This window comes from Flavobacterium jejuense, assembly GCF_006491595.2.
In the GTDB taxonomy this organism is placed as follows: domain Bacteria; phylum Bacteroidota; class Bacteroidia; order Flavobacteriales; family Flavobacteriaceae; genus Flavobacterium; species Flavobacterium jejuense.
In genome coordinates this window covers 403,698-519,040 of sequence record NZ_VEVQ02000001.1, presented here as the reverse complement: position 1 = coordinate 519,040, position 115,343 = coordinate 403,698, and the positions used below count along the sequence as shown (strand labels likewise).

The window sequence follows — 115,343 nt, the reverse complement described above, 5'->3', positions numbered from 1 at the left end:
ACTGGTGAAGTAACGAATGTTAACCTTTTTTTAGATAATTTAAATTCTAATTATCATGAAGCTACAGTAGCTTTTTCAAATGATTTAGAAAAAATTTACTTTACCTCTAACTATTTAAAGAAAAATAGAATAAAAATAAATAGAGAAGGTTGTTCTAATATGAAAATATTAAGAGGTAATATAAAAGATAATAAAATTATAAAAACTGAAGTTTTAAAATTTAACGATGAAGAGTTTTCATGCGCACATCCAGCATTATGTGATAAAGGAAAATATCTTTTCTTTGTCTCAGACATGCCTGGTGGTTATGGTTGTACAGACATTTATTATGCAGAAGTCTTTGAAGATGGTACTATTAACACTCCAATTAATGCAGGACCAATGATAAATACGGCTGGAAGAGAAATGTTTCCTTATTTTGTAGATAATACATTATACTTTTCTTCAGATGGTCATTTTGGAATGGGAGGACTAGACATTTTTGAAGCTAAAATAGACTCAAAAAATACTTTCGAAACTCCATTAAACTTAGGAGCTCCAATTAATAGTAATATGGATGATTTCTCTTTTACTTTTGATAAAAAAGAAAATAATGGTTATTTTTCTTCAAATAGATCAATGGGAAAAGGTGATGATGACATTTATTATTTTATAAAAGAAAAGCCTGAACTATATCAAATTTATTCTGGTAATGTCTTAGATGAAACTACTAAATTACCTATTCCATTAGCAGATATCAAAATCAATGATATTTTTGGTGATACTATTGAAACAACAAAAGCTGATAGTCTAGGATTTTACAAATTAAAATTACCTTGTAAATCAGAATTTAAGCTAAATTTTTCCAAACCAGATTACAATTCAAAAAATATAGTGGTAAAAACAGACAGTATACCTTTAAAAGAGCTTAAAAACAACATTGTTTATCTAGTCAACTACAACAATCTTGTTGTCAAAGAAGGTGATATTGAAAAAGTAAAAATAAATCCAATTTATTTTGATCTTGATAAATATGCGATTACATCTAGAGCTGAAATAGAACTTGATAAAGTTTTTTATCTAATGAATGAATTTCCAGATGTTATCATAAAAATTGAATCACATACTGATTCAAGAGGCTCTGATTCACATAATTTAACATTGTCAGACAACAGAGCGAAAGCTACACAGTCCTATTTATTGTCAAAAGGAATAAGTCCTACTAGAATTATTGACGCAAGAGGTTATGGTGAAACAAGGTTAAAAATAAATTGCCCTAATGGTGTAAAATGTTCAGAAGAACAACATGCTATTAATAGACGATCAGATTTTATAATAATAAATAAAACTAAAAATGGAGAAATTTAATTTCTCCATTTTTTAATTAAATATTTTGATTAACAACTCTTTTAATAAATCGTGTTGTGAAATTGAATTTGCCCCTACTCCTTTACTTTTAACATCTATATCTCTTAAAGAAGAAACTATTGCACTTACCTTTTTCATGGGATAGTTTTTAATCGCAATATCATAATCAGATAAAAAATAGGGATTTACTTTTAAAACCCTTGCTACATTAGCTTTAGATTTATCTTTTAGACCATGATATTGAAGTAATTGTGAGAAAAAACCAAATACAAGACCCGTAGTTACAACTATAGGATTGTCTTTTGGGTTTTGAGAAAAATAAGCAATTATCTTATAGGCTTTCAATTGATTTTTCTCCCCTATTGCTTTTCTAAGTTCAAAGTTATTGTAATCTTTACTTATTCCAATATTATCTTCAATATCTTTTGCTGTTATAGAATGCCCTTTAGGCAATATAATTTTTAATTTATCTAATTCATTACTAATCTTCGAAAGATCTGTACCTAAAAACTCTACTAACATGGCAGCAGCCTTAGGTTCAATACTATATTTTTGTCCTGATAATACTCTTTTAATCCAATCACCAACTTGATTTTCATATAATTTTTTACTTTCAAAAACAGTTCCTGTCTTAGCTAAAACTTTAGTTACTTTTTTTCTCTTATCTAAGGTTTTATATTTATAAGCAAAAACTAAAATAGTTGTTGGCTGAGGGTTTTCAGCGTAAGACTCTAACTTATCTATTGTTCTCGACAACTCTTGAGCTTCTTTTACAATAACCACTTGTCTTTCAGCCATCATAGGATACCGTTTTGCGTTTGAAACAATATCTTCTATCGATGTATCTCTTCCATACAAAACCACTTGATTAAATCCTTTTTCATCTTCAGTTAATACATTATCTTCAATATATTCCGTCAACTTATCTATATAATAAGGTTCTTCACCCATCAAAAAGTAAATAGGTTTAAAATTTCCAGATTTAATATCTTTAATAATTTGTAAGACTTCGTCCATAATAATAATGAGTGTTCAGTAATTAGTTGGCTGTTTCTAATAATTACCTAATTTTGCGTAATGAAGCAATTAAATTTTCCAATTTATTCATTTCGGTTCAAAAATAGTGAAAATAAAACCTACATTTTTGATGAAATTAGAAAAAAATTTATAATTCTGACACCTGAAGAATGGGTTCGTCAAAACACATTACATTATTTAATTTATGAGAAAAAATATTCAAAATCATATATTAATGTTGAAAAACTAGTTAAAGTCAATAATATAAATAAGCGATATGACATTGTTGTTTTTAATGCTAATGGATCTATTTTTCTCCTTATCGAATGCAAAGCTCCAGAAATAACAATTTCTCAACAAACTTTTGATCAAATAGCACAATATAATTTAGTTTTAAAAGCTGACTATTTAATGGTCACTAATGGTCTAAATCATTATTTTTGCAAAATGGATTTTGAAAATGAAAAGTATTCTTTTTTAAAAAAATTACCGGATAATACTAATTAAAAAATGGAAAAAAGAGATTATATTGAATCTATGATTGAACAATTAGGTAATTCTCTAAGAAAAATGTTGTCTTTTTTAATCAAAGGTAATAACAAAGAAAATGAAATAGAAATGATTGCCACAATTGACAGAGATTTTTTGACTGAATTTAAAATTTCAATTGATGAGTTAATTTTACTTTCTAATGATGATTTTAAAAAGAAAATTATCGAACTAAAATTAAAAGAGAATCATATTGAAATATTGTCTCAATTATTTTTACAAATGAGTTGGCTAGATAAATTATTTAATGATTTAAAAGTTGAAAAGCTGAAAGAAAAAGCAATTTTATGTCTAGACATAGCTGACTTTGTTTCAAATTCTTTTTCTGTTGAAAGAATTAATAAGAAAAAAGAAATTTTAAATTCTAAATGAAAAAAATAGCAGTAGTTATACTAAACTGGAATGGTTCAAATCTTTTAAGACAATTTTTACCTTCAATAATTTCATTTTCAAAAGAGGCTAATATTTATGTCATTGATAATGCCTCAACTGATGATTCTATAATCGTTTTAGAAAAAGAATTCCCATCAGTTAGTATAATAAAAAATACTGGTAATTTTGGCTTCGCCAAAGGCTACAATGAAGGTTTGAGGTCAATTAAAGAACCTTATTTAGCTTTAGTAAATAGTGATATCGAAGCTACTGAAAATTGGTTACAACCTATAATTAATTTATTTAATAAAGAACCAGAAACAGCTATAATTCAGCCTAAAATTTTAGATTATAAAAACAAAACATACTTTGAATATGCAGGTGCAGCTGGAGGATATATTGATAAATATGGCTATCCATTTTGTAGAGGACGACTTTTTGATAGTATAGAAGAAGATAAAGGACAATATAACACTACGATTGAAATCTTTTGGGCTTCTGGAGCTTGTTTTTTTATAAGAAATGAAGTCTATAAAAAATTAAATGGCTTTGATGAAGATTTTTTTGCTCATCAAGAAGAAATTGATTTATGCTGGAGAGCTTTTAATATAGATTACACTATCAAATATTGTGCGGAAACAGTAGTTTATCATGTAGGTGGTGCTACATTAAACTCAAAAAATCCTAAAAAAACATTTTTAAACTTTAGAAATTCTCTTTTTATGTTAGTAAAAAACCTTCCTGGAACGAAAATAATACCTATTTTATTTCTGAGATTAATTTTAGATGGTATTGCAGGAGTCCATTTCTTATTTCAAGGAAAGCTAGTTCACTTTTGGGCAGTATTAAAAGCACATTTTTCATTTTATTGGTTTTTACCTAAATACTTAAAAAAGAGATCTATAACTAATAGAAAAAAATATTTTTTGATTTCGTCTATAGTCTTTCAATATTTTGTAAAAAAAAGAAACACTTTTTCTAAATTATTTTAACAATAGTTTAGCTATATTAATTTCAAAGTAAGCCTAATTGTATATAATTTTGTAAAAAAATAATAGAATTATGAAGAAAATCGTTTTGGTTGGTACATTAGTGTTAATGTCATTATCTTCTTGTGTTTCTAAGAAAAAATTTACTGAATTAGAAAGCAAGAATAAAGAAATTCAGGATTTGCTAAATTCTGCAACAGTTAAACTGAATAATTGTTTAACAGAAAAATCTTCAATTGCAAGTCAGTTGGAATATCTTAAAAAGAACAATTCAGATTTAATTAATAGTTCAAAAGAACTAACCGTTTTAACTACTAAAGGTGCTCAAAATTTAGAAAAATCCCTAGAAAGTTTAAAAGAGAAAGATTTAAAAATATCACGGCTACAAGATGCTTTAACTAAAAAAGATAGTGTAACATTAGCATTGGTAACTAGTTTGAAGAAAGAAGTAGGTTTAAATGATCCAGATATTAATGTAAATGTTGAAAAAGGAGTTGTATTTATATCAATTGCTGATAACCTTCTTTTTAAATCCGGAAGTTATGAAGTAAGTCCTGGAGCAAAATCTGTTTTGGCTAAAGTAGCTAAAGTAGTCAACAGTAAGCCAGATTTTGAATGTATGGTAGAAGGTCATACTGATAATGTTCCAATTAAAAGTACAGTATTACTTGACAACTGGGATTTATCTGTTAAAAGAGCTACATCAATTGTAAGAGTATTACAAAATGAATTAGGAGTTGATCCAAAACAGCTTATCCCTGCTGGTAGAAGTTATTACGTTCCTTTGGTTGAAAATGATACTCCAGAAAATCGTAGTAAAAACAGAAGAACAAAAATTATCATTTTACCAAAAATCGATCAGTTTTATGATATGATTGAAAAAGAAATGAAAAATTTAGAAGCTAAATAATATCACACTCATTTTATGAGTTTTTTTAAAAGACATAGTATTGAACAAATACTATGTCTTTTTATTTTTGGCACTACTTTTGTGTACATTTTAAATAATAATATATCATTCTTTGACAAAAAAATGTTATCTTTATTATTATTTAATTAATTTTGCAACCCTAATTTTTTAAATTTATGAAAAAATTTATTTTGTTATTAGCTTTTCTAATAAGCGTTATGTCATATTCTCAAGATGACTTAGATGTAGATGGAATAAAAATTAAAAAACACATTAAGGTAAGAGATACTGGTGGTAAAACTAAATTAGTTCTCAATGGCTATGGTATAAGAGATAAGATGTGGATTAATTTATATGTTCAAGCATTATACCTTATAGAGAAAACAGATAATGCTGATGAAATTCTAGATTCTGATGAAACCATAGCAACTAGACTTTATGTTACTTCTTCTCTTGTAACAAGAGAAAAATTAATTAAAGCTATTGAAGAAGGTATAGAGAAGTCTTACAAGGGTGATTTAGAGCCTCTTAGAGATAGAATGACGAAATTTATGTCTTTATTTGAAACAGTTACTGAAAAAGGATATGTTGAGTTTGTATATTCGAAAGAAGATGTAAAAACTTATGTATTCATCAATGATAAATTGACTGGTGAAATTGAAGGATTGGATTTTAGAAGAGCACTTTTCGGTATTTGGTTAGAAGAAAGAGCAGTTGATAGAACGCTTAAGAAAAGACTTTTAGGGAAATAAAAAATATATAATATAGTCAAGTGCTTCATATAGAAGCACTTTTTTTATAAGCCATAATTTGAAGGTAGCATATCACCAACTTTTCTTTTGGAAATGTCTCCAGAAAAATAAATTTTGTCATAATCAGAATGCAATCCAAAATTATCAATGGTAAAATTAGTAGTGTAGAAAAAAACTTTTGAATGTTCTTTTTTATTATATAAAATTCCAAATTCTGTAATAAAATCATTTTTACGATTTGGTTTGTTTTGAGGTGTAATAAGAATTTTATATTGACTATATGACAATTTACTAATTTTAAAATGTTGCTTTGGATTTATAATATAAGCATCATTAAAATAGGCATACTGGTCATTTAACCATTTTCCTTCTACCATTGTTCTAAATAAATGTAAAGTTGATCCATAATATGATATTTTTCTTCTCTCTAATTTTTCGTCAGAAGAATCAACATCCGTAAAAACAGAAGTACCTCCAAAAATAGAACTAGAAACATTTTTATAATCGGCACTAAGCTTAACTAAATTACACTGAAAATTGAGTAAATTATACTCAATGTTATACCCTAAATACTTATTTTCTATATGTAAAGGTCTATCTGAAAAAGCATCAAAAATATAGTTTTCTTCATCATATTTAAAATACAAATCATCCTCATTAGTAATTAAACAATTTAATCCTGCTCTGTATTACCTAAAAACAGTTCTTTAAACAATTGAAGAAGTTGTTCCCTTGAAAATCTAGTTTTATCTAAAGTAACTTCTCTTAATTCAATTCTATCCTCTTCAAGTATTACATTCAACTGAAAACTACTCTCTTCAATAATAAAATATTGTGGTTTATAACCTACATAACTAACTACAATATAAGTATTTAATTTACTTGGTAAGATTAAAGTAAATTTACCTTCAAAATCTGAAGTAGTTCCTAATGTTGTTCCATTTACATAAATAGCAACATTCGATAAGGGATTATTATTTATGTCTAAAACAGTACCATTTACTTCTATTTGTGCTAAAAAAGAAGTGTAAAAGCTAACAAAAATAATAGTAAAAATATATTTCATTATTTCAGTTTTACAAACCGTAGTTTGAAGGTAACATGTCTCCTACTTTCCTTTTGGTAATATCTCCTGAAAAGTAAATTTTATCATATTCTGAAAACAATCCATATGAATCAACGTAAAAAGTATTGGTGAAGAAAGTTATTTTTGATTGTTCTTTTTTATCATGAAGTATATTAAAGGCTGCAATAAAACCTTTTTTATTGAATTTTTTTGGTTGTTTAGTTACGTTTATCTTATAAATTCCTTCCTTTTCAATTGTTACTTTGAAATGTTCCGTAGGGTTTGTCATAAAACTTCCTTCAAACAGAAGAAAATCATCTTTACCCCATTTATTGGACACTAAATTTCTAAAAAATTGTAACGATGATCCTTCATACGATTTTTCACGTCGCTTTAAATATTTCTTATCAGTATCAATATCAGTAAAAAAAGAAGTTCCTGCGTATAAAGCACTTAAGATATCACTCGAATTTATACTAAGTTTATAAAATTCACATTCAAAATCAACCAATTGAAATTGAATTTTATAACTTAAATAAGCATTAGAAATAAGCAATGGTTTATCCGAGTAGGCTTTAAAAACAAAACTTTTATTATCATAATCAAAGTATAACTCATCTTCATTCTCAATTACACAATTTGAGCCTGCCTTATTTGTACCTAAAAATTGTTCTCTAAACAATTGAAGCATTTGCTTTCTAGAAAATCGATTTTGTTGGACAACAACTTCTTTTAATTCTTTAACATCTTCGATTAAAACTGTATTAATTCTTGTCAGCTTAGGACTAATATCTTGATATTTTGTGCTATAACCAAAGTAACTAAAAACTAATACGGAGTTAATGTTTGAAGGAATGGTCAAGCTAAAAAACCCATTTTCATCAGTTACAGTTCCTATTGTTGTTCCATCTACATAAACAGAAGCCCCAAATAAAGCTTCTTTACTAGTGTTGGTTACATTACCTTCAATTTTAATTTGAGAAAATACTGTTGTAATACAAAATAAGTAACCCAAAAAAATAAACAATTGTTTCATATGTTATAAAATATCCAAACTCCCTTTTCCTTCACGAATGACTTCCGGTTCATATCCTGATAGATCAATGATAGTGGAAGCAATATTATCACCGTAGCCACCATCTATAACCATATCAACTTTATTTTGCCATTTTTCAAAAATTAATTCTGGATCTGTTGAATATTCAAGAACCTCATCCTCATCTCGGATTGATGTTGATACTATAGGGTTTCCCAACATCGTTACAATTTGAATGGCTATGTTATTATTTGGTACACGAATACCAACAGTTTTTTTCTTACGAAATTCTTTAGGCAAGTCATTGTTACCTGGTAAAATAAAAGTATAAGGACCAGGTAGTGCTCTTTTTAAAATTTTAAAAGTAGCTGTATCAATTTGCTTTATATAATCTGAAATATTACTCAAATCACTACAAACAAAGGAGAAATTAGCTTTTTCAAGTTTAATTCCTTTGATTTTTGCGATACGCTCTAAAGCTCTAGAATTAGTTATATCACAACCTAACCCATAAACAGTATCTGTTGGGTAAATAACTAAACCTCCATTTCTCAATACATCAACTACTTTTTTAATAGCAGTCTCGCTAGGTTTATCTTCGTATATTCTTATGAATTCGGCCATATTATGCTGGATAATCTTATTAAAAATGATTATCTTGAGTCAAAGATAAAAATTAACTATAAAATTACATTATTTATTTATGATTTCAATTCTGTTACTTATTATAATAATCATAAAATGAAAAAAATGTTATATTTAATAGTTTAGTAAAAAAATATTAAGTATAAGTTTAAAGATGAAGTTTATTTTAAATGATTTATATTGTCACAAAAGAGAAATAATAGTGAAAACTTTATTCTGTTTCCGTCAAAATGTATTTTTAGATACAAACATATTAAAGGACATATATGTATTAAAATGATGTTGGAGTCCCTAGGAACTCCAACAAATAATTAAAATAACTAACTTAACTTTCTTATAAAAGAATATTTTATCTAAACTAAAATTAGTATCCTGGATTTTGATCAGATGGCTGTAAAGCTATATTTTTGGCAATTTCAGAAGCTGGAATTGGAAATAAATCATTTTTTGAGGTATATCCATAAGTAGATAATTCTACACTTGCTCTTCCCCATCTTACTAAATCCCAAAAGCGTTGGCCTTCAAAAGATAATTCTAAAAATTTTTCATTAACTATTGCATCAAATAAGTTTGTACCTGATAAAGTTGAAGACACATCAGAAAGTCCTGCTCTTTGTCTTATTTTATTTAGTTCAGTTCTAGCATTTTCGTCTAGACCTACCTTATTATAAGCTTCAGAAGCTAACAAAAGAACTTCTGCCATTCTAAAAAGTCTCCAATTTGTACCATAATTTAATTCTCGAACCGTTCCATCTGGAGATGTTTCTTCAGCACGAGTAGCGTACTTAGTTCGGATAGCACCTTCATAATCCCAGGGTAAACCTGTTAGGCTTCCTCCTACAGCATTAAGTTCAGCTTCTGTCATTAATGTTGCTGCTTTACGATTAATATCTCCTGCAGTTTCAAATGCAGAAATAATTTTTGCAGAAGGTAAATTGAACCCCCAACCATTAATAAGACCAGTTCCCGTTAAATCGAAGTATCCATCGCCACGAGGTCCCATTAATTGAACATGTATATTGTTTTCAGTACGACCTCCCCAATTAAAATTATTCCAATCATTTGCACTAGTACTAATATAACCTATTTCAAATAAAGATTCTATACCAAACTCAGAACTTGCTCTCCAAACTTCACTTACATTTGGTTCTAAATCATGTGCTGGATTTGAAATTACAGCTTCAAAATAAGGAATAGCTTCATTATATCTCTCTTGAAAAACTAACACTTTACCTAATAAAGCCTGAGCTGTACCTTTAGAAACCCTAAAATTATTATTAATTCCCGTTAGAGTACTTTTATCTGGTAAACCGTTTATAGCATCAGTTAAGTCTGATTCAATCTGTACATATATTTCTGCCCTCGAACTTTTGGGTTTTGCAAAAGCTTCTGGACTGATTTCTTTAGGATTCTCTAAACGTAAAGGTACGGCTCCCCACATAGTAGTTAACTCAAAATAACACCAAGCTCTCATAAACTTTGCTTCAGCCAATGCAAAAGTTTTATTGTTTAAGTTTCTTTTTTCTACTTCAATAATAATTGTATTAGCTAAGGCAATTGTTCTATAGTATTTATTCCACACAGATTCAATTGTAGGATTAGAAACAGAGATATTAACATAATCATCAACTTCCTGTAATTGCTTTTGATCTGCATCACTTCCCCCACCAGCATTTGCTTCATCCCCTGGCAATAATTTTAAGAAGAAAGCACTACTCCAATCTACGCCATTATTAAATTGCATCATGTCATACAAACCGATTAATGCTTTTTCAGTATTAGTTTCAGTATCAAAAAAAGTATCACTTTCTAATACTCCTATAGGTTCAACTTCTGTGAATTCAGAATTACATGATGTACTTAATAAAAGTATTCCAATAATATTTATAATTTTTTTCATATCAATAATTATTTATTTATTTCTAATTTTCTATAAAAACAACTTTATTTTTTTACAATTATTCAATTCACAATTCAAATAATTTATATTAGTTGTGAGTTTAAAAAAATAAGTTTTTTATAGCTATTTCATGTTTTAAAACTCAATTGCTAGACCAATTAATAATTTAGCTGGAATTGGGTAAAATCCTCTATCAACGCCTATACTATTATCTGAAAAACTTCCAGATTCTGGATCTAATCCATTGTATTTAGTAAATGTAAAATAGTCATCTAGAGATACATATGTCCTAAGTTTACTTAATTTTAATTTTTTAGAAATTTCATTTGAAAAATTATAACCTAATTGTATTTGTTTAATTCTCAAATAAGAACCGTCTTGAACAACTAAATCGGTATCATAAGCTGAAGATGCATATTGAGCAGCTGGATAACTAGCAATATCTCCTGGTTGTGTCCATCTTCCATCGAAAAACTCTATAGGTTTGTTAGTGATTGGTCTTGAAGGTTGGTGATAAGCTGCAAAAATATCATTCCCATATGTACCTTGAAATCTAATCATTAAAGTGAAACCTTTATAACCAAAATCAAAATTTCCACCGAAAAGATAATCAGGATGAGGAGAACCAATATTAGTTTTATCATTTGATGTTATTCCAGGTATTCCATCCGTATCAACAATATTTATTTCACCTGTATTTGGATTAATTCCATCTGTTTTATATCCATAGAAATACCAAATAGGTTCTCCTTTTTTAAAGCGAGTAATACCGTCATTATTTTGAGGTGCAGTAGCTCCAATGATAAAACCATCATCACCAACATAGTTAATTTGAGTAACTTCATTATGTAATGTAGAGAAATTAAGATTAAGACCATAACTAAAACCACCATCCGTTTGATTATTATAGCCTATTTCAAACTCTAAACCTTTGTTTTGAACTGTACCTGCATTAATAGCTGGAACACCTACACCTAATGATGGTGGTGCAATAATATTTCCATTATTAAGAAGTAAATTTTTTGTTGTTTTAACATAGTAATCCATTGAGAAGTTTAACTTATTATTTAATGCACGCAAATCAAAACCAAAATCAATTTGTTCTGAACGCTCCCATTCTAAATCACGATTTGCTAAATTTCCAGCAGTTACTCCAGTTTGTCCTTGATAGACAATTGGAACTGTATTACCCGTTTCCTGCGCTACAGATTGAAATACTAAATTACTAATATAAGTATTTAAATTATTATCACTACCGTTTTGTCCCCAACTACATCTTATTTTTAAATAATTCAATATTTTATTATCTTCTAAAAAGCTTTCTCTAGAAACAATCCATCCTGCTGAGGCTGCAGGAAAATAAGCTGTTTTTTTATTGGTAGGAAAAAAACTAGATGCATCAGCACGGTATGAAGTCTCTAACAAATATTTACCCATATAATCATAAGAAAGTCTACCAAAAAAAGAAGTTCCTACTCTTTGTGTAACACCACCACCAATAACATCATTATCTCTATTAGAATAATCAAAGTAGGCAAACTGGTCAGATTGTGCAGGTAAATCTGATCCACGTAAAATGTAAAATGGATTTTTCCATTTTTCTGCTGAATAACCCAATAAAGCCGTTAAATTATGATTTCCAATACCTTTAGAATAAATAGCAAAATTTTCCCATTGCCATCTTGTCTGTCTTGAAATTCTATTATTCAAAGTAACAGTAGAATTCTGAGCTTCAGATGATACATAATAGATAGGAGTCCATCTATTATCAAAAGTATTTGTTCTTTCATACCCTAATCGTGAAGTAAAACTTAAGCCCTTTGCTAATCTTAATTTAGCATAAATAGTTCCTAAAATTTTATCTGTATCAATACTTCCTCTAAAATTATAGTTGGCAGCTCCAACAGGATTTATAACCTCACCTGTTGAATAGGTTGGATATCCATAAACGTTACCATATTGATCTGTCATTGCAGTACCGTTAGCCAATCCATCAACCGCATTTTGAGGTAAATTTCCTGAATAAATTACAGGTGTTAATGGGTCAATAAGTAATGCATTGTTTACCACACCACGAAACGAATCATCCTCTGTTATAGGTGAGGTACCAATTACTGAATAGTTGATATTTGCTCCTACTTCTAACCAATCGTTCATTTCACTTTTAATATTCGATCTTAAAGTATATCTTTTATAATCAGAAGCATTACCAACTACTCCATTCTGATCAAAAAATGTTCCCGATAGATAATAAGATGTTTTTTCATTAGCTCCTGAAAAGCTAATATCATGTCTTTGCATAAGTGCATCTTGAAATAACGCATCTATCCAATTAGTATTAATTCCATTATCAACAATTTGAGTTTGACCTGCTTCTTGAAAATAAGTAACAAATTGAGACGCATTCATCAACTCCATTTTTGTTCTAACTGATTGAATTCCAACTTGAGAAGAATAACTAACAACTGGACTTCCTAATTTTCCTTGTTTTGTGGTAATAATAACAATACCATTTGCACCTTGTGTACCATAAATAGCTGTAGAAGCTGCATCTTTCAACACTTCAACATTAGAAATATCATTAGGAGAAATGTTATCTATTGAACTTACCTTCATCCCATCTACTATATATAAGGGATCAACATTACCATTTGATCCAACACCTCTAATTCTAATTTTTGCTCCAGATCCTGGTGAACCAGAACTTGAAACAACGGTAACACCAGACGTTTTACCTTGTAAAACTTGTTCTACACGTTGCGATGATGAACCTTGAATATCACCTACATCTATACTTGATATAGCACCTGTTACTAAGCTTTTCTTTTTCACTGCATAACCAATATTAACTACCACCTCTGCTAAATTATTAATATCTTCTTCTAAAACTACATCAATAGTAGTAGTGTTAGCAACTGTAATTTCTTGTGATTTATAGCCTAAATAACTAAAAACTAATACACTTCCTGGTTTTACGTTTACTAATTTATAATTTCCATCAAAATCTGTTTGTGTACCAATAGAGGTTCCCTTAATAAGGACAGAAACACCAATAAGAGGTCCTTTATTATCAATCACTTTACCAGTAATATTTTGACCAATAATAAACTGAAATGAAAATAAAGAAATAATAAAAATTAATGATTTACTCATAAGATAAATTGTTTTGAATGTTTGTTTGAATAATTGTTTACCTAATTTTTTTACAGTTTATAATTTCAATTTAATTATAAACTGTAAAAAAATTTAAAGCAATTAAACTTACAATTTTTTTACAAAAACCTTATATAACAAATGTTGTAAAATATGAATCAAATGTTGCATAAATACATTTAATTCAAACATTCAACATAAAAAAACAAAAAAATATTTAAATATTTCATTTTTTTAATATTTTTTTTTAATTATCAACAACACAAACAAAACTTTAACAAACTTGATTTTGAGGATTGATTAAAAAGAGATAATTACTAATTTTATTTAGGAGTTTTAAAAAAATTCAATAGCTAGAAAATAGTTCAATTATTCCCCTTTTATTATGTGGATAATTTTTCATTTTCTTTATTACCAAATGAAACCTCTTTAGGAGAAAAAATTAAAAATAAGATTTGAAGCTGGAAGTTATATGATAAAATAAAAGTTTTATTTACTTACAATCAACTATATTACATTTATGACATAATACATTGATTGCTATAGTAAATAGTATTAATTGTTAGATCTTGTCATTTTACAAAGATTATAAGCTTATTTATTCCATACTAACCTAAAACATCTAATTTGGCAAATTTTAATAAAAGCTTCTTTAATCCACCAACATCAAATTTAATTTCTGCCTTTTTATCTGCACCTATCCCTTCAATACTAACAATATGACCTTTACCAAATCGTTCATGCATTACAATATTACCCACTACTAGATTATTATCAAATAAATTTGTATTCCCTTGTGTTTTAATTCCAGAAACTGGTTTTAATTTTCTAATATTAGGTTTATCATTAGCTTGTGTATTCAAATAAGCTGGTGGTTTACTTGCAATAGGTTTTGCTAAACGTAATTTTGATTTATCAATATCGCCAAAAATATCAATATCCATTTGTGGTTTGTATCGATAATTACCGTTATCAGCTGGATTTAAATATTCTAAATAGGTGTCATCAATCTCTTCAATAAATCGTGAAGGTTCACTATCGACTAACTTTCCCCATCGATAACGTGATTGTGCATAAGCCAAATACGCTTGGTGTTCAGCTCTTGTTAAGGCTACATAAAATAAGCGTCGTTCTTCTTCTAAATCACTACGTGTATTTAAACTCATAGCACTTGGGAATAAATCTTCCTCAAGACCAACAATAAATACATGCGGGAATTCTAGTCCTTTTGCTAAGTGAATCGTCATTAAAGCTACTCTATCATCATCACCTGTGTCTTTATCTAAATCTGTAGCCAAAGCTACATCTTCTAAAAATTCAGCCAGAGCACCTCTTGCACCATCAATTTCTTTTTGTCCTTCCGTAAAATCTTTGATACCGTTTAATAATTCCTCAATGTTCTCAATTCGAGTAATTCCTTCTGGAGTTCCATCTTTCTTTAATTCTTGTACCAAACCTGTTTTTTTTGCAACATGATCTGTCAAATAAAAAGCATCCTGATTTTCATTAATAACTTGAAAACTTTTAATCATTGTTACAAAATCTTGCAACTTTGTTTTTGTACCACCATTTAACTTTAAATCAATTTTATCAATATGCTCCATCACTTCAAAAATGGAACGTTTGTAATGATTTGCTGCAACAGTAAGTTTTTCAATCGTTGTGTTTCCAATTCCTCTAGCTGGATAATTAATTACACGAACTAATGCTTCTTCATCCTTCGGATTAATAACTAATCTTAGATATGCCAAAACATCTTTAATTTCTTTTCTTTGGTAAAACGATAAACCTCCATAAATACGATAGGAAATATCTCTTTTTCGCAAAGCATCCTCTATAGATCGAGATTGCGCATTGGTACGATATAAAACTGCAAAATGACCATTAGGCAATTGATTTTGCATTTTTTGTTCGAATATGGTAGAAGCTACAAAGCGTCCTTCTTCACTATCTGTTACACTGCGATGTACTTTAATTTTTGGACCATCATCATTAGCTGTCCAAACAATCTTATCAAGTTTTGTTTTATTTTTATCAATAATATTATTCGCTGCTTCAACTATGTTTTTTGACGAACGGTAATTTTGTTCCAAACGATACATTTGCACATTTTCATAATCTTTTTGAAAGTTCAAAATGTTATTGATATTGGCACCACGGAAAGCATAAATACTTTGAGCATCATCCCCTACTACACATATATTTTGAAAACGATCTGATAAAGCCCTAACAATTAAGTATTGAGAATGGTTGGTATCTTGGTACTCATCAACCAATATATAGCGAAAACGATCTTGATATTTAGCTAAAACATCTGGAAAACGGTTTAGTAACTCATTGGTTTTTAATAACAAATCATCAAAATCCATAGCTCCTGATTTGAAACAACGCTCCACATATTGCTGGTAAATTTCACCCATTCTAGGCTTTTTGCTCATGGCATCAGCCTCTTGTAAATCAGGATTATTGAAATAAGCTTTAACGGTTATTAGCGAGTTTTTGTAAGAAGAAATTCTACCTAAAATTTGTTTGGGTTTATAAATATCTCTGTCTAATTGCATCTCTTTTATAATAGCTCCAATTAAACGCACAGAATCTTGCGTATCATAAATGGAAAAATTGGAAGGATATCCTAATTTTTCTCCTTCAATACGAAGTATTTTTGCAAAAACCGAGTGAAAAGTTCCCATCCAAAGGTTTTTAGCTTCGTTATTTCCAACAATATCAGCAATACGTTTCTTCATTTCACGTGCTGCTTTGTTGGTAAAAGTTAATGCTAAAATATTAAAAGCATCAACACCTTGGCTCATTAAATTGGCTATACGAACAGTAAGTACTCTTGTTTTACCTGAACCAGCACCAGCAATAACAATCATTGGGCCATCTTTTTGTAAAACAGGTGCTTGTTGTGCTTCGTTAAGTTGGGAAATTATATTTTGTATCACGCTTTTTCTAATAGATTTACTAATCTACAAAAATACGTGATTCAAAGTCAAAAAACAACTTGAAAAAGCAATATCAATTGCAATGTTAAAAGTCAATTTTCATTTCCAATCATTTGAATTGAATTTGCTTTTTGTTTTTTTTAATATTTTCTTTGTGATTGAAAATTTACAATTTATGGACGGTACAAAAATTATAGAGTTAGCTTCTTATACATTACCTGCTTTAATTACTGGTGGTGTAGCCTATTTTTTATTTCATTCTTTTTTTAAAAGTGAAGAAAACAGAAGACGCTTTGAATTATTAAAAGAAAATCAGAAACAAGCACTACCTATACGTTTACAAGCATATGAGCGTATTGTTTTGTTATTGGAACGAATAAATCCTGCCCAATTATTATTGCGTGTTACTCCACCTACCTCTGATAAAAGTGATTATGCTACTTTATTAATACACAATATTCAAACGGAATTTGATCATAATTTAACCCAACAAGTATATGTTACAGCAAATACATGGGATATTATTAATAAAGCAAAAAACTCAACCATTCAAATGATTCGTCAGAAATCGATTGAAGAAGATATTTTAAATGCTGAAAAATTACGTGAAGCTATCTTAATTGATTTAACTGAAAATGAAGCTCCAAGTAATGTAGCGATTAGTTATATCAAAGAAGAATTAAAAACTGTTTTTTAAATAAAAAATCCCGAAATATTTCGGGATTTTTCTTTTTCTTTTTCAGTATTCTTTTTTTAATTATCTCTAATTACATGAATAACACCTGTAATAGTATGAGTTGTACTTGAATTTGAGTCTTCATATGTTCCACTAAAAGTCATATCTATATAATCTCCTACTACACCAAAATTAGTAAAGTTGAAAGATACCGTATTAGTTGTTTGTTGACCAATATAATTAAATGCCCCACCTTCTAATTGGAATGTTGATGTAGTATAAATTCCTGGAACATTAGTATTTCCCCATAAATAAAAACTACCAGTAGTTGTTCCATTACCTTGCAGACTTACAGACAAACCATTTGGATTATAACCAGCACTTATTGAACCTATTAAGTATTCCACTGGATTATTATCAATTTGATAAGTAATATATTCTGTTACAGCAGTACAAGTAATCAGATTACCAATAGTAGTTATTGGAGTTGTAAACGTATAGTTAATAACACCAGATGTTTGTAAGTTGGTATAATCATACCCTTCTAAAGTAAAAGTATCATTGGTACTACATACAAGTGTATTAAAATCAAAACTTCCATTAGTAACATTAGAAATTAAAGTTTGATTTCCATAATGCAACAGAACATATCCATCAGTGACATTTGAATTGTTACATTGTGCTAAAGTTCCCTCTACAGTAGTTTGTTGAACCATACCAGCAGTTAAGATAATATCTGGTAAAACCGTATCTGTTGAAAATGGTCCTATTTGAGAAGTGGTAATGACATTTCCGCAATTATCCAACACATTCATAGTAATGGTTTGATTGGCTGGAATTAAACCACAAATTGCACCATTATTATCACTTATTCCTGTTCTAGGGTAAGTTTGATTATTCGGAGCCAATTCCACATGCACATTTGCAATAGGTTCGTTGTTTGGATTTACAACAGTCAAACATAAATTTACTGTTGGAAATTGAGCATCACAATTCCACCATGAGAAATGAGAAACGGTTCCCACATATTTGTTACCAACTTTTGTTGCTGTTCCTTCTTCTACCCAATAACCAGCTTCTTCGTCGAAATGCCATAAAGGAATTGTGTTAGGTGATGTTGCAGATTGTGCTGTATCAATTGGTAATTCTATAGATGCAGATCCTGATAATTGTAATTTTTCTCCACCTGAACCTTGTAATTCTACGTTAATCATACCAAATGTTTCTAGTACTTTGGCTTGACCATTATTATCTGATGCCAATAAAGAACCAGGCATCTTTGCTTCTACATTTTCATCAGAAGGATCTAAATGATGTAGGATTACACTAACCGAACCAGAATAAGAAGAACCATCTTCTTTTTTAAAATTACCATCAAAGTCAACTTTAGTTCCATTTGGTAAAGTAACATTTCCAGTTGTACCAGAAGTAACCGTTCCAATAACTGTTGCACTTAACAACATAATTTTAATGTTATTTTCACCTGAAGTTGGAATGACAGTACGAGATCCTTTTAAATAACCCGCTTTAGTAGCAGTTACATAAGCAAATTTAGATTTAACCGAAGCATTTTTAATAATAAAAATACCATTAACATCAGTTTGAGCTGTACTCGAACCAATATTAACCATAACATTTTGAATTGGGTCTTCGTTTTCATCTATAATTTGACCTATAAAATCTCTTGAAACTGTTGCACCAAAATCGTAGTTAATCGTTGTGTTCGAATTTTCCTCTGGAATAAAAGTATCATCATTTGTTTCACAGCTTGTAATTAGCAATGAAGCAAAAAATAATAAAATTAAAATGACTTTTAAGTTTTTCATGATATGTGTTTTTTAAAGTTTTATACAAACAGATACACATCGCCTTTCATTTGTTACCCTTAAAATGAATTTATTTTTAATTCTATTTTAAAGTAATCCTTTTTCTATTGCTATTTTAACAAGACCTGCTGTATTTCTAACGTTTAATTTTTGGATAAGATTACTTCTATGAGCTTCAATAGCTTTTGTGGTAACAAAAAGTTTATCCGCAATTTCATCTGTAGTAAATTCTTCAACAATAAGTGCTAAAACTTCTTTTTCTCTACGTGTAATTTTGGGCAAGAAATCATGTCTTTTTTCTATACCAATACTTTCATTTAAAATTTGGTTTTTCAATTCCTTAGGCAAATAAATCTCATCATTCATAACCATATTAATTGCCGTAATAATTTCATCAGAAGAAGTATTCTTTAACAAATAACCTTTGGCACCATTTCTAAGCATCAATCGTACCATATTTACATCTTCAAAACTTGTTAAGGCAATGATTTTCAAATTGGGCACTAACTTTAAAACCTCTTTACATATAGAAGTTCCATTCCCATCTTTAAGATTAATATCTAATAAAAGAACATTGGGTTTGTCCCTAGCAATATTTTGTAGAGTTTCTTTTAAAGAGGAGTAAGAAGCACTAATTACATACTTCTTATCCAATTGAAACATGGCTTTCAACCCTTCAATAATCATGGCATGGTCATCTGTTATTGCTATTGAAATCATAATTGTATATTTTTTAATGATATATTTATTAAAATTGTTGTTCCCATACTAGAAGTTTCAATTTCCATTTTAGCATTTAGGTAATTAATTCTGTTTTCTATATTTTTGAATCCAATGCCTTTCATTCCTCTATTTTTATCAAATCCTTTTCCGTCATCTTCCACAGTGATATTTAAATTGTCATCTAAATTATTACAGTGTACCAATACTTCTTTGGCATTTGCATGCTTTATAGTGTTTTGAACCAATTCTTGAACTACTCTGTATATACTAGTTTCTATACTTTTTGGTAAAACCAAATCGTCTCCGAACCACTGATAATCAATTAATAAAAACGAATTATGCATTTTTTTACAAAATTGTTCTAATGCTCGTGACAAGCCAAATTGTGAAATAGCATACGGAGTCAAATTATGAGAAATAGTTCTAACTTGCTCGCAAGTAGTATCAATCATAGCAATACTTTTATCTAGATTATCATGATTTACATCGTTTGCTAGTTTATTTTTAAAAGCCATTAATTGAAATTTAATAGCTGATAAATCTCCATTAATACCATCGTGTAAATCTTGTGCTATTCTATTTCTTTCATTCTCTTCTCCTTCAATAAGTGCATTAAGCTTCGTTATTTCTAATTTATGTTGGGCTTTTAATCTATCATTTTTTTGCTTTATACTTTCATCATTTATGAGTTTTATTTTATAAGCCAAACCAAGACTAAAACAAATACTTTCAATGATAATGCCTGCAATGAAATATTTTAACGGTTCAATACTTATATGACTATAATGACTTAAAATAAAAGCTGTTAATGCAGTGATAATGTATATTACAATTCCTGTTAGTAAAAAGTATTTGTGTTTACCAGAATGCTTTAATGCTAATGGAAAAAAATAAACAAAAAGTAACAATACTATAGGTAAAAACAAATAGGCAAAAAGTTTAAAAAAGACATTGTATAAATGATAATGAATAGATAACAATGCAAATACAAAAAAAAGTACAATTAATGAAAAGAGAAACAGTCGAACTATTTTAAACATTTTAGGCAAAAACTTTTCAAAATCTAAAAAATATAAAGCAAAAATGAAATAAAAACTGTAAAAGACTACTTGAATTAACCAATTAAAATGAATTATAACATCATGATTTACGTATTTATTTAAAAAAGCATATACAGTTAAGTCTTTCGTTGCTAAATAAATAAGTAAAAAAGTACTATAATAAACATAATATTTAAAGCTTTTCTCTCGAGTATAAAAATAGATGCTTGTACTGACAATTATAAATAATATCAGATAAGCAATAGCTGTACACCAAACAAGAGATAACATATAATGATTTTAAGTAAAAATAAGTAAAAAAAACATTGCAATACAGTATCGCATTGCAATGCTAAATAGATTTTTAATCTAAAAACCAAATTCCGTTATTTGGATCTTCTCCGGAAGGGGAGAATAATTTTACACCACCTATAACCCAAATTTTTTCTTTAAATACAACTGCTGTATGCTTTGATCTATCGTTAAAATTGGCACTTTCAACATTTCTAGTCCAGGTAACACCATCTTTAGAAAACCAAACATCATTTCTATCAATAATCCCAAATCCTCCTATTAACCAAATTTTATCATCAAAAACTACAGAGCTATGATTGTTACGATTGGAAAATTGACTTATAGTTGCTGCTAATTGCCATGTAATTCCATTTGTTGAAAATCGAACTTCATTCCCTCCTATCATGTATATTTTATTATCAAACACCACTGTAGTATGCTCTAAAGGAATTGTAAAGTTTACATTATTAGTTGCTTCTTGCCAATTAACTCCATCAGATGAAAACCAAACATCATTAAAAGATGAAGTACCTGCATGACCTCCAATTACCCATATTTTATTATCAAAAACAACTGAAGATTGTCCTTGTCTGGCAGAAAAAGGGGCATTGTTCGTTGCTTGAGTCCAATTGTTGCCATCTGAAGAAAACCAAACATCATTTTTATTCGTTATAGAAACTTCTCCTCCAATTACCCACATTTTATTATCAAAAACAACTGAAGAATGATTGAATCTCGTTTGAAAAGCAGGAGTTGTATTCACTACATTCCAATTGATTCCATCTGATGAATTGAGTATCTTATTTTGCCCCCCAAGTATCCATAATTTAGTATCAAAAACCAAAGAAGTATGGGTTTGTAATGTAGTAAATGTATTTATTCCTAAAGTCCCATCTGTCAATTTTCTAGTTGTAAAACTAAATGTATCTGAAGCTATAGTTTCAGCTCCTTTATTGTCTTTTGCTTTAACACTCCAGAACAAATCTTCTGATACTGGCAAACGCTGTGTTGGTGTAAATGTGGTTCCATTAATAGAGGATGCAAAAGGTACTAAATCATTCGCAGTTTTTCCAACTAACAAATCGTATGTTACATTAAATCCTTCTGGATCAATTGCTGGTTCCCAAATAAATGTTGGTTTCACACCCACTTCAACTGCTCCATTATTAATAGCAATTAGATTAAATGGTTGCGGTTTTTCATTTTGAACTTCAGTGAACTCTTCTTTACTGCAACTTAGTAAAATTGCCATAACGCTAACAAGTAGTAAACTATTATTTCTCATACTATTGTACTTTAATTAATAATGTTTTATTGCCATTTTGATCAGTAATGAGCATTTTGCCATTTTCTACATAATATTTTCCAGCATCAGCTGTTTGTGTTTGATTATTTTGCGTAATAGTAATATACAAATGCTTATTTTTTGTTGACCAACTTACCCCTGCTGCTTTACCTACATATCCAGAAGTAGAATTGCCTGAATAGTCACTACCACTCATTGTTGCTTGACTTCCTCCATCTGCAATTGAGCCATCTGGATAAAAGACAACTTTTTGAGTAACACTACCTCCAAAAAAAGCATCACCCGAACCTGAACTGTATAATTGTTCTTGTTTCCAAACACCTACAAGAGCTTGATCGCGATCAGTACCAGCATTCTTTTTAGGTTGATTTGTATTTGAACTAGTAGCACTAGTTTGTTTTATAAAAAGAACTTTTTTTATTTCTGTTACACCTAAATTGCTAAAATCAAAACCCATTTCTATTTGATTCTTTTGTAAACATCCAGATAATAATAATGTAATATGCAAGTCATTTTCAACTGCATTTCCGTGTAAACAATTATCATCTACTTGAGCAGTAACAACATAATTTTGTTGTTCGTCTTGCATAGAGCCTTCATAACTAGTTGCTGTCACTTTTTTTAGCGTCAAAGTAATACTAGCTCCGTCTATATCTCCTATATAAATGCCTTCCATTTGCGCTTGAGTTGGTGTTTGGCAAGACATCAGTATAGTCGTTACCCATAAACATATATATCTTGTTCCCATAATAGTAATACCTCTAATAATTATTTCGTTACTTTTAAATTGCTATTAATTGTTCCTTTTTTAACCAATTTAACTTTATTAGTAAAATCAGATTGGTTTGAAATTAAAGTCGTATTTTTTTTCTTAAAGCTTTCAAGATACATTTTCGCTTTGGCTGCTGCTTTTGCTTTTTTTAAAGCTAGCATTTTTCTTTCTTTAAAAATTGAGCTAACATTCTCATCTAGTTTTTTGTAAACGGCTTCTTTATAAATAGCATTAAAACCTCTTTCATTTGGATGAAAAGTACCTCTTTCATCTCCTTGTACCAATATAGATTGCCCTAATGTATTAAAATACCCTTCGCAATTGCAAATTCCGAAGTTATTCGCTTTTTTAGAAACATCCACTAAATCCCAACCATAAAGAGTTGCAGCCTGCTCTACTCTCTGATTCAGTTTATTAAAAATATTCTCATTGATATAAACCCAATCTTGATTTGATATTTGATTTTCTAAGATGCCCCAACATAAACTAGGGTGTTGGTAACATAATCGTCCTCCTTCACCAATTAAGGGATTTGGGTAATTCATCCAAATGATTTTCGAAGGTGTTACTTCAGCATTCAGAAAGTTCATAAATGATTCGTAAACATCAGGTAAATTATTTAAAGCTCTATTCAATTCTTGGTTGAGCGCTTTGTCTGTTCTTAATTCACGAAAAAAAGAGAATAACCCATCTCCAACTAAATTGCCAAAGCCAATATCATTTCCACCACCATCAGCTACTAAAATATCTAGATCTTCATATCTATTATTAGTAAGCCATCTTTTAACAATATCCAATTGTTTGTCTTGTTTTGTAGCATTTTTACTTGGTTCTACGGGTTGAGCAACTAAAAAATAATCAATTACTCTAGCACCACTACAAGTAGTATTCACATAATCGAACTCCAATTCTTGTCTTTCTCTAATTAGTTTTTTTATAGCCAATACTCCTCCACTTTTGTTTGATCTGTGACAAGCCTCATCTACCCAATTACCATTACCCTTTGCTCCTTCTCCAGAAGCAAAAGAATCACCCATATAGGCTATTGTTATAGGTCTTGGCACAATAAAACTACTTACTGCAGAATTTAAAGTTAATTCTTCAGTAGCTCCATTTGGAATATGTGTTCTTGCCCAAGCAAAATAAAGTTTTGTACCAAAAGGAAATGCTTTTTCTCTACTCTTTGGTTCCAAACCTGAATGTGGAAAAATAATAGTTGCTTCAGCTGTTCCGTTTTGTAACTCTTTTAAAGTAGCTTTTGTTTCAAAATATTTCGCTGGGTTTCTTCTATTGAGAATAAACGCATTTTTTACTTCGAGAGAATCTGTACCATAAACAATGGAAACTGATACTTTACTAATTGGTAAACCTTGCAATTTTACAATTGAAGTTGCTTTTCTTTCGCCAGGTTCATTTGGTATTGCTTTTAAATTAAAAACCTGAGCACTTACAAATTGAAATGACAATAAAATGATAATCACTCCAAACGTTTTGAATTGAAATTGTGTTCTCATAATGAATAGTATTTTAGACTATTGCAATTTGGAGAATATCTATAAGGCACGGAATAGTGAATACCATAGATTTTAAATTCTAGGGTTTTCCCTAGTATTTAAAAATTGGATATTTTAAGTATAACTTTTTTTATATAATTAATGAAAGAATGTTTACTCCTCCTCAGGAATTTCTTGCGTATCAATTTCTTTACTTTTGGCATATTCATAACCAATTTTCCACCATTCTAGCATTTGCTTTTTATTAAAAACTAATGAATTTGTCGTCAGTAACGTTGGTGTAAAATAAAAATTGATAGTTGCATTACTTAATTTGGCTTCGTATTTACCAATTTTAATATTCTGATATTCAATACGATCCATCATAAAAGCAAAAAGATTACTCAACAATCCAAAAGGACCACGAGCAGGCATTCTATTGTATAAGTTGGTTTCACTCTGTAAAATAATAGCATCCACATGAGTCGCTCCTCTTTTGATAGCCTCTTCAATAGGAATCATAGAAGCAAAACCACCATCTGCATATTCAAAATTATTTTTCCTTACCAAAGACATAAATGGGATGTAGTTGCAAGAAATCCACACCCAGTCACAAAAATCATCATAACTAAAATCGTTTATGGATTTATATTCTACTGTATTTAAAGATAAGTTAGAAACTGTAACGATAATTTCTTTTTCACCTTGTTGTAGTTCTTCAAATTCTTCAACTGTAAGTACTTTACGAATTAATTTTTTCAAATTTTTACTTTCGCCAAACGTTTTAGAACCTTTCATGAAATTTCGAAAAACATTAAAGTGATTAATCGCAATAGTATCTTCTCCAAATTTCTTTTTAATAATGAACGGACAATTACTAAAAATACTATTTTGGTTCACAGAAGTATATATTTCTTTTATTTTTTCAACTTTTTGTAAAGCCAAATGAGATACCAATAGACTTCCAGTAGAAGTTCCTAAATATAAATCATAATCTTTATGCAAGTCTTTAATTAAATATTGGGCAACACCTCCTGCAAAGGCTCCTTTACTTCCTCCTCCTGAAATTACTAATGCTCTCATCTACTCGGTTTCTTTTAAGAAATAATTGATTCGTTCTTTTTGTTGGTCGTTTACTTTATCCTTTAAAAGTATGAATTTTTCTCTAATAGTATCATTAGAAATTAAGGCTCTTATATTATCCTTAGCAAATTTCACAAATTGCCATTTATGATGCAAAGAAGCATTGATTAATTCTTCTAAAACAACATCTGAAATTTTACCTAATTTGATTAAAGTTTCTAATGCTGGTTCTCTAACAGAGGCTTCATAAGGTAATTTTATATATCGCTCTAATTCCTTTACAGCTTTTTGTCTTCTATCTTCATTAGCATTAGAACCAACAATCTTCAATGTTAAATGCGCTATTTTTAAATTGTAATTTAAACCCATCCAATCTTCTGATATGGCAACCAATCGTTCTCTATCTTGTTCAAAATTGGTCCAAAGTCTAAATAAAGCTATTTCTCTTGTAATATAAGATGGATCCAATAATAAGGTTTCAAAATCTGCTTTAAAAGATTGCGGAATTTTAGCTAAAATTTCTGCAACCGCTTGTCTAACCTTTATATCTTTAGTTTCCAAAGCTACTTTTAAAATGGCTAGTTGGTTTTCATCAGATAGATTTTGAGATTGATACACAATTTCTTGTTTCACTGTGAAATAAACATCTGATTTTATAATGGACTTGAATTTCTCAAAAAGTTTATCTTCTTCCAAGTTTTTATTGGTTAAACCAAAGTCAATTAATTGTTTTATCGAATTATTCTTGACCAAATGACTCATCGCTTCTTCTAAATTAAATGTAGGACTTTCCAACCAGCTTTTCTTAAAAGCATTGGTATCATATTTAGAAACTTTATTGATTTCATTCAGAAAATCATCTGTATCTACATTTTTAAAGGCATACTTATCTAAATAATTTTTTACTGCTTTTCTAAAGTTCTTTTCCCCTACATTTTCTCTCAAAACATGCAAAGCCCAAGCTCCTTTTTTATAAAATGTCAACGAACTCGCCTTTTCATTTAAAATAGGAATAGAATCGTATGTATTTGCTTGTTTTAATTCTAAAGCTGATTGATAAAGCTGATTGTAAAAATAATCGTCACCAAAAACCTCTTTTTCAGCTAATAAAGCATAATACGTAGCAAAACCTTCATGTAACCAATGGTGCTTACTTTCCTTTGCTGTTATTAAATCGCCAAACCATTGATGAGCCAATTCATGAGCGTTGACATTGATATAGTTTTTATCATTAAAACCAATAGAATCCACTACAAAATCCTGAGAAAAAATGGTAGAAGTTGTGTTTTCCATTCCAGCATATAAAAAATCTCTTACTGGAACTTGACGGTACACTTCCCAAGGGTACTTTACTCCTATTTCTTGTTCTAAATAGTCAAAAATCTGCTTAGAAAAGCGATAAGTAGTTTCAAATTTATCTCTATCTTTTTTATCCAAATAAAACTCTAAAGTTGTTCCAGATTTTGTTGTAGTAGTTTGCTTTTCAAAGTTTCCTATAGCTAACATTAGTAGATAAGAAGACATTGGTTTTTGCATTTGATAATGCCAATAGTACATATCTGTTGCAACAGAAACAATTTTATCTAATTTTCCATTAGAAATAACTTGAAAAGATTTTTCAAAACCAATAGTAACATTAAAAATCACCTTCTCATTCACATCATCAAAACTAGGTAACCAATGGCTTGTATTTTTCCCTTGTCCTTGTGTCCAAATCTGTAGATCTTCTTCTTCTCCAGTAAAATATAAGGTTTGTTTCGGTTTTGCTTCATAAGTAAATGAAAGGGTGTTATTGCCTTTGATAAACCCTTCAAATAATAATAAAGCTTTTCCTGAATTTTTATAATTTACTTTTTTACTATTTAACAGAACTTCATCAATTCCCATAGCAATTGCATCAATTCTAATAGTATCAATAGCTTCTAAAACTTTAAACTCATAACTAACTTTTCCTGAAATGGATTTTTCAGAGAAATTAGGTTGAACAAAAGCATCACAACTTATAAAATCGACCTTTTTCGTTTGTTGGGAAAAGAGTGAAAATGAAAAAAGTACTATAAAAAGGTATCTCATGTCTAATTTTTATTGTTCCAAATTTACAAAGCCTAGCGAAATAATTCAGCATATTTTGTAAGTTTACACTATAAACATGCCAAAATTGAAAAAGAAAGCCCTTTTTAACTGGAGTAGCGGAAAAGATTCTGCTTTAACTTTACACAAAATTCAACAAGAAAACGAATATGAAATTGTCACATTACTTACTAGTGTGAATTCACAATTTCAACGCATTTCCATGCATGGTGTTCGTATTGAGTTATTAGAAAAACAAGCTGAAAGTATCGGTTTACCACTAACAAAAATGATGATTCCAGAAATGCCAACCATGGAGATCTATGATGAAGTGATGAAAAACACACTTTTAGCATTTCAAGAAAAGGGAGTTGAATACTCAATTTTTGGAGACATTTTTCTAGAAGATTTAAGAAAATACAGAGAAGACAAACTAGCTTTAGCTAATTTTAAAGGGGTTTTTCCATTATGGAAAAAAGATACTAAAGCACTAATTCATGAATTTTTAGAATTGGGATTCAAAACCATTATTGTTTGTGTCAATGAAAAATATTTAGGAAAAGAATTTGTAGGACGAATAATTGATGCTAATTTTATCAATGATTTACCAGATAATGTTGATCCGTGTGGAGAAAATGGTGAATTTCATACCTTTACTTTTGATGGGCCTATCTTTACCAAACCTATTGCTTTTGAAATTGGTGAAATTGTTTATAGAAAATATGAACCTACAAAATCCTCGAATAGTGATGTCTGCAAAACGGATGATTCTCCTAATCAATATGGATTTTGGTATTGTGACTTACTATAGCTTATGAACGATATATTAGTACAAAAAATAACAACTTTCTTAAAAGAAATTGGAATAAATACTATTGAAAAAGAATTGTCAGACGATACTTTTTTACCTGGTTTAGCGCTTTCTAATGAAGGTATTATTATCGATTATAATAAATTATTATATCCTGGTGATATTTTACACGAAGCTGGTCATATTGCTGTAACTACAGCTGAAGATAGAAAGAAAATTGGAACGGATAATATACCTGAAGATTGGCCCACTCAAGGTGATGAAATTGGTGCCATGTTGTGGTCTTTTGCTGCTGCTAAACATTTAAAAATTCCTCTTGAAGTGGTTTTTCATCCTAATGGATACAAAGGAAGTTCAAATTGGTTAATAGATTCGTATAAAGAAAATAATTATATTGGTTTACCTTTTTTAGAATGGTGTCAAATGACATTGGGTAATCAAAAAGCAACAGCACGAAATGAAAAACCATTTCCGCACATGATAAAATGGGTAAGAGAATAATATGGATAACTTAATTCGACATATTAAATTCCCATTTACATTTGATGTTGAAAAACTGCAAATGGATGTTGAAAAAATATTAGATAAAAATTGGGTTAATCATTATAACACAAGTAATTATTATGGTTCTTGGAATGCAATTGCCTTGCTTTCTCAAGGTGGAGAATCTGGAAATATTACTGCTTTCAATCTAGGAACTGAAAAAGTAGTCTATACTGAGGTTATGGATTCATGTGAGTATTTAAAAGAAGTAATTGATAGCTTTTCATTTGAAAAAACTACCGCTCGACTTTTGCGTTTAGCTGCTGGAGCATATATAAAACCTCATACTGACAACGAATTAGGCTACGAAGACGGTTGTTTTAGAATTCATATTCCAATTATTACAAATCCTGAAGTTGAATTTATTTTGGATAACCAAAGACTGATTATGAACGAAGGAGAATGTTGGTACATTAATGCTAATTTTATCCATTCAGTTGCCAACAAAGGTGATCAAGACCGAATTCACTTAGTAATTGATGGCATTCGTAATGCATGGACTGATGCCTTATTCTTTAAAGAAGCTGATGAAAACCAATTCCTAAAACCGGAACCCGAACTCACCAAAGATGAAAAATTGCTCATGATTGCACAATTGAAATCAATGGACACGGAAATAGCGAATGAATTAATAGCCAAAATAAGTAAAGAATTAGAATAAAATGGGGAAAAAACCTCATAAAAATACCCTATTTTCCCTTATAATTTATAGTAAAAACTGTAAGATATTTGTATAACAAATACATAAAACAGGAAATCATGTTTGAAAATCTAGACGTTATAAAAATTTTAGGATATGGTATATCAGGATTTAGTTTTTTATTAGTTCTACTTACTTTTTTCTTACTAAGAGCTGAACAAAATAAAGACCAAGAACCAAGACCGCTAATCATAAAAATGATATGGCGTTTTATGTTGATGACTATTTTTATGGTTATTCTAAATGGGTTTATTTCCTTGCCTCTTTTTAATCAAAATATAAAGCTGCAAGAAAGTGTTACGGAACTTTCCAACAGTAATAATGAAGAAATTACAAAAGAAATAGCACAAAATAGCAATCAAATTGAAGATTTAATTGAAACAAACCCCAATCAAACCAATGAAGATTCTTTAAGAAATGCTATGCAAGACATTATTGATAAACAAAATAAAGCTTTAGATAGTATAAAAGCTACATTGACAATTGCAAATTCAACTCCTGAAAGAATCACAAAAATTGAAAATTTAAAGAAAGAAATGGCTGTTAATTATCAAGTACTTTTAAATCCAAACGTAGATAGAAACACCAAAATTTCTGCCAATCAAAACCTTAAAACATTGAATTTGGATTTGAAAAAAGTAGCCATCAGTACCAGAAAATAAATCCAGACTTTCATAGAAAGTCTGGATTATCTATCATTTAGTTGTCAAAAAAAACAATTAATTTCGAAATGATAGTTATTATATTTTGATGAGTAATTGCTTCTTGGATAAAGTAAAACTATTCCATAAAGAACCCATTACAATAAAAGACATTCCTAAAATGGATACCCACTCTGGTGTACTAAAAACTATTTTACTAGGAATCATAATACCAAAACCTATCAGACTAATAACAAAAGGTCCATACCCTTTAGTAGGTATTTTTTTTAATAATAGTACTAAATGAATGCCTAAAAACACTATAAAAACAGGTAAAAGCCATTTCATATAGGGAATTTCTGCAATCCCAAAACTGCCTAACATACTCATGTAAACTGCCCAACAAATGGGACATTTTGGAAAAAATGCAATTAAAAAACTCAATGCAATGGATGGAATTGTCTTAAAAGATTTTTTAAATACTTGTGGCTCTTCTTGTTCCTGATTAGGACAAGTAGATGAATTACAAGTGCATTCCGACTTTTTTGTGCTTTCCATACTGCTATTGATTTGATTTCTAAAGGCAGAAATTGTTTTTATAAAAGTACTACAGATAAAAAAAACTCATATACGTACTTTTACCTGTTTTTATACTATTGGTATCTTTTTTTAGGATTTATTTTAATCAAAAGGATATTTTTGAATATTTAAATTATACCCTATCTTCGCTTTTGAATTTAAAAATTAGAATTTAGTCATCAGAAATCTAAATCTTGAACTCAATTTTAAGAATAAAATTTGACATTGATTTTTGACATTGATATTGCCATTTAAACATGAATTTACTAGAAACCCCAATTGAATATCTAAAAGGAGTTGGTCCCAATCGTGGTGACTTACTTCGTAAAGAACTCGGTATTCATAAATATGGAGATTTAGTGAATCTGTTTCCCAATAGATACATCGATAGAACTCGTTATTTTAAAATCAACCAACTCCAAAACAACAATTCAGAAGTTCAGATTATTGGTAAAGTTATTCACATTAAAACAGTCGAACAAAAACGTGGCAAACGGTTAGTAGCTACTTTTATTGATGATACTGGAGAAATGGATTTGGTTTGGTTCCAAGGTCACAAATGGATTCGAGAAGGACTTAAAATCAATGAAGTATATGTTATTTTTGGAAAGGTAACCCAATTTGGAAGTACTTTCAATATGGCGCATCCAGAAATGGAATTACTAGCTGAACACAAAGCCAGTTTGCGTTCTGCGATGCAACCCGTTTATCCAAGCACTGAAAAATTGGCGAATAAAGGCATTTCCAATCGAGTGATTAATAAACTCATGCAGCAATTATTTATTGAAACGCATGTTTTATTTACGGAAACGTTACCAACTTATTTAATAGATGAATTAAAGCTAATTTCTAAAAAAGAAGCCTTATTCAATATTCATTTTCCAAAAAATCAAGAGTTATTATCCAAAGCCCAATTCCGATTGAAGTTTGAAGAATTATTTTTTATCCAATTGCAATTAATTACTAAAAACCTCATTCGCAAACACAAAATAAAAGGACATCCTTTTGAAATCATAGGTGATAATTTTACCAATTTCTATAACAATCATTTGCCTTTTGAGTTAACCAATGCCCAAAAACGTGTAGTAAAAGAAATTCGAAATGATTTAGGAAGTAATGCACAAATGAACCGTTTATTACAAGGAGACGTAGGTTCAGGAAAAACGATTGTAGCGTTACTTTGTATGCTAATGGCAAAAGATAATGGTTTTCAAAGTTGCTTAATGGCACCAACAGAAATTTTGGCAACCCAACATTTCAACGGTTTAACCGAATTAGCAAAAGATCTTGATATTAATATTCAAATATTAACTGGTTCTAGTAAAACCAAAGAGCGAAAAGGCATTCATGAAGCACTTGAAAATGGTTCGCTAGACATTTTAATTGGCACTCATGCCTTACTGGAAGATAAAGTTGTATTTCAGAATTTAGGGTTAGCTATTATTGATGAACAACATCGATTTGGAGTGGAACAAAGAAGTAAATTATGGAAAAAAGGTGGTGGAGATCTTCCTCCACACATGTTAGTGATGACTGCTACTCCTATTCCACGTACGCTAGCCATGAGTTTATATGGTGATTTAGACATTTCGGTTATTGATGAATTACCAGCAGGAAGAAAACCTATTCAAACCGTACATCGTTATGATAGCAATCGTTTGAAAGTTTGGAAATTTTTAAAAGATGAAATTGCTAAAGGCCGACAAGTATACATCGTTTATCCTCTAATTCAAGAATCGGAGAAAATGGATTACAAAGATTTGATGGACGGTTACGAAAGTATCTCTCGTGATTTTCCATTACCAGACTACTCTATTTCCATTGTTCACGGACAAATGAAACCAGCAGATAAAGAAGAAGAAATGCGTCGTTTTGCGACTGGAAAAACCAATATTATGATTGCTACTACGGTAATTGAAGTTGGAGTAAATGTACCCAATGCTTCCGTAATGGTCATTGAAAGTGCAGAACGCTTTGGTTTATCTCAATTACATCAGTTAAGAGGTCGTGTAGGTCGTGGTGCCGAACAAAGTTATTGTATTTTAATGACAGGTTTCAAACTAAGTGAAGACAGTAAAACTCGAATGGAAACTATGGTTAGAACCAATGATGGTTTTGAAATTTCGGAAGTAGATTTAAAACTACGAGGTCCTGGTGATATTATGGGCAAACAACAAAGTGGTGTTTTAAACCTTCAAATTGCAGATATTGTCAAAGATAAAGACATTCTACAATTAGCCAGACATCATGCAGTAAAACTATTAAAAGCAGATGCTTCTATGGAAAAACCAGAGCATGCTACCTTGAGAAAAGTCTTCATAGAAATTAGTAAGAAGAAAACTATATGGAATTATATTAGTTAAAAAAACAGTAATTATCTTTGTAAAAGAAATTAATAAAACATTTATAAAGACTCATTAAAATGAAAAATACTATAATGATCTCCGTTATTTCAGTTGTCCTAATTTTCTATAGTTGCAATTCGGATAAAAAGAAAGTCTCAACTGAACTACAAAACGAAACTATTTCTGACACATTAACCAAACACTTAAGAGTTTTCAACAAAGATTTACCAACAATTGGGCTTCTAATGTACAATGGAGTTCTACAAAGCGAAGTAGTTGCTACCTCTGATGTCTTTGCTAAGTTAACAGAAGATGGAAAACAATTATTCAATGTAATTACTATTGCTGAAACAGAAAATCCAATTGTTACAGAAGAAGGAATGAAATTTGTACCGGATTATACTTTTGACAATTGTCCAAAATTAGAGGTTCTTTTTGTGCCTAGTGCTTATGATATGTATGCACAAGTTCATAATGCTAAAATTATAGAATTCATCAAAGAAAAAAATAAAGAAACAAAATACACAGTAAGCAATTGTGCAGGTGCACAACTAATTGGCCAATCTAGCATTGCGGACGGACATAAAATAGTAACTTGGATTGGTGGTGGAACCCAACTTCAAAAAGACTATCCTAATTTAAAAGTGCAAAATGATAGTCTAGTCACTTATGTAGAAGATGGTAAATTTTTATCATCAAATGGTAATTTGGCTAGCTATATTTCCGCTTTAGAATTATTGGAAAAAATGACTACTGTAGCACACAGAAAGTTTGTAGAATCGTATTTATATTTGGACCAACTTAAAAGCTGGAAAAAAGAATAGACTTTCTACCAAAATGAATAAAAAAACTCTTAAAAAAGAACCTCACACTTTTCAGAATACATAATAAAAAGAAATAATCAACAGTTTCATGACCTTTTAAATTTACTGAAGATGCAAAAATCATTTAATCTCAATTGAATTATTTTCTGATCAACTTTTGTATGCTTTAAACTTATCATTAAATGAACTTGGAAACAAAACAATGTTAACTATATATAAAAATAATTAATATTAAAAGCAAGACCACAAAGTTGGTAGATATTAATAAAGGCTCTATAAAGCTCCTAATTCTTTTAATAGTTTTTCTGAATTAGCTTTTACATTTGCTGAAGGATTAAGTGATAATGCTTTCTTGAGATATTTAATTGCTTTTTTATTGTCACCTATTGTTTTATAAGCTTCTCCTAGACTATCATAACAGTTAGGATTTTTTGGATTATTAGTCACATTCAACTTAAAGTATTTTATAGCTCTTTCATTATCTTTAGCTGTAAGCATCTGATAACCAATCGTATTTAATTGATTCACATTAGCCATACTAGCTGCTTCATCCATTATTATTTTATATTCATCATTTTTACCAAGTTTTTTTAATATTTGTCCTTTAATTGATAAATTATTAAATGTTTTTTGACTAAAAAATTGGCCTGAAATAGCAGCATTAATCCATACTAAAGCTTCTTTAAGATCTCCTCCATTATTTAAAGCAAAACTGGCAGCTTGTTCCCAACTTTGACGCTGAAAGCCAGTTTGTCCTTTTAATTTAGTTCTGATATCATTTAGTACAATTTTTGAGACGTCAAAAGAAATAGTAAATGGAAATCCTTTTTTTTCCCAAATTAATGAAGCTGTTGCAGTATTTGGTGTTACAGTATTAAACTCATATGTTAATAACTCATGATAAGGTACAGTAATAGTAGTTATATCAACTCTTAAAGCATCATTGTTTTCATCATAAAAATAACTTCCCCATACATCTGAATCATTTGAAAGGATTAGAGTAGCTAAATTGTTTGGCTTAACTTCAAAATGTAAACCATAAGTACCTGCTTTTATTGGCTTCCCTTCTACTTTTGCATCATGTGAAAATGAAATGGTTGTATTTTCATTAGCTCCAGCTCTCCATGGTGAGACTGTTGCAGTACCAAATCCAAGATTATTCATCCCATAAGGTACTAGTTTACCCCAAATTTCACGACCATTAACACTAGGTCTAGAATAAGTAATTGTAATATCTGATATGCCAACACGTTGTGTAACCACTGCTTTTTGACTACCTTGTGGAGTATTTAACTGTGCAAATGTACTGAAACTAAAAATTAGCATCATAAACACGAATGATTTAGTAAATTTATTTTTCATTTTATAAATTTTAATTAAGAAGCAATTTAAAAACAAAAAAAAATATTTCTGTTATCGTTTTGTTAAAAATAATTTAGATTCGCCATAACAAAAGAAAAATAGACCCAATCTAATGCTCCTTTGAAACGAGTACTGACTTACAAGCTTGACTTTAAACGGACAATTAAACACTTTATAATTTCAAAAAAACAATATATAAGATACTACTATATTGTTCAGTTCTTCAAATTCCAAAGCTTTTAACTCTAAAATTTAAGGAATTAAATCCCTATTTTTACATCTCGTTCTAGCTTCCAAAAATTTCATGAGGAGTTTTGTATTTGTTAACTTTTGTTATAAATTTACAGAACTAACACAATTGCATAACATTGTCAATAATGTAAAAAACAAAATTTGATTGAAAATTTTAGAAATATTAAATATTTAAAATTTGGAAATAAAAGACAAAGACTTGCCTTTTGAGAAGTTGGACAAATTCTATTAAAAAAATAAAAACTTGTCTTGAAAACAATTCAGAATTTTTATACGATATCGAGTTTTATAACAGATCCGACAGAGAAATTTTTGAACTAGTTTGAAAATCTAATCAATTAGAAGATGAATTTAAAAGAAAACAGGAATACCTACCAATTTTAGACAATATAATCTGGTCTAATTGTGCTTTATCAATAGATGAAACAACTGACGCCTATTTAATAACTATGACAAAAGACAAAGAAAATATAAAATTTATATGGGAAGGCTGGAGAAGTCCTTGTCCTGTTAATAAAATAGGAAAATTATTTTCCATAACTGTTGAAAAAAAATTTGTAATTGACACTATTGAAAAATGTTTAATAGAAATAGAAAGAGGTTTTAATCTAAATTTTATAGATGCTAAAGTAAATGCAATTAGAGTTTATTAAACAATAAAAATCTGAAATAGGCATCTGACGTTTGTTATTAAGACAGAAATTCAGCTTCATCTAATAGTTAAAAATAAGTAATGAGTTTACTTTGAATTCTTTTATTGCTTTTTATATCTTTGATTAAACAAAGTGTAGCTCATGTTTGGACTACAAAACGAAAGTTAGAAAACCAATAAGAATACAAACTAGAATGAAACAAATTAGCATATATTTGCAGAAATGTAAAAAAAACTCAACATCTTTATTGAAAAGCAAAAAAACGGTACTGAGAAGTCCTATAAAACTAATATCTTTTAGTTTAACCCTACTTTTTTTAATCAGTTGTAACGCTACTAAAAAACTTTCGCTTTCGGAATCTAAAACATCATATCAAACAGAGAACATAACCATTATACAAATCTCTCAAAATGTTTACCAACATATTTCTTATTTAAACACAACTGATTTTGGTAAAGTTGCTTGTAATGGAATGGTTATAAAATCATCAAATGAAGCCATCGTTTTTGATACAGCAGTTGACGATAAAAGTTCTGAAGAACTTATAAACTGGATAAACAAAACTCTAAATTGCAAAATTAAAGCCATGATTCCTACACATTTTCACGACGATTGTTTAGGAGGTATAAAAGCATTTAACAGACATGAAATTCCTACCTATGCCTTTTATAAAACAGTTCAATTTGCAAAAAAAAAAAACATAGATCTTTCAAGAAACAGTTTCCAAAATGAGCTTGAACTCAAAGTAGGTAATGAAAATGTAATTATCCAGTTTTTTGGAGAAGGACATACAAAAGACAACGTCATTGGTTATTTTCCCAAAGAAAAAATACTCTTTGGAGGTTGTATGATTAAAGAAATAAATGGAGGAAAAGGAAACCTTTCAGATGCTAATGTCAAAGATTGGTCAGCAACAGTTACGAAAGTAAAAGAAGCTTTTCCTAATATTAAAATTGTAATTCCTGGACACGGAGAATTTGGAAACATAGCATTACTAGACTACACAATTGCACTTTTTAAGCCAGAATCAGAAGAATGATAATAAAGACAAATAAATAGTTTAGTTTTGCTGAAAATTATCCTTAATTTATTTTTGAATAATAATTATATCTCATTTAAATACAACTGTACTCATGAAAAAATGCAACTTATTTATAGTACTTTTAATTGCAGTTTTAGCAATATCATGTTCATCAGATAATGACAATACTATAGATATCCAATCAAATACTGGAGAATTGATTGTTAACGGACAAACTTATTCCTTAACTAAAGGGTTTCTCATTCCTAATTATACAGGTACTGATCCTAATTATGATCAAAGAAGATTCTATTTTATCTTAACCAATGGAGATGTTACTTTAAATAATAATGAATTTGTTTATTCAAACAATATCACCCAATTAATTGATTTTAATATGTACACTTCCGTGCAAAACCTAGGAGCTATTGAAAACACTACTTATCCTGTGCGTGATTATACTGACTTTAATTTTAATTCTGATATTGCTTATATAGATCATTCAGGAGTTAATACGAATGTAATCATTCAAAATAATCAATATGTTTCATCTGACGAAGTAAGTACAAATGATTTAACTGGTCAAGCAACAATGGTACAAAACAATGGAATTTATACTATTACATTTTCCTATTCAAACGCGCAATATAGTATATCTGGAAATTATACAGGAACTTTAACAGATCTAAATTTTCAGTACTAATAACAAGTTTCTTAACAAACTACCAATTAAGGTAAGAGTTTTAAGAAACTTGACCAATACAAAACTTCTGTTAGAGTTTTTTCTGAAATGAAACTGTGCAAAATAGAGTAAGTAAGCTTCTACTAAAAAATAAAAAAAGTATTTAAAAATGAACATCACACTATCACAATATATAATAAAAAGAAATGGTGTGCCAATAGGAAGCTCTAAATCCTTAAGAAATAACCTTTATCGTTCTTTAGGTGCTAAAAATTTTTCTACTTTTTGGAAATATTGGAATCCTATTTTTGGGTATTATTTGGGTAAATTCATTTTCAAACCCTTAAAAAAAAGTTTTTCCGTTTCCATTTCCTTAATTTTTACATTTGTTTTTTGTGGTTTCATTCATGATATTGTTACTACAATTGTTCGCGGAAAAACAAACTTCTTTTTCACCACTTGGTTTTTTATTATGAGCTTAATCGTTTTATTAAGTAAAATGTTAAAACATGATTTCTCAAAACAAAACTGGATCATCAGAGCCTGTATTAACTTATTACTTATTAGTGGTTCTTTTGTACTAACAAACCATATTTTGAATATATAAGTAAAAAACCAAACTCTGCATTGACCTAAGAATCGAACTATTACCTTTTAAAAGAAACACATCCTCTGTTTTTGTAAAATATAATAAATTATACAGTCTACTTAGCGAACTTTTCTCTTGAGTTCTTAATAGTTTCCATATTAGTATTAGCCCATTTTGATAGCTCATTAATAAATGGAACCAATGATTTTCCTAAATCTGTAATTTCATATTCTACTTTTGGCGGTACTTGTGGGAATACTGTACGTGTAACCAATCCGTCAGCTTCTAACGATCGTAAAGTTACAGTTAACATTTTTTGAGAAATATCTGTACCTACTTTTTTATTAATTTCATTAAATCTTAATTTTTCATTTTCACCTAAAATCAGAAGAATTAAAATTGACCATTTATCACCAAAACGATCTAATACAGTTCTAATTGGACAATTATCATAATCAATTTCAATTTTATCAAATATTTTTTCTCCCATAACAAATTGATTTACAACATTAATAACCAAAAAGTAAGCTAATCACAAATTGGTGCCTTATTGTTTCTTTATGCAAACTTTTAGATATTTGCTCTACAAAAGTAAGTAATAAACTTATATATAGTAACTAATTAATTTAAAAAAATTATGAGTAATATATTAATAACAGGAGCAACTGGTCATTTAGGTTCAATTGTAATTGAACATGCTTTAAACAAAATTCCAGCAAGTCAGATTTCAGTTTTAGTAAGAGACAAAGAAAAAGCACAATTATTTAAGGAAAAAGGACTGCAAATTAAAATAGGAAATTATCACGATATTGATTCCTTAGATAAAGCTATGAAAGGAATTGACAAACTTTTATTAATCTCTTCTAGCGACTTTAATAATCGAATAGGACAACATAAAAATGTCATTGATGCTGCAAAAAAAAATAATGTAAAACATATTCTTTACACTGGTGTAACTATTAAAGATATTACTAATTCACCTATAAAACCATTACTAGAAGATCATTTTCAAACCGAAGAATATATTAAATCAAATGGTTTTTTATATACTTTCTTACAAAACAACTTATATTCAGATGTAATTCCAATGTTTATTGGTGAAAATGTTTTTGAAACGGGAATCTATTTTCCCGCTGATGAGGGAAAAGTTGCTTTTGCAAACCGCAAAGATTTAGGAGAAGCAATTGCAAAAATAGCAACTGGTGAAGAATATGAAAATAAAGTATATAATTTAACTTCAAAAAACACACATTCATTTAAAGAAATAGCAACTATACTATCTTCTTTGTCAAATACTAATGTATCATATACAAGCCCAGATCCCAAAGAATATGAAAAAATGCTTACACAAATTGGACTTCCAGAAGGAATTATTCTAATGTCTACTTTGTTTGCAGCCGCTATTAAAAATGATGATTTCAATATTACTGGAAGTACTTTAGAAGAAATACTTGGCCATGATGAAATTGATTTCAAAAGTTTTCTTAAAGAAACCTACCATTTTTGATAAAAAATAACGCTTATAGAAAAGTCCTCCAATGAGAGGACTTTTCTATTGTATATCTCGTCCTAAAATACCTTAAACCTTTTTCTATAAAATTAAGATAGAATCCATTGAAAAACTAAATGAAGTTTACAGAATTATAATTACTCCATAAATGGAGATTGTGTAACACATGACTGTTCTTAAAATAGTAATTTTACAACAAGAAAAAATGATTACAAACTTTAAAACAATAGATATGAAAAAATACTTAAGTATAGGACTAATTTGTTTAGCAATAGTAAGTTGTAAAGACAACAAAGTAAAGGAAAAAGATACAGAACCAGTAACAAACATTGTAACGGATACCATTTCAAAATCAATAACAGCAACAGCTATTATTTCAGCGAAGAGCAATAGTGCAGTCTCAGGTACAGTCACATTCACTGAAAATGAAGGAATGGTTTCTATGGTGGCAACTTTGTCAGGTTTAGCACCAGGAAAACATGCTATACATATTCATGAAAAAGGTGATTGTAGTGCAAATGATGGTTCTTCAGCAGGAGGACATTGGAATCCAACAAATGAAGATCATGGCATATGGGGAACAACTCCTTTTCACAAAGGAGATATCGGAAACATAGAAATAGACGCACAAGGTATTGGAACAATAAGTAGAGATACTGATTTGTGGTGCATTGATTGTGCTGATACAGATAAAAACATCGTTGGAAAAGCGATTATTATACATGAAGGAATTGATGATTTCTCCTCTCAACCAAGTGGAGCTGCAGGAAAAAGAGCGGGTTGTGGAGAAATTGTATTAGAACAAAAATAACTCTACAAGTATCCTAACTCTAAATAAAACATATTTTTAACTTCTTAATGCTCAAAAAAGATATACTATAAAACAATTAAGTTCATATTTGTTTTATTTGTACATACAATTGTTAAATAAATTATAAGTAATTGGCTTTCTAAAATTGGAACAATTAGTTTTGTTAACATAATTTTATAGTCACCAAATGAAACTTAGAACACTACTTTTAACACTTATTATCATCCTTTTTGTAGGCTTTATTGGTTACCGTATGAAAACCAATGCTGACAAAGCTTCAACTAATACCAGTAAACCTAATGGTGATAAAAAGCCGAGTATTCATGTAAATGGTTTAGTAGTTTCCGAAGAAAAATTTTCCAACATCATTTCTGTTTCAGGTTCAATAGATGCTAACGAGCAAGTAGCTATAAGAAGTGAAGTTTCAGGAATAGTAGAAAATATTTATTTCAAAGAAGGATCAAATGTGAATAAAGGTCAAATCCTTTTTAAGGTAAATGATATCGAGTTAAGAGCGCAATTAGCACAAGCAATTACTCGTAAAAACTTAGCAGGTGAAAACGAAAGAAGAGCCAAATTGTTATTGGAAAAAGAAGCCATCAGTCAAGAAGAATATGACATTGCTAGCGCAGAATATAGAAGTTTACAATCACAAACCCAGTTAATTCAGGCACAAATCGCTAAAACAGCTATCAAAGCTCCTTTTTCAGGAAAAATAGGATTACGCAATATTTCTCCAGGAACGTACCTCACTCCTACTACTGTGGTAACAAATTTAGTTAGTGCTAGTGAAGTAAAAATCACCTTTTCTATTCCAGAAAAGTATGCCAGTGAAATAAAAATCAATAATGAAATCGAGTTTACTGTTTCAGGTTCTAAAGAAATTTTAAAAGCTAAAGTTTATGCTATGGAACCAAGTGTTGATATTACAACTAGAACACTTTTAGTTCGTGCTAAAGCCAATAATCAAGAAGGAAAATTATTTCCTGGAACATATGCCAATGTAAAATTACCATTAAACGCAATTGAAAAAGCAATTTTAATCCCTACTGAAGCCATTATTCCTATTCAAAATGGTAAAAAAGTATTTGTTGTTACTAATGGTAAAGCTAAGGAAGTACAAATACAAACTGGAACTAGAACGGAAGAATCTATTTTAATTACTGAAGGTTTAAAAGCTGGAGATACCGTTATTATAAGTGGTATTATGAGTTTAAAACCTGACACTACGGTACAAGTAACCCTTAAAAAATAAGTATGAGTTTATCTACATTAAGTATAAAAAGACCAGTACTTACTATTGTACTAAATTTAGCCATTATTTTATTTGGGTTTATTGGATATAAATTTTTAGGTGTTAGAGAATATCCTTCAATTGATCCTGCACAAATTTCCATTCGTACCAATTATACAGGAGCCAATGCAGATATCATTGAATCTCAAATTACAGAACCCTTAGAAAAAGCCATCAATTCGATTGATGGTATTCGAAATATAACTTCTTCCAGTAATCAAGGAAGAAGTTCAATAACAATTGAATTTAACCTTAAAAAAGATTTAGAAGAAGCTGCAAATGATGTTCGAGATAAAGTATCACAAGCTATTCGAAGTTTACCCGAAGATATTGATTCCCAACCGATAGTCTCTAAAGCTGATGCAGATAGTGAGGCTATTATTTCCATGTCTGTTCAAAGTGAAACTAGAAATGCTCTAGAACTAAGTGATTATGCTGAAAATGTCATCGGACAACGATTGGAAACTATTCCAGGTGTGAGTGGAATTCAAATTTGGGGTGATAAAAAATATGCGATGCGTTTGTGGATTGATCCCTACAAGTTAGCCTCATACGGACTAACAGTAGCTGACGTTAGAAAAGCCTTAAACGATCAAAATGTAGAATTACCCTCGGGAAAAATTACTGGTAACAATACTGAATTAACTGTAAAAACTGTTGGTAACCTAACTTCATCTGAAGAGTTTAATAATATCATTATCAAAGCAGATGGTGATAAAGTCATTCGTTTGAGTGATATTGGTTCCGCCACTTTAGGCCCTGAAAATATTGAAACCCAATTGACACAATCTGGTAAACCCATGGTGGCTGTAGCTATCGTTCCTTTACCTGGAGCCAATTATATAGATATTTCAGATGAATTCTATAAAGAATATGAAAAATTAAAAAGGGACTTACCAAAGGATATCGAATTAAACATTGCTATTGATTCCACTGTTTTTGTAAAACGTTCGGTAACAGAAGTAGTTGAAACATTGATGATTTCGATTATACTTGTAATTCTAATTATTTATTTGTTTTTCAGAAATTGGGCCATAGCATTTAGACCTTTAATTGACATTCCTGTATCGTTAATCGCAACTTTCTTTATCATGTGGTTATTTGGATTTTCCATCAATGTACTAACCTTATTAGCTATTGTTTTAGCCACAGGATTAGTAGTAGATGATGGAATTGTAGTGACCGAAAATATCTTTAAAAAAGTAGAAGAAGGCATGTCTCCTATAGAAGCAGCCATAAAAGGTTCCAATGAGATCTTTTTTGCTGTTATTTCCATTTCAATAACTTTGGCTGCTGTATTTCTACCTGTAATTTTCTTAGAAGGTTTTGTGGGAAGATTATTCAGAGAATTTGGTGTCGTCATAGGTGCAGCAGTTTTAGTTTCTGCTTTTGTATCCTTGACGTTAACTCCTATGTTAAATGCTTATTTAATGAAAGGAGGCGAACAAAAAAGAACTAAATTCTATGAATTGACCGAACCTTATTTTGTAAAATTAAACAAAGGATATGCAAGTTATTTAGAACGTTTTGTAAAACACAAATGGGTTAGTTTTGCTATAATCACAGCTTGTTTTGGTTTAATCTATTTATTTTTTAGTATCCTCCAAAAGGAAACAGCTCCATTAGATGACCGAAGTGGTTTTGTAATGAGAATGTCTACTCCAGAAGGAGCGACTTACGAATACACAGATCGATTCATGCAAGAAATGTCGCAATTAGTTGACGATTCTATTCCTGGAAAGCGAGTTAGTTTAGTGATTTCGTCACCTGGTTTTGGTGGTGGAGGTGCTGTAAATAGTGGTTTCATTAGAATTTCTTTAAAAGATCCTAGTGAAAGAAAAAAATCTCAAATGGAAATTGCTGATGATGTTTCCAAATGGACCAAACGTTATCCAGATATTAAAACATCTGTAATTCAACAGCCTACTATTTCAGTGAGTCGTAGAGGTGGTTTGCCAATTCAATATATTATTCAAGCACAGAATTTCGAAAAATTACAAGAAAAAATTCCTGCTTTCATGGAAGAAGCTACTAAAGATCCTACTTTTTCGATGGTTGATGTCAATTTAAAATTCAATAAACCTGAAATTAACGTTACAATTGATAGAGAAAAAGCTAAGAGCTTAGGTATTTCAGTAATTGATATTGCCCAAACTTTGCAATTGTCATTAAGCGGACAACGTTTTGGTTATTTTACTAAGAATGGAAAACAATACCAAGTAATTGGTCAGTTTATACAACAAGACAGAGCTACTCCTTTAGATTTAACTTCTATTTTCATAAGAAATGATAAAGGAGATTTAATCCAAATGGATAATGTGGTAACAGTGGATGAACAAAGTAATCCTCCACAGTTGTATCATAATAACAGATACATGTCGGCAACCGTAAATGCTGGTTTAGCTCCTGGAAAAAGTATTAATGATGGTATTGAAGCTATGGATGCGATAAAAGCAAAAGTATTAGATGATACCTTTACTACTGATTTAGGAGGAGAATCTAGAGATTTTGTGGAAAGTAGTTCCAATACTTCATTTGCCTTTGGATTGGCTTTATTATTGATTTATTTAATTTTATCCGCTCAATTTGAAAGTTTTATTGATCCATTTATTATCATTTTAACGGTTCCGATGGCAATTGCTGGAGCATTGTTTTCCTTATGGTTATTTGATCAAACTTGGAATATTTTTAGTCAGATTGGAACTATTATGCTGATTGGTTTGGTAACCAAAAACGGTATTCTAATTGTAGAATTTGCTAATCAATTACGTGAACAAGGAAAGTCAAAGTATGATGCCATAATAGAAGCCTCTGAATCGCGTTTGCGACCTATTTTAATGACCAGTTTAGCTATTGCTTTAGGTGCTTTGCCAATTGCCATGTCACTAGGAGCAGCTTCTGCTAGTAGAATGGGAATGGGTGTTGTAATTGTAGGAGGAACATTATTTTCCTTAATTCTAACTCTTTTTGTGATACCAACCATCTATTTATTATGGTCGAGACAAAAGAAACACCGACCAGAATTTGATAATTTAGACGCTTTAGAAAGATAATCATGTCAAAAACATATACCTATATATTCTTACTTTTCATTGGATTCCAAATGCAAGCACAAGAAGTTTTAACGCTTGAAGTGGCTGTAAAAATAGCTTTGGAAAACAATTATGAAATAAAAATTGCTACAAACAATTTAAAAATTGACGAAACGAATAATAATTTAGCCAACGCTGGAATATTACCTACTCTAAGTGCTAATTTAAATAATAACAACAGTCAAACAAACACCACACAAACTCAATCAGATGGTTCAGAAAGAACCTTAAATAATGCTAAAAACTTCAGCCTTAATTATGGAATTGGTTTAGACTGGACTATTTTTGATGGATTAAGTATGTTTGCAAGAAAAGAGCAATTGGCTATATTAGAGGCACAAGGAAAATCGGAATTACAAGCAACTATTCTGAGTAGAATTAGTGATGTTTATCTTACTTATTATGATTTGGTCCAACAGCAACAAGTCATGGCTTCCATTGATAGTGCTATAGTAATTTCAAACCAAAGAGTCACTACAGCTCAAAATAGATATTCCATTGGGAAAGCTGCTAAACTAGAAGTTTTAAATGCTCAAGTTGATTTAAATACGGATAAAAGTTTGCTTTTGAGTCAAAAAGAATTGTACCAAAATACTAAGACAAAACTAAACGAATTATTAGCCAGAGATCTACAGATTAAATTTAAAGTAGTGCAAGAAATTACCTTTGAAGAAAGTTTAACTTATGATGAAATGAAGGAATTAGCAAATAAGCAAAATCCGCAATTACAAGCTCAAATTTTAAACAAAAAAATAGTTGATTTAAACTTAAAACAAGTAAAAGGAAATAGGTATCCAACCGTTCGATTGACTTCAGGATATAACTTTACTCGTTCTGAAGCTTCTTTGGGCTTTATTACTCAATCTTCTGGTCAAGGGTTTGTTTATGGTGTTTCAGCTAGTGTGCCTATCTTCAATGGTTTTTTACAAAATAAAAGAGAAAAAGCAGCTAAATATGAGGTAGAAAATGCCTCTTTATTGTTAAACCAACAAAAAGTAGCTCTAGAATCTCAAATAGCATCATTTTATCAAAGTTATCAAACTAATTTAGAGTTGATAAAAGTGGAAGAAGAAAATGTAACTATTGCTAAACAAAATTTAGAGATTACTTTAGCCAAATTCAAAATAGGAACCATTACCACTATTGAAGTTAGAACAGCACAACAAAATTTCATTGAAGCTTCTGTTCGTTATGCTACAGCACAATACAATACAAAAATTGCTGAAATCAATTTAAAAGAATTAGCAGGAACTTTAAGTTGGAATTAATTTATTAAATTTACGTTTATTCTAGATTCAGATTTCTAATTTCTAAATTACTATGGTTCAATACAACCCAAAAGACTGGATTACTTTCATTTTTCGTTTTCACAAATCAGATACCTTTCGTCAGTTGATTCCTATGATGATTACTATAGGATTGTATTCCTATGCAGTAGCTTATTTAGAAATTGAATATTGGCAATTATCCGATGATAGTCATGTAAAGAACATTACAATCATGCATGGCATGCTTGGTTTTGTTATTTCATTACTTTTAGTATTTAGAACCAATACAGCCTATGACCGTTGGTGGGAAGGTCGAAAACATTGGGGTGCTCTAGTCAATAATAGTAGAAATTTAGCTATTAAATTATCTGTAATTCTAAAAGAAGACACTGATAAACTATTTTTTAAAAGAGTTATTCCAGGTTATGCTTCTATTCTACAAAAACATTTAAATGATGAAGAAACTGCCAAAACACTATTTGAAGATTTAGACTTAGACATTAATCATCACAATCATAGACCCAATCAAGTAGCAAAAATGATGTTCCAAAAGATTCATGATTTACATGAAGTTGGAAAAATATCTGGAGATCAATTAATCATTATCAATAGTGAAATTCAATCTTTTACAGATATTTGTGGAGCTTGTGAACGCATTAAAAACACACCTATACCCTACTCTTATAGTTCATTTATAAAGAAATTTATCTTTTTTTACATTATGACCTTACCATTTGGTTATGTGTTTAGTTTAGGGTATTATGTAATTCCGGTTGTGGTATTTACTTTTTATGTTTTAGCTAGTTTGGAATTAATTGCAGAGGAGATAGAAGATCCTTTTGGTGATGATGCTAACGATTTACCTACTAGAAAATTAGCAAGTAATATTAAAAAACATGTAGAAGAGATTTTATAGTACTTTTACAAAAAAACATAAAATGAAACATTTTATTTTATATACTTTTTCAATAGTACTATTAGGCTGTAATAACAATGCTAGAAATCAAATATCTCCAATAGCAAAGGAATATATTGATGAAGTAATTTCTTTATTAGAACAAAAATCTATCAAAAAGAATGAAATAGATTGGACTGTTTTTACTAATAAAATATATCTACATGCTAAAAATTCAAAAAAAATAGAAGACACATATCCTTGTATTTCTTTTGCAATAAGTGAATTAAAAGATAACCATAGTTATTTTGAACCTGCAAAAAATTCGACTAAAATTGAGAATTTAAATCCTTTACCGATTTTAGTTGATGAAAATGTTCCTAGAGATATTGGATATATTAGAATTCCATTTTTTATTGGTAACAATGAGGCAGTAAAAGATTATATTGATACTATTACAGAAAAAATTTCCCAGCAAAATAAAGCAGAATTAAAAGGTTGGATTGTTGACTTAAGAGATAATTTTGGAGGAAATATGTGGCCAATGCTAGTAGGTATAGAACCTATTCTAGGAGATGGAATTGTAGGATATTTTCTAGACAATAATAACAATTACGAAGTTTGGAAAGTCTTAGAAGGAAAAGTTTTTCTTAACAGTGAAGTTGTGGAACAAAACACAAATTTGATTCATTTAAAAAATGAAAAACCAAATGTAGCTGTATTAATTAATGCTAAAACAGCAAGTTCTGGAGAAGCAATAAGCATTGCATTCAAAGGTCGTAATAAAACAAAATTTTTTGGAACAAAAACATTTGGTGTTTCAACTGGTTGTAAATCATATACTTTATCAGATAGTTCAAGAATTAATTTAGCAGAAAGTATATTTGTTGATCGAAACAAAACAAAATATGGTAGTTCAATACAACCAGATGTAAAGTGTAATGATAATGAATCATTACAAGTAGCAATAGATTGGTTAAATAAAATAGATTAACATCATGAAAACAGTATTAATAACAGCTTTCCTTACAATTTTTTTCACTAGTTGTAAAAAAGAAAATAGTATTTCAGTTAAAGAAAAAATCGTAAATTATTACCAAATCGATTCAACTGTTATTCAAGATGGTGGTGTAAAAATGATTCCTATTACTACAAACGATACTACTTTTCATGTTTGGACAAAACGGATTGGAAATAATCCAAAAATAAAAGTATTATTACTCAATGGTGGTCCTGGATGTACTCATGAATATTTTGAATGTTTTGAAAATTTTCTTCCTGCTGAAGGTATTGAGTTCATTTATTACGACCAATTAGGTTGCGGTAATTCCGATAATCCTAATGATACTTTGTATTGGAATTTACCTAGATATGTAGAAGAAGTAGAGCAAGTTAGAAAAGCTTTGAATTTAACCAAAGATAATTGCTACATTTTAGGGCATTCTTGGGGTGGTATTTTAGCAATAGAATATGCTTTAAAATACCAAAATAACATCAAAGGATTGATTATATCAAATATGATGTCAAGCTGCCCAGAATATGGAAAATATGCAGATGAAGTGTTGGCTTTACAAATGAAACCAGAAGCCTTATTTGAAATCAATAAAATAGAAGAAGCAAAAGATTTTTCAAATCCAAGATATATGGAATTATTGATTCCAAATTTCTACGAACAACATATTTTGCGTTTACCTGCTAAAGATTGGCCAGAACCTGTTAATCGTTCATTTGACAAAATGAATCAATCGCTTTATGTTACGATGCAAGGTCCGAGTGAATTTGGTATCGCTGGTAATTTAGAGAAATGGGACAGAACAAATGACTTAAAAAATATTAACATCACAAGTTTAGTTATTGGAGCTGAATACGATACTATGGATCCGAAATTCATGAAAAAAATGACTGACTTATTACCAAATGGTTCCTATTTATATTGCCCTAAAGGAAGTCATTTGGCTTTTTATGATGATCAACAAACCTATTTTAAAGGTTTGATTGATTTTTTAAAACAATAAATTCAAATTATTTAGTTATTTTTATGATTACTACCTCTTTTTTCTTAAATTGTAGTTCATAAATTTAATTCCATGTCAATTAAAACCCTACTTGATACACCAAAGTTAACTAATAAAAAATCACTAAAAACATTAGTAGAAAATAGAACTATTTTCTCATTGGAACATTGTGAATTAAATATTTTTGAAACCTATGAAAAATCTGATTTAGTTCCTTTAAAGTTTAATGATTTAGTTGTAACCAGTATGTTACGTGGAAAAAAAGTAATGCATTTGTTTGATGAACCTCATTTTGAGTATTTACCTGGAGAAACAGTTATTGTTCCTTCAAACGTAGAAATGAAAATTGATTTTCCTGAAGCTACTACTAAAAATCCAACACAATGTATTGCATTAGCTATTGATAACAAAGTTATAACTGATACTTTGTCTTTTTTAAATGATAAATATCCTAAAGAAGGAAAAAATAATTTATGGAAATTAGACCATGAAAATTATTTCTTTTACAATAATGTAGATTTAGCAAATACTATCAACAAACTCATAAAAGAATGCATGGGAACTTCTATAACAAAAGATGCTTTAGCTGACTTGACGTTACAAGAGTTGATTATAAGAATTATTCAAACGCAAACTATAAAACGATTTGACAACTCTAATCTAATTGAAATAGATAGCCCAATAATGGCTTCAATAGAATACATAAAAAATAATATTCATAATTCTATTCAATTAAAAGACTTAAGTGATAAAGCATGCATGAGTACGACTTCATTTTATAGAAATTTCAAAAAGGAATTAGGAATAAGTCCAATGGAGTTTATTTTAAATGAAAAGATTAAATTTGCTAAAAAACTACTTAGTAATCCAAAAATACAAATAAATGAAGTTTCTTACGCTTCAGGTTTTGAAGATTGTAATTATTTCATTCGTTTATTTAAAAAACATGAAGGAATTACTCCAAAACAATATCAACTAATGAATTTTTCAAATCAATCATAAGAATGTAATAGAACAGGTTCTAAATTCTTGCTTTCTTCTTCATTAAAAATTTTATATTTTACAATAAATGTTTTTCCCATAGGTGTTTCTAAAGAAAAACCTCCTGCTCCAATTCCATCCATAATATCTAAGGTAAAATGAGCGTGTTTCCAATACTCAAATAAATCTTTATCTAACCAAAAATCAAAACCATCAATTTTACCTATACACACATCTCCCGACCTTAGGAAAAAACCATCTTTTTCAAAACATTGAGGCTGTGTTCCTTCACAACAACCACCAGCTTGATAAAACATTAAATCTCCAAATTTTTCTTTTAAAACAGCAATAGTATCTAAAGCATTTTTAGTGGCATCTAATCGACTTATTGTACTCATTATTTATAAAATTTAAACCCAGCCGAAACTGGGTCTAGTTATTAAATTAAAATTAAAAGAAACCTAACTTATTTTTATCATAAGAGATTAACATGTTCTTAGTTTGACGATAATGATCTAACATCATTTTATGATTTTCTCTTCCAATACCAGATTGCTTATAACCACCAAACGGAGCACCCGCAGGATAAGAATGATATTGATTCACCCAAACTCTTCCTGCATGAATAGCTCTAGGTACTTGATACAATTCATGAGCATCACGTGTCCAAACTCCAGCACCTAAACCATACATAGTATCGTTTGCAATTTCTAAAGCTTCTTCAGTACTTTTAAAAGTAGTAACGGCTAGCACAGGACCAAAAATTTCTTCTTGAAAAATTCTCATTTTATTATGACCTTTAAACAAGGTAGGTTGAATATAGTAACCACTTTCTAAATCACCACCTAATTTATTTTCATCACCACCAATTAAAAGTTCAGCTCCTTCTTCTTTGCCTAATTTCAAATAAGACATAATTTTATCTTTCTGAACTTTAGAAGCTTGTGCTCCCATCATAACCGATGGATCTAATGGATTACCCATTTTTACAGCAGCAACACGTTCTAGAACTCGTTCAATAAATTTATCATAAATGTCTTCGTGAATTAAAAGACGAGACGGACACGTACAAACTTCACCTTGGTTTAAACAAAACAAAACAGCTCCTTCTATAGCTTTATCTAAAAAAGCATCATCTTCATCCATTACTGATGGAAAAAATATATTTGGTGATTTTCCACCTAATTCTAAAGTAACAGGAACTATATTTTCGGTAGCATATTGCATTACTAAACGACCAGTAGCAGTAGAACCAGTGAAAGCGGCTTTTGCTACTTTTGGGTTCGTCACCAAAGCTCTTCCTAACTCAGCTCCAAAACCATTAACTATGTTAATAACACCAGCTGGTAGGATATCTCCAATCAACTCCATTAATACTATAATTGAAATTGGAGTGTTTTCCGCTGGTTTTAGTACTACACAATTCCCTGCTGCTATTGCTGGAGCAAGTTTCCAAACTGCCATTAAAATGGGAAAATTCCAAGGTATAATTTGTGCTATTACTCCTAATGGTTCATTCACAATTAAGGAAACTGTATTTGAATCTAGCTCACTTAACGAACCTTCTTCTGCTCTAATAACGCTTGCAAAATATCTAAAATGATCAATGGCTAAAGGTAAATCGGCAGCCAAGGTCTCACGCACTGCCTTTCCATTATCAACGGTTTCAACAGCTGCTAAATATTCCAAATTGTCTTCCATGACTTGAGCAATTTTATTAAGTAAATTGCTTCTTTCTGTTGAGGAAGTTTTACTCCAAGTCTTAAAAGCATCAGAGGCTGAATCTACAGCTAAAGTCAAATCATCCTTGTTAGAGTGTGCAGCTTTTGTAAATACTTTTCCATCAATTGGAGAATATACATCAAAATAGTTTCCAGATGTTGGAGGCACAAATTTACCTCCTATATAATTATTGTATTTTTCTTTAAAACTAGGTCTTTGAATTAAATCACTCATAATTTTTACTTTTTTTGATTTACTCAAATTTACTTTTAATTGAAATTTATAAATAGCATTATTTAGTCAATTTATAGCACAAAAATGATAATTAACAATTTTTAACGTATAAAAAATATTTTTTTGATAAAATTAACACGCTTAAATTGCCAAATACTCAATAATAAAGAAATTATATTTTAGATGAAATATATTTTAAACTAAAACCTACAATACTTATCTTTGCGCTTTAAAAATCGATATAAAATGCGCATTTCATACAATTGGTTAAAACAATTCATTAAAACAGATTGGAGTTCAGAAGAAACAGCAGCCTTACTAACTGATTTAGGTTTAGAAGTAGAAGGTGTAGATAAATTTGAAAGTCTAAAAGGAGGTTTAGAAGGAATTGTTGTAGGTCACGTTCTTACTTGTGAGCAACATCCTGATGCAGATAGACTAAAAGTAACTACTGTTGATTTAGGAGATGGTAATTCACCTGTCCAAATTGTTTGTGGTGCTCCTAATGTAGCTGTTGGTCAAAAAGTTCCTGTAGCAACCATTGGAACCAAATTGTACGACAAAGATGGTAATTCATTCGAAATTAAAAAAGGTAAAATTCGTGGACAAGAAAGTCACGGAATGATTTGCGCAGAAGATGAATTAGGTCTTGGTGAAAGTCATGATGGTATTTTAATCTTGGATAACACTTTAAAACCAGGAACACTTGGAAAAGAAGTTTTTAATATCGAAACTGATGAAGTTTTTGAAATAGGTTTAACACCAAACCGTGCAGATGCAATGAGCCACTTTGGTGTAGCGAGAGATTTAAAAGCTGGATTAGTACAAAAAGACAAAAATATTGAATTAATTACTCCATCAGTAAGTAATTTTAGAATAGACAAACGGACTTTAAAAATAGATGTATCGGTTGAAAATGAAAAATTAGCTCCTCGTTATTGTGGACTTACGATTTCAGATTTAACTATTAAACCATCACCTACTTGGCTACAAAATCGTTTAAAAGCTATTGGTATTACTCCAAAAAACAATGTGGTAGATGTTACTAATTATGTTTTACATGAATTAGGACAACCTTTACATGCTTTTGATGCCAATAAAATAAAAGGAAATAAAGTCATTGTAAAAACTGTAGCAGCGGGAACAAAGTTTACTACGTTAGATGATGTTGAAAGAACTTTAGATGCTGAAGATTTGATGATTTGTCATGCAGACGGACCAATGTGTATTGCAGGAGTTTTTGGAGGAAAAGATTCTGGTGTTACAGAAAACACAACCGCTATCTTTTTAGAAAGTGCTTATTTCAACCCAGTTTCTGTTAGAAAAACAGCTAAACGTCATGCCTTAAATACAGATGCTTCTTTCCGATTTGAAAGAGGAATTGATTCTACTATTACAGAATATGCCTTAAAAAGAGCTGCTTTACTAATACAAGAAGTTGCTGGTGGTGAAATAACTTCTGAAATTGTAGATTTTTATCCAAAAAAATTAGAAGATTTCCAAGTATTCTTAAACTTTGAGAAAATAACAAAAGTCATTGGTGAAGAATTACCTAAAGAAACGATTAAGAAAATATTAGTGGCTTTAGAAATGAAAATTAATAATGTAACGGAAACAGGAATAGGAATTGTAATCCCTTCTTACCGAGTTGACGTTCAAAGAGAAATTGATGTGATTGAAGAAATACTTCGTGTGTATGGCTACAACAACATCAATTTTACTGAAAAGTTAAATGCTACTATTTCTAATTCCTCTCGAACAGAAGAATATAAAGTACAAAATATTGTGGCTAATCAATTGTGTTCATTAGGTTTTAATGAAATGATGGCCAATTCGTTAACCACTCCTGATTATATTAAATTGTCAGAAAACCTAAAAGAAGAGTTTAATGTATTAATGTTAAACCCGCTAAGTAATGACTTATCTGCCATGAGACAATCGATGTTGTTTTCTGGTTTAGAAGCAATTTCTTTTAATATTAATAGACGAAGAAGTGATTTAAAACTATACGAATTTGGTAAAACATACCACAAATTGCCTTCAGGGTATGAAGAAAATAAACATTTAACCTTATTCCAAACAGGAAATAGAAATAGTGAAAATTGGACACAAGGTCAACAAAAATCAGATTTCTTTTTATTTAAAGGCTATATTACTAGTGTACTTTCCAGAATAGGATTAGATACAAAAGTTTCTAGTTTACCTGTAGAAAGTGATATTTTTGCTGAAGGACTTAGTTTAGCAATCGGTAAAGAAGTTATTATCGAATTTGGAACCATAAAAAAAACAGTTTTGAAACATTTTGACATCAAACAAGAAGTTTTATTTGCTGATTTTAATTGGGGAAAAATTCAAAAATATGTTTCTAATAAAATTAAATTTATAGATATCCCAAAATATCCTGAAGTGAAACGCGATTTAGCACTCTTATTAAACGATACTACTTCTTTTGATGAAGTTTATAAAATTGCCAAACAGACTGAAAAGAAACTGCTAAAAGAAATAAGTCTTTTTGATGTGTACCAAGGTAATAACTTGCCAGAAGGTAAAAAGTCTTATGCGGTTAGTTTTATCATTCAAGATAATAATAAAACGCTGAATGATAAAGAGATTGAAAAAATCATGAACAAACTACAAACTAATTTCGAAAACCAATTAGGAGCTAGTTTAAGATAGTTTTTGGTTGTCTGTTATCAGTTTTCTGTTGTAGGTTATAAGTTATAATAACACAAAAAACTCGTTTAGGAATACTAAACGAGTTTTTTTTATTGTCAGTTTGAGCGTAATCGAAAACTATTCCTTAATAAGCTTAGTAGTTGCACTACCCTTTTCCGTATTTACTTTTACGAAGTAATCTCCATTAGTTAGACTAGAAACATCTATCGATTTAGATGCATTTGGAACAGAGATTACAATTTGACCTAACATATTATAGATTTCAACCGATTGAATTTCTAAATTCTCTTTTGAATTGAAATGCAAAACGTCTTTTACAGGATTTGGATATAATGTAAATTGGCTTACAAAATCAAAATCTTGTGAACTTAAGGCTTGAATGGTTGTTGTATAAGTATTTGTTGTAATTGGAAAATTATAATCAAAATAGATATTGGCATCGTTTGAAAAAGTATCACCAACTACTAAAGTTGGTTTTGTTTTAATTTTGAAAGCCACATAACCATCATTAGTAGCATCATTGAAATCTAAATTAATATTTTCAAATATGAATTCTACTTTATTATCTTTTATTCTAGTATAAAAATCATGACTTCCTTTTAATGGAATTAAAGTAGCAATATCAAATTTAGTCAAATCAATCATGTCTTTTACTACCACATTTTCAGCAGGATATGTTCCAGTATTTTCAAAACGAATCAAATAATGAACATATTCACCTATCATATCTGGTGACACAATTTCTCCTTCTAAACACGTTTTGTCATTTGGATCATAAGAACCTACAACCGTTTGATTTAAAGTAAACGTATTATCATTTGGTGTTTCATCTGTATTTGAAGTTGAAATAGTTGCTGTGTAATTTAAAACATCATCAATATTAACTGTTGGAGTTTCCGTTGGAGAATTTACATTGAAAACGATTTCAATTTCTCTTGTTTCAAAAGGTTGTAAATTGGTATAATTCCATGTATAAGAATTGGTTGCTTGACTATTAAAAACAGGATTTGAAGAAAGATAATCCAAAACTGTATCCTCAAAAGTTAAAGAGACACTTCCATTTTCAACTTGATTTCCTTTATTTCTATAGGAAATTTTATATTTAGCATCAAAACCAGGTCTTGCAGAAACTGTTGGTAAAACAACTACTTCAACATCTGAGTGAACACCATTTGCAGTCACACAAAAGTCTTGTGTAAACGGACTTGCTTGTGTTGGAAAATTTACTGTAAAACTGGTTGGAGAAATATTGAAATACGTTGGGTTTTCTAGGTTTGGTGTTATGGTATGAGAACCAGCTTGAACTGGAATATTATAATTTCCTGTTTGATTTGAAATTAAACTACCTGAATTTGTTCCATTTACAATAGAAAATTTCAAATTAGTGTAATTTAAATCAGCTAAATCGCAACCATTACTATTAAAATCATATTTTATTTTTCCTGAAATACTAAAAGATGTTCCATTTGGTGTAAAACTACAATAACTATTTACGTGGCAATTTGAATAATTATAATCTGTTATTTTTTGTTGCACTAAAGCTAGGTCTCCCTCATCTGCACAGATATACTCAAGGTTAGAGTTATTTGAAAAATCTAAATTTGACCACGTATTAAGATTACCGTTTTTTATAAATAAAGATTCTAAAAGTGGATTATCTTTACATTTTAAACTTCGTAAAAATGGATTATTAGTTATATCTATAATTGTCAATTGATTATTATTACATGCTAATGTCTCTAATAATGAATTATTCGAAACATCTATGTTGGTTATTTGATTTTTTTCAAAATATAAGAACTTTAATCCTGTTAATGATGATATATCTAAAGATGAAATTAAATTATCATAACAATTTAAAATAAATAAATTTGTATTATTACTAACATCTAATTCTGTTAATTGATTTTTTGCAATGCTTAATTGACTTAAATTTATGTTATTGGTTAAATTTATACTAGTTAAAAAATTTTGTGGAATATTTAAAAAATCCAAATTAGATAGCATAGAAACATCTATAGTTGATAATTGATTACCTCCTAGCTGTATGTATGTTAAATTTGTATTATTTGATAAATCAATACTAGTAAGTTGATTAGAATCAAGTTCTAGCCAATTTAAATTAGTTAATATTGATAAATCTATAGTACTAATTTGATTTGAATAAATTCTCAACAAAGTTAAATTACTATTATTGGATAGATTAATACTTGTTAAATTATTATTACCAACTGAAAACGATTCTAAATTTTGATTTGAAGAAATATCAATAGTTGTAAGTTGATTAAATGATAAATCAAGGGTTTTCAAACTAGATAAATTAGAAACATCAATTGTCAATAATTGATTTGAAAATAAATTAATTGTATTCAAATTTAAATTTTGACTACAATCAATGTTAGTAATTATATTATTACTAAGTTGAATAAATTTTAAATTTAAATTAGATGAAAAATTAACATTTGATAATTGATTATTAGTAGCATTCAAATACAAAATATTTGTAAAAGCCTCTAAACCAGTTATACTGCTAATATTAGAACTGCTAACATTTAGATACTTAATAGTTAGAGCTTCAGAAACTTGTATTTCACCATCTTCATTTGTATCAATTTTATGATACATTGAAACACTTCCATTAAAGGTATTAGGTGTTTGAGTAGATGCAATCTGGTTGCTTGAACTAGCACTCAACAACTTCGCTTTAAAATTAGCATCTGGAATATTAACAATCTGAGCTTGCAAATTCAATCCCAACAAAACAAGTAATAAAAGGTAAATTTTCTTCATCATATAAATTTAAGTTGGCAAAAATAGCGCAAATATTTATGTTTAAATCATTTTTATTCTTGAAATGAAAATTCCTTAAGATTGTTTTTTTCTGTTATGTTATTGAAAACTAATTTAGAAATCTGTAAAAAAACTCGTTTAGGAATTATTTCTAAACGAGTTTTTGTTTTGTGTTAGTTTGAAAATAGTCGAGAATTACTCTTTAATAAACTTAGTATTTGCACTACCCTTTTCTGTATTTATTTTTACGAAGTAATTTTCTTTAGTTAGAGTTGAAATATCAATTGAAGTAGTTGCATTGGGAACAGATATAACAATTTGTCCCAACATATTATAAATCTCAACAGATTGAATTTCTAAATTCTCTTTTGAATTGAAATGCAAAACGTCTTTTACAGGATTTGGATATAATGTAAATTGGCTTACAAAATCAAAATCTTGTGAACTTAAGGCTTGAATGGTTGTTGTATAAGTATTTGTTGTAATTGGAAAATTATAATCAAAATAGATATTGGCATCGTTTGAAAAAGTATCACCAACTACTAAAGTTGGTTTTGTTTTAATTTTGAAAGCCACATAACCATCATTAGTAGCATCATTGAAATCTAAATTAATATTTTCAAATATGAATTCTACTTTATTATCTTTTATTCTAGTATAAAAATCATGACTTCCTTTTAATGGAATTAAAGTAGCAATATCAAATTTAGTCAAATCAATCATGTCTTTTACTACCACATTTTCAGCAGGATATGTTCCAGTATTTTCAAAACGAATCAAATAATGAACATATTCACCTATCATATCTGGTGACACAATTTCTCCTTCTAAACACGTTTTGTCATTTGGATCATAAGAACCTACAACTATTTGTTTTATAGCTGAAGTATTATCATAAAGAACTTCATCATTAATTGTTGGGGTTATTTGCGCTAAGAAATTCAATTGGTCACCTATATTAACTGCTGGAGTTTCCATCGGAGAATTTACATTTAAAGTAACAGCAATTTCACGAGTTTCAAAGGGTTGTAAATTAGTATAATTCCATACAAATGAATCTGTAGCTTGACTATCATAAACTGGATTAGCAGATACGTAATCTAAAACAGCATTATTATACATAAAAGTGATAGCTCCGTTTTCAATTTGATTGCCTTTGTTTCTGTAGATTATTTTATATTTAGCATCAAAACCTGGTCTTGCAGGTGTTGTTGGTAAAATAACTACTTCAACATCTGAATGAATTCCATTTGCAGTAACACAAAAATCTTGCGTAAACGGACTGGCTTGTGTTGGGAAATCTACTGTAAGACTTGTTGGAGAAATAGTGAAATAAGTTGGGTTTTCAAGATTTGGGGTTATAGTATGAGAACCTGCTTGAACTGGAATAGAATAATTACCCGAAGAATTGCTAATTAGTGAACCAGAATTTATTCCATCAGTGATTGAAAAATTTAAATTTGAATAATTGATATCGTTTGAATCACAATCGTCATCATTAAAATCATATTTTACATTTCCTTCTACATTATAAAAAACACCCCCTGGAATAAAAGAACAATAAGAATTAACAACACAATTTTGACTATTTTGAGTTGTCATTTTAACTTGAACATCCAAAATACTTTCTTCATCGCAGCATATGTATTTTAAATTAGGATTATTACTAACATCAAATCCAATTGTTGCATTATTTACAGGGTTAAGTAACATATCATTATTACCATTTTTCATAAATAAGCTTGTAAGTTGATTATTAAAACTAAACAAAGTTGAAATATTTAGATTTTGTGAAACATCTAGAGTGTTTAATAGATTATAATAGCACCTTAGTGTTTTTAAATTCAAATTTTGAGTAATATTTAAAGTTGTTAATTGATTATACACGCAAGATAGAAATTCTAAATTTGTGTTTTGAGTGACGTTTATATTATCCAATTGATTAACATCACAATTTAAAGTTTGTAAATTGGGGTTTTGAGTTACATTCAAAACGGTTAATGAATTACTTACACATTCTAAATGTTCCAAATAAGGGTTTTGTGTCACATCTAAAGCAGTCAATGTATTAAAATTACAATACAATTTTTTTAAATTAATGTTTTGTGTTAGATTAATAGAAGTTAATGGATTATTACTACAAGCTAAAAGCTTCAAATTTTGATTATAAGTTACATCTAAAGTACTCAAATTATTATTATAACAGTAAAGGTTTTCTAAATCCTGATTTTGAGTTACATCTAAAGTACTTAATTGATTAAATGAACATGATAAAGTAATTAAATTTGAAAAATATTCAATTCCTGTTAAATCAAAAATATTAGAACTATTACTTGAATTAGAACTACCTACATTTATAAAAGTAATTAATGCTGCTTCACTTACTTCTATTTCTCCATTATTATTTGTATCAATTGAATTGTAAGTAGTAACATTTCCAACAGCATTTGGTGACTGTATTGATGCAATAGTATTACTTGAACTAGCATTCAACAACTTCGCTTTAAAATTAGCGTCTGGAATATTAATAATTTGTGCTTGTAAGCTACAACTAATAAAAACTACTACAAAAAAGTATATTTGTTTCATATATTAAATTTATATATCAAAAATAGTATAAATATTTAATTATCATTTTTTTTGTTTAAAAAACGACATCCTAAATAATATTGGTCATTTCTCACAATGTAATTCTTTAAAAAAATAGTATTTTAGCCACATGATTAAAATTGTATTACTCGGTAGTGGAAATGTAGCTCAACACTTATTACAAGTGATGTTGAAATCAGCTGATATTGAGTTGGTTCAAGTTTTTGCACGTAATAAGAGTAGTATTTCACATTTAATTACTAAAGAGCAAATTACATCTAATTATCAAGATCTTAAAGAAGCCGATTTGTATATTATTTCTGTTTCTGATAATGCCATTGCAGAAGTTTCAAGTAATTTACCTTTTGAAAATAGATTAGTGGTTCATACTTCTGGTACTTCTGAACTTTCGGTTTTAGATGATAAAAACAGAAAAGGTGTTTTTTATCCCTTGCAAACGTTCAGTAAATCAAAAGCGGTTGATTTTTCAACTATTCCTATTTGTTTGGAAACCGAAAATGAAAGAGATTATAAAACTTTAGGAACATTGGCCAACCTTATTTCCAAAAAAGCGTTTGCTATTTCATCTGAACAACGAAAAAGTTTGCATGTAGCTGCCGTTTTTGTTTGTAATTTTGTAAATCATTTGTATGAAATTGGAAACCAAATTTGCGATGATAACGAAGTTCCATTTGAAATTTTACAACCTTTAATTCTAGAAACTGCAAATAAAATAACCGAACTATCTCCAAAAGAAGCACAAACTGGTCCAGCTCTAAGAAAGGATACAAAAACTATTGAAAAACATATCGAATTTTTAAAAGATTCAAACTACAAAGAAATTTATACCTTATTAACCCAATCCATACAAAATGTCTAAAAGCTATAAAGAACAAATGAACGAAATTACCACTTTCATCCTTGATGTTGATGGTGTACTTACCGATGGAACCATTCATGTCACTCAAACGGGTGAAATGCTTCGCAATATGAACATTCGAGATGGTTATGCTATGAAAGCTGCTGTTGAAAATGGTTACACCGTTTGTATCATTTCTGGAGGAAGTAATGAAGGTGTTCGAGTGCGTTTACGTAATTTAGGAATAACGGATATTCATTTAGGGATTTCTGATAAAGTAGAAACTTTTAAAGAATTCATAGATATTTACAATATTAAACCCGAACAAGTATTATATATGGGTGATGATATTCCAGACTATCATGTAATGAAACTAGTAGGTTTACCAACCTGTCCACAAAATGCTGCACCAGAAATTAAAGCGATATCAAAATATATTTCTCATAAAGACGGAGGAAAAGGTTGCGTAAGAGATGTCATAGAACAAGTAATGAAAGTACAACATAAATGGATGGAACATTTTGATGCAAAATATGATTGATTTTATAGTGTTCAGTATACAAACTTATCACTGTTTACTTATCACTGTTTACTTATCACTAATTACTCAACAATATGAAATACTTAAAACTTATACGCTTTCAAAACCTACTTATTCTTGCTTTAATGCAAGTACTCTTTCGTTACACTTATTTGAAAGCGGCAACTTATAATACTTTAACGCCTTCAAATGATTATTTATCATTGACGCATTTTCAATTTGCATTATTAGTTTTATCAACAGTCTGCATTGCTGCGGCTGGTTATGTAATTAACAACATTATGGACCAAGATAATGATGAAATTACTAAACCGAAGGACAGAATTGTTGGTAAATCTATTTCAGAAAGTAGTGCTTATAACATTTATGTAGTATTAAATATTATAGGAGTTGGAATTGGATTTTATCTTTCAAATGCTGTTGGTAAAAAAGGATTATTTACAGTATTCATATTTGCTACTGCTTTATTATATGTTTATTCAACTTTTTTAAAAAAAATTGTAATAGTAAGCAATATAATTGTTGCTTTTATTTTATCTTTTAGTATTCTTATTCTAGGAATTTTTGATTTGTTTCCTGCAACTTATGACGGAAATGTAATCCAAATGAAGAAAGCTTTCGCAATTTTATTTGATTATGCTGTTTTTGCTTTTATCATCAATTGGATCAGAGAAATAGTAAAAGATATTGAAGATACAGATGGAGATTATGCCTCAGGTATTCAAACCTTACCTCTTCTTTTAGGAAAAACTAGAACAGCAAAATTAGTAAGTGTTCTAATTATTATTCCTATTCTTTTATTGCTTTTTTACATTACTAAAAATTTACTTGATTACAATTATGTTTTCCTTTACGGATTATTATTTGTAATTGGACCACTACTCTACTGTATGATAAAACTATGGAGTGCCAAATCAAAATTTGAGTTTAAACATGTTAGCACTATTCTAAAATTAGTTTTATTTTTTGGAATACTTTCCATCGCAATAATCACTTATGCTATAAAAAATGCTCAAGGATAAATTAAACCAATACAACATTATTTTAGCTTCTGGATCACCAAGAAGACAACAGTTTTTTAAAGAAATGGATATCTCATATACTATTCAATTAAAAGAAATTGATGAAATTTATCCAAATACATTAAATGCTGAAGAAATAACCAATTATTTAGCCGAATTGAAAGCTAGTGTTTTTGAAAATCTTCAAGAAAATGATATTTTAATAACTAGTGATACTATTGTTTGGCATAACAAAGAAGCTTTGGGTAAACCTAAAAATTATGAAGATGCTTTTCAAATGTTACAATCTATGTCAGATAAAACACATGAAGTAATTACATCTGTTTGTTTTAAAACAAAGGATAGAACCGAAACTATTTATGAAATAACTAAAGTTACTTTTAAAAATTTATTAGATACTGAAATAACCTATTATTTAGACCATTACGAACCATTTGACAAAGCAGGATCTTATGGTATTCAAGAATGGATTGGTTTAATTGGAATTACAAAAATAGAAGGTTCATATACTAATGTAGTAGGCTTACCCGTTGAAAAAGTATATTCAAAATTATTAGATTATGCTAAAATTAATTGAAAACCCATACTTACATGAAGAAATACTAACTTTTATTACCATTTGTATTTTTTTAATTTCACGATTATTCTTTGCTGAAGTTATCAAAAAATTCGCTAGAATTAATGAATCTTTAGAACATAGGACTAATTTAGTTATTAAATACATCAATATCCTACTCGGCTTATTGGCTATATTTTCAATTGTCATTATTTGGGGTGTAAAAAGAGAACAAATATTTTTATTTATCTCATCTGTTTTTGCAGTTGTAGGTGTTGCATCCTTTGCGCAGTGGTCAATATTAAGTAATATTTCAGCTGGAATTATACTTTTCTTTTCTTATCCTTTTAAAATTGGTGATAAAATTAAAATACTAGATAAAGATTACCCTTTAGAAGGAGAAATTGAAGACATAAAGGCTTTTTATATCATTTTGAAAACAATTAATGATGAGAAAATCACTTATCCCAATAACTTATTGATGCAAAAAGGAATTTTAATTATAAAGTCAACATTCGAAGATAAAGAATTTACAGATTAAATCATCTTATAAATTAATGTTAAAAAGGAAGTATTTTAATCTTCCTTTTTTAATTTTAGGCTCAATTTCAATTTGAAATTAAAAAAACAACACAAATGAGAAGGAATTATACTGCACTACTTTTATTATTTACTATAATTATTCAGGCACAAGCTCCGAAGAAATTAAATTCAAATCAGATATTTGAAGAAATTCAAAAATTAAATTTTCTAGGTAAAGTATTGTATGTAGCTGCACATCCTGATGATGAAAACACACGCTTAATCACTTATTTTGCGAATCATTATCATGCAGAAACAGCTTATTTATCTCTAACTCGAGGAGATGGAGGTCAAAATCTAATCGGTCCAGAATTAAGAGAAAAATTAGGAGCTATTCGTACTCAAGAACTATTAGCTGCTAGAAATATAGATGGTGGGAACCAATTTTTTACTCGTGCCAATGACTTTGGTTACTCTAAAGAACCTAGCGAAACATTTTCCATCTGGAACAAAGAACAAGTTCTTGAAGATGTTGTTCAAGTGATGGAAACTTTTCATCCAGATATTGTTATTAATCGTTTTAATCATAGAACTCCAGGAACTACTCATGGTCATCATACTGCTTCAGCAATCCTAAGTTTAGAAGCTTATGAACAATTAAAAACAAAACCCAAAAGAGTCTTTTTTAACACTTCTTGGTGGTTTTATGGTAGTGAAGAAGCTTTTGAAAAAGCGGATAAATCTAATTTAATTGCTTTTAATGCTAATGTCTATTATCCTCTGAAAGGCAAAAGCAACCATGAAATAGCAGCCTTAAGTAGAAGTCAGCATCAATGTCAAGGTTTTGGATCTACAGGTTCAAGAGGAAATGAAACCGAATACTTAGAATTATTAAAAGGAGATTTACCAAATGTTACTAATATTTTTGATGGAATTGACACCTCATGGAACCGAATTAAAGGAGGTGAGTCTATTGGTAAAATCTTAACTCCTATTCAAAATAATTTTGATTTCAATAATCCTGCATCACATATTCCACAACTAGTAAAAGCCTACTTATTAATTCAAAAATTAGAAGATTCTTATTGGAAAATCGATAAAACAAAAGAAATTCTAAAAATAATAGAAGCTTGTAGTGGTATGTATTTAGAAGCCGTTTCTTCTGTTGAAAATGCTACTAAAAATGAAGCAATTACAATCAATTTTGAAGTAATTAATAGAAGTCATTCAAAAATAAAATTACTAAGTTATTCCATTTTAAATCAACCTAAAAAGGTAAAAGAAGTTGAATTAACTAATAATGAAAAAATAAACTTCGAAGAAAAGAATTTCCAAATTCCAAATTCAGTTGATTATACCAATCTATTTTGGTTAAAAGAAAAACCAACAGTAGGAATGTATCAAGTTTCTAATAAAGCAATTCGAATTTATCCAGAAGAAAAATTACAATTTCCTGTCATTTTTTCCATAGAAATTGAAGGAACAAAAATTGATTTTGTAAAAAATTTAGTTTACAAAATGAATGACCGCAGAAAAGGAGAAACCTACATTCCATTTTCTATTTTACCAGAAGTTACTTCAGAAATTGCAAATAAAGTATCTATTTTTAATACTAATGCACCAAAAGATATTCTAGTAAAACTTAAAACAAACAAAGAAAATAGCTCTGGAAAAGCTCGATTAGTTGTACCTAATAATTGGAGAGTAGAGCCGAATGAAATTCCTTTTAGTATCGCTATAAAAAATGATGAAAAAACGGTTAATTTTAAAGTGTATCCACCAAAAAATGAAAGTAATGTTGATTTTTCAGTTGAAATTGAAACAACTAAGGAAAAACACCAATTAGAATGTGTTGAAATTAAATACGATCACATTCCAAAACAAACTATTTTACAACCATCCGAAGGAAAATTAGTCAAACTAGATATTAAAACTAAAGGCAAAAATATAGGTTATTTGATTGGTGCTGGTGATGAAGTAGGCAAATATTTAGAAAATATAGGCTACAATATTTCTTATATTAGTCCAAACGAATTAAATGCTGCTATTTTAAACAAATTTGATGCTATAATATTAGGAATTAGAGCTTTCAACACCATTGAAGATTTAAAATTCAAACAAAAAGAATTATTCAAATATGTGGAAAATGGTGGAAATCTTATTGTTCAATATAACACAACTAGTGGTTTAATTACAAAAGATGTTGCTCCATTTGAACTATCAATTTCAAGAGATAGAGTTACTAATGAAAAAGCAAAAGTTACCTTTTTAGCGCCTAGTAACCCTGTACTGAATACTCCAAATAAAATTACAACTAAAGATTTTGAAAACTGGGTTCAGGAACAAGGCTTATATTATCCAAATAAATGGAATAAAGCGTTTACTCCTATTTTGTCAGCTGCAGATGATGGAGAAGATCAAAAAGAAGGAGCATTATTAGTTGCTAAATATGGAAAAGGAAATTATATTTACACTGGACTAAGCTTTTTTAGAGAATTACCGGAAGGAGTTTCAGGAGCTTATCGTCTTTTAGTTAATCTAATTTCTCTAGACAAATAAAAACACTATGACAAAACAAAAAAATGAATGGAAAAGAAGTTATAATTACGTGCTAATCCTAAATGCAATTTATATTTTAATTTTCGTTTTACTAATGGAAGTATTCTCATAATATGGAAAATTTAGATTGGATTGTATTATCTTGTACTTTGTTATTTATAGTTATCTATGGAGCTTTAAAAACAAAAGGAAGTGCTAATGTAAAAGATTATTTATTAGATAATAATGAAACTCCATGGTTTACTGTAGGTCTTTCTGTAATGGCTACGCAAGCAAGTGCTATTACTTTTTTATCTACACCTGGACAAGCCTACCATGATGGAATGGGTTTTGTTCAATTTTATTTTGGATTACCTCTAGCAATGATAGTCATAGCCTATACTTTTATTCCTATTTACCATAAATTAAAAGTATTTACAGCTTATGAATATTTAGAACAACGTTTTGACATTAGAACTAGAACCTTAGCGTCTGTATTGTTTTTAATTCAAAGAGGTTTAGGTACAGGAATTACAATTTATGCTCCTTCTATTATTTTATCTGCTTTACTTGGATGGAATTTAACCATGCTAAATATTATAATAGGTACATTAGTTATTGTTTATACTGTAACAGGAGGAACTAAAGCAGTTAATGTAACTCAAAAGCATCAAATGTTTGTTATTCTTTTGGGAATGTTTATTACTTTTTTCTTAATTCTTGATTACCTTCCAGAAGAACTCGATTTTGGAAATGTACTTCATGTGGCTGGAGCCAATGGAAAAATGAATATTTTAGACTTTTCCTATAACCCAAAAACAAGGTATACCTTTTGGAGCGGAATTACTGGTGGCTTTTTTCTTATGCTTTCTTATTTTGGAACCGATCAATCTCAAGTAGGAAGATACCTTTCAGGTAAATCTGTAAAAGAAAGCCAAATGGGATTAATCATGAATGGTGTTTTAAAAGTTCCTATGCAATTTTTTATACTTTTAACTGGTGTTTTAGTTTTTGTCTTTTTTCAATTTAATGATGCTCCGCTTCACTTTAACCCAAATAATGTTACTAAGGTAAAAGCGTCTACTTATAAAGTTGATTATGAAAAAATTGAAAATAAACTGCAACTAGTTAATGAAGAAAAAAAAGTAGTCAATAAAATTTATATAGAACAATTACAGCATAATGATTTTGATAATCCAGCATTAAGAAAACAAATGGTAGCTTTATCTCTAAAAGAAAAAGAACTTAGAGAAGATGCAAAGGATATCATTAAAAAAGTAGATAATGGTTCCGAAACCAATGACAAAGATTATGTTTTTCTTTATTTTATTTTACATTACCTTCCAAAAGGGTTGTTAGGCTTACTTTTAGCAGTTATTTTTAGTGCAGCAATGTCTTCGAGTGCATCTGGTTTAAATTCTTTAGCAGCAACAACTGCTATAGATATATACAAAAGAAACGTAAGTGAAAAATCCGATAAACATTATGTTTATGCAACCCAGTATTTTACTCTATTTTGGGGGATTGTTGCTATAGGTTTCGCTTGTATTAGTTCCCTATTTGAAAATTTAATTCAATTAGTAAACATAATAGGTTCCATATTTTATGGAACAGTTTTAGGAATATTTTTGGTTGGCTTCTATATCAAGTACATTAGAGGAAATGCTATATTTATTGGAGCCTGTTTAAGTCAAAGCATCATCTTCATTATTTACTATTTTTACATTCATATTCTACCAGAAGATGAAAAATTAAGTTATTTGTGGCTTAATTTTATTGGAGTAGTTTTAACGCTATTTTTGTCTTTTTTCATACAGTTACTCTCAAAAAATAATAGTAATTCCAATTTAAATAGTAAAGAAGAGCTAGTCTAAGGCTCTTCTTTATTTTTATATTTTTTAAATTATTTAATTATATTTTTTAATTCATTTCTATATTGGGAAGCACTTTTACCAGTGTGTTGTTTAAATAATTTATTAAAATGACTAAAGTTATTAAAACCACTCTCAAAACTAATCTCAGTAATACTAATTGGTTTTTCAGCTAATAATTTACAGGCATGAACCAATCGATACTCATTTACAAAAGAAGTAAAAGTTTTATTAGTTATTTTTTTAAAAAACCTACAAAATGAAGGCACTGTCATACTAACCAATTTAGCCACTTCATCTAATGTTATTGGTTCATAGAAACGATCTTTTACAAAATTAAAAATAATGTTTATCTTATCATTATCTTGAACTTGGGTTTCTAAAGAAAATCCGTCTGCATTTAAAAAAATAGTATCATTTGAAATAGCTAAATCATTTAATATTTTTAGAAAACTTAATAATCTTTCAAAAGGTTTTTGTGATTGCATCATTTCAATTTGAGCTCCAACATATCTTTTCGTTTCATTATCAAAAGCAATACCTACTCTAGCTTGTTTTATCAAATTTTGAATTTTTCTCATTTCAATAATATCCAAAAAATCATTCCCTAAAAAATCAGGTTTCATTTGAATTACTGTTTCAATTTTATTTCCTGTTTGTTCATTGGTAAAACCACAATGAGGTAAATTGCTACCAATTAAAATTAAATCTCCATCAGTATAATAAGAAATATGACTTCCTATTTGTCTTTTACCAGAACCTCCATTGACGTAAACTAGTTCAATTTCTGGATGATAATGCCAAATATTTGATTTATTATTATTTTTTTCTGTGTAACTAGCATATGCAAAAGAACTTCCAAAAGAAGGAATTATCACTTCAAAAGATGGTATCGAGTTTTTCATGTCTATCTATTTAAAATCTATAAAATTACTATTATTAAAGATGAATTCAACAATTTTAACCTAAAACGATTTCGTATAAAAGAGCATAAGTAAAAAATAGGTAACTATTCATTTTCAAAATAGACCCCTTTAAAAAAATGACTTTTAAACCTTGTTATCTACTATTTTAAATTAAAAAATAACCCTATTTAATAAATTATTCAATAAAACGATTCCTTTTAAATTCGATTGAAAATTTCATGTAAAACAGTCCTAAAATGATGAAAAAGGAATTAAAATGAATATTCTTCAAAAAAATACTTTAAATTTTACATGTCTCACAATTAAAAACTATTAAAAATTAATTATTAATATATACTAAATTACCCTATTTAAACTAAAACGTTTTCGTTAATGGTAAAATAACACATAAATATGAAAATCTAGTTGTATCCTAGTACTTAAATGTAACCTAAATTTGTTTCATCATAAAAACAAGTATTAATTTAAAAACTACAATTATGAAAAAAATTTTTAAAGTAAGTTTAGTGTTGGCAGTAGTTTTATCTACTATGACGTCAGTGTATGCAAATGATCATGATTTTTTACTTTATGTGAAAAATAAAAATGGAAAACAAATTACTTTTTCTATAAACGGAATTCAAGAAGCTAGTATAACTATACTTGATAGTTATGGAGAAAGAATTTATGTTGAAAAAGCTATTGGTCAAAAAGGAATTAAGAAGGTCTACAATCTAGAACAATTTCCTTCTGGAAAATATATCCTAAAAGTTGAAAATGATCTTAAAAAAGTATCTTATGAAATTACTGTAACTGATGAAGATGCAACATTATCATCTAGAGGAATTTCTCAAGTGTACAAATCGATTTTAAATACTGAAAAGCTGGCAAGTAATTAAGAATTTGATTAAGTAATAAAACTTCTTAATCAAAAATAGAAAACTATGTATTCTAATATAGTTAATTGAGATTTTAAAATTAAAAGCCGTTAGAAAATATCTAACGGCTTTTTAAATTTTTGAAAATTAATAAAAATTATTTAGACCATTCTGCAATACTATCTTTATTCATTTTTTCGTAATCAGCATTTCCTGCTTTTTTTGCTCCATCTAAAGAAGCTTTTGCAGAGGCAATTGCTCCTTTTTTATCACCTGATTTTGCTTGTATTAGCGATTTTAATCGTAAGTACCAAAATGGTGTTTCACTACCAGAAGGCACTAATTCTATAGCTTTATTTACCCAAGTTAAGGCCTTATCTAAATCTTTATTTATTTGATAAAAATATTGTGCTGCAGAAAAATAATCACCATAAGAAGGACCTGCTAAAGCTTTTTCAATACTTGCCATTGCTACTTCATTAGTTGGTACTGTAAAAGGAACGGAAACTATTGTTCTTTCCCAAGCTAAATCTAAAGAAGCTGAATCATTTGTTAAATTATTTATAGATAAAGTAAAAGACTCAACTGGTTTCATTAAAGTCTCAGGCTTTACTGTTGTTCTTAATGCTACTTTAGTTTCGTCCCAATTTTCTGGTAAACCCCAATTATCTGTTGAAGTATAGAAAATAACATCCCAACTATCCGCTTTTGGAGTAGTATATATAGCATATTTTCCTTTCTTTAATTCTTTTCCATTCACTTTTATGTCTTGATCAAAAGAAATTGTTGTATTAGCATTGGCTCCAGTTCTCCAATTTTTACCATAAGGAACTAAATCTCCATAAACTGTTCTTCCTTTTGCTCCTGGTCTTGAATAATCAATCTGTACATTAGCTAACCCTACTACTTGTTCTACTTTTGCAGCTGGACTCGCTTGTGGTGTCTTAACTTGAGCTTCTGTTGACAAAATTGCAAGTGCTAGCAATCCTGTAAAAAATAACTTTTTCATCTTTTATTTTATTAATTTGTGATTTAAATAAGGATTATACGAAATTACTAAAAAACCTAGATGAATATGTTAAGCTATTCCTAAAATTAAAATTATTTTGTTTAATATTTTCTTATATTTGTTAAACAAAATAATTTTATGAAAATATATACACTTAAATCCAAACAAAATTTACCTATTTCTATAGAAGAAGCATGGGATTTTTTATCTAATCCAAAAAATTTAAAAACTATCACTCCTGATTATATGGGTTTTAATATTCTTTCTGGTGATGATAAACCAATGTTTTCTGGTCAAATTATCCAATATATTGTTACTCCTATATTAAGCATACCAACTAAATGGGTAACTGAAATTACTCATGTTCAAGATAAAAAGTACTTTGTAGACGAACAACGTTTCGGCCCTTACTCACTTTGGCATCACAAACATTTTTTAAAAAAAATTCCTGGTGGTGTAGAAATGGAAGATATCATCGACTATAAAATACCAATGGGAATTTTAGGTCAAATAATTCATCCTATTTTGGTTAAACCCAAATTAAACGAAATCTTCGATTATAGAAGAAAAAAATTAGTTGAACTTTTTGGTGATTATAAAATATCTAATCTTTAGTCTTATGTTAATTATTACAGCAAAACTCAAACAACTTTAAAAGTACCTCATCATAATGAAAAAAAATATACTATTAATAGGTGGCTCATACGGAATTGGTCACGCTTTAACTGAATTATTAAAAACACAAAATAATATTTATGTAGCTTCTAGAACTGTTGAAAATTTAGATGCATCTATTCACCATATTACTTTTGATGCTAATTCACAAGTTTTAAACACACAAGTATTACCTAATCAAATAGATGGCTTTGCATTTTTACCAGGAAGTATCAACTTAAGACCTTTTAAAGGTTTAAAAATAGAAACCTTTGAAGAAGATTTACAAGTTAATTTTATCAATATGGTAAAGGTTTTACAAACTATTTTACCTAATTTAGTGGCTTCAGAACAAGCAAGTGTAGTACTTTTTAGTACAGTTGCAGTTACTACTGGAATGCCATTTCATACAAGTATTGCAGCCGCAAAAGGAGCTATTGAAGGGTTTGCTAAAGCATTAGCAGCAGAATATGCACCAAAAATAAGAGTCAATGTAATTGCTCCTTCTTTAACAGACACACCATTAGCTGATAAATTTTTAAATAATGAGGTGAAAAAAGAAAAAGCAGCAGAAAGACATCCTTTAAAAAAATTTGGCACACCAAATGACATTGCAGAAATGTCTGCTTTCTTACTCTCTGATAAAAGCAATTGGGTAACAGGGCAAGTTTTCCATGTTGATGGAGGAGTGTCAACACTATCAGTTAATGGATAATTTAGAAAATGCTTAAAACTTTAATAATTTAAAGTTGTTTAATTTTATGAGAGTAGTAAACTTAAACTTTTAAACAATCTTAAATAAAAAGATATAATGAATATATTTTGGTTTAGAAGAGATTTACGTTTACAGGATAATGCTGGATTATTCCATGCTTTAAATAGTCTTGAAAAAGTATTACCTATTTTTATTTTTGATCCTTCTATCTTAAACGAATTGGAAAAAGACGATGCAAGAGTCAGCTTTATTCATGAACAATTAGTAAACATTAATACAGAGATAGAAAGAAAAGGGAAATCGTTAGCAATTTTTATTGGTAAACCCAAAACGATTTTCGAAAAACTAATTAAAGAAAATGAAATAAGTTCAGTCTTTACCAACCATGATTACGAACCTTACGCAAGAAAAAGAGATAAAGAAGTTTACCAAATTTTTAAAGAAAATGATATAACATTCAAAACCTCAAAAGACCAAGTTATATTTGAAAAAAGTGAAGTAGTTAAAGATGATGGATCTCCTTACGTGGTTTACACTCCTTTTTCTAGAAAATGGAAAGAAACTTTAGAAAAAACAGCAATACCTTATTATAAATCAGAAGAGAAATTAGAGAATCTAGTAAAGCATTCCTACCCTTTTCTAAGTCTAAAAGACATTGGTTTTAAACCAACTAAAATTAGTTTTCCTAAATATACCATTTCTGAAAAGTTAATGGAAAATTATGAAGCTACTCGAAATTTTCCAGCAGTAGATGGAACTTCGATGTTAGGGGTTTATTTGCGTTTTGGAGTCGTTTCAATTAGAGAAATGGTTAAAAAAGCCTTGACAGTAAAAAATGAAACTTTTTTAAAAGAATTGATTTGGAGAGAGTTTTTCATGCAAATATTATGGCATTTTCCACATACAATAAAAGATAGTTTTAGACCAAAATATGATGCTATCGTCTGGAAAAATGATGAAGCGAAATTTAAAAAATGGTGTGAAGGTAAAACAGGATATCCTTTTGTTGATGCAGGTATGCGCGAATTAAATGCAACTGGACATATGCACAATCGGGTTCGAATGATTGTTGCGAGTTTTTTATGCAAACATTTACTAATTGATTGGCGTTGGGGAGAAACCTATTTCGCTCAAAAATTATTAGACTACGAACAGTCAAGTAACATTGGTAATTGGCAATGGGCTGCTGGTTCTGGTGTAGATGCAGCTCCTTATTTTAGGATTTTCAACCCAACCGAACAAATCAAAAAGTTTGATAAAGATTTAAAATACATTAAAAAATGGATTCCAGAAGTGGAAACTTCAAAATATCCAGAACCTATTGTGGATCATAAAGAAGCAAGGGAAAGATGTTTAAAAGTATATAAAGAAGCCGTAGGCTAAAACAAGATAAATTATGAATATTGTATGGTTTAAAAGGGATTTACGTTTAACAGATAATGAAGCAATACACAATGCTATCTCATCAGGACGAAAGACCCTTTTACTATATATTTTGGAACCATCGCTTCAAAATGACTATCACTATAGTCAAAGACATATTGATTTCATCAAACAATCCTTAGAAACCCTGCAAAAAGCATTACTTCCTTATCATACCCAAATTCTTATTGTAGAAGAAGAAGCCTTGAGTGTTTTTGAAAAATTGAACGATTTAGTAAAAATTCACGGTATATTTTCCCATCAAGAAACAGGTTTAAAGATCACTTATGATAGAGATTTACAATTGACTCAATATTTCAAAAGCCAAAATATAAAATGGACAGAATCTATAAACAATGGTGTCATAAGAGGTATTCAAAATAGAAAAGCATGGAAAGAAGATTGGTATGATTATATGAATACTAATGTCTTTCCTTTTGAACCAACACCAAGGAGCTTTTTAAAATACAAGGATATCGAAGTTTTAGAAAATCACTTTAAACTAGCTTCATTAGAAACTAAAACAGATACTTTATTTCAAAAAGGTGGCTTTGAAATAGGAAAACGATATATGAATTCATTTTACAAAGAAAGAGTTTTAAATTATTCCAAACATATTTCAAAACCCGAAAAAGCCAGAAAAAGTTGTAGTCGGTTATCACCTTATATAGCTTGGGGAAATCTATCCATAAGAGAAGTTTTTCAAGAAGCTACTCGTTATTTGGTAAACAGAGATAGAAAGAAAATCTTATTAAATTTCATGTCACGTTTACGTTGGCAATCTCATTTTATCCAAAAGTTTGAAATGGAATGTGAAATGGAGTTTGTGGCTATCAATAAAGGATATCGTAATCTCAATCAAATTATTAAAAAAAGCTATCATGTGGCATGGACTACAGGGAAAACAGGCATTCCAATTATTGATGCTTGTATGCGTTGTTTAAATGAAACAGGGTATTTAAACTTCAGAATGCGAGCTTTAGTAGTTTCCTTCTATACGCACAACTTATGGCAACCTTGGCAAAAATGCTCATCATACTTAGCACAAAACTTTCTTGATTTTGAACCTGGAATTCATTATCCTCAAATTCAAATGCAAGCAGGCGTTACTGGAGTTAATACTTTGAGAGTCTATAACCCAGTAAAGAATTCCATTGACCATGATGCCGATGCTGTTTTTATAAAAAAATGGGTTCCAGAACTAGGTGTTTTACCTATTCCATTTATTCATGAACCATGGAAATTAACACCTATTGAACAAGATTTATATAATTTTAGATTAGGAGAAAACTATCCTAGACCAATTGTTGATTTAGATACAACTAGAAAGTTCTCAAGTGATATTTTATGGAGGCTCCGAAAAAATGAAGAAGTAAAAAAAGAAGGCAAACGTATTTTAGCCACTCACGTCTTACCTGATAGAGATGTTTCTTAATTTCCCTTCCTTACTAGAAAAAAATTAAACTAACCCTCTCACCTTCTCTGCATTAATTTCATTAAAATCATTGATAATTAAATCCGCTATCGATAAATCTTGGTTTTTAGAATTTTCACTGTTGTAACCAATGCAATATATTCCAGCTCCTTTTGCAGCAATGATGCCGTTTGTACTGTCTTCAATAATGATGCAATTCTCTTTTGGATGAATCGATAAACTTGCAGCATGTTCAAAAATAGCAGGATGTGGTTTTGATTTTGGGAAATCCTCACCAGAAACAATATGAGAGAAATATTGGTGTAAATTAAATCGGGTAAAAACTCTATTAATAGTACTTTTTGAAGCTGAAGAAGCTACAATTAATTGAATCCCATTGGCAAACAAATCTTTAATCAAATCCTCAACTCCATCAATTAAATATAAATCAGGTTTAGAATCAAACGCTTCATTGAAAAGATGTCTTTTCCTTAAAATCAACTCTTCAACTTCATGTTCCAATTGAAATAATTCCTTTACTTTTTGAAATACGTTACGAGTAGAATTACCTGTAAAAGTAGCATATACATCATCTGAAACAGAAACATTTAATTCTACAAAATGTTGTTGGTAAGCATAATGATGCACTGGTTCTGTATCTACAATAACTCCATCCATATCAAAAATAACCGTTTTAATCATAGTTCTTTTTTTACAAAAATAGTATTTAAAATTTTCTTTGGCTACCAATTAAACCTTTTTAATTACCTTTAGTCTAACCTGTAAATACAATTTAAAATTGCAAGACGAAAAAGTATTTATTGAACAATTATTAAACCCGAAAACCCAGCAAATGGCTTTTCGAGAGTTGTTGCAATTATACCAAAAACCGTTATACAATCATATCCGAAATATTGTTTTAAATCACGATGATACCGATGATGTTTTGCAAAATACATTTCTGAAAATATTTCAAAACTTATCTAAGTTTAAAGGAGAAAGCAAGTTATTTTCTTGGATTTATCGCATTGCTACCAACGAAGCTTTGACTTTTTTACAGCAAAAAGCTAGGAAAACAGGAATAAGTAATGAAGAAGTCCAGCAAAAAGCTATCAATAAATTAGAAAGTGATGTTTTTTTTGATGGAGACGAAATCCAATTAAAATTACAAAAGGCCATTGCCGTTTTGCCTGAAAAACAACAATTAGTCTTTAAAATGAAATATTTTGAAGAATTAAAATATGAAGAAATCTCTAATATAGTAAACACATCAGTAGGTGCTTTGAAAGCCAGTTATCATTTGGCAGTCAAGAAAATAGAAGAATATTTAAAAACAAATTAAACCATTTATACAAAATACAGTCTTATAGATATGAAAGATTTTAACTTAGATACTCAACCCAAAATAAAGCCTGGATTTCAAATTCCAGATAATTATTTTGAGCAATTTGAAGCCAAAATGATGGAACAATTGCCTAAAAAAGAGGTAAAAGTTGTTTCTTTGTTTCATAAAAAACAAATTTGGATCTCAAGTATTGCTGCTGTTCTATTAGTAATGATAGCGATTCCTATTTATTTTAACATGGCTAAAACTAATACCATTGAGACCACAACATTAGAAACCTATTTAGTAAGTGAATATTCCACTTATGACATTATAGATAAAGTAAGCATTGAAGATATAAAAGCCTTAGAAAACGATTTATCCTTAAATGACGATGCTGTAGAAGCTTATTTATTAGATACACAAAATATTGACTACTATTTAAATCAATAATTATGAGAAAAAAAATAACCCTATTACTACTTTTGATAGTTAGTTTTTCATTTGCTCAAGGCGGAATGAAAGAAAAGAAAGAAAAAATTAAAGCCCTAAAAGTTGCTTACATAACAGAACAATTAAATTTAACAAGTGAGGAAGCTCAAAAATTTTGGCCTGTTTACAATGCGTTTGACGACAAACAATTTGAAATAAAGCATAATAAAATGAAAGCAGTTATAAAGCGTTTTGAAGAAGGAGGTATTGACCAACTTACTGAAAAAGAAGCTTTAGAATTGATTACCAAAATGGAAACCTATGAAGACGAAATGCACCATCTAAAAAAGAAATTTTTAAAAGATTTACTAACCGTTTTACCTCCAAAAAAAGTAATCAAACTAAAAAAAGCTGAAGACGAATTTAATAGAAAACTTTTAAGAGAGTTTAGAGGTAGAAAAAATTAAAAGAAAAGCACTGTAAGGTGCTTTTTTTGGTATAACTATTGATGGCTTTTATTCATATTCATGATTAAAGAAATCAACCTATTGCTCCTATTATTTGTTTTCCAATTGAACTTTTCTCAAGAAGATTGTAAATCAAAAATGTACACCCTAAAATGTAACATTGTTGAAAAAACAACACGTCACAATATTGGTGGTACATTTATTGAAATAATTTCTGATAATGAAACCATTGGCTTTGCTTCTGGTAACTTTGAAGGTTTTGCAGAGACACTTATTTGCTCTGAAAAAATAAAAAATGATACTATTACTTTAAAGGTATTTGGTATGAGAAGTGTGCCAAAAACACTCACACATAAAATTACATCAGATACTTCTATAATCGTAGAAGTTGATTATGGTGAAAGTCCATTTAATAATGTGAATGAAAGAGGTAAGTTTTTACGAATACATTATAAATTTTTATGTGGTACACGTTGATAATAAACACTCAATATTTTTTTTAATCTCTTTAGGGATGAAATAATGATTTAAAATCAACAAATAAATTCATTTCTTTACTTTTTAATATGATGTTGATTAGAATCACATCCCTAACAGGATTAACTTAATTCACTAGAGAAAAATTACTGGTCTACTACTCATTCTTTCCTACATTATACACCACAAATTCGTTATGAAAACCTATATATTAAAATTACTTAAATTAAGATTTAATATCACATTTATTAGTAGTAATTCTAGATTAAAAATTGTATCTTATAAGATATAAAAAAACAAGCCATGAAAAAAATTACTTTATTATTACTTATCCTGTTACCAATACTAGTTTTCTCACAATCTTTAGAAACCAAAGAAGTTAAAATAAAGATGAGTAAAGGAACGCAAACGGGTATCGAAATATTCATTCCATCCGTTTCAGAAGACGATGTTGAAGATGCAATTAAAGAAATTACTAAAAAGTACAAGGGTGACGAAGAACGCGTTAGAAGAAGCAATGAAACCTATATTGAAAATGCAATTATTAAAGAAATTAATAGCAAACCTATTACTATGCACCAACTTATTGAAGAAGTAGGTAAAGGAATTAGATATACAGCTTTCTTCAATTTAGGAGGTTCATTTTTAGAGTCAAATGCAAATCCTAAACAATTTGCTGCTGCAGAAGAAATCGTAACTAAAATTGCTATTTATGCTTCTAAAATTAGAATTAATGATGTTTTAGAGGAAGAAAAAGACCAATTGGAAGACCTTCTAGACGACCAAAAAGGTTTGGAAGATGATAAAGATGATGCCTATAAAGTCATCGAAAAAGCAAAAGACGAAATTGCTGATAAAGAAAAAGAGATACTAGAATTAAAGCAAAAGTTAGACACTAATAGAGTAAAAGTTGTAAAACAACAAAAGAAACTCGATGAAATTAAAAAGAGAAAAAAGCTGTTAAAATAAAAAACTACTGAAAACTAAGTTTTACAATTTTATTCTTCCCAGCTGCATAGGCAACTGAATCATTTTGAAAACGAAGCGTATATAAATCTTTATCGTCAAGCATTTTTTTCCAAGTTTTTCCACTATCACTTGAATAATGCAAACCTGTTCCTCCTAGGCAAACTAATGCTTTTCCTTTGGTGTTTGGAACAAATTGCACACAAGAAGCATATCCAAAACCCGTATTTTGTCCTACCAATTGCCAAGTTTTGCCACCGTCGTTTGTAATGGCTTTGTTGTTGCTATTGTCTTCTTGTTTTTCATAATCACCACCAGCAATAAAACCTATGTTTTCATCGTAGAAATCGGCTGTAAAAATACCAGTCATGGTTTTACCTTGTACTATGGGAGTTTCATATACATTCCAAGTGTTGCCTTTGTCTTCACTCACAAAACAGCGTGCTTTTTTTCCTCCTGAAACAATAATTATTTTGTTGTTTCGTAGCATTACATTGGTATTGCTAGCTGCAAAAGCGGCTTCTCCCTCTCCTGCTTTAGGTAATTTTTCACAAGGTATTTTTTGCCACGTATTTCCACCATCAGTCGTAGTAATTATATTCAAACAATCCGATATTGGGTCACCCATGGCTACTCCAAAACTATCGTCTAAAAATTGCATGCTATCGTAAAATACTTTTTCGTTTTTTTCTTCATAAACCAATTGCACGACCTTTTTATCATTAGAAATACGATACAACAACGCAGGATTAGCCACGCTCAATACAAAAACGGCATCTTTAGTTTTAGCAATACTCCTAAATTCAGGATGCAAAGTATCTTTGGCTATTCTACCTCTAAACATTTTTTGAGTCATCAAATCAATAGCTCCATATTTTCCATTACTTCCTGCAAACCACAATTGGTTACTATCTAATACAATTGCTCTTATACTAATAGCGTCACTATGAATTTCTCGTAGTTGTACATTAGTAAATGATTTAGTTGGCAATTTGGCTTGTATTGGTTTTATATCTTGGTTCACCTTTTGTTCTTTACAAGAAAATAATGAAATTAGGAAGGTAAAAAGTACTATTTTTCTCATTGTATAACTAATTGAAGGGCAAATTTACAACTTATTTTAAAACTACCAGTTGCATCCTTTTCTGGTTTAAGAGAGTAATACAAATTCGACTTTAAATAGTAGTTTAGCTTCCCAACTCCACAAAAAGAGATAAATAACATTTAACAATCTAAAATCCAAATAACTAACCCATCAAAAAAACACTTTCAGCTTTTCACTTTCGACTATCAACCTTTACATGATAATTATCATTTTTAACCCTAACTACTATCCCTATTTTTGAATAAATTTTCAAACATGAGTTTAATTCAAAAATATAATGTTCCAGGACCAAGATATACGAGTTATCCCACTGTTCCTTATTGGGAAGAAGATTTATTTTCGGTAAACAAATGGAAAGCAGCCCTTGTACAATCTTTTGAAGCTTCTAATACAACAGAAGGTATTAGCTTATACATTCACTTGCCTTTTTGCGAAAGTTTATGCACGTTTTGTGGTTGTAACAAACGTATTACCAAACGACATGATGTGGAAAATCCGTACATAAAAGCGGTTTTGAAAGAATGGGATTTATATTGCGAATTATTACCTCAACGACCAAGAATCAAAGAAATCCATTTAGGAGGTGGTACACCCACTTTCTTTTCACCAGCACATTTAACAACTCTTATAAACGGACTTTTCATCAATGCAGATAAAGCACAGGAGTACGAATTCAGTTTTGAAGGACATCCAAATAATACTACTTACGAACATTTACAAACGCTATATGATTTAGGCTTTCGAAGAGTGAGTTATGGTGTGCAAGATTACTCAGAAAAAGTACAAAATGCTATTCACAGAAAGCAATCGTTTCATAATGTGGCAAAAGTTACGTTTTGGGCAAGGGAAATTGGCTATACTTCTATAGGTCACGATTTAATTTTTGGATTGCCATTTCAAACTTTAGAGGATGTTTTAGATACTATTGCCAAAACCAATTCCTTACAACCTGATCGATTAGCATTTTACAGTTATGCACACGTACCTTGGATAAAAGGAAACGGTCAAAGAGGCTTTAAAGATGAGGATTTACCCAAAGATACTGTCAAAAGAGAATTATACGAACAAGGGAAATTGGAACTCTTAAAACGTAATTATGTAGAAATTGGAATGGATCATTTTGCCTTAAAGAACGATAGCATGACTCAAGCTTTTGAAAACGGAACGCTTCATCGCAATTTCATGGGATATACGGCATCCAAAACAGAAGTTATGATTGGCTTAGGAGTCTCTTCTATTAGCGATTCTTGGAATGCTTTTGCACAGAATGAGAAAACAATCGAAGCCTATTATGACAAATTAGATCTTGACGAATTACCCATTTTCAGAGGACATATTCTAAATGAAGAAGATTTAATCATCAGAAAACACATTTTGAATCTAATGTGCCAATTTCAAACCTCGTGGAAAGACAAAACCACTTATTTCCCAGAAATAGAAACCATTCTACCTAATTTGGCCGAAATGGAAAAAGACGGTTTACTACTCATAAAAGACCAAACCCTATTCGTAACCGAAAAAGGAAAGCCCTTCGTAAGAAACATTTGCATGGCATTCGACTTACGATTGATACGGAAAGCACCACAAACACAGTTGTTTTCAATGACGATTTAGATGTTTAGGAGCAGAAACCAAGGTCTTCAGTTGAAAATCCCACCTGCTATCCACTATATCTTTGCTTTTTAAAAGAAAAAGCAAAGGATGCCGTTCCTATCAGGGCTAAATATGACGTTTTTTATTTCTTGACAGCCATTCCATCAAAATAATACTCCTATTTTTAGGTCTTGAAGTGGTCGTTTTAGGTCTTTAACCTAAACTTTTACGTTGGGTAACCTAAAATTTTATGTCTAGGACTTAAAATTTTAAGTTCCGGACATAAAATTTTACGTTGGTAGACGTAAAATTTTACCCTTATGGACGTAAAATTTTGAGTCTCCGAGGTAAAAAGACCAGTCCCAGACTTAAAACTTTAGGTCTAGGACTTAAAATTTTAGGTTTTTATACTTTTTTAACTAGAAATGAAATTTTTTGGAACACGCATATAACATTATTTTTAAACTAAAGAGTAAAAAGGTATATTTACTTTATAATTAGTTATAATCTAAATTACTTTTGCTAATAGTCCCTATGAAAAAACTTTTTTTATTACTACCTTTTCTAATTATCTCTTGTAATTCTGAAATGAGTTTAGAAAAAAAATATGAGGTAACCTATGAACAACATATTGCAGAAAACAATACTTACAACAAAAGTTTACTTGATAATATTATACTTAAACTAGATGAGACAAAAAGTTTAAAAGAATTCCATAAAATTAAAACCTGTGATAGTTTATCTAAAGACTATTTTGAATATTTAGATACCATTGAAGGTGAAATTAGAAAACAAGGAAACGAAGTATTTTTTGATGGTGATCTCTATTCGAAAAAAGGAAAAGCTTATGAAAAGAAAACTGAAAAATATATTTCTGAAATAGGTAAGCTTGCAAATTCTGAGAATTTTATTAAAAGACTAAATTTGGTTTTCAGTATGAAAGACATTAAATCAAATGATAATATCTCAATTCATTATCTTGATTATTATTTTAAAGGGTATCCAAAAATTCAATCTGTAGCTTATATCAATAGTAAAAAAAGGAACGTATTAGAATTTGAAAATGAGCTTATTAATGAAATGATTATTTCTAATATTGAATAACATTACTATTAACTCTCGTGAATAAAGAAATTTTAGAAACTAAAATAGCCGATGCAACCTCTCGTTTAATTAATACGGCAAGTGATCTTTGTTGGAACACTATATCTAGAAATTGCTTTTATCTCTTATCCGAAATTGATGAAACTATTGGTAAGAACTTGTTTGAAGGAAATAAAATTAGAAAAAAAATTAATGAAGGTAAAACTCCTAAATCATTGCAAGAAATTACTCAAGACTTAGCTTTGTTATATGATAATCTCTATGATATAAATTTCTACATCTACAAAGCCTCAAAAGACAAAACCATCATTGAGATTAAATACTTTCTAAAAACTTCTCATACTAAAGATTTTTACGAAACCATTAAGGACAATAACCCCATGTGGCATGGTAAAGTAGCTATTCCCCCATATTTAAGTTCTATTGGAAAGCCAGCCAAAGAAGAAAAGAAATTCGATGTAAATTGGCAATTAGGAGGAATACGATATGAATGGAATCTGTTTTTATATCGCTTTAAATATTATGTGCATAAAACTAGATACAATTATAAAAAATCAAGATTCGAAAAAAGGTTTAAGAAGTAAAACATTAAATTTATGGTATTTTTTGTAACACCTATTTAAGAAATTGGAGAAATTTTTAAAATCTTAAGACAAAAAGGTATATTCGCTAAATCTTTGAATGAAATTTAAAAAACGTAATAAAAAATAACTTGAAAATTTATATATCAATATTCATCCTATTTATTATTTCATCTTGTGTTGAAAAAACGAATGAAAAAAACAGAAAACAATTTGACCGATTAAGTGATGAAGGTCTGTACAAAAGACAATTTCTAAATTTAAATTTTTCAGATTCTATAACTGAAAACTACGAAATATACATTACAAAAGAAAAAGACACCTTATACAATCAATATAAATATTTAAAAGGGAATATAATTGACACTTTAGAAAGTATTTATTATGATTTAAAGATTACTAAAACTAATAGAAAAAATAGCTACAAAGGAGTTATTACTTTACATTCTTTATATGAAAATCTAAAATTAGATAAAAATAACCGTAGGGAACTTCAATTTGGTTATTGTGTTCAAAATAAAGATAGTGTTAATTTAGTTTATTTGAGTTCTAAATCCAAAAACACAATAGAATTTGAATATGAAAATTACTACAATAATAAACTACAAGGCATCTTATATCAACAAGTCGAAAGAGATACAATTATCGATAATGAAAAAATGATAAATATGTCTAGAATATACCTCTTAGTGGATAATGACACCTTAACAGATAATTTATTTTTAACTTCTTATGAAGTTCCCAAAACTAAAAAATTCACATTTGAAAAGTCGAAATTTAAGCTAAATAAATAATAGCAACTTTAAACAATTTATCCTCTAATCATAATCTGCTTCTATTTTTACAAAAAAAATGGTTGTAATTGTTGAAACACAATGAATATGCCTAATACTCTAAGGATAAATAACATTACTATTACTACTGATGGATTTCTTACAGTTAAATTCCTTTAGGGATAAAATATAGGTAAGAGATAACCTAACACGTTTCAATAAATCCCTTTAGGGATGATATACAAATACCATCCCTAAAGGGATTAGGTTCTCAAACTACTAAATTAGCAACCAGTATTATATCGCTACGCGATTAAAAATAGATGTATAGTTTTGGATTTTTCTTGACTAATGATAATCCGCTTGTGTTTTTTAAGCTGTAATCTGGTCAAAAGTAGTACATAAGCAAAATACTTCCCGAGTGAGACCCTTACAGGGTGACAAGATTGCGGTTAAATCTTAGAGTTAACAAATTGTTCTTTAAAGTTTTTAATTCTATGGCAACAATCATTTTTGCATAATATATCCACAATCTTGTCATGCTGTAAGCATCCCATTAGCATTTCAAAAAACTTTACGGAACTTCATGTGAGACCCTTACAGGTTGACAAGATTACGAGTAGTTAAAGGGTTTTGAAAACAACCTTTAAACTTTTAAACCTTTAAACAACATTAAACAATTCCTCCTTAATGACAGTTCGCTTCCGTTTGTACAAAAAGACTGGTGGTACTTGGAGAAACATAAGGAATATTTAAGCCTAGCCCTCTAATGATAAATAACATTCCTATTACTACTGTGAGTATGGGAATCATTTTTTGAAGGGTATTTCTTATTGGGTTTTTAAGTAAGTTAGAGATAATGACTACCAAACTCATCATGGGAACGGTTCCTAATCCGAACAGTAGCATGTATAAGATGCTGTATTGTATGGTTAGCATAGCCAATGCTCCGAATAATGCAACATACACCATTCCACAAGGTAAATAGCCATTTAGTAAACCAATAGTAAAAAAGGACTTGTAACTTCTGTTTTTAAACTGATTGCCTAGATTTGATTTTACTTTTGAAATGATACGGTAAACAGGTTTTGAGAAATTGTATCGGGCTAAAGTTTTTTCTGGAACTAATGCAATAACTATCATAACGATTCCAACAACTATTGAAAGCTGTTGTTGCATACCTGCCAAGAAAAAACCTTTACCCAATACCCCAAAAAGGAATCCTAATGAACTATAGGCAAGCAATCTGCCCAAGTGATACACTACTAATTGTGTTATTTTTTTAGCCTCGTTATTTCGATCCACAGGCAACATCATAGCAATAGGACCACACATACCAATGCAGTGAAAACTACTAATTAATCCGAATATAATGGCTGTGTAAAGCATGCTATTTTGTTGTAGGTTGTAGGTTCTATGTTGTAAGTTATAGGTTTTCTTTTGTTTGTATATAAAAGTAAAAACGTGATTTTTAGCCCCGATAGTAGTGTAAATCCTTTTCTTTTTCTAATAAAAAAGAAAAGATTGTAACGGATAGCGGGTGAGATTTTCAACCGAAGAACCATTTTTGTGCTCCTTAAAAACTAATCACTATTCACTTCTCATCTCTAACTTTTCACTAATAATAAACCGACTGCTTGTTTCGATACGAAACGCCATTATATTGCCATTCTACAGTAATGTCCCAAAGACCGCCTACCAAATTACTTTTAGGTATGAGCAAATGTGAAGAAGACAATGAAATTTGCATTTCACTATCTAATTTCTGGTTAGACGGTCTGTATAAGGACACTTTTCCTGTTATTTCTTTGTATTTAAAATCTTCTGGAAATGTCACTTGAATGCCTTCTGCAACTTTTTCTATAGTTAGTTGGTGCTCCAATGCATTGGCATTAATGGCTCTTTCAATATTTCCTTGTACTTTTAATTCTTGTTGGTAATAATCTTCTGTGACCAACTCGTTATCGTATTTCGAATTGGATTGCACTTTAAAAACAAAGTACAGTATGAAAGTCATAAACAAGCCAAAAGCAATTACGATTCCTGTTCCCCAATTTATTTTCATTTTGTATAGTTTTAAGTTTTAGGTTATAAGTTCTAAGTTGTAACGATTTTAAACAACCTTAAACTTTGAAACCTTTAAATAAATATTTTAATTAAACGATCTTGGTCCTAAGAAAGTCGTCGTCGTGGTTTCAATCAACTTACCATCATTATAAATACCTATTTTTATTTTCATTTTATCTTTTTTAACCAAAGAAGTTGGAATTTCAATAAATAGAGTTCCTTGAAACAAGGCTTCTTTTTTAACGGTTATATGTGTGTTTCCTACTAATCGAATAGTACCTTCTGGTTTTTCAAGTTTAATAGTCACATTATCAAAATTTTTCACCGTTTTATTGACTATTTTATAAGTAAAGACATTACTAATCACATTCCCTTTTTGTTCATACAATTGTCCTGGTAATCGAAAGACATTGGCTTCTACATCATTACGCAAAAAAAGTAAACCAATTAAAATTCCGATAAGAATAGTCAAGACAGCAATATACCCTTTCATTCTAGTGGTTAGCTTGAACTTCTCTTTCTTTACAATTTCATCTTCACTAGCATAACGAATTAGTCCTTTTGGTAAACCTACTTTATCCATTATAGTATCACATTCATCAATACAAGCAGTACAATTGATACATTCTAACTGAGTACCGTTGCGAATGTCTATTCCTGTGGGACAAACTACTACACATTGTTTGCAATCAATACAATCTCCTTTTCCTGTATCATCTCTATTTTCTCTTTTATCCCATTTGGCTCTTCCTGATTCTTTTTCTCCTCTTACATGATCGTAAGCCACATTGATGGATTTGTTATCCAATAAAACGCCTTGCATTCTTCCATAAGGACAAGCGATAATACACACTTGTTCTCTAAACCAAGCGAATATGAAATAGAATACTCCTGTGAAAATTAATAAAGCAATTAATGTACTGATGTTTTCCGCTGGTCCTTCTTCTATGTATTCTAATAATTTATCACTACCAATTAGATACGCTAGAAATACATTAGCAATCAGAAAAGAAATAATAAAAAAGATAATCCATTTGGTTACTCTTTTTCTTATTTTTTCAGCATTCCATTCTTGTTTAGCTAATCGTATTTGTGCTCCTCTATCACCATCAATCCAATATTCAATGCGTCTGAAAACCATTTCCATAAAAATAGTTTGTGGACAAAACCAACCACAAAAAATACGACCAAAGGCAACCGTAAAAAGTGTCAATCCTACTACTCCAACTATCATTGATAATACAAAAATGTAGAAATCTTGTGGCCAAAATGGAAATCCAAATATGGAAAACTTACGTTCTAGTACGTTAAATAATAAAAACTGATTTCCGTTAATTTTTATAAAAGGTGCCGATAATAAAAATGCTAAAAGAAAGTAACTTAGTAGTTTTCGCTTATCATAATACTTACCAACAGGTTTTTTAGGATGAATAAAGTTTCTTTTTCCTTGTTCATCTATGGTTCCTATTGTATCTCTAAAGCTTTCATCAGGTTGATTTGACATAATTCTTGCATTAATTGGGATTAAAAAAGAGTTTGTTTAAAGATTTTATGTCATTCTGAACTTATTTCAAAATCTTCAAAATAGTTTAGATTCAGAATGACAACTTTCTAACAACGTCTAATTTACTACTTAACTTTAGTTGAGTCAGTAACAATTGTTACCTCATCAGCACTAACTTTAGTTGAATCACTAACTTTGGTTACCTCATCAGTTAAAGAAGCTTCTTCCACCCAAAGTTCTCCTTCTGGAGCTTTAGCTCCTAGTGGATTTGAACCTTGAAGAGATAAAATATAACTGGCTACTTTTTGAATATCAGTGGGTTTAATTACTTCTTTCCAAGGAGCCATTACTGTGTTTTTTGAACTACCTTCAGAAATAACAGTAAATAAATTTTTAACTCCTCCTCCATTGATCCAGTATTTATCTGTTAAATTGGGTCCAATGTTTCCTTCTAAATTCTCTTTATGGCAAGAAGCACAATTATTTTCAGTAAAAACTCGTTTCCCATCAGCAATGCTAGCTGCATCAGTCATTAACACAACATTATCCACATTTACTAAATCAGGAGCATTTTTTAAATATTCCTCATGTTCTAATTTTGCTTCATTCATAGCCATTTCATATTCTTCTTTTTGGGTATAATCGCCCACAATATGAAAACGAACTAAATATACTATTGCAAAAACTACACAACCATAGAATAAATACACCCACCAAGGTGGCAACACATTATCCAACTCTCTAATACCGTCATAATTATGATCTAGCATCACATCAGCTTCTTGTTCGATAGCTTTTGAACGGGTTAGTTTTTTCATGATATTCTTGTAAAAAGCACTCTCTGTAAAAGGTAAGGCTTGTGCTTCTTCTAATTGTTTTTTCTGTTCTTCGTTTAATAATTGATACGTTACTTTATCAACTGCACTGATTACAATTTCTATGGCTATCAAAAGAAATAGAAAAACAAACAAGAAAACAGACACCATTGGAAATTCTATAAAGGCAGGCTTTTCTCCTGAGTCGATAAAATATTCCATTCCCATAAATACAATGGCAAATAGTAATGGAACTCTAATGTATGAAGGGATTATACTTTTCATATCTATAAATTTTATAATTCGTCTTTAATAGGTAACTCACTTAACTCTTTAATTTTATCTTTTTTATAGGTAAACACCCAAATAAAAAGCACTAGAAAAAAAGTAAAAAAGATGCTTAATGATAGTATTGGATAAATCTCAACACCAGCTATTGTTTCTAAATTGTGTTTGATGAACTTTAGCATATTCCTTATTTATTAGTATTATCTTGTTTAGTAATATCAGTACCTAACCGTTGTAAATAAGCAATTAAGGCTACAATTTCTCTCTCTTTTACAGGAACAAAATCGGCTCCATTAGCCACTTTCTGTTCATCAAAAGACTTCTTGATATCATCATTCTTCATCAAGTTCGCTTCAATTTTAGAGGCTTGTTTCTCAATAGAATCCATAGCTTTTTCTACTTCAAGATCAGAGTAAGGAACGCCTAATTGTTGCATTACTTTCATTTTTTCTTGTGTATTGGATGTATCTAATTTACCTCTGATAATCCATTTATAACCTGGCATAATCGAACCTGAAGAAGTACTTTGTGGATCCCAAAGGTGATTAAAATGCCAGTCATCGGAACGTCCACCGTTATTCGGTTTACCTGAAACACCTTCTCGAGCTAAATCAGGTCCAGTACGTTTAGAACCCCATAAAAATGGATGATCGTAAACAAATTCACCAGCTTTTGAATATTCACCATAACGCACTACCTCAGAACGAAAAGGACGAACCATTTGAGAGTGGCAGTTATTACAGCCTTCTCTTATATAAATATCTCTTCCTTCTAATTCTAAAGGTGTGTAAGGTTTTACACTAGAAATCGTTGGAATATTAGATTTAACCATAATGGTTGGTACAATTTGAAGAATACCTCCTATTAAAATCGCAATCGTTGCTAAAATGGTCAATTGAATAGGTCTTCTTTCTAACCAAGGGTGGAATTTCTCTCCTTTTAATCTTCCAGAAGTTATTTTTGTTAATGCTGGAGCTTCTGCTAGTTCATCTTCCACTTTTTGTCCAGCCATTACTGTTCTAATAATATTATATACTAAAACTAAAAGTCCAATTACGAATAAAGTTCCTCCAATTGCACGCATTAAATACATTGGCATAATTTCGGTAACTGTTTCTAGGAAGTTTCCATATTGTAAAGTTCCGTCTGGTTTGAATTGTTTCCACATTGAAGCTTGAGTAAACCCAGCCACATACATTGGCAAAGCATATAATATAATACCTAACGTTCCAATCCAAAAATGGAAATTAGCTAAAGCAGTAGAATATAGTTTTGTTTTAGTCATTCTTGGAATTAACCAATAAATCATTCCAAAAGTCATGAAACCATTCCAAGCTAATGCTCCTACGTGAACGTGAGCTACAATCCAATCGGTAAAATGGGCAATCGCATTTACATTTTTCAAGGATAACATTGGTCCTTCAAAAGTAGCCATACCATAACCTGTAATACCTACTACGAAGAATTTTAAAACCGGTTCTGTTCTTACTTTATCCCAAACTCCTCTTAAGGTTAACAAGCCATTAATCATTCCTCCCCAAGATGGAGCAATTAACATAATAGAGAAAACCACTCCAAGATTTTGCGCCCAATCTGGTAAAGCTGTATATAATAAATGATGCGGTCCAGCCCAAATATAAATGAAGATCAAAGACCAAAAGTGTATAATTGATAATCTATACGAGTAAACTGGACGATTGGCAGCTTTTGGCACAAAATAATACATCAATCCTAAGAAAGGTGTGGTTAAGAAAAAGGCCACCGCGTTATGTCCGTACCACCATTGTACCAAAGCATCTTGTACACCTGCATAAACCGAATAACTTTTTAAAGCAGAAACAGGAAGTTCTAAACTATTAAAAATATGAAGTACAGCAACCGTAACAAATGTGGCAATATAGAACCAAATTGCTACATATAAATGACGCTCTCTTCTTCTTAAAATGGTCATAATCATATTAATACCAAATACTACCCAAATTATTGCAATAGCAATATCAATAGGCCATTCCAATTCAGCATATTCTTTTGATGTGGTATAACCCAATGGTAATGTAATGGCAGCAGCTACTATAATTAATTGCCATCCCCAGAAATTAATATTACTTAATACATCGCTATACATTCTAGTTTTTAATAAACGTTGTAACGAATAATAGACACCTGCAAAAATAGCGTTACCTACAAAGGCGAAAATAACAGCATTTGTATGTAAAGGTCTTAATCGTCCAAAACTCAACCATGGAATACCATCGGTCATGTTTGGAAAAATAAACATAAAGGCTACTGTTAAGCCTACAAGCATTCCTACGACACCGAAAAGTATACTTGCATAAAGAAACTTCTTTACAATTTTGTTATCGTAATAAAATTGTTGCATCTCCATAATTAGATTGGTTTTTGTTTTTCTACTTCTATTATTTTACTCGGACTTTTTTTTAATTCATCGTCAAAAAGCATTCTGACTGATGGTGTATAGTCGTCATCGTACTGTCCACTTTTTACTGCTTTGATAAAAGCTAGTAAGAAAACGACTGCAACTACTATACTTACTGTAATTAATATATAAATGACACTCATACCTTAAATTTGTGTTAACAAAGTTACTTCGACTGATGTTCAAAAAATATGACATTTATCATGCTTTAAAATTTTGTTAAATTTCTTTTGCAATGACCAATGGTAATGAATAAATTATTTTTTAGCATAATAATTACTCATTATCGTTACAAAACTCACTACTGTAATAGAACTTAAAGGCATGATTATGGCTGCTACTAATGGAGATAAATTGCCAGAAATAGCAAATGATAAGCCTACTAAATTATATAATAAGGAAAGTCCGAAGCTCATGTAAATCGTTCGCATGGCATTTTTAGAGTACTTCAAATAGTATCCTAATTTTGAAAATTGAGAGGCATCCATAATACCATCACAAGCTGGTGAAAACACATTTACATTTTCTGAAAGGGATATTCCCACATTACTTTGTGCCAATGCTCCAGCATCATTTAACCCATCACCTATCATCATCACATTCTTGCCTTTTTCTTGTAAGTGTTTGATAAATTCAAGTTTTTGTTCAGGCTTTTGGTTGAATACTAGTTCAGTGGTTTTAGGTAATAACGTTTGAAGTGTTTCTTTTTCTCCTTCGTTATCTCCTGAAAGAATTTTTAATTCATACTTATTACTCAATTGGTCAAATAACTCAATAACACCCTTTCTATATTGATTATCGAATACGAAATATCCTTTGAAAGTATTGTTTATTTTTATGTAAACTTTGGTTTGTTGGGACATTTCTTCATCAATAATTCCTAATAAAAAAGCGGAACCAATCTTCACTGTTGTATCATTTGCTTTAGCTATAATTCCTTTTCCAGTAATTTCTTCAAATTCTTGTATTTCAACTTTAGGTACATTAGGCAAAAAATCATAAATCTTTCTACTCAAAGGATGGTTTGAGCCTCGCATTGCATTTTTAATTAGTGAAAGTTCGTCTAATGAAAGTTCGTTTCCAACAAATTCTACAGCCGATTTTTTATTAGAAGTAATGGTTCCTGTTTTATCAAAAACCAACGTATCTACTTTGGCTAATTGTTCAATAACCATTGCGTTTTTAAGATACATTTTCTGTTTTCCCATAATACGTAAGACATTTCCTAAAGTAAAAGGTGCAGTTAAAGCCAACGCACAAGGACAAGCCACAATTAAAACCGCAGTTAAGACATTAAAAGCCGTTGGAACATCTATAAATAACCAAATAATGAATACAATTGCTGCTAGTAGTAATAAAATAGGTGTAAAATAACGACTTATTTTATCCGTTATGGTCTTATGTTTTTGATCGATTTTCTTCTGAAAAATGTCATTACTCCATAATTGAGTTAAGTAACTTTGGGAAACCGAAAACAAAACTTCCATTTCAATGACACTTCCTATTATTTTCCCTCCTGCAAAAAGTTTATCTCCTGATTTTTTTTCTATTGGAATAGCTTCACCAGTAACAAAACTGTAATCAATTGAAGTTGTATCAGAAATTAAAATACCATCAACAGGAATTAATTCTTGATTACGAATTAACAACCGGTCAGCTTTTTCAATATCATACACTTGAATAGGAATTTCAGTTCCATCCGAATTCAATTTGGTAATAGCTATTGGAAAATAAGATTTATAATCTCTTTCGAATGAGAGAAAATTATACGTTTTTTGTTGGAATAACTTTCCTAATAACATAAAGAAAACCAAACCTGTTAAACTATCAAAATAGCCTTGCCCATAATCCAATACAATATCAATCGTACTTCTTACAAACATGACGATAATTCCTAAAGCAATAGGAATATCAATATTCAACATTCTTGATTTAATACTTTTATAAGCCGAAATATAATAATCACTTGCTGCATACAAAAAAGAAGGAAGTGATAAAGCAAAAATTAACCAACGAAAGAATCCTCTATATTGATTAATCCAAAATTCTTCAACTTCAAAATATTCTGGAAAAGAGAGTAACATTATATTTCCAAAACAAAAAAAGGCTACACCTAGCTTATAGATTAAACTTCTATCTACATTTTTCTTTCCTGTTTCGAAATTTTCCAGACTTATGTATGGTTCGTAACCAATGGAACTCAACAAATAAACTAGCTCTTTCAAAGATGTTTTTGAAGAATCAAAAGTTATTCTAACCTTTTTCTCTGGAAAGTTAACCTGTGAAGTACTTACTCCTTTCTGTAGCTTTTGTAAATTTTCCAAAATCCAAATGCACGAACTACAATGTATATGAGGAATGAAAAGTGAAACAATATTTGTTGTTTCTTCTTGAAATTCCAACAGTTTTGTGTTAATTTTTTCATCGTCTAAAAAGTCATATTTACCTTTAATTTCCTGTGGAGTAGCACCTGGTGCTTTTTCAAAATCATAATAACAGCTTAAATCATTTTGACTAAAAATCTCATAAACAGTTTTGCAACCATTACAACAGAAACTTTTATTATCATAAATAATTTCGTCTTTTTTTATAATTTCAATTCCACAATGGAAACAATTTTTTGCATCCATAATTTGCTCATTTTACCTGTAACAAAGGTTGCAAATGCTTCCAATTTAAAATATGATATTTGTCATACTTTGATTATCTTTGAAAATCTTTAAAAGAATCATACATGAGTAAATGCGAACAATGTATTGTAAGACAATTTAGCTCTATAAAAGCTTTAAATAAAGAACAATTAGTTCAAATGGCTAATTGTAAAACTTCATATACAATTAAAAAAGGGGAATCTATTTTTGAAGAAGGTGAAACCTTGAATGGTGTTTACTGTATTAAAGATGGTGTTTGCAAGCTATCCAAATTAAGTCAGAACGGAAAAGACCAAATTATTAAATTAGGCAAACCAGGAGAATTATTAGGACAACGTTCTATGATAAGTGATGAATCGGCAAATCTATCTGCAACTGCATTAGAAGATATGGAAGTTTGTTTTGTTCCTAAAAATGAAATACTCCAATTTTTCAATCAAAATAATGATTTTTCTATGAATGTAATGAGAACCATTTGTGGAGATTTAAAAGAAGCAGATGAGCATATGGTTGATATGGCACAAAAAACCGTCAAACAACGTTTAGCTGAAGTTCTAATTTATTTAGAAGAGAGTTTTGGAAAAAATGAGGATGGAAGTATTCGCATTCAATTATCAAGAGAAGAATTAGCTGGAATGATTGGAACTGCTACCGAAAGTTGTATCCGATTATTATCAGAGATGAACAAAACAAAAGTCATTGAAATACAAGGAAAAAAGATATTTTTAAAAGACAAAAAAGCATTACAAAAAATCAGTTAGTCCATTTTTGGCATAGTAATTGGATAGTCTTAATTGTAACATTAAACAATGAAGATATGAAAACGAATTTACTTACAGCGATATTTAGTTTTTTCTTAGTCATTAACACTTTTGCACAAGATAAAACAACAGTTACTGCTAACAGTACTGATATTAGTGATAACTTAGATTTAAGAGCAGTAGCTACCATTTTTGGAGACGCTTCTGATTTAGAAGATTTTGAAAGACGCTTAAATGATCCCAAATCTCAAATCTCAAATTTGGATCTAAATAATGACAACTATGTTGACTATTTAAGAGTAATAGAATCTGTTGAAGGAAATGCACACATTATAGTTGTTCAAGCGGTTTTGGATAAAGACTTATATCAAGATGTAGCGTCTATTGAAGTGGAAAAGGACAGAAACAACAATGTTCAAGTACAGGTGGTTGGTGATGTTTACATGTATGGTGATAATTATATTTATGAGCCTATATACGTACATCGTCCAATAATTTACACTTCATTTTGGGTAAGTAGCTATCGCCCTTATTGCTCAAGTTGGTATTGGAATTACTACCCTTCTTACTACACCTATTGGAATCCATTCCCGATTTTTAGATATAGAAATCATATAGCAGTTCACATTAATTTTGGTCATACTTACCATTATGTAAACACCAGAAGATGTAGTTATGCTTACAACGCATATTATGGTAGAAGAGCTAATGGTTACGAAAGAAGATATCCTAATAGATCGTTCAGTCATAGAAATTCAGGTTATTCAAATCGTCGAGAAATGGATCAAAATAGAAACATTAGAACAAGAGTACCTGGTTCTAGAGAATTAGCTTATACTAATACAAGAAATAGTTCTACAAGAGGAAATAGAAATAATGCTCAAGGTTCAACTAGAAATTATTCTTCTTCAAGAAATAATAATTCTACTACAACACCTAGAAGCTACTCTTCTACTAGAAGCAACACTACAACTGGTAATGCTCCAAGAACCTATTCTTCTACTAGAGGTACAAAATCTGTAACAAATACTCCAAGAAATAATTCTTCTACTAGAAGTAATACAATGTCTACAAGAAATACTTCTTCCACTAGAAACAATAACTCTAATATAGGTTCTTCAAGAAATAATACTTCAACAAGAGGAAATAAAACTATAGGTTCGTCAAGAAGTAATTCATCTAATAGAGGAAGTGCTACTAAAAGTTCCTCAAGAAATAACTCATCTACAAGAGGTTCAGGTAGTTCATCTAGACAAAGTGGAAATTCTGGAGGAAGTAGAAGCTCATCATCATCTCGCGGTAGTTCTAGAAGAGGATAAAAAAAATTTAATAACCCATATCTTAACAAAGCTGTCATAATTGACAGCTTTTTTTGTTTAAATCACTATCTTTGCACGCTGATTAAATAAAAAATGAGATTACATAGAAATTTAGTATTCACGGTTATAGATTCTTTGCTAGCAATTTTCAACGAAGGAGAATATGCAGATAAAGTTGTGGCCCGTGCTTTAAAAAAAGACAAACGTTGGGGAAGCAGTGACAGAAAATTTGTTGCAGAAACGATTTATGAAATAGTACGCTGGAAACGTTTATATGCAGAAATTGCTGAAGTAAGAGAACCTTACGATAGAGATAATATTTGGAGAGTGTTTGCTGTTTGGGCAGTTTTAAGAGGTATTATGTTACCTGATTGGAAATACTTTGAAGGAACTCCTTCACGAAAAATAAAAGGTAAGTTTGATGAATTATCTAAAATTAGAAAATTCAAAGAATCTATTCCTGATTGGATTGATGAATTAGGGGTTAAAGAATTAGGTGAAGCCACTTGGTCAAAAGAATTAGAAGCTCAAAACAAACAAGCTGAAGTAATTCTTAGAGTGAATACCTTAAAAACTACTAAAGAAAAAGTAAGAGCTATCTTGATGGACTTGAATATTGAAACTTATGCTTCCAAAGATTATCCTGATGCCTTAATATTGAAAGAGAGAGCTAATGTTTTCATGACAGATATCTTCAAACAAGGGTATTTTGAAGTACAAGATGCTTCTTCTCAATTAGTAGCCTATTTCTTAGATGTAGCACCTGGAATGCGAGTAGTTGACACTTGTGCTGGTGCTGGTGGAAAAAGCTTACATTTAGCTTCTTTAATGGAAAACAAAGGCCAATTAATAGCTATGGATATTTACGAAAGTAAATTGAAACAATTAAAACTTCGTGCCAAAAGAAATGGGGTTCACAATATTGAATTTAGAGTAATTGATTCTACTAAAGTCATCAAAAAACTACATGAAAAAGCTGATCGCGTTTTAATTGATGCTCCTTGTAGTGGATTAGGTGTAATGAAACGTAATCCTGATAGTAAATGGAAATTACAACCTGAATTTATTGATAATATTAAAAAAGTTCAAGCTGAAGTACTTCAAAATTATTCTAAGATAGTAAAACCAGGTGGAAAAATGGTTTATGCAACTTGTTCGGTACTTCCATCAGAAAACGAACAACAGATAGAAAAATTTTTGACTACAGAAGAAGGGAAAAATTTCACATTTGTAAAAGAAAAAAAAGTATTAGCTCATCAAAGTGGATATGATGGGTTTTATATGGCTTTATTAGAACGAAAACTATAAAAAAATGAAAAACAAATTTACATTATTATTACTATTAAGTATTGCTTTAAATTATGCACAAAACGGAGCTCCAGCTAGTCCATATTATGATGATATTTCTAACTGGAATAGCTTAAGCGCAAGTGCTCTAAAAAGTACTTTAGAAACTAAAATTGCGAATACCCATACAAATTATTTAACTTATTCTGAAGTTTGGGATGCTACTCAGGTAACTGACTTAGATCCTAATGATATAACAAATTCTAATGTTTTATTACTATATGGATTTAGTTCTAATACTTGTCCTTCCTCTCCTACTGATGACAATGACCACAGAACAAGAAATAAATTTTCAAATGGCGGTGGTACTTCATGTGAATGGAACAGAGAACATGTTTATGCAAAAGCACTAGCAAGTCCTCCATTAGATCAAGGTGGTTCAAGTGATGCTGGTGAAGATGCACATCATTTAAGAGCTTCTGATGTAGATAGAAATAACGATAGATCAAGTGAGAAATTTGCTGCAGGAAGCGGAAATTCTGGTGATATAACTTCTACTACTTGGTATCCTGGTGATGAATGGAAAGGTGATGTAGCAAGAATGATGATGTACATGTACCTAAGATATGGTTCTCAATGTTTACCAATAAATGTTGGTGTAGGAAATCCTGTTGCTAGTGATGCTAATATGATTGATTTATTCTTACAATGGAATGCTGATGATCCAGTATCGCAATATGAAGATAATAGAAACACCTATCATGGTAATACTTCAAATACATATGCACAAGGTAATCGTAATCCCTTTATCGACAATCCTTATTTAGCAACTGTAATATGGGGTGGACCAGTAGCTGAAAACAGATGGCCAACAGTATTTTTATCTGCTGAAAATTTTGATTTATTAGCTTCAGTTAATGTTTATCCGAATCCTACAATCAATAATACCGTATACATTTCTTCATCGACAAGTTTAAAAGATATAATTATATACAATATAAACGGACAAATTGTACAAGAAATTAAAAATCCAAATACTATTAGTAACGAAACGTACCAAGTTACTAATCTAAATAGTGGTTTCTATATGGTGAAATTATCTTCTGATTATGGAGCTACAACTAAAAAAATCGTAGTGAATTAGTCTCACTTATACAAAACCATTCAAAAGGTCTAATATTCTTCGTAATGTTAGACCTTTTTTATTATTAAAAACCAAACTCATATTCACGTTCTATTTTAGCTATTCTAACTTTATAATTTTTATACCAAGTGGATTTTCCTTTTTCTTGTGCCAATAAATGATCCATATTTGATTTCCAATTTCGAATAGCTTCTAGATTTTCCCAATAAGAAACAGTAATTCCTATTTCATTACGAGCACTTTCAACACCAATAAATCCTTTTTGAAGCTTGGCTAAAGCTTCCATTTTTTGAGCCATTTCACTATAACCTGAATCTATTTCTGTTCTTATAGATGTGAAAATTACTGCGTAATACATGTTTTTAGTGATTAGAAAATTACAAATTGGTTTTGAAAAAAAAGATTTATTATCCAGAAAAACTGATAACTGATAACTGAACACTGAACAAACACTACAACTTCTTCGCTTCTTCCCAAAAAACATCCATTTCAGCTAAGGTCATATCAGCTAATGGTTTCCCTAATTCTCCTGCTTTGCTTTCTAGATACATAAAACGCTTGATGAATTTTTTATTGGTACGTTCCAAAGCATCTTCTGGATTAACTTTTAAAAATCGTGCATAATTTATCATTGAAAATAAAACATCCCCAAATTCAGCTTCTATAGTATCTTGGTTACCCAATGTTACTTCTTCCTGAAGTTCTTGTAATTCTTCTTGTACTTTATCCCACACTTGGTGCGATTCTTCCCAGTCAAACCCTACTCCTTTCACCTTATCTTGAATGCGACTTGCCTTAACAAGTGCTGGTAAACTTTTTGGCACACCTTCCAAAACCGATTTTTTTCCTTCTTTAAGTTTTAATTTTTCCCAGTTTTGCTTCACTTCTTCTTCATCAGCAACCACAACATCTCCATAAATATGAGGATGACGATCAATTAGTTTATCACAAATTGAATTGGCAACATCTTCAATATCAAAAGCATTAGTTTCACTTCCTATTTTAGCATAAAAAACAATGTGTAATAATAAATCGCCCAATTCCTTTTTTATTTCTTGCAAATCATTATCCAAAATTGCATCTCCCAATTCATAGGTTTCTTCAATTGTTAAATGACGTAAACTTTCCAATGTTTGTTTTTTATCCCATGGACACTTCTCACGTAAATCATCCATGATATCTAATAATCTATTAAAAGCTTTAAGTTGGTTTTCTCGATTGTTCATGTATTGCTTTTTTGAAATTATAATTGAAGTTCTATTTAGTAACTGTAAAATTATGGATTAATTTCAGAAGTATATCGATACCAATCCTATTTATTATTTGTATACAATTCAACTTAAAAAATAATCAAATCGAAAAAAAATAAATTTTTATTTATATTTGCTACATATTATAATTAAATATAATTATGACAGCTAAATCAACTTCTGTTTTAAAATTTATAACCGTTATTTCTTGGGTTATTTTTATTGGTCTATGTATTACTGCTGGTGGTATTTTGTTTAATACTTTTTTTACACTTGTTATCAACCCAATTGCAGTAAAAAGTTTTTGGGAAGAAGTCGATTTATCAAATTTATATAATTTTGACAAAGGTTATTTTATTTCAGAAACTTTATTAATGAGTATTGTAGCAGTAATGAAGGCAATACTATTCTATTTAATTGTAAAGATTTTACATAAGAAAAAACTCAATTTATCACAACCTTTCAATATTGAAATAAAAGCGTTTATTTCAAATGCTTCTTATCTAACGTTAGGAATTGGTTTATTTTCATATTGGGGAATACAAAACACAAAATGGTTAGTTACTCAAGGTGTTTCAATACCAGATATTCAAAACTTAGGTCTTGGTGGAGCTGATGTTTGGTTGTTTATGGGAATTACACTTTTAGTAATTGCGGAAATATTTAAAAAAGGTATAGCACTTCAATCAGAAAATGAATTAACCATTTAATTATGCCAATAGTAGTCAATTTAGATGTTATGATGGCAAAACGAAAAATGTCATTAAACGAACTCTCGGAAAAAGTAGAACTTACCTTATCCAACCTCTCCATCTTGAAAACAGGAAAGGCAAAAGCCATTAGGTTTAGTACATTAGAAGCTATTTGTAAAGCATTAGATTGCCAACCTGGAGATATTTTAGAATTCATAGAATAAAATGAGTTTTTAATTTTATATTTATAACCTTCAAATATTAAAAAATTTAGCTATGAACCATAATGCAAAATCCATTAGACCTTTTATTGGAGCGAAAAATTGTGAAGTATCTCGAAATTTTTATAAAGATTTAGGTTTCCAAGAAACTATTTTATCAAACACGATGAGTTATTTTTATTCTGGTGACTTTGGCTTTTATCTTCAAGATGCCTATGTAAAAGATTGGATTGATAATACTATGGTTTTTATGGAAGTTAATAATTTGGAGACATTCTGGAATGAATTAACTCTCTTAAAATTAACAGAGAAGTATGATACTGTTCGTATAGTTCCTATTCGTAAACTAGATTGGGGAAAAGAATGTTTTATACATGATCCATCAGGAATATTATGGCATTTTGGAACATTTAATAAGTCATAAACTAACCATTCTAAGAGAGAAGAGAAGAGTAGAGAAAACATAAATGTGCTTTTTAATAAAATTAAGGTATTAATCATATACAATAATTTCGATGAATATAAAAAAGGATTTTTAGTATTTAAGAAGTATATTTCAAACAAAAAAGTCCTCATATGAGAACTTTTTATGTTTATAAAATAGAAGATTACTCTGCGTTTTCTTCTTTTGTCTCTTCCTTAACTTCTTCTTTTGACAAAGCTTCAACTGTCACAAATCCTTTAGGTTGTAAAATATTATACCAATTGAAAATTTTCTTAATATCAGAAGTATATACTCTATCTTCATCAAATTCTGGTAACACTTCTCTAAAATAAGCTTTTAATTTTGCATCATCTTCTTTATGAGAAATAGCCGGACCATCATTTTCTTTGGTTGCTATCGCTTTTAGTACATCTGCTAAACGAATTTCTTCTGTATAAGTGTAAACGGCAATTTCAGATAATAAACTTACATTACTTCTCATTCCAACAGTAATTCGCTTTCCATCTAATAATGATTCAGCAACAAATCCTGTACGTGTTTGTATTTTTAATTCGTATAAACCTGGTTTTCCAGCAATAGCTAATATTTTTTGAATACTCATGTTGTTTTAAATTTAAGGTGGCAAATATATATTTTAATGTTCAAAGTCGAAAGTTTAAAGTAAAAAAAATCCAATTACTATCTATAACGACAAATTACGAATTAAATTATTTACCTTTTACTTTAGCAAATTTCATTTTATAATCTGGTTTTGCTTTTCCTTCTAAAATGTTACTTAATTTTTTACCAATTAATTTCTTTTTCAAAGCTGATAAATGATCAGTAAACAAAATTCCTTCTATATGGTCGTATTCATGTTGAATTACCCTCGCAATTAACCCTGAATACACTTCTGTTTTTTTATTAAAGTCTTCATCATAATACTCTATAGTAATTGTTTCATGACGAAAAACATCTTCCCTAACATCTGGAATACTCAAACAACCTTCATTAAATCCCCAAATATCTCCTTCTTCTTTTAAAATCTTTGCATTAATAAAAGCTTTTTTAAAAGTTTTTAATTGTTCTGCTTCTTCTTTAGAAACTTCATCACTATCTGCTAATGGCTCAGTATCCAAAATAAACAAACGAATAGGTAATCCTACTTGAGGAGCTGCTAAACCTAACCCATAAGCATGATACATAGTTTCATACATATTAGCAATAGTCTCTTTTAAATTAGGATAATCTGGAGTAATATCTGTTGCAACTTTTCTTAAAACGGGTTCACCGTATCCATATATTGATAAAATCATTCTATTTTGATTTTTTTTAATAAAGTGCAAAATTAAACAATTAAATTATATGTTCCTTCACATTTTTTAAACTATAAAAAGATATTTTATTTTTAAAATCAATTTAAATAGATAAAATATCTAATTTTATATTTTTTAAATATTATTTATCTTCAATATTGTAATTAAACAAATAATAAATCTATATTTGCAACTTATTATTTATTTTTATTATGACATTTACAATTGAACAAGCTTCTGAAAAACATTTACATCATGCAGAAGCTATTTGCAACGAAATGGAAGCCTCTGCAAAAGTGAGAGGTACTGGTATTGCTAAGCGTTCACCTGAATATTTACAAAAAAAAATGACTCAAGGTAATGCAATCATTGCTTTGACAGAATCTGGTAATTGGGCTGGTTTTTGTTACATTGAAGTATGGAGTCATGAAAAATTTGTAGCCAATTCAGGTTTAATAGTGTCTCCAGAATATCGGGAATTTGGCTTAGCTAAAAGAATTAAACAAGCCATTTTTAAATTATCTCGAAATAAATATCCTAATTCTAAAATTTTTGGGTTAACCACTGGATTAGCTGTAATGAAGATTAATAGCGATTTAGGATACGAACCTGTAACCTATTCAGAACTTACTCAAGATGAAGATTTTTGGAAAGGATGTACTTCTTGTATCAATTTTGAGATTCTTTTAAGTAAAGACCGGAAAAATTGTATGTGCACAGCTATGATTTGGGATCCAATTGAAAAAGAAAAAGATAAAAAGATAAAAATTGAACAAAAAATTTTAGCTAAAGAAAGATTGAGTAGAATGAAAAAAAAACATTCATTACTTAAAATCATATCCTTACAATTCAAAAAAAAAAGTAAACCCTTTTTTAATATTATTTAAATAATTGAAATGAAAAAAAAAATAGTTTTAGCGTATAGTGGTGGTTTAGATACTTCTTTCTGTGCGGTCTATTTATCTAAAAAATTAGAATACGAAGTTTATGCTGTAACCATTAACACTGGTGGGTTTTCAGAAGATGAAATAACTGCAATTGAAAAGCGTGCTTACGAATTAGGCGTCTATTCTTATACTTGCATAGATGCAACAGAAACATATTACAATACTTGTGTGAAATATTTAATCTATGGCAATGTTTTAAAAAACAACACCTATCCTTTATCAGTTAGTGCAGAAAGAACCATTCAAGCAAAATCTATTGCTGAATATGCAGCAACTATAAATGCAGACTCAGTAGCTCACGGAAGCACAGGTGCAGGAAATGACCAAGTTCGTTTTGATGTCATTTTTAATATCCTTTGTCCAAATGTTGAAATTATAACTCCAATAAGAGATTTAAAATTATCCAGAGAAGCTGAGATTCAATTTTTAGCAGAAAACGGATTCGAAATTAACTTTGAAAAAGCACAATATTCAATCAATAAAGGTCTTTGGGGAACATCTGTAGGCGGTAAAGAAACCTTAACCTCTCATGGGTATTTACCAGAAATTGCCTTTCCTTCACAATTAGATAGTACAGCAGCTACTTCTACCGAACTAACACTTCACTTTAAAAAGGGAGAAATAGTAGGTATTAATAACAAAACGTTTTCAAATCCTGTAAAAGCCATTCAATATCTCGAAAGTATTGCAACTCCTTATGCAATAGGTAGAGACATTCACGTAGGTGATACTATTGTTGGCATTAAAGGAAGAGTTGGGTTTGAAGCAGCTGCTGCTATTTTAATATTAAAAGCACATCATTTATTAGAAAAACATACCCTTTCTAAATTCCAATTAAATCTTAAATCCCAATTAGCAGATTGGTATGGAAGTTGGTTACACGAAGGGTTGTTTTTAGATCCAGCAATGAGAGATATAGAAGTTTTCTTTGAAAGCACACAAGCTAAAGTAAATGGAAAAGTATTTATTACGCTACTTCCCTATCGTTTTATCCTTAACGGAATTGAATCTGATAATGATTTGATGCATGCGAAATTTGGTAGTTATGGAGAAATGAACTTAGGCTGGTCAGGTGAAGATGTAAAAGGATATTCAAAAATCATTAGTAATTCGCTTTCGATTTATCACAAAGTAAATGCTAATCAAACTGAAGTAGATGCAAACTAAAACAAAAGTTGGAATTATTGGCGCAGCAGGTTATACAGGTGGTGAATTGATTCGTTTGTTGTTGAATCATCCAAATGTGGAACTTACATTCGCTTTAAGTAGAAGTAACGCAAACAAACCAGTTTATGAAGTTCATTCAGATTTATTTGGAGAAACCAATTTAGAGTTTACCAATGAATATGCTAACAATGTAGACCTATTATTTCTGTGTTTACCACATAAAGAAAGTAAAAGTTGGATTGAAAATAATTCGATTTCCAACCCAATAAAAATAATTGATTTAGGAAACGATTTCAGATTAGATGGCAATTTCACTCAAGGTGAATTTATATATGGATTATCCGAAACCTGTGAAGAAGCAATAAAAAAGGCAAAATATGTTGCTAATCCTGGTTGTTTTGCAACCGCAATTCAGTTGGCTTTGCTTCCGTTGGCAAAAGAAAAACTATTAAACAAAGTATATACCACTGGAATTACGGGAGCAACAGGAGCTGGTCAACAATTGCAACCAACATCGCATTTTAGTTGGAGAACTAATAATATTTCAGCTTATAAAACTTTGAATCACCAACATGTTCCTGAAATCTGTCAAACATTGGAAAAATTAAATAAAAACAAAGTTAAGTTGGAATTTGTTCCTTGGAGAGGCGATTTTACAAGAGGAATTTTTACCAGTTCTACATTGGAAACCTATTTATCGTTAGAATCTATTTATGCCATTTATGAAACCTTTTACAAAGGCAATCCTTTTGTTTTTGTTTCTAGAAATACAATCGATTTAAAACAGGTAGTCAACACAAATAAGTGCTTGATACATATAGAAAAACAAGATGAACAGGTTGTTGTTCATTCTATTATAGACAATTTGGTAAAAGGAGCTTCAGGTCAAGCCATTCAAAATATGAATTTAATGTTAGGTTGGGAACCTACATTAGGTCTAAAATTAAAAGCTTCTGCATTTTAAAAAACAATTAATATTCTACGTATGAAATTATTTGATGTATATCCGTTATTCGATTTAAACTTCATAGAAGCTGAAGGCAGCTATTTATGGAGTGATAAAAACGAAAAATACCTAGATTTATATGGTGGTCATGCTGTGATTTCTATTGGTCATAGTCATCCTACTTATGTAAAAATGTTAACTAGACAGTTACACAACATAGGTTTTTATTCCAATTCAGTTCGTATTCCTATTCAGGAAGAAGTTGCCAAATTATTAGGTAAAGCTAGTGGTTATGATACTTACGAATTTTTCATGTGTAATTCTGGAGCTGAAGCCAATGAAAATGCCTTGAAACTGGCTTCTTTTCATACTAATAGAAAAAAAGTAATTTGCTTCACAAAAGCGTTTCACGGAAGAACTGCAGCAGCAGTGGCAGCAACCGATAATAAAAAAATAATTGCTCCTATTAATGAAAGTGACAACTTTATTTTCTTGCCTTTTAATGATATTGAAGCATTAGATAATGCATTTAAAAATAATGATATTGCTGCCGTTATTATTGAAGGTATTCAAGGTGTTGGTGGTGTCCAAATTCCGACAACTGCTTTTTTACAAAAAATAAGAGTATTATGTGATCGTTATGAAGTCTTATTTATTGCTGACGAAATTCAATCGGGTTATGGAAGAACGGGTAAATTCTTTGCGCACCAACATGCCAATGTGCAAGCAGATATCATTACAGTAGCAAAAGGAATGGGAAATGGATTTCCAGTTGGTGGAGTTATTATTTCTCCAAAAATTGAAGCAAGACATGGTTTACTAGGAACCACATTTGGTGGAAACTATTTAGCTTGTGCGGCTTCAAAAGCGGTTTTAGAAGTCATCGAATCTGAAAAATTAATGCAAAATGCTAAAGAAATGGGCGATTATCTTTACGAACAATTGAAAGATTATGAAAGCATTAAGGAAATAAGATACCAAGGATTAATGTTTGGTATTGAATTAAAAACACCTTGTGCTCCTTTCAGAAATCAGTTATTGAAAGATTTTAGAATTTTAACTGGAAATGCTTCTTGTCCTAACACTTTACGAATTTTACCAGCTTTGAATATTGGAAAAAAGGAATTAGATATTTTCATTAGTGCTTTTAAAACAGTTTCAAGATTAAATGCGAAAAAAGAGGAAGTAAACCAAAGTAAAAAAACAATACTGACATAATTAGTGATTAGTGATTAGTGATTAGTGATTAGTGCTAAATTAAATTAATAAATAAGACGATAAAGAGATGAAAAGATTCTTCTCTGTTAACGATATAACAGATTTACATACAACTATAAAAGAGGCAATTGCATTAAAAAAAGCACCTCAACAAAATAGTCACCTTGGCAAAGGAAAAACAATCGGTTTAGTATTTCTAAACTCAAGTTTACGTACAAGATTAAGTACGCAAAAAGCAGCACATAATTTAGGGTTATATACTATTCTATTAAATGCTGCTCAAGAAGCATGGACATGGGAATATGAAGATGGTGCAATTATGAATGGGAATACGGTTGAACATGTAAAAGATGCAGCAAACGTGCTGAGTCAATATTGTGATGTCATAGGAATTCGCTGTTTTGCTGGTTTAACCAATAAAGAAGATGATGTTTCCGAAAAAATATATCAATTATTTGAAAAACATGCTAAAGTTCCTGTAGTTTCTTTAGAGTCTGCTACATTACATCCACTACAAAGTTTGGCAGATTGTATTACTATTGAGGAAAACTTGCCAAAGAATAAAAAGCCAAAAGTTGTGTTGACTTGGGCACCACATATAAAACCAATTCCGCAAGCTGTTGGGAATTCCTTTGCTCAATGGATGAATGCAAGTGATTACGAATTTGTGATAACACATCCAGAAGGATATGAGTTAGATACTAAGTTTACACAAGATGCAACCATTGAATATAATCAGCAAAAAGCGATAGAAAATGCGGATTTTGTATATGTTAAAAATTGGTCTTCTTTCAAGGAATATGGAAAAATGATTCCTGTTGAAGAAGATTGGTTATTAACCAATGAGAAGTTAAAAGCAAGTAATAATGCCAAAATAATGCACTGTTTACCAGTTAGAAGAAATGTTGAAATTAGTGATGAAGTGATTGACAGCGAAAATTCATTAGTTTACCAACAGGCTTATAACAGAACCTTTGCAGCACAAATCGTTCTACAAAAAATTTTAGAAAATAATGAATAACCAAAAGCTATTAATCATAAAAATAGGTGGCAACAGTATCGACAATCAGTTTGAGTTAGTACAATTTTTAGAAGCTGTTGCCACTATTTCTACTCCTTTTATTCTGGTGCATGGTGGAGGAAAGTTAGCCACTGATTTAGCCGAAAAATTAAACATTCCACAACAATTAATAGATGGACGAAGAATAACAGATGCAGAAACCATTAAAATTGCAACGATGGTTTATGCGGGTTACATTAATAAAAATATTGTGGCTTTGTTACAAAAAAACAAAAAAAATAGCATCGGACTTTCTGGTGCTGATGCCAATTTGATACAAACCACAAAACGAATTCATCCAACAATCGATTATGGTTTTGTTGGTGATTTGAATGCAACTAGTGTAAATATAGATTTTATTGAAAATCTGATAAATTTTAGCTTAACACCTGTTATAAATGCAATAACACATGATGGAAACGGTCAATTATTAAACACAAATGCTGATTCAATTGCTAATGCTCTAGCAATTAGTTTAGCTTCAAAATATGAAGTGTCTTTACTCTATTGTTTTGAAAAAAAAGGAGTGTTATCTGAACCCAGTAATGATGATTCAGTAATTACAACTTTGAATCATCAACAATTTGAACAATTAAGAAAGGATGGAATTATTTCGAAAGGAATGTTACCAAAACTGGATAATTGTTTCAATGCCTTACAAAACGGAGTAAATGAAATAGGAATCTTAAAAGCCACAAATATTTTAGGCTTTTTAAACAACACAAATCATGAATACACAAGAATTATCAAATAATACTATTACGCAATTATATGAAAAGGCACTTTCTCTATTAAAAAAATTAATAATTACACCTTCCTTTAGTAAAAGTGAGGACAAAACAGCAACTATAATAGAAGATTTTTTTAAATCTCATGAAATCCCAACAAACCGCAGTATGAATAATATTTGGGCTTACAATAAATATTATGATGCTTCAAAACCAACTATACTTTTAAATTCACATCACGACACAGTAAAACCAAATACAGGTTATACTTTAGATCCTTTTGAACCAATTGAGAAAGACGGAAAACTATACGGTTTAGGAAGTAATGATGCTGGAGGTCCTTTAGTAAGTCTTATATGTGCATTCTTATACTTCTACGAAAAAGAAAATCTGAATTATAACATCATCATGACAGCAACTGCAGAAGAGGAAATTTCTGGTGTAAATGGTGTGGAATCAATTTATAAAGAATTAGGAAAAATTGATTTTGCGATTGTAGGAGAACCAACCGAAATGAATTTGGCTATAGCCGAAAAAGGATTATTGGTTTTAGATTGTGAAGCTTCTGGAACTTCTTCTCACGCTGCACATCCAAATGATGACAATGCTATTTTAAATGCTGTAAAAGACATTCATTGGTTTACCCAATATCAATTCGATAAAGTTTCTCCAATTCTAGGGGAAGTAAAAATGACTCCAACTATTATAAACAGTGGTTCCCAACATAATGTGGTTCCAAATTCGTGTTCCTTTACAGTTGATGTTCGTACCAATGAATTGTATTCTAACGAGGAAGTTTATAATTTAATTCAAGAAAACGTGAATTCAAAAGTAACGGCTCGTTCTTTACGATTGAACTCCTCTTCTATTCCAATGGATCATCCTTATGTAAAAGCGGGTTTAGCAATAGGAAGAACTTATTATGGTTCACCAACCTCATCAGATCAAGCTGTACTTCCTTGTCCTTCTTTAAAAATGGGTCCAGGTTTATCGACTCGTTCCCATAGTAGTGATGAATTTATTTATTTAGATGAAATTAAGGAAGCCATCCAAATTCATATTTCAATTTTAACTCAAATATTGTAACCATGGCTACTAAAATTTGGCAAAAAAAAGAAAGCTCCAATCAAGAACATGCGTCAATTGTAGAAAAATTTACAGTTGGTAACGATGTTATTTTTGATTATAAATTAGCTAAATATGATGTGCAAGGTTCTTTGGCTCATTGCGAAATGCTTCATTCTATAGATTTATTAACTAAAGAAGAATGGTTGGCTATCCAAAAAGAGTTGAAAAACATAGCTACTGAAATTGAAAATGATAATTTCAAAATTGAAGCAGGAATTGAAGATGTCCATTCTCAAGTAGAACATTTATTAATTCAAAGGATTGGAGACATTGGTAAAAAAATTCACAGCGGACGCTCTAGAAATGACCAAGTTTTAACCGATTTAAAATTATATTTCAAAGCCGAAATTTCAGCAATTGTTTCTCTTACAGAAACGCTTTTCAATACTTTAATAGCATTAAGTAATCAACATAGAGACATCCTTTTACCAGGATACACACACTTACAAATTGCAATGCCTTCTTCTTTCGGACTTTGGTTTGGAGCGTATGCAGAAAGTTTAATTGACGATTTAGAAATGTTTTTAGCTTCTTATAATGTGGTGAATAAAAACCCATTAGGTTCTGGAGCTGGTTATGGTACTTCTTTTCCGTTGAATAGGACTTTAACCACTGAATTATTAGGTTTTAAAACCTTAAATGTAAATTCAGTATATGCACAAATGACTAGAGGGAAATCGGAAAAAGTGTTTGGAATGGCTTTGGCAACAATGGCTGGAACATTGAGCAAATTTGCTTTTGATATGTGTTTGTATTTGAATCAGAATTTTGGTTTTATTTCCTTTCCTGATTCGTTAACGACTGGAAGTAGTATTATGCCTCATAAAAAAAATCCAGATGTTTTTGAAATAATGAGAGCCAAGTGCAACAGAATTCAAGCAATTTCCAATGAATTGATTTTGGTAACCAATAATTTACCTTCTGGTTATCATAGAGATGTGCAATTAACCAAAGAAATTCTCTTTCCAGCAATAACTTCTTTAAAAGAATGTTTGGAAATGCTCGAATTCATGTTGGCACACATTCAAATAAAACCAGAAATTGTAAAAGACGAAAAATACAAATATATGTTTAGTGTCGAAAATGTAAACCAACAAGTATTAGAAGGAATTGTATTTAGAGATGCCTACAAAAATATTGGCTTAGCTATTGAAAACAATGCCTTTGAACCTAACTATAACGTACAACATTCACACGAAGGAAGTATAGGTAACCTTTGTAATGATTTGATTGTGGAAAATTTTAAGGAAGTGAAGAGTAGGTTTGAGCTTTAAAATTGATTATTTTTCAATTTCATCAAGTCTATTATTTCCTTCAATTGTTTTTTCTTTAATAATTAAAAGTAAACTAAATATTAAAAATGAAATCAATATATTAATCAATTTTATTTTTTAAACTTGTTATATTCATATCATATGCAATCTTGGATTTGATTTCATTTTTAATATTTAGTTTAAAATTTTCAATTTTGAGGTTTTCTATCTCATCTAATGTTTGTGAAATAGTATATTTAAAATAACCAGAAAGAATAATAAAAACAATAATTAATATTGTTCTTATGATAAAAAATTTATTCAGTTTAGGATATTTAGCAAAACTACTTATTTCCATATTTTAAGGGTATTAAAATTAATAAAAAAGTTAAAACAATTCACTAATTAAAAGTATAAGCTGTTTCCTTTTTAAATTCATTTATTACTATACTATTTATCTAATACCTTTGTCAAAGTTTTGAACTTTGACAAAGGTGATATATACTACAAATTAAGATTAATTCTTGACTATCACTTACTAGTTTAATTCTAATCTCAATTTTTATTGCATTATTCTGATTATAGAAAAATCATCAGTAGGCTTTAATCCAAATTCATTTTCTAATATCTTTAGTTTTAGATTAAGCATTTCCTCTTTCTCACTATTCGTTTTTTCATTTGTTAAAAAATCAATTACATTAATCTCTTCTTTGGATTTATTTGGTATTAATTTCTCAAAAGTAAATATTCCGTCAGTCGAAATACTCAAATCTATTATTTTGTTAAATTCGATTTTCTGCTTTTGAGAATTATAAAATGTTTCAAAATCCTCAGATAAATGAAAACCTAAATAATCGGGTTTGTTGTCTTGCTCAAATTCAGTTATTTTACCATTAATATTTACAAACCCATCTCCAATTGCTAAAATTATTCCTTGTTTATTATTTTTGTCGTACAACATTATGATTAAAGTTGTCAATAATTCTTTGGAGTCAAGCATTAATAAATTTTTCACAATTTTGAGCTCATTTAATAAATTCTTGAGAATTGATTTTAAATTTTCTTCAATATTGAGCTGTAAATCATTTTGTTCAATAAATTCTTTATAACCTTTTTCAATGCAAATTTTCTTTAGAATTTTTCCAACTAAAGTTGAAACGAAATGACTTTCCAATGCAGTTGTGCAACCATCCATTACTGCACAAAGAATTTTATTTTTCCCATATTCTCCAATATACAAATGGTCTTCACAATTATTTTGATGATAATCTCCGATTTGTATTGCTGAATATATTCTCATTTAGGAGTCTTTTGCGTATTATATATTATATTTCCTTCAAACATCGACTAAATTAATAACCTACTTCACCTTCAAAGGATAAGCCGTTTCTTTTTTACATTCATTCATTACAATACTACTATGGTATTGTCCTATGTTTGGAATATTTGAAATGACATCCACTACAAACTCATTGTAAGTTCTAATGTCGTGAGCCACAATTTTAAGCATGTAATCGTAATTTCCAGATAAACTAATAACATCTAAAACTTGTGGAATCGGTGTAATTATTTTTTCAAATTCGTCTAAAGCTTCTTTGGATTGCTCTTTCAGTGTAACATTACAATAGACAACAATTTCAACACCAATTTTGAATCGGTCCACCAAAGCGACGTACTTTTTTATGACACCGTTGCGTTCTAAATTTTTTATACGTTCGTATGTAGGTGTAAACGAAAGTCCGATTTTTTCCCCAATATCTTTTACTGAAATAGTAGAATCATTTTGCAAAATTTCTAATATTAATTGGTCTTTAGTATCTAATTGGTCTTTCATTTTTACTATTATCTTTTATATTGCAAATAATCTTGAAGCATAATGGTTGCAGCAATTTCATCTATTAAAGCTTTATTTTTACGTTGGTTTTTCTTCAAACCACTATCAATCATTGTTTGAAAAGCCATTTTTGAAGTAAATCGCTCATCTACTCTATCCAATTTCATTTCAGGAAATTCTTTTTGGAACACTTTTATGAATTTTTCAATGATAAGAGCACTTTCGGAAGGAGTTCCATCCATTTGTTTTGGTTCACCAATGATTACTTTTTCTACTTTTTCTTTCGAAAAATACTCTTTTAAGAAAACAACTAAAGTATCAGAAGCAATTGTGGTCAAACCCGAAGCAATAATTTGCATTTCATCGGTAACTGCAATTCCTGTTCGTTTTAAACCATAATCGATGGAAAGTATTCTAGGCATAGTTTTGTTTTATGAAACAAAGATACGGAAAGAAACCCTTATTAAACACAAAGATTTAACAAGGGTCATCTCTCTTTTCAAACAATAAAAAAACGAATTTCACAAATTAATGCATATTAAATCTTTTGTAGATTTAATCTTCACCCTGACTTTAATCTTAAAAAGACAAGAAACTTTGTTAATATCAGTTGATTATTATTTATCGTATTTGTTTTTATATATAGAAAGTTCCATTTTTATTAGCAACTAATTTAGCTTTTTCATACAAATCGTTGTTAAATACTCTTTTTTAATTCCACAATTCTATTTTCAATTTCAGATTCCGATTCATAAGGTGATTCAGACATAAAGTATGTATTAGCCAAATCACTTATTAGTTCATATGATTTCTCATAATATTCATGAGTATATATTTTCGGAAAGTTTTTATGTTCAGTCCAACTTTTTATAAAATCTGATATGTACCAAATTCCAGAAGCAATTTCTCTCGATAAATTCGGAATACCATTTGTTCGTTTACACTCATTATTTAATTCGGTCAAAAGATTGATGAATGAACTATGGTTCCAGTTAAGATCAGTCCTTAATTCTAGTAAGAAAGAACCTTCCTCAGCATTTAATTCATCTTTTATAGTCATTCCTCTAATATTTTAAAACAATTATACGAAAAACACAAATAATACAAATTAATCTGTATACTCTTTTTAATTCACCAATTTCAATGTTTTACTAGTCATTTCTCTAATTTGAGTACACAACTCTTCATTATCATTTAGATGTTGACCAAAAGCAGGAATCATTTCTTTAAATTTAGTTTGCCATTCATCAGAATTGTATTTAGAGGCAAAACATCTACTAATCACTTCTATCATAATAGAAACTGATGTTGATGCTCCTGGAGAAGCTCCTAACAAGACCGCTAATGAACCATCATCATCGTTTACGACTTCAGTACCAAACTCTAAAACACCTTTTCCGTTTTTATCTTTTTTAATCACTTGTACTCGTTTTCCTGCAGTCTCTAAAACCCAATCTTCTGCTTTTGCATCTGGAAAATAATTTCTAAGGGCATGCATTCTATCTTCTTGCGATTGCATCACTTGCTCAATCAAATATTTAGTCAAAGGAATATTATGAATTCCAGCAGAAAGCATGGGACGAATATTATCCGTTTGAATAGATTTTATTAAATCAAGATAAGAACCATTTTTTAAGAATTTAGTGGTAAAACCTGCATAAGGTCCGAAAAGTAATTCTTGTTTTCCATCTATAACACGCGTATCAATATGCGGAACTGACATTGGTGGAGAACCAACAGCAGCTTTCCCGTAAACTTTAGCTTTATGTTGTTTTATTATTTCCGGATTCATACAGCGCAACCATTGACCACTAATTGGGAATCCACCATATCCATCACCTTCTTCAATATCAGCCTTCTCTAATAATGGTAAAGAACCACCTCCAGCACCAATAAAAACAAATGGTGTTTTGGTTTTTCTAGATTTTTTTGTTTTTAAATCTCTAACTTTTATTTTCCAGTCTCCTTCTTTTTGTTTCTTCAACTTTTCAACTTCTGTTTGAAAATATAAAGTCACTCCTTCTTGGTCTTTTAAATAGTCGAATAAAGCTCTTGTTAATGTACCAAAATTCACATCGGTACCAATTGGCATATATGTAGCTGCATGAAGTTCATTTTCATCTCTATTATGCATGACTAATGGCATCCATTCCTTCAAAACAGCTTCATCTGAGCTAAAAAGCATCCTTTTAAATAAACATTTCTGGGTTAATGCTTCGTGTCTTTTTCGTAGAAATTCAACATTTTCTTTACCCCAAACAAAACTTATATGAGGTATGGAATGAATAAAATCTTCTGGATTTTTCAAAACCCCT

108 protein-coding genes (2 of these 108 cut by a window edge) are annotated in these 115,343 nt (G+C 29.7%); 63 read left to right on the top strand and 45 right to left on the bottom strand.

Annotated features, from left to right (window positions below; all coding sequences use genetic code 11):
- A protein-coding gene (locus FIA58_RS02425) for an OmpA family protein (protein ID WP_140959660.1) crosses the window boundary here: on the top strand, positions 1 to 1,347 show its 3' portion. It extends 603 nt beyond the left edge of the window; the window shows 1,347 of its 1,950 coding nt (coding positions 604-1,950); the start codon falls outside the window, past its left edge; the stop codon is at positions 1,345 to 1,347.
- Between the two features lie 12 nt (positions 1,348 to 1,359).
- Here the strand turns inward: FIA58_RS02425 and holA are convergent, their stop codons facing one another.
- Positions 1,360 to 2,364, bottom strand: a complete 1,005-nt coding sequence (gene holA, locus FIA58_RS02420; RefSeq protein ID WP_140959658.1) for a DNA polymerase III subunit delta — start codon at positions 2,362 to 2,364, stop codon at positions 1,360 to 1,362.
- A 60-nt stretch (positions 2,365 to 2,424) separates the two neighbouring features.
- Here holA and FIA58_RS02415 point away from each other — a divergent pair, with 60 nt between their 5' ends.
- The 5 genes from FIA58_RS02415 (at position 2,425) to FIA58_RS02395 (ending at position 5,936) form a co-directional block, all read left to right on the top strand.
- On the top strand, positions 2,425 to 2,871 hold the full coding sequence (locus tag FIA58_RS02415) for a type I restriction enzyme HsdR N-terminal domain-containing protein (RefSeq protein WP_140959656.1): 447 nt from the start codon (positions 2,425 to 2,427) through the stop codon (positions 2,869 to 2,871).
- 3 nt (positions 2,872 to 2,874) lie between these two features.
- Positions 2,875 to 3,285, top strand: a complete 411-nt coding sequence (locus tag FIA58_RS02410) for a hypothetical protein (RefSeq protein WP_140959654.1) — start codon at positions 2,875 to 2,877, stop codon at positions 3,283 to 3,285.
- Positions 3,282 to 4,277 carry a glycosyltransferase family 2 protein gene (locus FIA58_RS02405; protein WP_140959652.1) on the top strand — a complete coding sequence of 332 codons (996 nt, stop codon included), beginning with the start codon at positions 3,282 to 3,284 and terminating at the stop codon, positions 4,275 to 4,277. Before FIA58_RS02410 ends, FIA58_RS02405 begins: the two co-directional genes overlap by 4 nt.
- A 70-nt stretch (positions 4,278 to 4,347) precedes the next feature.
- A complete protein-coding gene (locus FIA58_RS02400) occupies positions 4,348 to 5,184 on the top strand; it encodes an OmpA family protein (protein WP_140959650.1) in 837 nt (278 codons plus the stop codon).
- Positions 5,185 to 5,360: 176 nt separating this feature from the next.
- Entirely contained in the window at positions 5,361 to 5,936 is a 576-nt protein-coding gene (locus FIA58_RS02395) for a chalcone isomerase family protein (RefSeq protein ID WP_140959648.1), read from the top strand.
- 44 nt (positions 5,937 to 5,980) lie between these two features.
- Here FIA58_RS02395 and FIA58_RS02390 read toward each other — a convergent pair whose 3' ends face one another.
- The 7 genes from FIA58_RS02390 to FIA58_RS02360 all read right to left on the bottom strand — a co-directional run bounded on the left by FIA58_RS02390 (position 5,981) and on the right by FIA58_RS02360 (position 16,678).
- Complete coding sequence (locus tag FIA58_RS02390; protein ID WP_140959646.1) at positions 5,981 to 6,583, bottom strand: hypothetical protein; 603 nt, start codon at positions 6,581 to 6,583, stop codon at positions 5,981 to 5,983.
- Positions 6,584 to 6,609: 26 nt separating this feature from the next.
- On the bottom strand, positions 6,610 to 7,002 hold the full coding sequence (locus FIA58_RS02385) for a carboxypeptidase-like regulatory domain-containing protein (protein WP_140959644.1): 393 nt from the start codon (positions 7,000 to 7,002) through the stop codon (positions 6,610 to 6,612).
- A gap of 10 nt (positions 7,003 to 7,012) precedes the next feature.
- Complete coding sequence (locus FIA58_RS02380; protein WP_140959643.1) at positions 7,013 to 8,038, bottom strand: carboxypeptidase-like regulatory domain-containing protein; 1,026 nt, start codon at positions 8,036 to 8,038, stop codon at positions 7,013 to 7,015.
- 3 nt (positions 8,039 to 8,041) lie between these two features.
- Positions 8,042 to 8,662, bottom strand: a complete 621-nt coding sequence (locus tag FIA58_RS02375) for an L-threonylcarbamoyladenylate synthase (protein ID WP_140959641.1) — start codon at positions 8,660 to 8,662, stop codon at positions 8,042 to 8,044.
- Between the two features lie 385 nt (positions 8,663 to 9,047).
- Complete coding sequence (locus FIA58_RS02370; protein WP_140959639.1) at positions 9,048 to 10,583, bottom strand: RagB/SusD family nutrient uptake outer membrane protein; 1,536 nt, start codon at positions 10,581 to 10,583, stop codon at positions 9,048 to 9,050.
- A gap of 135 nt (positions 10,584 to 10,718) precedes the next feature.
- Positions 10,719 to 13,736 carry a SusC/RagA family TonB-linked outer membrane protein gene (locus tag FIA58_RS02365; protein WP_140959637.1) on the bottom strand — a complete coding sequence of 1,006 codons (3,018 nt, stop codon included), beginning with the start codon at positions 13,734 to 13,736 and terminating at the stop codon, positions 10,719 to 10,721.
- A 608-nt stretch (positions 13,737 to 14,344) separates the two neighbouring features.
- On the bottom strand, positions 14,345 to 16,678 hold the full coding sequence (locus FIA58_RS02360; RefSeq protein WP_140959811.1) for an ATP-dependent helicase: 2,334 nt from the start codon (positions 16,676 to 16,678) through the stop codon (positions 14,345 to 14,347).
- A gap of 178 nt (positions 16,679 to 16,856) precedes the next feature.
- On the opposite strand from FIA58_RS02360, the gene FIA58_RS02355 reads away from it, so the two are divergent.
- Positions 16,857 to 17,378, top strand: coding sequence for a DUF7935 family protein (locus FIA58_RS02355; protein ID WP_140959635.1), 522 nt, complete (start codon positions 16,857 to 16,859; stop codon positions 17,376 to 17,378).
- A 56-nt stretch (positions 17,379 to 17,434) separates the two neighbouring features.
- Here the strand turns inward: FIA58_RS02355 and FIA58_RS02350 are convergent, their stop codons facing one another.
- The 8 genes from FIA58_RS02350 to FIA58_RS02315 all read right to left on the bottom strand — a co-directional run bounded on the left by FIA58_RS02350 (position 17,435) and on the right by FIA58_RS02315 (position 27,967).
- Positions 17,435 to 19,183, bottom strand: a complete 1,749-nt coding sequence (locus FIA58_RS02350) for a hypothetical protein (protein WP_140959633.1) — start codon at positions 19,181 to 19,183, stop codon at positions 17,435 to 17,437.
- Between the two features lie 87 nt (positions 19,184 to 19,270).
- Positions 19,271 to 19,903 carry a response regulator gene (locus tag FIA58_RS02345; RefSeq protein ID WP_140959631.1) on the bottom strand — a complete coding sequence of 211 codons (633 nt, stop codon included), beginning with the start codon at positions 19,901 to 19,903 and terminating at the stop codon, positions 19,271 to 19,273.
- Positions 19,900 to 21,237, bottom strand: coding sequence for a sensor histidine kinase (locus FIA58_RS02340; protein WP_140959629.1), 1,338 nt, complete (start codon positions 21,235 to 21,237; stop codon positions 19,900 to 19,902). The genes FIA58_RS02345 and FIA58_RS02340 overlap by 4 nt, the downstream gene beginning before the upstream one ends.
- Positions 21,238 to 21,310: 73 nt before the next feature.
- A complete protein-coding gene (locus FIA58_RS02335) occupies positions 21,311 to 22,525 on the bottom strand; it encodes a Kelch repeat-containing protein (protein WP_140959627.1) in 1,215 nt (404 codons plus the stop codon).
- Position 22,526: 1 nt separating this feature from the next.
- On the bottom strand, positions 22,527 to 23,294 hold the full coding sequence (locus FIA58_RS02330) for a hypothetical protein (RefSeq protein ID WP_140959625.1): 768 nt from the start codon (positions 23,292 to 23,294) through the stop codon (positions 22,527 to 22,529).
- A 20-nt stretch (positions 23,295 to 23,314) separates the two neighbouring features.
- Positions 23,315 to 24,832 carry an SGNH/GDSL hydrolase family protein gene (locus FIA58_RS02325; protein ID WP_140959623.1) on the bottom strand — a complete coding sequence of 506 codons (1,518 nt, stop codon included), beginning with the start codon at positions 24,830 to 24,832 and terminating at the stop codon, positions 23,315 to 23,317.
- A gap of 153 nt (positions 24,833 to 24,985) precedes the next feature.
- The gene (locus tag FIA58_RS02320; protein ID WP_140959621.1) at positions 24,986 to 25,894 is read right to left on the bottom strand and encodes a patatin-like phospholipase family protein; all 909 of its coding nucleotides are present in this window, start codon (positions 25,892 to 25,894) and stop codon (positions 24,986 to 24,988) included.
- Positions 25,895 to 27,967 carry a M1 family metallopeptidase gene (locus FIA58_RS02315; RefSeq protein WP_140959619.1) on the bottom strand — a complete coding sequence of 691 codons (2,073 nt, stop codon included), beginning with the start codon at positions 27,965 to 27,967 and terminating at the stop codon, positions 25,895 to 25,897.
- Between the two features lie 85 nt (positions 27,968 to 28,052).
- On the opposite strand from FIA58_RS02315, the gene FIA58_RS02310 reads away from it, so the two are divergent.
- From FIA58_RS02310 to FIA58_RS02295, 4 genes are all read left to right on the top strand, one after another.
- Positions 28,053 to 28,775: a Dph6-related ATP pyrophosphatase gene (locus FIA58_RS02310; RefSeq protein ID WP_140959617.1), complete on the top strand. Its 723-nt coding sequence runs from the start codon at positions 28,053 to 28,055 to the stop codon at positions 28,773 to 28,775.
- Positions 28,776 to 28,778: 3 nt separating this feature from the next.
- Entirely contained in the window at positions 28,779 to 29,276 is a 498-nt protein-coding gene (locus FIA58_RS02305; protein ID WP_140959615.1) for a hypothetical protein, read from the top strand.
- A 1-nt stretch (position 29,277) separates the two neighbouring features.
- Positions 29,278 to 29,979, top strand: coding sequence for an aspartyl/asparaginyl beta-hydroxylase domain-containing protein (locus tag FIA58_RS02300; protein WP_140959613.1), 702 nt, complete (start codon positions 29,278 to 29,280; stop codon positions 29,977 to 29,979).
- 98 nt (positions 29,980 to 30,077) lie between these two features.
- Positions 30,078 to 30,680 (top strand): hypothetical protein, encoded by a 603-nt coding sequence (locus tag FIA58_RS02295; RefSeq protein ID WP_140959611.1) that lies wholly within the window; start codon positions 30,078 to 30,080, stop codon positions 30,678 to 30,680.
- 78 nt (positions 30,681 to 30,758) lie between these two features.
- Here the strand turns inward: FIA58_RS02295 and FIA58_RS02290 are convergent, their stop codons facing one another.
- Entirely contained in the window at positions 30,759 to 31,217 is a 459-nt protein-coding gene (locus FIA58_RS02290) for a hypothetical protein (RefSeq protein ID WP_140959609.1), read from the bottom strand.
- A gap of 278 nt (positions 31,218 to 31,495) precedes the next feature.
- Here FIA58_RS02290 and recG point away from each other — a divergent pair, with 278 nt between their 5' ends.
- Both recG and FIA58_RS02280 read left to right on the top strand, forming a co-directional pair.
- The gene (gene recG / locus FIA58_RS02285) at positions 31,496 to 33,601 is read left to right on the top strand and encodes an ATP-dependent DNA helicase RecG (RefSeq protein ID WP_140959607.1); all 2,106 of its coding nucleotides are present in this window, start codon (positions 31,496 to 31,498) and stop codon (positions 33,599 to 33,601) included.
- Positions 33,602 to 33,660: 59 nt separating this feature from the next.
- A complete protein-coding gene (locus FIA58_RS02280) occupies positions 33,661 to 34,407 on the top strand; it encodes a DJ-1/PfpI family protein (protein WP_140959605.1) in 747 nt (248 codons plus the stop codon).
- A 273-nt stretch (positions 34,408 to 34,680) separates the two neighbouring features.
- On the opposite strand, the gene FIA58_RS02275 is transcribed toward FIA58_RS02280, so the two are convergent.
- Positions 34,681 to 35,769, bottom strand: coding sequence for a DUF2911 domain-containing protein (locus tag FIA58_RS02275; protein WP_140959603.1), 1,089 nt, complete (start codon positions 35,767 to 35,769; stop codon positions 34,681 to 34,683).
- A 701-nt stretch (positions 35,770 to 36,470) separates the two neighbouring features.
- Here FIA58_RS02275 and FIA58_RS02270 point away from each other — a divergent pair.
- The 4 genes from FIA58_RS02270 to FIA58_RS02255 all read left to right on the top strand — a co-directional run bounded on the left by FIA58_RS02270 (position 36,471) and on the right by FIA58_RS02255 (position 38,984).
- Positions 36,471 to 36,674 carry a hypothetical protein gene (locus FIA58_RS02270; RefSeq protein WP_140959601.1) on the top strand — a complete coding sequence of 68 codons (204 nt, stop codon included), beginning with the start codon at positions 36,471 to 36,473 and terminating at the stop codon, positions 36,672 to 36,674.
- A gap of 268 nt (positions 36,675 to 36,942) precedes the next feature.
- The gene (gene bla, locus FIA58_RS02265) at positions 36,943 to 37,713 is read left to right on the top strand and encodes a subclass B1 metallo-beta-lactamase (RefSeq protein WP_317167860.1); all 771 of its coding nucleotides are present in this window, start codon (positions 36,943 to 36,945) and stop codon (positions 37,711 to 37,713) included.
- A 94-nt stretch (positions 37,714 to 37,807) separates the two neighbouring features.
- Entirely contained in the window at positions 37,808 to 38,398 is a 591-nt protein-coding gene (locus FIA58_RS02260; RefSeq protein WP_140959597.1) for a hypothetical protein, read from the top strand.
- A 148-nt stretch (positions 38,399 to 38,546) separates the two neighbouring features.
- Positions 38,547 to 38,984: an MBOAT family O-acyltransferase gene (locus tag FIA58_RS02255; protein WP_140959595.1), complete on the top strand. Its 438-nt coding sequence runs from the start codon at positions 38,547 to 38,549 to the stop codon at positions 38,982 to 38,984.
- Positions 38,985 to 39,081: 97 nt separating this feature from the next.
- On the opposite strand, the gene FIA58_RS02250 is transcribed toward FIA58_RS02255, so the two are convergent.
- Positions 39,082 to 39,456, bottom strand: coding sequence for a winged helix-turn-helix transcriptional regulator (locus tag FIA58_RS02250; protein WP_140959593.1), 375 nt, complete (start codon positions 39,454 to 39,456; stop codon positions 39,082 to 39,084).
- 147 nt (positions 39,457 to 39,603) lie between these two features.
- Between FIA58_RS02250 and FIA58_RS02245 the strand changes: the two genes are divergently transcribed.
- From FIA58_RS02245 to FIA58_RS02205, 9 genes are all read left to right on the top strand, one after another.
- Positions 39,604 to 40,473 (top strand): SDR family oxidoreductase, encoded by an 870-nt coding sequence (locus FIA58_RS02245; protein ID WP_140959591.1) that lies wholly within the window; start codon positions 39,604 to 39,606, stop codon positions 40,471 to 40,473.
- Between the two features lie 235 nt (positions 40,474 to 40,708).
- Positions 40,709 to 41,287: a superoxide dismutase family protein gene (locus FIA58_RS02240; RefSeq protein ID WP_140959589.1), complete on the top strand. Its 579-nt coding sequence runs from the start codon at positions 40,709 to 40,711 to the stop codon at positions 41,285 to 41,287.
- Between the two features lie 187 nt (positions 41,288 to 41,474).
- Complete coding sequence (locus FIA58_RS02235) at positions 41,475 to 42,542, top strand: efflux RND transporter periplasmic adaptor subunit (RefSeq protein WP_140959587.1); 1,068 nt, start codon at positions 41,475 to 41,477, stop codon at positions 42,540 to 42,542.
- A gap of 2 nt (positions 42,543 to 42,544) precedes the next feature.
- The gene (locus tag FIA58_RS02230) at positions 42,545 to 45,634 is read left to right on the top strand and encodes an efflux RND transporter permease subunit (protein WP_140959585.1); all 3,090 of its coding nucleotides are present in this window, start codon (positions 42,545 to 42,547) and stop codon (positions 45,632 to 45,634) included.
- Between the two features lie 2 nt (positions 45,635 to 45,636).
- Positions 45,637 to 46,941, top strand: coding sequence for a TolC family protein (locus FIA58_RS02225; protein ID WP_140959584.1), 1,305 nt, complete (start codon positions 45,637 to 45,639; stop codon positions 46,939 to 46,941).
- Positions 46,942 to 46,993: 52 nt separating this feature from the next.
- Positions 46,994 to 47,857, top strand: coding sequence for a bestrophin family protein (locus FIA58_RS02220; RefSeq protein WP_140959582.1), 864 nt, complete (start codon positions 46,994 to 46,996; stop codon positions 47,855 to 47,857).
- A 22-nt stretch (positions 47,858 to 47,879) separates the two neighbouring features.
- On the top strand, positions 47,880 to 48,830 hold the full coding sequence (locus tag FIA58_RS02215) for a S41 family peptidase (protein ID WP_140959580.1): 951 nt from the start codon (positions 47,880 to 47,882) through the stop codon (positions 48,828 to 48,830).
- A gap of 4 nt (positions 48,831 to 48,834) precedes the next feature.
- On the top strand, positions 48,835 to 49,851 hold the full coding sequence (locus FIA58_RS02210) for a proline iminopeptidase-family hydrolase (protein ID WP_140959578.1): 1,017 nt from the start codon (positions 48,835 to 48,837) through the stop codon (positions 49,849 to 49,851).
- 72 nt (positions 49,852 to 49,923) lie between these two features.
- Entirely contained in the window at positions 49,924 to 50,853 is a 930-nt protein-coding gene (locus FIA58_RS02205) for an AraC family transcriptional regulator (protein ID WP_208022738.1), read from the top strand.
- Here FIA58_RS02205 and FIA58_RS02200 read toward each other — a convergent pair.
- Both FIA58_RS02200 and FIA58_RS02195 read right to left on the bottom strand, forming a co-directional pair.
- Positions 50,844 to 51,230, bottom strand: coding sequence for a DUF779 domain-containing protein (locus FIA58_RS02200; protein WP_140959576.1), 387 nt, complete (start codon positions 51,228 to 51,230; stop codon positions 50,844 to 50,846). The two genes, FIA58_RS02205 and FIA58_RS02200, sit on opposite strands and share 10 nt — an antisense overlap.
- Before the next feature lie 52 nt (positions 51,231 to 51,282).
- Positions 51,283 to 52,788: an aldehyde dehydrogenase family protein gene (locus FIA58_RS02195; RefSeq protein ID WP_140959574.1), complete on the bottom strand. Its 1,506-nt coding sequence runs from the start codon at positions 52,786 to 52,788 to the stop codon at positions 51,283 to 51,285.
- A 246-nt stretch (positions 52,789 to 53,034) separates the two neighbouring features.
- Here FIA58_RS02195 and pheT point away from each other — a divergent pair, with 246 nt between their 5' ends.
- Complete coding sequence (gene pheT / locus FIA58_RS02190; RefSeq protein ID WP_140959572.1) at positions 53,035 to 55,464, top strand: phenylalanine--tRNA ligase subunit beta; 2,430 nt, start codon at positions 53,035 to 53,037, stop codon at positions 55,462 to 55,464.
- Between the two features lie 117 nt (positions 55,465 to 55,581).
- Here the strand turns inward: pheT and FIA58_RS02185 are convergent, their stop codons facing one another.
- Positions 55,582 to 58,257 carry a DUF7619 domain-containing protein gene (locus FIA58_RS02185; protein WP_140959570.1) on the bottom strand — a complete coding sequence of 892 codons (2,676 nt, stop codon included), beginning with the start codon at positions 58,255 to 58,257 and terminating at the stop codon, positions 55,582 to 55,584.
- Between the two features lie 192 nt (positions 58,258 to 58,449).
- A complete protein-coding gene (locus FIA58_RS02180; RefSeq protein WP_140959568.1) occupies positions 58,450 to 60,843 on the bottom strand; it encodes a DUF7619 domain-containing protein in 2,394 nt (797 codons plus the stop codon).
- 130 nt (positions 60,844 to 60,973) lie between these two features.
- On the opposite strand from FIA58_RS02180, the gene FIA58_RS02175 reads away from it, so the two are divergent.
- The 7 genes from FIA58_RS02175 (at position 60,974) to FIA58_RS02145 (ending at position 68,755) form a co-directional block, all read left to right on the top strand.
- A complete protein-coding gene (locus FIA58_RS02175; protein ID WP_140959566.1) occupies positions 60,974 to 61,723 on the top strand; it encodes a Rossmann-like and DUF2520 domain-containing protein in 750 nt (249 codons plus the stop codon).
- Complete coding sequence (locus FIA58_RS02170; RefSeq protein WP_140959564.1) at positions 61,716 to 62,243, top strand: KdsC family phosphatase; 528 nt, start codon at positions 61,716 to 61,718, stop codon at positions 62,241 to 62,243. The genes FIA58_RS02175 and FIA58_RS02170 overlap by 8 nt, the downstream gene beginning before the upstream one ends.
- Positions 62,244 to 62,317: 74 nt before the next feature.
- Positions 62,318 to 63,265 (top strand): geranylgeranylglycerol-phosphate geranylgeranyltransferase, encoded by a 948-nt coding sequence (locus FIA58_RS02165; RefSeq protein WP_140959562.1) that lies wholly within the window; start codon positions 62,318 to 62,320, stop codon positions 63,263 to 63,265.
- Positions 63,252 to 63,842 carry a Maf family nucleotide pyrophosphatase gene (locus tag FIA58_RS02160; protein WP_140959560.1) on the top strand — a complete coding sequence of 197 codons (591 nt, stop codon included), beginning with the start codon at positions 63,252 to 63,254 and terminating at the stop codon, positions 63,840 to 63,842. The genes FIA58_RS02165 and FIA58_RS02160 overlap by 14 nt, the downstream gene beginning before the upstream one ends.
- Positions 63,826 to 64,362, top strand: coding sequence for a mechanosensitive ion channel domain-containing protein (locus FIA58_RS02155; RefSeq protein ID WP_140959558.1), 537 nt, complete (start codon positions 63,826 to 63,828; stop codon positions 64,360 to 64,362). Before FIA58_RS02160 ends, FIA58_RS02155 begins: the two co-directional genes overlap by 17 nt.
- 95 nt (positions 64,363 to 64,457) lie before the next feature.
- The gene (locus FIA58_RS02150) at positions 64,458 to 66,902 is read left to right on the top strand and encodes a PIG-L family deacetylase (protein WP_140959556.1); all 2,445 of its coding nucleotides are present in this window, start codon (positions 64,458 to 64,460) and stop codon (positions 66,900 to 66,902) included.
- 113 nt (positions 66,903 to 67,015) lie between these two features.
- Positions 67,016 to 68,755, top strand: coding sequence for a sodium:solute symporter (locus tag FIA58_RS02145; RefSeq protein WP_140959554.1), 1,740 nt, complete (start codon positions 67,016 to 67,018; stop codon positions 68,753 to 68,755).
- Between the two features lie 29 nt (positions 68,756 to 68,784).
- Here the strand turns inward: FIA58_RS02145 and FIA58_RS02140 are convergent, their stop codons facing one another.
- The gene (locus tag FIA58_RS02140; RefSeq protein WP_140959552.1) at positions 68,785 to 69,657 is read right to left on the bottom strand and encodes an AraC family transcriptional regulator; all 873 of its coding nucleotides are present in this window, start codon (positions 69,655 to 69,657) and stop codon (positions 68,785 to 68,787) included.
- A 500-nt stretch (positions 69,658 to 70,157) separates the two neighbouring features.
- Between FIA58_RS02140 and FIA58_RS02135 the strand changes: the two genes are divergently transcribed.
- The gene (locus FIA58_RS02135) at positions 70,158 to 70,556 is read left to right on the top strand and encodes a T9SS type A sorting domain-containing protein (protein ID WP_140959550.1); all 399 of its coding nucleotides are present in this window, start codon (positions 70,158 to 70,160) and stop codon (positions 70,554 to 70,556) included.
- A gap of 136 nt (positions 70,557 to 70,692) precedes the next feature.
- On the opposite strand, the gene FIA58_RS02130 is transcribed toward FIA58_RS02135, so the two are convergent.
- Positions 70,693 to 71,544, bottom strand: a complete 852-nt coding sequence (locus FIA58_RS02130; RefSeq protein ID WP_140959548.1) for a DUF2911 domain-containing protein — start codon at positions 71,542 to 71,544, stop codon at positions 70,693 to 70,695.
- A 138-nt stretch (positions 71,545 to 71,682) separates the two neighbouring features.
- Between FIA58_RS02130 and FIA58_RS02125 the strand changes: the two genes are divergently transcribed.
- The 4 genes from FIA58_RS02125 to FIA58_RS02110 all read left to right on the top strand — a co-directional run bounded on the left by FIA58_RS02125 (position 71,683) and on the right by FIA58_RS02110 (position 75,770).
- Positions 71,683 to 72,159, top strand: a complete 477-nt coding sequence (locus FIA58_RS02125) for an SRPBCC family protein (protein WP_140959546.1) — start codon at positions 71,683 to 71,685, stop codon at positions 72,157 to 72,159.
- 55 nt (positions 72,160 to 72,214) lie between these two features.
- Positions 72,215 to 72,913, top strand: a complete 699-nt coding sequence (locus FIA58_RS02120; protein ID WP_140959544.1) for an SDR family NAD(P)-dependent oxidoreductase — start codon at positions 72,215 to 72,217, stop codon at positions 72,911 to 72,913.
- Between the two features lie 96 nt (positions 72,914 to 73,009).
- Positions 73,010 to 74,296, top strand: a complete 1,287-nt coding sequence (locus tag FIA58_RS02115; protein WP_140959542.1) for a cryptochrome/photolyase family protein — start codon at positions 73,010 to 73,012, stop codon at positions 74,294 to 74,296.
- Between the two features lie 13 nt (positions 74,297 to 74,309).
- On the top strand, positions 74,310 to 75,770 hold the full coding sequence (locus FIA58_RS02110) for a cryptochrome/deoxyribodipyrimidine photo-lyase family protein (protein ID WP_140959540.1): 1,461 nt from the start codon (positions 74,310 to 74,312) through the stop codon (positions 75,768 to 75,770).
- Positions 75,771 to 75,794: 24 nt separating this feature from the next.
- Here the strand turns inward: FIA58_RS02110 and FIA58_RS02105 are convergent, their stop codons facing one another.
- Entirely contained in the window at positions 75,795 to 76,451 is a 657-nt protein-coding gene (locus FIA58_RS02105; RefSeq protein ID WP_140959538.1) for an HAD family hydrolase, read from the bottom strand.
- A gap of 97 nt (positions 76,452 to 76,548) precedes the next feature.
- Between FIA58_RS02105 and FIA58_RS02100 the strand changes: the two genes are divergently transcribed.
- From FIA58_RS02100 to FIA58_RS02080, 5 genes are all read left to right on the top strand, one after another.
- The gene (locus FIA58_RS02100) at positions 76,549 to 77,091 is read left to right on the top strand and encodes an RNA polymerase sigma factor (RefSeq protein WP_140959536.1); all 543 of its coding nucleotides are present in this window, start codon (positions 76,549 to 76,551) and stop codon (positions 77,089 to 77,091) included.
- A 30-nt stretch (positions 77,092 to 77,121) separates the two neighbouring features.
- On the top strand, positions 77,122 to 77,526 hold the full coding sequence (locus FIA58_RS02095) for a hypothetical protein (protein ID WP_140959534.1): 405 nt from the start codon (positions 77,122 to 77,124) through the stop codon (positions 77,524 to 77,526).
- A 2-nt stretch (positions 77,527 to 77,528) separates the two neighbouring features.
- Positions 77,529 to 77,972, top strand: coding sequence for a sensor of ECF-type sigma factor (locus tag FIA58_RS02090; protein ID WP_140959531.1), 444 nt, complete (start codon positions 77,529 to 77,531; stop codon positions 77,970 to 77,972).
- Positions 77,973 to 78,110: 138 nt separating this feature from the next.
- Complete coding sequence (locus FIA58_RS02085) at positions 78,111 to 78,449, top strand: hypothetical protein (protein ID WP_140959529.1); 339 nt, start codon at positions 78,111 to 78,113, stop codon at positions 78,447 to 78,449.
- A 303-nt stretch (positions 78,450 to 78,752) separates the two neighbouring features.
- The gene (locus FIA58_RS02080; RefSeq protein WP_140959527.1) at positions 78,753 to 79,418 is read left to right on the top strand and encodes a hypothetical protein; all 666 of its coding nucleotides are present in this window, start codon (positions 78,753 to 78,755) and stop codon (positions 79,416 to 79,418) included.
- Between the two features lie 4 nt (positions 79,419 to 79,422).
- Here FIA58_RS02080 and FIA58_RS02075 read toward each other — a convergent pair whose 3' ends face one another.
- Positions 79,423 to 80,499: a WD40/YVTN/BNR-like repeat-containing protein gene (locus FIA58_RS02075; RefSeq protein WP_140959525.1), complete on the bottom strand. Its 1,077-nt coding sequence runs from the start codon at positions 80,497 to 80,499 to the stop codon at positions 79,423 to 79,425.
- A 276-nt stretch (positions 80,500 to 80,775) separates the two neighbouring features.
- Here FIA58_RS02075 and hemN point away from each other — a divergent pair, with 276 nt between their 5' ends.
- From hemN to FIA58_RS02055, 4 genes are all read left to right on the top strand, one after another.
- Complete coding sequence (hemN, locus tag FIA58_RS02070; RefSeq protein ID WP_140959523.1) at positions 80,776 to 82,134, top strand: oxygen-independent coproporphyrinogen III oxidase; 1,359 nt, start codon at positions 80,776 to 80,778, stop codon at positions 82,132 to 82,134.
- Between the two features lie 513 nt (positions 82,135 to 82,647).
- Entirely contained in the window at positions 82,648 to 83,217 is a 570-nt protein-coding gene (locus tag FIA58_RS02065) for a hypothetical protein (RefSeq protein WP_140959521.1), read from the top strand.
- A 17-nt stretch (positions 83,218 to 83,234) separates the two neighbouring features.
- Positions 83,235 to 83,801: a hypothetical protein gene (locus tag FIA58_RS02060; RefSeq protein WP_140959519.1), complete on the top strand. Its 567-nt coding sequence runs from the start codon at positions 83,235 to 83,237 to the stop codon at positions 83,799 to 83,801.
- 128 nt (positions 83,802 to 83,929) lie between these two features.
- Positions 83,930 to 84,592 (top strand): hypothetical protein, encoded by a 663-nt coding sequence (locus FIA58_RS02055; protein ID WP_140959517.1) that lies wholly within the window; start codon positions 83,930 to 83,932, stop codon positions 84,590 to 84,592.
- Between the two features lie 666 nt (positions 84,593 to 85,258).
- On the opposite strand, the gene FIA58_RS02050 is transcribed toward FIA58_RS02055, so the two are convergent.
- The 8 genes from FIA58_RS02050 to FIA58_RS02015 all read right to left on the bottom strand — a co-directional run bounded on the left by FIA58_RS02050 (position 85,259) and on the right by FIA58_RS02015 (position 94,312).
- Positions 85,259 to 85,960 carry a sulfite exporter TauE/SafE family protein gene (locus FIA58_RS02050; RefSeq protein ID WP_140959515.1) on the bottom strand — a complete coding sequence of 234 codons (702 nt, stop codon included), beginning with the start codon at positions 85,958 to 85,960 and terminating at the stop codon, positions 85,259 to 85,261.
- A gap of 229 nt (positions 85,961 to 86,189) precedes the next feature.
- Positions 86,190 to 86,636, bottom strand: a complete 447-nt coding sequence (locus tag FIA58_RS02045) for a FixH family protein (RefSeq protein WP_140959513.1) — start codon at positions 86,634 to 86,636, stop codon at positions 86,190 to 86,192.
- Positions 86,637 to 86,723: 87 nt separating this feature from the next.
- Entirely contained in the window at positions 86,724 to 88,142 is a 1,419-nt protein-coding gene (gene ccoG, locus FIA58_RS02040) for a cytochrome c oxidase accessory protein CcoG (protein ID WP_140959511.1), read from the bottom strand.
- Between the two features lie 125 nt (positions 88,143 to 88,267).
- Entirely contained in the window at positions 88,268 to 89,242 is a 975-nt protein-coding gene (locus tag FIA58_RS02035; protein ID WP_140959509.1) for a cbb3-type cytochrome c oxidase N-terminal domain-containing protein, read from the bottom strand.
- An 11-nt stretch (positions 89,243 to 89,253) separates the two neighbouring features.
- A complete protein-coding gene (locus FIA58_RS02030) occupies positions 89,254 to 89,427 on the bottom strand; it encodes a CcoQ/FixQ family Cbb3-type cytochrome c oxidase assembly chaperone (RefSeq protein ID WP_140959507.1) in 174 nt (57 codons plus the stop codon).
- Between the two features lie 5 nt (positions 89,428 to 89,432).
- Positions 89,433 to 91,631: a cytochrome-c oxidase, cbb3-type subunit I gene (gene ccoN / locus FIA58_RS02025; protein ID WP_140959505.1), complete on the bottom strand. Its 2,199-nt coding sequence runs from the start codon at positions 91,629 to 91,631 to the stop codon at positions 89,433 to 89,435.
- 2 nt (positions 91,632 to 91,633) lie between these two features.
- A complete protein-coding gene (ccoS, locus tag FIA58_RS02020) occupies positions 91,634 to 91,825 on the bottom strand; it encodes a cbb3-type cytochrome oxidase assembly protein CcoS (protein WP_140959503.1) in 192 nt (63 codons plus the stop codon).
- Positions 91,826 to 91,939: 114 nt separating this feature from the next.
- Positions 91,940 to 94,312: a heavy metal translocating P-type ATPase gene (locus FIA58_RS02015; protein WP_140959501.1), complete on the bottom strand. Its 2,373-nt coding sequence runs from the start codon at positions 94,310 to 94,312 to the stop codon at positions 91,940 to 91,942.
- Between the two features lie 104 nt (positions 94,313 to 94,416).
- On the opposite strand from FIA58_RS02015, the gene FIA58_RS02010 reads away from it, so the two are divergent.
- The 4 genes from FIA58_RS02010 to FIA58_RS01995 all read left to right on the top strand — a co-directional run bounded on the left by FIA58_RS02010 (position 94,417) and on the right by FIA58_RS01995 (position 98,844).
- Positions 94,417 to 95,094: a Crp/Fnr family transcriptional regulator gene (locus FIA58_RS02010; protein ID WP_140959499.1), complete on the top strand. Its 678-nt coding sequence runs from the start codon at positions 94,417 to 94,419 to the stop codon at positions 95,092 to 95,094.
- 56 nt (positions 95,095 to 95,150) lie between these two features.
- On the top strand, positions 95,151 to 96,413 hold the full coding sequence (locus FIA58_RS02005; protein ID WP_140959497.1) for a hypothetical protein: 1,263 nt from the start codon (positions 95,151 to 95,153) through the stop codon (positions 96,411 to 96,413).
- Positions 96,414 to 96,506: 93 nt separating this feature from the next.
- A complete protein-coding gene (locus FIA58_RS02000) occupies positions 96,507 to 97,721 on the top strand; it encodes an RsmB/NOP family class I SAM-dependent RNA methyltransferase (RefSeq protein ID WP_140959495.1) in 1,215 nt (404 codons plus the stop codon).
- A gap of 4 nt (positions 97,722 to 97,725) precedes the next feature.
- Positions 97,726 to 98,844 (top strand): endonuclease, encoded by a 1,119-nt coding sequence (locus FIA58_RS01995; RefSeq protein ID WP_140959493.1) that lies wholly within the window; start codon positions 97,726 to 97,728, stop codon positions 98,842 to 98,844.
- 64 nt (positions 98,845 to 98,908) lie between these two features.
- Here the strand turns inward: FIA58_RS01995 and FIA58_RS01990 are convergent, their stop codons facing one another.
- Together FIA58_RS01990 and mazG are read right to left on the bottom strand one after the other, a co-directional pair.
- Positions 98,909 to 99,202, bottom strand: a complete 294-nt coding sequence (locus FIA58_RS01990) for an antibiotic biosynthesis monooxygenase family protein (protein WP_140959491.1) — start codon at positions 99,200 to 99,202, stop codon at positions 98,909 to 98,911.
- Between the two features lie 94 nt (positions 99,203 to 99,296).
- Positions 99,297 to 100,070 (bottom strand): nucleoside triphosphate pyrophosphohydrolase, encoded by a 774-nt coding sequence (mazG, locus tag FIA58_RS01985; RefSeq protein WP_140959489.1) that lies wholly within the window; start codon positions 100,068 to 100,070, stop codon positions 99,297 to 99,299.
- A gap of 185 nt (positions 100,071 to 100,255) precedes the next feature.
- Here mazG and FIA58_RS01980 point away from each other — a divergent pair, with 185 nt between their 5' ends.
- The 3 genes from FIA58_RS01980 to FIA58_RS01970 are packed head-to-tail and all read left to right on the top strand — an operon-like array spanning position 100,256 to position 101,431.
- Complete coding sequence (locus FIA58_RS01980; RefSeq protein WP_140959487.1) at positions 100,256 to 100,804, top strand: DUF2975 domain-containing protein; 549 nt, start codon at positions 100,256 to 100,258, stop codon at positions 100,802 to 100,804.
- A gap of 2 nt (positions 100,805 to 100,806) precedes the next feature.
- A complete protein-coding gene (locus FIA58_RS01975; RefSeq protein WP_140959485.1) occupies positions 100,807 to 101,010 on the top strand; it encodes a helix-turn-helix domain-containing protein in 204 nt (67 codons plus the stop codon).
- Between the two features lie 52 nt (positions 101,011 to 101,062).
- Positions 101,063 to 101,431, top strand: a complete 369-nt coding sequence (locus tag FIA58_RS01970) for a VOC family protein (protein ID WP_140959483.1) — start codon at positions 101,063 to 101,065, stop codon at positions 101,429 to 101,431.
- A 184-nt stretch (positions 101,432 to 101,615) separates the two neighbouring features.
- On the opposite strand, the gene FIA58_RS01965 is transcribed toward FIA58_RS01970, so the two are convergent.
- Together FIA58_RS01965 and def are read right to left on the bottom strand one after the other, a co-directional pair.
- Complete coding sequence (locus tag FIA58_RS01965; RefSeq protein ID WP_140959481.1) at positions 101,616 to 102,053, bottom strand: DUF5606 family protein; 438 nt, start codon at positions 102,051 to 102,053, stop codon at positions 101,616 to 101,618.
- A 106-nt stretch (positions 102,054 to 102,159) separates the two neighbouring features.
- Complete coding sequence (def, locus tag FIA58_RS01960; RefSeq protein ID WP_140959478.1) at positions 102,160 to 102,747, bottom strand: peptide deformylase; 588 nt, start codon at positions 102,745 to 102,747, stop codon at positions 102,160 to 102,162.
- A 212-nt stretch (positions 102,748 to 102,959) separates the two neighbouring features.
- Here def and FIA58_RS01955 point away from each other — a divergent pair, with 212 nt between their 5' ends.
- The 8 genes from FIA58_RS01955 to argH all read left to right on the top strand — a co-directional run bounded on the left by FIA58_RS01955 (position 102,960) and on the right by argH (position 111,215).
- Positions 102,960 to 103,634, top strand: coding sequence for a GNAT family N-acetyltransferase (locus FIA58_RS01955; protein WP_140959476.1), 675 nt, complete (start codon positions 102,960 to 102,962; stop codon positions 103,632 to 103,634).
- A 9-nt stretch (positions 103,635 to 103,643) separates the two neighbouring features.
- On the top strand, positions 103,644 to 104,861 hold the full coding sequence (locus FIA58_RS01950; protein WP_140959474.1) for an argininosuccinate synthase: 1,218 nt from the start codon (positions 103,644 to 103,646) through the stop codon (positions 104,859 to 104,861).
- Positions 104,851 to 105,825, top strand: coding sequence for an N-acetyl-gamma-glutamyl-phosphate reductase (gene argC / locus FIA58_RS01945; protein ID WP_140959472.1), 975 nt, complete (start codon positions 104,851 to 104,853; stop codon positions 105,823 to 105,825). Before FIA58_RS01950 ends, argC begins: the two co-directional genes overlap by 11 nt.
- Positions 105,826 to 105,846: 21 nt before the next feature.
- Positions 105,847 to 107,025 (top strand): aspartate aminotransferase family protein, encoded by a 1,179-nt coding sequence (locus FIA58_RS01940; protein WP_140959470.1) that lies wholly within the window; start codon positions 105,847 to 105,849, stop codon positions 107,023 to 107,025.
- 67 nt (positions 107,026 to 107,092) lie between these two features.
- Positions 107,093 to 108,046 (top strand): Rossmann-fold NAD(P)-binding domain-containing protein, encoded by a 954-nt coding sequence (locus FIA58_RS01935; RefSeq protein WP_140959467.1) that lies wholly within the window; start codon positions 107,093 to 107,095, stop codon positions 108,044 to 108,046.
- The gene (gene argB / locus FIA58_RS01930; protein ID WP_140959464.1) at positions 108,039 to 108,839 is read left to right on the top strand and encodes an acetylglutamate kinase; all 801 of its coding nucleotides are present in this window, start codon (positions 108,039 to 108,041) and stop codon (positions 108,837 to 108,839) included. The genes FIA58_RS01935 and argB overlap by 8 nt, the downstream gene beginning before the upstream one ends.
- Positions 108,814 to 109,899, top strand: a complete 1,086-nt coding sequence (locus FIA58_RS01925) for a M20 family metallo-hydrolase (RefSeq protein ID WP_140959462.1) — start codon at positions 108,814 to 108,816, stop codon at positions 109,897 to 109,899. Before argB ends, FIA58_RS01925 begins: the two co-directional genes overlap by 26 nt.
- A 2-nt stretch (positions 109,900 to 109,901) precedes the next feature.
- Positions 109,902 to 111,215 (top strand): argininosuccinate lyase, encoded by a 1,314-nt coding sequence (argH, locus tag FIA58_RS01920; RefSeq protein ID WP_140959460.1) that lies wholly within the window; start codon positions 109,902 to 109,904, stop codon positions 111,213 to 111,215.
- Positions 111,216 to 111,315: 100 nt separating this feature from the next.
- On the opposite strand, the gene FIA58_RS01915 is transcribed toward argH, so the two are convergent.
- The 6 genes from FIA58_RS01915 to FIA58_RS01890 form a co-directional block, all read right to left on the bottom strand.
- Positions 111,316 to 111,552 carry a hypothetical protein gene (locus tag FIA58_RS01915; RefSeq protein WP_140959458.1) on the bottom strand — a complete coding sequence of 79 codons (237 nt, stop codon included), beginning with the start codon at positions 111,550 to 111,552 and terminating at the stop codon, positions 111,316 to 111,318.
- A gap of 204 nt (positions 111,553 to 111,756) precedes the next feature.
- On the bottom strand, positions 111,757 to 112,494 hold the full coding sequence (locus tag FIA58_RS01910; protein WP_140959456.1) for a protein phosphatase 2C domain-containing protein: 738 nt from the start codon (positions 112,492 to 112,494) through the stop codon (positions 111,757 to 111,759).
- Between the two features lie 60 nt (positions 112,495 to 112,554).
- Positions 112,555 to 113,028, bottom strand: a complete 474-nt coding sequence (locus tag FIA58_RS01905; RefSeq protein ID WP_140959454.1) for an Lrp/AsnC family transcriptional regulator — start codon at positions 113,026 to 113,028, stop codon at positions 112,555 to 112,557.
- 8 nt (positions 113,029 to 113,036) lie between these two features.
- Positions 113,037 to 113,450 carry a Holliday junction resolvase RuvX gene (gene ruvX / locus FIA58_RS01900; protein WP_140959452.1) on the bottom strand — a complete coding sequence of 138 codons (414 nt, stop codon included), beginning with the start codon at positions 113,448 to 113,450 and terminating at the stop codon, positions 113,037 to 113,039.
- A gap of 275 nt (positions 113,451 to 113,725) precedes the next feature.
- On the bottom strand, positions 113,726 to 114,088 hold the full coding sequence (locus tag FIA58_RS01895; protein WP_140959450.1) for a hypothetical protein: 363 nt from the start codon (positions 114,086 to 114,088) through the stop codon (positions 113,726 to 113,728).
- 66 nt (positions 114,089 to 114,154) lie between these two features.
- A protein-coding gene (locus tag FIA58_RS01890) for a malate:quinone oxidoreductase (RefSeq protein ID WP_140959448.1) crosses the window boundary here: on the bottom strand, positions 114,155 to 115,343 show its 3' portion. The gene runs 290 nt beyond the window's last position; the window shows 1,189 of its 1,479 coding nt (coding positions 291-1,479); the start codon falls outside the window, past its right edge; its stop codon occupies positions 114,155 to 114,157.

Excerpts from the sequence above, each read along its gene's own strand:
- FIA58_RS02340 (WP_140959629.1), bottom strand. The coding sequence starts at position 21,237 with ATGTTATCTCTTGTTTGGTGTACAGCTATTGCTTATCTGATATTATTT.
- FIA58_RS01895 (WP_140959450.1), bottom strand. The coding sequence starts at position 114,088 with ATGACTATAAAAGATGAATTAAATGCTGAGGAAGGTTCTTTCTTACTA.
- FIA58_RS02210 (WP_140959578.1), top strand. The coding sequence starts at position 48,835 with ATGAAAACAGTATTAATAACAGCTTTCCTTACAATTTTTTTCACTAGT.
- pheT (WP_140959572.1), top strand. The coding sequence starts at position 53,035 with ATGCGCATTTCATACAATTGGTTAAAACAATTCATTAAAACAGATTGG.
- argB (WP_140959464.1), top strand. The coding sequence starts at position 108,039 with ATGAATAACCAAAAGCTATTAATCATAAAAATAGGTGGCAACAGTATC.
- FIA58_RS02165 (WP_140959562.1), top strand. The coding sequence starts at position 62,318 with ATGAAATACTTAAAACTTATACGCTTTCAAAACCTACTTATTCTTGCT.
- FIA58_RS02270 (WP_140959601.1), top strand. The coding sequence starts at position 36,471 with ATGACAAAAGACAAAGAAAATATAAAATTTATATGGGAAGGCTGGAGA.
- FIA58_RS02350 (WP_140959633.1), bottom strand. The coding sequence starts at position 19,183 with ATGAAAAACTTAAAAGTCATTTTAATTTTATTATTTTTTGCTTCATTG.
- FIA58_RS02095 (WP_140959534.1), top strand. The coding sequence starts at position 77,122 with ATGAAAGATTTTAACTTAGATACTCAACCCAAAATAAAGCCTGGATTT.
- FIA58_RS02005 (WP_140959497.1), top strand. The coding sequence starts at position 95,151 with ATGAAAACGAATTTACTTACAGCGATATTTAGTTTTTTCTTAGTCATT.
- FIA58_RS01925 (WP_140959462.1), top strand. The coding sequence starts at position 108,814 with ATGAATACACAAGAATTATCAAATAATACTATTACGCAATTATATGAA.
- FIA58_RS02195 (WP_140959574.1), bottom strand. The coding sequence starts at position 52,788 with ATGAGTGATTTAATTCAAAGACCTAGTTTTAAAGAAAAATACAATAAT.
- ccoG (WP_140959511.1), bottom strand. The coding sequence starts at position 88,142 with ATGTCAAATCAACCTGATGAAAGCTTTAGAGATACAATAGGAACCATA.
- FIA58_RS02180 (WP_140959568.1), bottom strand. The coding sequence starts at position 60,843 with ATGAAACAAATATACTTTTTTGTAGTAGTTTTTATTAGTTGTAGCTTA.
- FIA58_RS02365 (WP_140959637.1), bottom strand. The coding sequence starts at position 13,736 with ATGAGTAAATCATTAATTTTTATTATTTCTTTATTTTCATTTCAGTTT.
- FIA58_RS02205 (WP_208022738.1), top strand. The coding sequence starts at position 49,924 with ATGTCAATTAAAACCCTACTTGATACACCAAAGTTAACTAATAAAAAA.
- FIA58_RS02400 (WP_140959650.1), top strand. The coding sequence starts at position 4,348 with ATGAAGAAAATCGTTTTGGTTGGTACATTAGTGTTAATGTCATTATCT.
- FIA58_RS02330 (WP_140959625.1), bottom strand. The coding sequence starts at position 23,294 with ATGGGAACAAGATATATATGTTTATGGGTAACGACTATACTGATGTCT.
- FIA58_RS02130 (WP_140959548.1), bottom strand. The coding sequence starts at position 71,544 with ATGAAAAAGTTATTTTTTACAGGATTGCTAGCACTTGCAATTTTGTCA.
- FIA58_RS02335 (WP_140959627.1), bottom strand. The coding sequence starts at position 22,525 with ATGAGAAATAATAGTTTACTACTTGTTAGCGTTATGGCAATTTTACTA.
- FIA58_RS02375 (WP_140959641.1), bottom strand. The coding sequence starts at position 8,662 with ATGGCCGAATTCATAAGAATATACGAAGATAAACCTAGCGAGACTGCT.
- FIA58_RS01970 (WP_140959483.1), top strand. The coding sequence starts at position 101,063 with ATGAACCATAATGCAAAATCCATTAGACCTTTTATTGGAGCGAAAAAT.
- hemN (WP_140959523.1), top strand. The coding sequence starts at position 80,776 with ATGAGTTTAATTCAAAAATATAATGTTCCAGGACCAAGATATACGAGT.
- FIA58_RS02290 (WP_140959609.1), bottom strand. The coding sequence starts at position 31,217 with ATGGAAAGCACAAAAAAGTCGGAATGCACTTGTAATTCATCTACTTGT.
- FIA58_RS01915 (WP_140959458.1), bottom strand. The coding sequence starts at position 111,552 with ATGGAAATAAGTAGTTTTGCTAAATATCCTAAACTGAATAAATTTTTT.
- FIA58_RS02035 (WP_140959509.1), bottom strand. The coding sequence starts at position 89,242 with ATGAAAAGTATAATCCCTTCATACATTAGAGTTCCATTACTATTTGCC.
- FIA58_RS02160 (WP_140959560.1), top strand. The coding sequence starts at position 63,252 with ATGCTCAAGGATAAATTAAACCAATACAACATTATTTTAGCTTCTGGA.
- FIA58_RS02110 (WP_140959540.1), top strand. The coding sequence starts at position 74,310 with ATGAATATTGTATGGTTTAAAAGGGATTTACGTTTAACAGATAATGAA.
- FIA58_RS02150 (WP_140959556.1), top strand. The coding sequence starts at position 64,458 with ATGAGAAGGAATTATACTGCACTACTTTTATTATTTACTATAATTATT.
- FIA58_RS02240 (WP_140959589.1), top strand. The coding sequence starts at position 40,709 with ATGAAAAAATACTTAAGTATAGGACTAATTTGTTTAGCAATAGTAAGT.
- ccoN (WP_140959505.1), bottom strand. The coding sequence starts at position 91,631 with ATGGAGATGCAACAATTTTATTACGATAACAAAATTGTAAAGAAGTTT.
- FIA58_RS02315 (WP_140959619.1), bottom strand. The coding sequence starts at position 27,967 with ATGAGATACCTTTTTATAGTACTTTTTTCATTTTCACTCTTTTCCCAA.
- FIA58_RS02260 (WP_140959597.1), top strand. The coding sequence starts at position 37,808 with ATGAAAAAATGCAACTTATTTATAGTACTTTTAATTGCAGTTTTAGCA.
- FIA58_RS02105 (WP_140959538.1), bottom strand. The coding sequence starts at position 76,451 with ATGATTAAAACGGTTATTTTTGATATGGATGGAGTTATTGTAGATACA.
- FIA58_RS02300 (WP_140959613.1), top strand. The coding sequence starts at position 29,278 with ATGGATAACTTAATTCGACATATTAAATTCCCATTTACATTTGATGTT.
- FIA58_RS02085 (WP_140959529.1), top strand. The coding sequence starts at position 78,111 with ATGTACACCCTAAAATGTAACATTGTTGAAAAAACAACACGTCACAAT.
- FIA58_RS02225 (WP_140959584.1), top strand. The coding sequence starts at position 45,637 with ATGTCAAAAACATATACCTATATATTCTTACTTTTCATTGGATTCCAA.
- FIA58_RS01935 (WP_140959467.1), top strand. The coding sequence starts at position 107,093 with ATGAAAAGATTCTTCTCTGTTAACGATATAACAGATTTACATACAACT.
- FIA58_RS02015 (WP_140959501.1), bottom strand. The coding sequence starts at position 94,312 with ATGGATGCAAAAAATTGTTTCCATTGTGGAATTGAAATTATAAAAAAA.
- FIA58_RS02410 (WP_140959654.1), top strand. The coding sequence starts at position 2,875 with ATGGAAAAAAGAGATTATATTGAATCTATGATTGAACAATTAGGTAAT.
- FIA58_RS02245 (WP_140959591.1), top strand. The coding sequence starts at position 39,604 with ATGAGTAATATATTAATAACAGGAGCAACTGGTCATTTAGGTTCAATT.
- FIA58_RS02320 (WP_140959621.1), bottom strand. The coding sequence starts at position 25,894 with ATGAGAGCATTAGTAATTTCAGGAGGAGGAAGTAAAGGAGCCTTTGCA.
- mazG (WP_140959489.1), bottom strand. The coding sequence starts at position 100,070 with ATGAACAATCGAGAAAACCAACTTAAAGCTTTTAATAGATTATTAGAT.
- FIA58_RS01995 (WP_140959493.1), top strand. The coding sequence starts at position 97,726 with ATGAAAAACAAATTTACATTATTATTACTATTAAGTATTGCTTTAAAT.
- FIA58_RS01950 (WP_140959474.1), top strand. The coding sequence starts at position 103,644 with ATGAAAAAAAAAATAGTTTTAGCGTATAGTGGTGGTTTAGATACTTCT.
- FIA58_RS02250 (WP_140959593.1), bottom strand. The coding sequence starts at position 39,456 with ATGGGAGAAAAAATATTTGATAAAATTGAAATTGATTATGATAATTGT.
- FIA58_RS02075 (WP_140959525.1), bottom strand. The coding sequence starts at position 80,499 with ATGAGAAAAATAGTACTTTTTACCTTCCTAATTTCATTATTTTCTTGT.
- FIA58_RS02230 (WP_140959585.1), top strand. The coding sequence starts at position 42,545 with ATGAGTTTATCTACATTAAGTATAAAAAGACCAGTACTTACTATTGTA.
- FIA58_RS02200 (WP_140959576.1), bottom strand. The coding sequence starts at position 51,230 with ATGAGTACAATAAGTCGATTAGATGCCACTAAAAATGCTTTAGATACT.
- FIA58_RS01975 (WP_140959485.1), top strand. The coding sequence starts at position 100,807 with ATGCCAATAGTAGTCAATTTAGATGTTATGATGGCAAAACGAAAAATG.
- FIA58_RS01910 (WP_140959456.1), bottom strand. The coding sequence starts at position 112,494 with ATGAGAATATATTCAGCAATACAAATCGGAGATTATCATCAAAATAAT.
- FIA58_RS02275 (WP_140959603.1), bottom strand. The coding sequence starts at position 35,769 with ATGAAAAATAAATTTACTAAATCATTCGTGTTTATGATGCTAATTTTT.
- FIA58_RS02295 (WP_140959611.1), top strand. The coding sequence starts at position 30,078 with ATGTTTGAAAATCTAGACGTTATAAAAATTTTAGGATATGGTATATCA.
- FIA58_RS02405 (WP_140959652.1), top strand. The coding sequence starts at position 3,282 with ATGAAAAAAATAGCAGTAGTTATACTAAACTGGAATGGTTCAAATCTT.
- FIA58_RS02050 (WP_140959515.1), bottom strand. The coding sequence starts at position 85,960 with ATGCTTTACACAGCCATTATATTCGGATTAATTAGTAGTTTTCACTGC.
- FIA58_RS02120 (WP_140959544.1), top strand. The coding sequence starts at position 72,215 with ATGAAAAAAAATATACTATTAATAGGTGGCTCATACGGAATTGGTCAC.
- FIA58_RS01955 (WP_140959476.1), top strand. The coding sequence starts at position 102,960 with ATGACATTTACAATTGAACAAGCTTCTGAAAAACATTTACATCATGCA.
- FIA58_RS02355 (WP_140959635.1), top strand. The coding sequence starts at position 16,857 with ATGGACGGTACAAAAATTATAGAGTTAGCTTCTTATACATTACCTGCT.
- FIA58_RS02170 (WP_140959564.1), top strand. The coding sequence starts at position 61,716 with ATGTCTAAAAGCTATAAAGAACAAATGAACGAAATTACCACTTTCATC.
- FIA58_RS02030 (WP_140959507.1), bottom strand. The coding sequence starts at position 89,427 with ATGCTAAAGTTCATCAAACACAATTTAGAAACAATAGCTGGTGTTGAG.
- FIA58_RS02010 (WP_140959499.1), top strand. The coding sequence starts at position 94,417 with ATGAGTAAATGCGAACAATGTATTGTAAGACAATTTAGCTCTATAAAA.
- FIA58_RS02175 (WP_140959566.1), top strand. The coding sequence starts at position 60,974 with ATGATTAAAATTGTATTACTCGGTAGTGGAAATGTAGCTCAACACTTA.
- FIA58_RS01905 (WP_140959454.1), bottom strand. The coding sequence starts at position 113,028 with ATGAAAGACCAATTAGATACTAAAGACCAATTAATATTAGAAATTTTG.
- FIA58_RS02280 (WP_140959605.1), top strand. The coding sequence starts at position 33,661 with ATGAAAAATACTATAATGATCTCCGTTATTTCAGTTGTCCTAATTTTC.
- recG (WP_140959607.1), top strand. The coding sequence starts at position 31,496 with ATGAATTTACTAGAAACCCCAATTGAATATCTAAAAGGAGTTGGTCCC.
- FIA58_RS02215 (WP_140959580.1), top strand. The coding sequence starts at position 47,880 with ATGAAACATTTTATTTTATATACTTTTTCAATAGTACTATTAGGCTGT.
- FIA58_RS02345 (WP_140959631.1), bottom strand. The coding sequence starts at position 19,903 with ATGATTTCAATAGCAATAACAGATGACCATGCCATGATTATTGAAGGG.
- FIA58_RS02415 (WP_140959656.1), top strand. The coding sequence starts at position 2,425 with ATGAAGCAATTAAATTTTCCAATTTATTCATTTCGGTTCAAAAATAGT.
- FIA58_RS02185 (WP_140959570.1), bottom strand. The coding sequence starts at position 58,257 with ATGATGAAGAAAATTTACCTTTTATTACTTGTTTTGTTGGGATTGAAT.
- FIA58_RS02220 (WP_140959582.1), top strand. The coding sequence starts at position 46,994 with ATGGTTCAATACAACCCAAAAGACTGGATTACTTTCATTTTTCGTTTT.
- FIA58_RS02255 (WP_140959595.1), top strand. The coding sequence starts at position 38,547 with ATGAACATCACACTATCACAATATATAATAAAAAGAAATGGTGTGCCA.
- FIA58_RS02155 (WP_140959558.1), top strand. The coding sequence starts at position 63,826 with ATGCTAAAATTAATTGAAAACCCATACTTACATGAAGAAATACTAACT.
- FIA58_RS02045 (WP_140959513.1), bottom strand. The coding sequence starts at position 86,636 with ATGAAAATAAATTGGGGAACAGGAATCGTAATTGCTTTTGGCTTGTTT.
- FIA58_RS02380 (WP_140959643.1), bottom strand. The coding sequence starts at position 8,038 with ATGAAACAATTGTTTATTTTTTTGGGTTACTTATTTTGTATTACAACA.
- argH (WP_140959460.1), top strand. The coding sequence starts at position 109,902 with ATGGCTACTAAAATTTGGCAAAAAAAAGAAAGCTCCAATCAAGAACAT.
- FIA58_RS02080 (WP_140959527.1), top strand. The coding sequence starts at position 78,753 with ATGAAAAAAATTACTTTATTATTACTTATCCTGTTACCAATACTAGTT.
- FIA58_RS02370 (WP_140959639.1), bottom strand. The coding sequence starts at position 10,583 with ATGAAAAAAATTATAAATATTATTGGAATACTTTTATTAAGTACATCA.
- FIA58_RS02325 (WP_140959623.1), bottom strand. The coding sequence starts at position 24,832 with ATGAGAACACAATTTCAATTCAAAACGTTTGGAGTGATTATCATTTTA.
- FIA58_RS01940 (WP_140959470.1), top strand. The coding sequence starts at position 105,847 with ATGAAATTATTTGATGTATATCCGTTATTCGATTTAAACTTCATAGAA.
- FIA58_RS02065 (WP_140959521.1), top strand. The coding sequence starts at position 82,648 with ATGAAAAAACTTTTTTTATTACTACCTTTTCTAATTATCTCTTGTAAT.
- FIA58_RS01965 (WP_140959481.1), bottom strand. The coding sequence starts at position 102,053 with ATGAGTATTCAAAAAATATTAGCTATTGCTGGAAAACCAGGTTTATAC.
- FIA58_RS02000 (WP_140959495.1), top strand. The coding sequence starts at position 96,507 with ATGAGATTACATAGAAATTTAGTATTCACGGTTATAGATTCTTTGCTA.
- FIA58_RS02090 (WP_140959531.1), top strand. The coding sequence starts at position 77,529 with ATGAGAAAAAAAATAACCCTATTACTACTTTTGATAGTTAGTTTTTCA.
- FIA58_RS01990 (WP_140959491.1), bottom strand. The coding sequence starts at position 99,202 with ATGTATTACGCAGTAATTTTCACATCTATAAGAACAGAAATAGATTCA.
- FIA58_RS02115 (WP_140959542.1), top strand. The coding sequence starts at position 73,010 with ATGAATATATTTTGGTTTAGAAGAGATTTACGTTTACAGGATAATGCT.
- FIA58_RS02305 (WP_140959615.1), top strand. The coding sequence starts at position 28,779 with ATGAACGATATATTAGTACAAAAAATAACAACTTTCTTAAAAGAAATT.
- argC (WP_140959472.1), top strand. The coding sequence starts at position 104,851 with ATGCAAACTAAAACAAAAGTTGGAATTATTGGCGCAGCAGGTTATACA.
- FIA58_RS02140 (WP_140959552.1), bottom strand. The coding sequence starts at position 69,657 with ATGAAAAACTCGATACCATCTTTTGAAGTGATAATTCCTTCTTTTGGA.
- holA (WP_140959658.1), bottom strand. The coding sequence starts at position 2,364 with ATGGACGAAGTCTTACAAATTATTAAAGATATTAAATCTGGAAATTTT.
- FIA58_RS02135 (WP_140959550.1), top strand. The coding sequence starts at position 70,158 with ATGAAAAAAATTTTTAAAGTAAGTTTAGTGTTGGCAGTAGTTTTATCT.
- FIA58_RS02125 (WP_140959546.1), top strand. The coding sequence starts at position 71,683 with ATGAAAATATATACACTTAAATCCAAACAAAATTTACCTATTTCTATA.
- ccoS (WP_140959503.1), bottom strand. The coding sequence starts at position 91,825 with ATGAGTGTCATTTATATATTAATTACAGTAAGTATAGTAGTTGCAGTC.
- ruvX (WP_140959452.1), bottom strand. The coding sequence starts at position 113,450 with ATGCCTAGAATACTTTCCATCGATTATGGTTTAAAACGAACAGGAATT.
- FIA58_RS02235 (WP_140959587.1), top strand. The coding sequence starts at position 41,475 with ATGAAACTTAGAACACTACTTTTAACACTTATTATCATCCTTTTTGTA.
- FIA58_RS02395 (WP_140959648.1), top strand. The coding sequence starts at position 5,361 with ATGAAAAAATTTATTTTGTTATTAGCTTTTCTAATAAGCGTTATGTCA.
- FIA58_RS02385 (WP_140959644.1), bottom strand. The coding sequence starts at position 7,002 with ATGAAATATATTTTTACTATTATTTTTGTTAGCTTTTACACTTCTTTT.
- FIA58_RS01980 (WP_140959487.1), top strand. The coding sequence starts at position 100,256 with ATGACAGCTAAATCAACTTCTGTTTTAAAATTTATAACCGTTATTTCT.
- FIA58_RS02145 (WP_140959554.1), top strand. The coding sequence starts at position 67,016 with ATGGAAAATTTAGATTGGATTGTATTATCTTGTACTTTGTTATTTATA.
- def (WP_140959478.1), bottom strand. The coding sequence starts at position 102,747 with ATGATTTTATCAATATATGGATACGGTGAACCCGTTTTAAGAAAAGTT.